This window comes from Aureispira sp. CCB-QB1 (assembly GCF_000724545.1).
Classification (GTDB): domain Bacteria; phylum Bacteroidota; class Bacteroidia; order Chitinophagales; family Saprospiraceae; genus Aureispira.
Map to the genome: position 1 here is coordinate 57,672 of NZ_JHBV01000020.1, position 89,727 is coordinate 147,398.

The following is an 89,727-nucleotide window of genomic DNA, read 5'->3' on the forward strand; positions in this document are numbered from 1 at the left end:
GTCATACCAAGCAGTCACTTTTAGCATACCATTATGAATGGTTGTTAAAGGAGCATCAAAAATACTAGACGAAGGATTAGAGATAATGTCTGTTGATACCAAAGGTTTTTCAGAATACTCCAATATTCCTTTCAACCCCCCTTCAGCAGCAGCTTGGAAAGTGGCGTTTACGGTCGCTTCGTCTACAGATTTGTCCAAAGCACACACTAATTCTACCAAAGACCCTGTAGACACAGGCACTCGAATACTAGAGGCACTTATTTTTCCTTTTACAGAAGGCATTACCAAAGCCAAAGCATTGGCGGCACCAGTTGTAGTAGGAATCATATTCAGAGCAGCTGCTCTTGCTCTACGCAAATCAGAGTGAGGAGCATCTTGCAATTTTTGATTGGCAGTATAAGCATGAATCGTACTCATAAAACCATATTGAATGCCCCAATTTTCATCTATAACTTTTACCAAAGGAGCCAAACAGTTTGTTGTGCAAGAAGCATTCGAGACAATTAAATCCTCTCCTTTTAGCAGAGCATCATTGACCCCTTTCACAATTGTTGGTATGCCATCGCTTTTAGCAGGTGCTGACAAGAGCACCTTTTTTGCTCCCGCCTTAATGTGCAACATCGCTTGTTCTTTTTTTCTAAAGAAACCCGTGCATTCCAAAACAACATCTACCTCTAGCTCTTTCCAAGGCAACTCTTCTGGATTTCGTTTAGAAAATGTTGGAATTTTTTTGCCATTTACAATCAATGTATCTCCATCTACGGCTACTGTCCCATTAAAACGACGGTGCGATGAATCATACTCGAATAAATGAGCCAAAGTAGCGGTATCTGTTAAGTCATTTATTCCTACAATTTCTACGTCATCTCTAACAATTAAATTCCTTAAAGTTAGTCGCCCGATACGACCAAACCCATTTATTGCAATTTTTTTTGCCATTTTTTTATGTTTTATTTTTAAATTTTTTCTTGAATAAAAAACCTTGATTTTGAACCTTTTTTAAGTATTCTGGGTTAATAACAACAATTGATACAGGATAGTTTTCTTAGAAAGATAGAATTTTTTTTCGACAATTCTTTTGCAAATAAAAAAAACTCGCTTATATTTGCACAGCAATGTTGAACAAGTCAACACAACGGTCCATTCGTCTATCGGCTAGGACGCCAGGTTTTCATCCTGGTAAGAGGGGTTCGATTCCCCTATGGACTACCATTTTTACAAGATTTTTCAGGCTTTAAAGTTTGATATGGTCCATTCGTCTATCGGCTAGGACGCCAGGTTTTCATCCTGGTAAGAGGGGTTCGATTCCCCTATGGACTACTAAAGGAATGCTCTACATATAGGGTATTCCTTTTTTTATTTTTATTTTGTATCTTTCTTTATATTTTGCTCTACTCAACATTGTTTCATGAACAAAAAAAACAATACCAAAGTAATTCTCGCCCACGTTACCTTTTGGTTGCTTTTCATGGCAAGTCCTTTGACCTTTAATACAATGTTGTTTGGTTTCCCTATTGCCATTGTCAGAACATTGATTCCCATCAGTGTTATTATCATGATAGCTTATGGCAACAACTTATTTGTGATTAGACAACTCTTTCGGCGCAAAGGATTTGCTTGGTACTACCCTTTTATAGCTTATGCTATCATTACTCCTTTTGCCTTTTTTTTTATTGAATATGCTTTTGAATTTGTCAATATCATAACCAATGTAGAGGTATCCTTATTATTTGAACTAAAACAAAATGGAGAAGTAATTAATACCGATAGAAGTGATGCTAGCTTTCCTAGCTCTGTTGTTGGTTTGATTACTATTTTAGTCCTATTTATAAGCTCTCTCTACGGTTTGGCGCTTGAATTTATACAAAGAGATCGGCAAGAGATAAAATTAAAGGCTACTAACTTAAAAAATGAGTTAAAGCTCCTAAGGCGCCAAATTAACCCACACTTTTTGTTCAATGCTATGAACAATCTATACGCCATCGTCCAACTAAAACCCGATAAAGCAGGAGAGTTTGTACTAAAGTTGTCAGATATGTTGCGATACGTCACTTACGATTGTCAAAATGATAAAGTTTCGATTAGCAAAGAAATTAACTATCTAAACAACTATATTTACTTCCAAAAATGGAGAGATCAGAACTTTCAGGACATTCAACTAAACATTGACCCTTCGCTTCATGAACTGCAAATTGAACCCATGCTTTTAATTCCCTTTATTGAAAATGCCTTTAAACACAGTTACGACCATGATAACAACAACAAACGTTGGATAAAAATAAATCTCCAGAATCAAAAAAATAAATTACTTTTTGAGGTAAGTAATAACCTTTCCAAATCCAATACACAAGAAAATGTTCCTGACGAATATATGGGAATCGGAATAGAAAATGTTCAAAAGCGATTAGATTTATTATACAAAAACAAACATCAATTACAAATTGATAGAAATCCAACTAGCTTTCAAATTAAATTAATGATTGAATTGATATGACTATAAAATGCTTAATTGTAGACGATGAGCAACTTGCTAGAGAAATGTTACAAGCCTATATTTCCAAAGTGCCTGAATTAGAACTAGTAGCACTTTGTAAATCTGCCCATGAAGCGCAAGAAGTCTTAGAACGACAACATATTGACCTGATATTTTTAGATATTCAGATGCCCCAACAATCAGGAATTGATTTTTTAAGGCATTTGGGAGAAAACAAACCCAGCGTCATTTTTACAACAGCCTACCCCAACTATGCTGTACAAGGGTTTGAATTAGCTGCCGTCGATTATCTACTAAAACCAATTGCTTTTGATCGATTTGCACAAGCTATTCAAAAAATTGTAACAACACTTGACCTCAGTCACAAAGCAAACCTATTTGAGCAACAACAGGAACGACAAGAGCAGTTTATTATGGTGCATTCAGAACACAAGCACCACAAAATTTTCTTAAAAGATATTATTTATATCGAATCTCTCAAAGAGTATGTTCGTTATCATACCACTCAAGGCAAAATTATCGAATTAAACTCTATGAAGCGACTGGAAGCTGACCTTCCCGATCATCAGTTTATTCGCATTCATCGTTCTTATATTGTTGCTTTACCACAAATTCAAAGCTACCAAAACGGCAACATCATTTTAAAACTCCCACTAGAATTGCCAATTGGAAAAACTTACAAAAAAACCATTTTAGAAAAGCTTTTTAAATAACAAAAAAGGTCTGCTCTCCAGCAGACCTTCTATAAAAACTTACCCAAAAAAACTACTTAAATCATGTGCCAAAGCACTTATTTTTTTTCAGCCTCTTTCCGCTCTAATCTTTGACGTTCAACTTCTTTGGCCAAAAGCCCAACTTTGACTTCCAAAGATTTGATACGCTTTTCCATTTTTGAAAAAGAATCACTTTGAGGTAAGTTTAACTTATCAAAGGCTGAATCTACTATTTTTTTAAATCTATTCTCGAATTGAGGGCGTTGAGTTTCTGCATTTTTCACAACATCATCCACGACCTTTTTCCCCTCTTCTTCAGAGATTTTTCCTTTTTCTACCAATTCATCAATAGAATTTTGTAGTCGCTCTGTTGTAGCAGCAACAATGCCAACTCCTGTATACAGGACCTTCTTGATTAGATTTTCCATTTTAGTATAACTTGTATTATTAGTAGTAATAATTCGTTAATTGCTACACCACTACTATCACTCTGTGTTTTTAACGAACTATTGTATTATAGTAATCCATGTTTTATCTAATTCATTGCAACAGATTTACCTATACAATGAATTAGATAAATATCTCATAGATTGAGAGACCATAAACGTTGATGATAAACGTATTGATTAGTCTTCTTTGCGAAGTGCTTCTAAACTTTCTTCTACCAATTTGCTCAATTTGGCTTCCAAAGCAGCAATACGCTCTTCCAATTCCTCTTGTTCTTCTGATTTAGAAGTTTTAAAACCAGAGAAGGCAGATGCAATTACTTCTTTAGCTTTTGTTTCGAATGTCTCAATATATTTAAACATTGATTTTCTATCTCTAGATTCTTCTTCTTCGTAGTCATAATCATCACCACCATTAAAACCTACAACTTCCTCTTTTACTACTTTAGCAATGTTCTTGCTCAATGCGAAAACATCTTTTACCGTTTCTGTTACAATATCTGTAATTGCCATTTTAATTTACTTTTTAATTGATAGTTTAATTATTGTTCAAAATAGGGATGACAAAAAAAAGTGCTTTTTTATCATCCCAAACGATTGATTGTTGATGATTCTATTGGTATTGAATCTTAGTGATGCAACAAATGTACTACAATTTTTTTGGAATTTACAACCCGATTTTATAGTTTTCGATAAAAAATAATATTACAAACTTTTATTAAAAATAAAATAAAATAAACTTTATTAAGTTACTTTTTTAATAAAAAAAAAGCTACTCATTAAATTAACAATAAAATCAAGTGTATTAAATTATTTTATTTTAAACTATCTTTTTTCGAATAGTTCATTTTTCCTGTCATTTTGAATATGCCAAGTTGTCGAGAGGTAATTTTGTCATATTTTTTAAACTAAAAAAAGAGAGATAGTTTAGCTACTTTTTGCTTTTTTGGGAAAAAAAGCATTTTCTACACATTTTATTGTAACCTATTTAAAGTTTTGACTTATGAAAAGACAGTAATTCAAATTAAATACTCTTGTTACAAATATTAGCATGAAGCCTCTATTTTTCTGTCTACTTTGCCATCTTATTTATGATACAACTATTGCTCAGAATACGAATCTAGTTCCCAATCCCAGCTTCGAACAATTAAAAACCCTAGCTCCTTCCAAATTTTCAGCCAATGTCATTGACTTTGATTCCACTATTCAAGACTGGCAATCAGCAAGCTTAGCTACCCCTGATATATTGACATCTCATCTTAATGACCTTAGTCGTTCTTATAAAATCCCTATCGCTAGAACTGGCAAAAATAGCGTGGGCATTATCAACAACATGGGAGTATGGACAGAATACATACAAGTTCGGTTAAAACAACCTTTAGAGAAAGGAAAAACATACTATGCTGAATTTTGGTACATGGCTTTAATTGGGAAAAACCATCCTATGCCTCAGAAAAACCCTCGTTTTGGTTGCTGGTTCCACGACGGGGTCATACAACAAACACAACGTTATATTGATGAACAGCCCCAAGTTGCTCCGCCTCAAAAAAAGGCTTGTCGACCTCATAGTTGGCAAAAATTAGCTGGTACTTTTGTTGCTACTGAAGCACATACACACCTATGCATTGGACAGTTTCACACCGAGTACAAAAGTGCCATGGATGGTTGCATTGCCATTGACGATGTAATTGTTTGTGAAGCAAAAGATTTGCCGATAGAACCACCAACACCCCTCCCTATCAAGATGGAAGTGGGGACTACGATTGTTTTAGATAATATTATTTTTAAAAGTGGTACAGCTATCTTAGAACAAGAATCTTTCCCAAATCTTGACCTTTTGCTTCAAAACCTCTTAGAACATCCTAATATCTGCATTGCTATTCATGGGCATACTGACAATGTAGGAAGCCAAGAAGCTAATTTGGAATTATCAACCAACCGAGCGCAAACAATCTACCATTACCTTATTCAAGAAGGTATCGACAAGAAACGTTTGAAATTCGCAGGTTTTGGAGAAACAAAACCAGTCGCAAGCAATGAAAATGAGAGTGGTCGAAAGAAAAATCGTCGAGTAGAATTTTTAATTCAAGATCTTTGACAATAGTTAGCTACGCTACTACTACTTTGAGTAATTGCCCCAAAAAGTAAAAAAGCAGCGGAGTATTATTAATACTAAATCCACCTCTTATCACTAAACAACCTTACTACTTTTTTTTCCCTATCCAATCACTTGGATTATAGGCAATATAATTGAAGATTTTCTGTACTAGTCTTCCTTCTGGATGTTTTCCTGTTTCTAACTCAAACTGTTCAATAGCACAATTAGGAGGCTTGGGCAATGCCAATATCTCTGCTTCATTTAAATGCTCAAAAAGCGATTTAAACAAAATATAGGGAACTTGGTGGGTGATGATTAAGACATTTTGCCCCGCATAATCTCTACTTAATTTAGACAAAAAACTATAAATACGATCACATACATCAGGGTAATTTTCTCCTCGTGGCAATCGATAATAAAACTTGCCATCTCGTTCTCTATCTTCATACTCATCAGGATATTTAGCTTTAATTTCTTTGGTTGTAAAACCATGCAGCCTGCCAAACTCTTTCTCTCGCAATCGAAAATCATTGTAAACTAATAACTTATAGTCCAATTCTTTTTGGATGGCTTCAATAGTTTGAAGTGTTCTACAATAAGGTGATACAAAGCAAATGTCAAATGGCGAAATAGTATTCAGGTATTTTCCCGTCTCTGTTGCTTGCCAAAATCCTTTTTTTGTCAATTGAATATCAGCATCTCTTATTTTCTTTTGTTTGGCTAAAACACCTTCTAAATCGTGCTGAAAGAGATCCAAAGCTACGTTCTGCTCTGATTCTCCATGTCGAATAACGGTCAATCGGTTGGGCCACTTTAATTCTACCATTCTCTTATTGGTTTATTTTTTATCCTTTCAATAGTTCGTAAAAACCACGCAGTAGCAGCGCAGCTAAGTAGTATAACTAACATTCTTATTATAACATTTTTTCAGACGAATGTGTACTAATTTTAAAGAAAAATAATTTTACCTCATTCAATACCAAATAAAAACCTACAACCGATTAAATATGATGACTATTTACTCATTGGCACTCTAATAGCACTAAAATAAGTCCAAAGAATAAACAAGACTTGAAGCGGTATCCTAAACCATAAGTAGGCTACTCCATGCCCGTCATAAGTTCCATTTTGATAGTCGACCTCTAAAATTGCGGCATTAATATTCGCAGGTAATAATAGGATAAAAAAGCCTAATAAAAACCAAGCGATTGCTTTTTGATATTTGGGAATATGCAACATTACTGCTGCTCCTATCTCCAATAATCCAGTCCCATATACAATTGGGATTTTGAACGGAACTATCGCTGGCAACATCATAGCCATGCCCTCTGTAAAGACAAAATGGGCAATTGCAGTAAAACACAGCATAATAGACAAAGCTATTCTAGCAGAAAGAGCTATTCGAAATCTTTGATTCTTTTTGGTAATGAATACTAAAATTAAAAAGCTCGTCAATAGTACAATTAATGGTTTCATATGTTTTATTCTAGTTGTTTAAATTTTCACAAAAGTGCAACAACTAAATCAACGAAACAATGAACCCAAGTTAAGAAATGCGCTTTCTAATTCTACTCAAAGCTTGAGGAGTAATCCCTATATAAGAAGCCAAATATTTTAGTGGGATAAATTGCAACAGTTCTGGACGTTCGTGAAATAACTTCAAATATCGCTCCTCCGCTGTATCGTTCAACAACGACAGTTCTCTTTGTGCCTTGATTTTGTACAAATTCTCTGCGGCAAGTCTCCCTATGGTATTTCCGATAGAAGTTTCGACATAAATAGATTGTAAATCATCATAAGACAAACTCCAAATACGACTTGGAGTTAATGTCTCTATCTTGCAAGCACTGGGCAATTGAGTAAGGAAAGAATCATAAGCACTAACAAATTCATTGTCAAAACAAAACCCAAAAGTTATATCGTTTTCGAATTTTGGAATAAAAAGTCGGACAATGCCTTTTTCAACAAAAGAAAGCCGCTGTTCAACCTTTCCCACCTCCAAAAGGATTGCTTTTTTAGGCAACTCTTGTAGCACCAGTTTTGATGAAAAAATCTCCCAATCGTTATCACTCAAAGGTACCATGCGGTTCAAATATGCCCTGATAACATCCATATAATATCATTCTAAGTTAAGGCTCAAAAAGAAAAGAGGCCCCCCCTTGCAATGAGAAGCCTCTGAAAAAACAGTACAAAAATTGCTAAATTACAAACCTATTATTTTATTAGAAACTTGTAAAAAGCATGGTAGAAAGGTAGTCAATCTTTCTACCTATATGCTTAAACGTTTAAACTAAAAATCAAGTTTCTTTTATATTGTATATTTTTCTTAACAAAATGTTAAAGTTTTGACAAATTCCAACTATTTGTCATTTTTAGTATACTAATTGAACTAAAAGCGATAGCCTAGGAGAACATATCCTCCTAAATGGATGATATTAGTTTTATCCTCGTTAGCATTCAACACACTATTTCCTTTAAAGATATTAGATGCGCCAATATCCGAACGAAGCCCATACCCTAATACAAATTTATCAATCAGTACTTCTTGCCCCAATGCCACTTTAAATCCAACATCAAATTGATGATAATCTGATTGTTTGTCAAAAAATAGAACACCATCGTAAAATAATTTCGCTTCTCTCATCACTCCTACATAAATCCCCGCTTGTGCTACTACCTTTGTATTAACGAGCTTTTTGCTATTTGTTTGCCAGATAGCATGCTTGTATGCCAATGAGAGCCTATTGTATTTCATGACCCACTCTTTGATATAAAAGACACCTTTTTGATACATGCCATATGCTTGTCGATTATCGGCATTAATTGAGAATTCAGCAACCAAAGCCCCTTTAGGAATAATTTGATACGATGCCCATAAGCCATAATTAGCAGCCAAACCAAAGTAATTTGTAGTTAAACTGTTTTGGTCAAATCCCTCTCTAGTTTCATTATTCAACAACATTGTTGAATTAACGACCATAAAAGCACCAGCTTCCAACTTTCCTTCTACCAAATTCTTTTTTGCTTTTCGTTCTAGTTTCATTTCGTCCAACAACCGAATTGGCTCCACCGTATGACCTATTGCTAAAGGATTTATTGTAGAACGATCCAGCCATATTATATCGAATTGTTTTTTTGCTACAAGAGCCTCCTTATTTTTAAGGAAATTAACATCCGACGGGCTCACTTTTGTCCCTTTAGAATCAATAGGCTGGCTACTTGTTGCTGCATGACTTGGCAAGAGACCTTTTTCAATTTCACTAGCTACAATTGGTAATTCATTATCAGAACTTGTTTCTTTTTTAGAATCAACTGCCAGTACTTTTTTGGATACATCAACTTGCTTATTACTCGACAGTTTGTTAGAAGACGAATGAAGTCCCCTTTGGGTTGGAAACTGAGCTATTAATTTTTTCTTTTTTGTTTTGGTATCCTTTGAATTATTAGAGTTTCTTGATGCTAATCTATTATTAGGTTTTTTTGATAATGGAGCAATAACAGGTTTAGATACACCTGATGGGGTATTTGTAGGATCTTTTTTAGTTACTAAAGGCATCAGTACCTGATCATTTGATTCCTTATTTTGCAACTGTTGAACAAAATCAGTACTTGGAATAGTATAAGGTTCATGTGTACAAGTTTTTAATAACAACAACAACAAGACCGCACTGGCTAGAAAAGCTAACATACGCCCACTCCAATCACTTACTATAGGCTCTTTGTCCAGCACTTTACTAATGCGTTCCCAAGTTTTGTCGATATTCAGTTGGCGACTAACAGCATACCATACTCTATTGGGTGTTTTCTTAGATTCTTGTGAAAGAAAGCCTTGTTTTAATTTGTTGTCTAAAACTTCATCTATGGATGTTGCAGAACTGCTTAATTCATCAGAGATAGCCCCCCACAAAAAAGCAGGTGCTATATTTTTAGTATTTGACAAAAAACCATCTTTGATTTTCTCATCTAGTACTGCATCTATCGAAGGCGTTTCATCTAGATTTTTTTCAACCTTTTGCCATATACCCAAAGGAGCTTTCTGTATTGGTATCTCAGAATGAGCTGCGTGCACTTTTTCATCTAAAGATTTATCCACAGCCTTTTCCAAATCCATTTTGCCAACAATACGCCCCCACAGGTCTGTAGGTGCTTGCTTTTGATAAGCATCAAAAGAAGTCTTTATTTTTGCATCAATATGTTGGTCCAAATTACTTTTCATTATTCTTGCTCAGCAACTGTTTTAATAATGTTCTTGCACGGTGTAGCTGAGACTTTGAGGTTCCTTCACTAATGTCAAGCTTTTCAGCAATTTCTTTATGATTGTATCCTTCTACGGCATAAAGCTTGAGCACCATCGCAGCTCTAGAAGGCAACTCATTGACCAAAGCAATTAAGTCTTGGGCATCTATTTGCTCTAAAACATTGCCAATCGTTGGACTTATTGCCACCTGTGTATAGGATTCTAGTTTTTCTTCGTGTCGTTTTTGTTTTCGGTAGTGGTCTAATGCAGTATTGATAATAATTCGTCTTACCCAACCTTTTAGAGAGCTTTCAAAATTGAATTGTTCCAATTTTCTAAAAACCTTGATAAAGCCATCTTGGAGAATATCACAAGCAGCATCTTCATCGTTGTTATAAGAAAGACAAACACTATACATTTGGTCTGCATATTTTCGATAGAGCAATTCTTGGTACTGGCGCTCGTTGGCAATGCAACGTTGCACGAGTTCTCTCTCCGAAATATCGTTTATATCCAAATTATCTTTCACGCTCAGTTAGCTTTGTTTTACAAAAATCGCTTCAATAGCATTATCTTTTAACGAAGTTACAATGTCTTCATATAATTGTTTATTGATTTTACTGTTAATCAATATAGTATTTATTCCTTTAACCGAAACTTTTTCTGCCTTTTCTAAAGCTTTTTTGGGCAAAACAGCAAACCATTTAGCAGGATTGAGCAAAATAGTTGCCTTTGTTTTAGAATTTTGAAGCAAGTCAACTTCTTTATCGTTCTCAATCAAATCTTTGCCTACTATTGAAAATGTTTCCAATTGATTCAACTCAAAGCGAATAGGATAAGAAGTACCGAAAGAATTTTTAAAAATTCCATCAATTACCATATTAGCTTCTTCTTTGTTGGGTACGGTTTTTATTTCTAGATTGATTCCTGTATAAGTACCTTGCGGGACATCAAACTCTAACCCTTCCACATTTGCCGCTCCAAAAGTTGTATTAATCTTCTGCTCATAATGTTTTGTAAAATAAACATCTGCTCCTTGCACTCTTTTGCCATCAAACTGAAAGGACTCAATTACAATATAACCATTTTTAAAAAATAAAGCACCGTCCATAATGGTCTCTTCTTCTAGGTCAATCTCAAAACAAACTTGAGTTGGCTGTTTCCACTGATTTACTTTAGAACAAGCAAAAATCCCCAGAATAAAAAAGCAAAAAATTTTTAACCCCATAGCATATCATTTTCTTTTAAGACGTCTTTAAATTTTGATAGGTTGGAAGTATCTATTTTTTTTTATTTACAACACTATTATCAGATTGTCCTCAAACAGCATACACGCTAGAGTTACAACAATATATTTATATTAAATTAATAAAAAATTATCCAAAAAAATAGAATCAAGATTTTGTTTTATATTTTTTTTATTGTAGTTTGAATTAAAAGATAGCCAGTTATACATTCAACAACAAAGTATGATTACTTTGAGATTTTGTATTTAAACGTCCCATAACCAAATTTTATTCACCACTTCCCCAAAATTTAAACATGAAAAGTTTAAAGAAAAATTTCCCACTAATCCTTTTCTTACTATGCACAGGATTTGTACTCAATGCACAAAATGCACAACAACATTTGCACAGTCATGGAACACCACACCAAGAATGTGCTACACACGCAACTCAAGGGCAGCTTGACTACATGAACAGAACCCTGAGAGAGCGCCAAAGTTATGTTGACAATGGGCGTTCAGGAACAATTTATATTCCTGTTCGACACATTATTGTCCGTAAAACAGATGGTACAGGAGGAATCTCCAATACCAATTTACAAAATGCAATGGATGGATTAAATGCCGCTTATGCGGTTGCCAATGTACAGTTCTACGAGTGTAGTAGAGCCTATGTAAACGACGATACTTATTACACTTTTGAAACCTCCGAAGAAGCAGCTTTAGCAGCAGCTTATGAAGTTTCTAATGTAGTAAATGTCTTTCATTGTAATACCGTTTCTAATGGTGCAGGAAGTTCTTACTGCGGATATGCCTACTATCCTGGAGGTGCCGATAGAATTTTCATGGCCAACGGCTGTACCACCAATGGAAGCACATTGATTCACGAATTTGGGCATTACTTTTCTGTTCGTCACACCCACAACGCTGGTAATGAGCTAGTCAATGGTAGTAACTGTAGTACTGCTGGTGATCAAATTTGTGACACTCCTGCCGATCCTAATTTATCAGGTAAAGTAAATGGTTCTTGTGTTTATACAGGTACTGATGTAGATGCAAATGGTGATAGCTATACGCCACAAACGACCAACTATATGTCGTATTCCAGAAAAAGCTGTAGAACAGTATTCACGCCTGGGCAAATTGCTCGTCTTCGTTATAGTGCCATTAACGATAGAGCTTATTTGACCTGTTCTTGTTTTACGTATGATTTTGTAGGTTCTCACAACCTTGGTACCGATGTTACTAGCCACAATTATACTGTTTCTGCCAATACATCACTAACTACTGTTTATAACTGTGACAGCGATCCTCAACAACTACGTGTTGGTTCTTGTTCTGCTTCTGGCGGAGACTTTGTTAGTGTAGAGTTTGACGTGCCTGCTGGTACAGACAAACTAAGATTGTTACTCAAAGGTGGTTGGCAAAACAATCATAGCGAAGTGCACATTGACGGACAATACCAACGTGATTTTACTTTATCAACTACCAACTGTAGCAGCGGTTATACCTATGTTTATGTTTACAATATTTCTAATCATACACAAGATGGAAAAGTAGTTATCAAATTGGTTGATCCTGAAGCAGGTTGTACAGGAGATTTTAACATTGATTACATGTATGTATATGCCGCTAATTGTAACCAAAGTGGCTATGCAAAAATTCCATATTTCACCAACTTCAACTCTGGTGTATTAGATAATTACTGGTTGACGCAAAGTTCTAACGAATTTGGACGTGCTGAATTGACCAATGCCAATGGTCCTTATTCTGGAGCCTATCACTTGGTGATGGATGTCAATACTAATAATAACTATGCTACCAATCAAGCTGATTTAAGAGTTGACTTATCTGGATGTACTAGTCCTAAGATACTCTTCAGATGGAAAGAGTTTTTAGATGAAACACATACACAAGATGGCGTTTATTTATCAGACGATGGTGGTGAGAACTTTGTTAAGGTCCATGACCTAACGGGAGCAGCCAACAACACTTGGACAGCTGTTACACTTGACTTGGCTGCTTTGGCTACTGCCAATAGCCTAACACTAAGTGAAGAATTTGTTATCCGTTTCCAACAGTATGACAATTATGGTGCTACGACTGACGGAATTGCTATTGACTATGTCTATGTTTATGGTTGTAACAACGTTCCTTCTCCGATGGTTATGATAACAGACAACGATCGAGCTAAAGGAGATGTACTTAGTGTATACCCTGGATCAGGAAATGAAACCAATGATGCTCTTACAACTAGCGTAGAAAAAATTGCTAACAAAGCAGAAGTGGATTTATTCCCTAACCCTGCCAATCAAATTATTAGTCTAAACTTTAGACAATTCAAAGCAGATGATGAGTTAACGGTTAAAGTAATTAGTATGTTGGGTGCTGTTCAGTATACGACAACACACACTATTAATAATGCTCAATCTGATATTTTAGAATTATCTGTAGAACAGCTACCTGCTGGAGTCTATAGCGTTATCATAGAAAACGCAACAACAACCGTTACCAACAAACCTTTTGTCATCAAACGCTAAGTTCAGTTACACTACATGACAAATGTGCAAAGCAATTACTCCGAAGAGTAATTGCTTTTTTTTAGGTACTTCTGAACTTTCTTGAATCAAGAATGGTTGTACAACAAACATTCTTATAAATCGTCTATAATATATTCGTCAATATGCGTTGGAAAGTAAAAAAAGAAACTTCCAAACTTTGGATTTTAGAGGAAGGTAATTGTGACTAGCTACTCTTATGAAAATAGATGTTTAAAATTCTACTAATTTTAAATAGAAAATTCTATTTTCGCAACACTAGATTTTAAATTACATAATTTATTAGTTTGTAAAGAACTAATTCAAATCCAATATAGCATAATGCAACATCAATATATCCAAGATTTTGCTCAATACGAAGATGGAACCGAAGTCACTATAAAAGGCTGGATTGACAAACCTCGTAACAGCAAAACCAACCACTTTTTTGATTTCCGTGATGGTACTGGTTTTACTCAATGTGTCGTTTCTTTAGACACTGTTGGGGAAGAAGCTTTTGAGCAAGCCAAACGCTTGACAGTAGAAAGCTCTGTTGCTTTTACAGGCAAGCTTCTACGCAACGATAAAAGTTTAGGTGGATACGAAATACAAGTTAGCAGTTATGATATTTATCATATTGCAACCGATTTTCCCATTACAAAATCAGATGGCGAGCACGGTCCTAACTTTTTGGAAGAACGTCGCCATCTTTGGCTCCGCAGACGCCGCCAATGGGCCATCAATCGAGTAAGAAACCAACTGATTATGGGAATCCATGATTTTTTCCAAAAGGATGGTTTCGTTCAAATGGATGCTCCCTTGATGACAGGTTCTGCTTGTGAAGGAACAACCGATTTATTTGAAACAGACTTCTTTGGACAACCTGCTTATTTGTCTCAATCTGGACAATTATATGCCGAAGCGATGGCAATGGCAATGAACAAGGTCTATACCTTCGGTCCTACTTTCCGTTCGGAAAAATCAAATACACCACGCCACTTAGCTGAATTCTGGATGATAGAGCCTGAGGTTGCTTTTGCAACCAACGAAGATAACATGGTTCTCATTGAGCGTTTTGTAAAACACGTTATCGCTCATGTCTTGGATAAATGTAAAATCGAATTTGACTTGCTGGAAAGAGATACTTCTAAACTACAAGCAGTTGTCGATGGTAAATTCCCACAAGTCGCTTATTCTGATGCGGTCAAAATTCTAAATGGATTGGTGGATGTTGATGGCAAGAATGCTATTCAGCTTCAAGAAGATGACTTAGCAGCAGCAAGAGCATTAATCGTTCGTCACAAAGAAGAAATTGCGACACGAGAAAAGGCGATTAAAGCAGGTATGAAAAAGGGAGCTAGAAAACACAGCGAACAAGTTATTGCCAAATTGCAAGCCGAAATAAAAATTGCTGAAGAACAAGAAAGAAACATTCCCAAATGGATTGAATCAGCCAAAAACTTCAAACATGGAGAGGATTTAGGTAGCTCAGACGAAACGGTACTAACTCGTGTATTCTCTACTCCTGTGATGGTTTATAACTGGCCTACTAAGATTAAAGCATTTTACATGAAGGAAGTCGATGGAAATCCTGAATTTGTAAAAGGAGTCGATCTATTAGCTCCAGATGGCTTTGGTGAAATCATTGGTGGTTCTGAAAGGGAAACAGATATTGACATTTTGTTGAAAAAGATTGAGGAGCATGAATTAGATCAAGCTGATTTTGAGTGGTACCTTGACTTACGTCGCTTTGGTTCTGTCCCTCATGCGGGTTTTGGTTTGGGCTTAGAGCGTTTGGTTCGTTGGTGTTGTGACTTGCATCACGTTAGAGAAACCATTCCATTCCCTCGTCGCTATGGACATATCAAGCCTTAAGTAAGATAATTAGTATTTATACCAATAGTTTACGAATTAACAACCCTTAACTACTTTTGTTGTAGTTAAGGGTTGTTTAAATTTATATTTTATAATAGTAGTTAGCTTAGTTACTCCCTGCGGTCATGAGCCAGCAAGCTGGGTTTGTTACTCCCTTCGGTCGTGAGCTCGCTATGCTCGGTTCGCTGCTACTTCGTGGTCGTTGATGTTTACGTTTTTAGCTCGCTGCGCTCGTAAAATCGCAAGCTCAGTCACCAAAAAAAAATAAAAAACCACATTTACATTGACTTGACAATCAAAACTTTAACAAAAGACACAACAAGTTTACAACTTGTTAATTATCGTGAGCGCAGCTAACTATTGTTATAAAAAATAATTAAATAAAAGCGTCTACCACATAACGTTCCCCTCCTTCTTTGATCGCATCAAACCATTTTTCAGCTTCTTGTTCAGACACATTTGCCATGCTCTTGTAAATATTAACAAATGTTTTTTGAACTGCAGGTACCATATACTGACCATCTCCACAAACAAACACTTTGGCTCCCTGTTGGAAAAGTTGGTATACTTTCTCTCGTTCTGCCCATAATTTATGTTGAACAAATTTAATCTCATCATCAAAGGCACTATATGCCCTAAATACTTTGACAATATTTTCTTTCTCCCACTGATTAAACTCATCAACATATAGTGCGTCAACATTGGGATGATCACAACCAAAAAACAACACAGTCTCCCCGATAGCCTGTCCTTTGGATTTAAGAACAGATCGCTCTTGAACAAATCCTCTGAAAGGAGCTATACCGCTACCTGCCGCAATCATAATAACTGGCACAGTAGGGTCTTCTGGAAGATGAAAAGCGGTCGCTGCTGGTTGGGTTTCAATTTGGACTTGTCCGCCAACAGGTAAGCCAGCCAAGTAATTGGATGCTAAACCTTTATAGTCACCCTGCCCTGACCAAGCAGGCGAATGAACAACAGCAACCGTTAGAGCCACCTTTTGATTATCTAAATAAGGGGATGAAGCAATGGAATACAAGCGAGTTTTTATCGGTGGAAGCATTTTTAGCAACTCTTTCAAAGGAATATCAACAGACATATAGCGCTCTAACAAATCTAAAACACTAATTCGTTTCTTTAAAACTTCTTTTTCATAGACTTCTTTTGGCACCAATGCTTCTAAGGCATACTTTTCAGGAGGACACAAACAATAAGATGCTAATGTCTCTATTTGTTTGGGCGTAGCTGGTTGCCCTAATTCTACATAATTGGTAAAAATATCAAGCAGTGTAATAGGATAACCAACGGGCAAATGAAACTGTTGCATAGCTTCCGCTTGAATTGTAATTTGTGTATCTACGCTATAGCCCAAGCGGCGAAAAATTCGATCAATATTTTCTTTGGGATTGCTAGGAAGAATGGACAAATAATCTCCTGAATTATACTCCATCCCTTTAGGTAACTCAATCTCTATGTGCCTTTTCGAGCGTCCTAAAGGATGTGTCATATCGACCAACTCTTCGTTCCTTAAAACGATCCCTTTTCGTAGAATCTTTTGTTCAAGCGTTTTCAATCGGTCATTCGATATTTTTACCGAAAAATCTTGCCCTTTCAGGATTTCACGAGGCATTTTTGCCCAAAACATCTCTTGCCATTTCTCAAAATCATCATAAACATTGGCAGCACCATTCAAGGCTCCTCTTTCTACAATAGGCTTTGCTCCCATTTTAAATAATAATTGATCTACTTGCGTAGGAACAGCTTGATACGTTTTCACCCAATCTTTATGCCCACACCCCAACACGGCATAAGACATACCTTTAAGTTTTCCATCTTGAAGCTCCTCCAACCATTCTAAAAATTTTACAGCATTTCTTGGCGGTTTTCCCTCGTAGGAAGCGGTCACAATAACCGTAGGTACTTTGGGGCTAAGTTGGTCAATTGCATCGTCCATAGCACTTATTGTTGGTCGATATCCAAATTGACAAGCTTGCTGGTAAATGTTTCGAGCAAATCCTTCGGAAAGCCCTGTATTAGATCCAAATAAGATTAATAATGGTTTTCCAGTAGTACGACCTACAGGTAAATCAACTACTTCTTTAACTTTTTTCTGTTTATTAGAAGCTTCGTTTTCTATGATAATTTCTTTTCTTTTCACCCTCATTTTAAAATCATCGGGTTTGATTGTAATTGCTTCTTTTATTTTTAGTTGATAATTGGGGTTATCCCTAGATATCTCAAATCGTTGTAACAACATAGATAATGCTAAAACAGCTTCTTGTATGGCAAAAAAGCGACCAATACAAGCCCTTCTACCACTACCAAAAGGTTTAAAACAGTCCTCTGGAAGTTGATCTATATTGTTGGCAGCAAAGCGTTCGGGACGAAACTGCTCGACATCTTCTCCCCAAACTGTTTTATCTTTATGCAACCACTCTATTAGAATCGTTACCGTCTCATCCTTTTTGATTAAATACTCACCACCTATCACAGTATCTTCCAGTGCAGCAACACTATACATGGGCGCAATTGGATGCAATCGCAAGGTTTCTTTCAAAATTTGATCGATATACATCAATTTAGGAAGATGATCTATTGTTGGTTGTTGATTACCTAATACCTTATCAACTTCTGCTTGAGCTAGCTTCAATTTATCAGGGTTGTTCAACAACTCATAAATAGCAAAAGTCAACAGCCCACTAGTCGTTTCATGTCCTGCGATCAAAAATGTAATCATTTGATTTTTAATATTCTCATCCGTAAGCCGTTCGCCACTAATTGGATCAACACCATTTAACATAACATTCAGCAAATCGTTGTACTTATGTCTATTCGGATCTTTTTTTCTGGTTTGAACAATTTCAGCACCAACTGTATGCATGTATTCAATATTAGAAAAATACGTCCGATTGGTATTGACCATTAACTTTGTTTGAAGAGGAAATCGAACAATCCGATTTCCCATTTCTGTCAAGCTATCAACCATTGATTTGACAAAAGGATGTAACTCATCTGAATAAAAACTATTAAATCGGTAGTTAAAGCTGCATAGAGCAATCGTATCTAGTGTCAGTTTTGTCATTTCGTCTGAAACATCAAATACGTGTGCCTCTCCCATTCGCTCAAATTTTAGCATCATTTGCTCGGCTATATCCAACATTTGTGGAAATAAATTTCGAATAGCTACGGGACCAAAAGCGGGCATCAACAACCGATGTGCTTTGCCCCATGCCAAACTATTCGTGTCAGCGGTTACCAATCCATCGCCCAACAGCTTTTGTATCTCTTTGAACGATTGATTGACGTTTTTAGCAAAACGACTTTCATCAGAAACCTCATGTACTAATTCTTGAGATCCTAAAATGATCATATTGTTGTTAGGTAACAACAGCTTAAAAATTCGACCAGCCTCAAAATCTTTGGCAATAGCAGATAAACTTTGGCTAAAAGCTTTAGGGCTAATTAATTTGAGGTTGCCAAGGAACGGGAATGTTTTTGGAGTTGGGATGCTTGAATTCGACATCTTATTTGTTTTATTTTTATAGTTTTAATAAATATATATTTATGTATATCTATTCCATGCTTATCTTTTTTTAATCTAGAGGTTGTTTCAAATTGCGTCTTTTTTAAATAGGAGTTTCTCCAAAGGGAGCCGCGAAGCTAATTTTTTGATTTAAACAACTTCTCAATCTAACTAAACTAATTTTCGATATTGCGAAGGGGTTACACCGACTTTCTTTTTAAAAAGCCGACTAAAATATTGAGGATATTCAAAACCTAATTGAAAAGCAATTTGAGCAACAGAATCTTCATTGTTAAATAGCAACGTTTTGGCTTTATTAATAACTTGAGTGTGAACATGCTCTAACGTACTTTTCCCTGTCTCTTTTTTTAATAGGTTGCCCAGATAATTTCTAGACAAATTCATTTCTTTGGCCAATCTTTCCACCGTAGGCAAACCATTTCTTTCAAGCTCTTGAGCCGATAAGAGTGCTTTTAGTGTTTTCTCAAAGCGTATGATAATGTTGGTATACTCTAACTTTTTAGCCATAAACTGCCGATTGTAAAATCGTTCTATATATGTAAACAATAATACAATTTGATGTACCCAAACAGTCGTGCTATAATCGTCAATCAATTGATACTCGCCGAGAATATTGTTCAAAATAGTCTGAATAATTTCTTTTTCTTGAACTGAGATTTGTAGTGCCTCATTTAGATTATAAGCTAAAAAGTTGTACTGTGCTATCTGCTCATAGGTAGGAGAAGAACGAATTAAATCGGGATGAAAAACAATTCCCCAAACTTCGACTCCTTCTCGGCTAACAATATCGTATACTTGAACAATTTGATCTGGACGTAACACAATTAGGGTTCCTTGGTTTAATTCTATATCTTTTCTCCCATACGAAAAACTAGAGTGTACTCTTTTATTATATAGTAAAATTACATAAAAGGGATTTAACAACTCTACTTTAACGAGGTCTACCGTAAAAGTTGACTCCGTAAAGTTTATCACTGAAATTAAAGGGTGCTTGGGTTCAGGACAGCCTATAATCCCATGCAACTCAGCCAGTGTTCTAATATAAATTGGTTCCATATAAATTGACATAGATAAATGTTGACCAATAATCATTCAAAAGAAACCCATACATTGCCTTTCCAGTTTTTGGCAATCTACGCTTATCCTTCACAACAATCATTTATACAAAAGTAAGCACTCTACAACATAGATTTGTATACAAATGCATTATAATTGAATACTTTTCACATATCTAGCCTTTCTATATAACAAGCAGCTCCCGCCAATTCGCCTATTTTGGAAAATTTGACTCTCAAAGTTTTGTTTGGGCAGTTATCAATACTAAAACTATATTTTATTACAAAAGTCCACAACTTTATTCGTGATAATCGCTAATAGTTATTTTTTAATGATTTATTTTCTCCTTCTACTTAGCTTTTTATTAATTTAGAGCAATGCTTAATTCCCCATTATTAAAACCTACTTAGTATGAATAAGGAGTACCTTAAATTAGAACTAGAAAAAAGCAAACAGACTACCTTACAATTTTTTAATTTGCCCTTAGATGATCTCGATAAGCGCTATGCTCCTGGTAAGTGGACGATAAGACAAATCTTGCACCACTTAGCAGATGCTGAAACGATTCTTTACGAACGTATTCGCCGTGTCATTAGTGGTCCTCAACAAGTTCTTTGGGTCTTTGATCAAGATCGTTTTTGCGAACAACTAAATTATGACAAATTCCCACTAGAGATTAATAAAGATATTTTTAATGTCACTAGAAGAGCTATGATTTACGTTCTAGAGCAGCATTACGATGATAAAAAAGCTTTGACTTTCATTCATAGCAAAACTGGAAAGCGGACTTTGGGTGACGAATTTGAAAAGGTAGCTTGGCACAACGAACATCATCTCAATCAAATTCGCCAAGCACTAAAATTTGGTTAGGTAATTTCAAGTAATAATAATCTTTGTTTCTCTAGAACACACCATACTGACTACCAAAACAATATACTTTAACGGCGTTTTCTCTCCCAAACTAATCCTCCAAAGAAGGCAACAAAAATAACAATAGGTTGTTGTTTTAGTAACTAGACTTCGATAATTTCTAGTTTCTACAATTTATTGTGTTTGCTTTCTTATTAAAAATGCTCTTTTAGTTGACTAAAAAAATAATAGCATTTATCAAGCACTATAACCATAAACACATCAATGAGCACTCAAAAAAACTCTGAAAAACGACTAGCCGTTCTTATTGACGGTGACAATATACCTTCTGCCTACATCAAAGAAATGATGGAAGAAATTGCCAAATATGGCATTCCTACTATAAAAAGAATTTATGGCGATTGGACAAGACCACACCTAAAAAAATGGAAAAATTTACTTTTAACCAATGCTATTACTCCGATACAACAGTATGCTTATACTAGAGGAAAAAATGCAACGGATTCTGCAATGATTATTGATGCTATGGATATTTTGTATTCTGGCAAAGTAGATGGCTTTTGCATCGTTTCTAGTGATAGCGATTTTACTCGTCTAGCTACTCGATTGCGAGAAGCTGGTATGAATGTCATTGGCATTGGAGAGAGAAAAACCCCTGAGCCGTTTATCGTTGCCTGCGATCGTTTTATTTATGTTGAAATCTTAAAACCTAAACTTGAAAAGATCATCTCCAAAGGCAAGGCGTCAAGCAAAATCAAAAAAGATGAAAAAGACGATTTTGAGCCTGTTACGCCCAAAGTAAAACGCTTGATCGAAAATACTATTTCTGACGTTGCCGATGATGATGGCTGGGCTTTTTTGGGAGATGTTGGTTCTCTACTACAAAAAAAGCAACCTAATTTTGATGCTAGAAATTATGGGTTTCCCAAACTAACACCTTTGATTAAATCCGTTAAGTCTATTGAAATCGACGAACGAGAATCGGGGCGCAGCAAAAGTCGCTTAATTTATGTCCGAGTAAAATAGTTTAACATAAAATTATTCTACTTTCAGTTGGAATTAACCTTAATTAACCCTCTTTAACTTTAATACATACAGATTCCAAGTAGTTTTACTTTGTAATGTTTTTACTTCAAACAAACAAAATAAAATGAAACCAATCACCTACTTAGGAATCTTAATTTTATTCCTAAACAATTTCCCCCTATTGGCACAAAACACCATTCACATTCCTTGTGGAAATGCGCCAACTATAAATGGTTCCTTCTCTAGTAATGAATGGCAAGATGCCAATAAAATCGATTTGCTCATTCAAAATGGCGCCAATACCGTTCAAGTCTTTTTTAAACACGATAGTTTGAACCTATATGTCGCTTTTGTTGACCATTTACAATCTTCTAACATTCGTTTTCCTGAGATTCTATTAGATGTTAATCACGACAAAAGCCCTAGTTGGATGCCTGACGACTGGTGGTTTCATGTTTCTGCAACAGACTGCGAATCGCAAGGGCAACCTAATAATTACGACAGTTGCCAACTCGTTCGCCCCAACTGGGTTGCAGCTAATAATTTTGATCAAAATCCTCCTCAAACAGATACTGTTGAAATAAAAATCCCTTTCAGTACCATCCATTTAAACTCCAATACTACGGATAGCATAGGAATTGCTTTTGATGTCACCAATACATTCAACTCATGGGAGTACTGGCCTGCCGCTGCCAACTACAATAGTCCTGTAAGTTGGGCAACAGGTATACTAGGCTGTTCTAGCCTCTTGAACAAAACTAAACTAAATTCTCCCATAGAAACAATTTCTATTTACCCCAACCCTAGTAATGGTCATGTTGTAGTAGACCTACATCCTCTACAACAGACAATAAAGCAGTTGATGGTCTACAACCTTCTTGGTGAGTTGGTCTACCAATCTAACTTCCATCCGACCAATTCAAAAGATCTAAATCTTCAACTAGCGAATGGTATCTATCTAATAAAAGTACAAACGACGCAAAAAGAATATACAAAAAAAATAATCATTGAATAAAGTAAGGCTGTTCCATCTATTCTATATCTCGCTAAGGTGAGGTATAGAATAGGTGTTTTCTTATATCCCTTCTCTAAGCATTTTTTTTATCAATGATATTTGACCTAAGTGGTAATAACTATGCTCAATAATTGCTTCAATATTTCTACGGTAATTCCCATACTTTTCATCGACAAAACTTTTTTCCAACTGTTCGTCAGACATTTTTTCTACACAATTAGCAAATTGTTCCGCATTACTCCACATAGAATTTAGAAGATTGTCCCAATCGCTTTCGCATGTTATTTCGGGGCAATCAAAACTATACTTGTCTCGAATATCTAGCGTCCCTCCTTCCAAGACATTTAATACACCTGCTACATAATAATCAATGTGATACGTTAGCGCATGAATGGTATTCAAAGAACCTATCTTTTGAATTGCTTCTTGCCACGATATACCAGACAACATTTCTTTACAATTCGTATTTGCAATCCATTGACCACTCAGAAGTACTTCTCTAAAGCGGTTTGCGATTTGTTTTGATTGTTTCATTGGTTCAAATATTAATTCAGGAATAAATATGATTTAAGTAATTTATTAAAATTAATCAAGTAAGTCGACATAAAAAACTTAGCAAACAAGAAAAAAATAAGATATCGAAAATGAATATTAAATCGAGCAAGTACTCAATGGTAAAAGCGTTTGCCAGAAATATTATTCTGACAAACGCCTTATCTATATTAAGCATGATTATATAAAAGTAAGTAATCGTTCATAAAAATTTATAGGCAAAATAGAATTCTTTTTGCACTATACTTTTTTCTGTCCACTTACTTAATAGATAGCTTCACTACATTCATGAAAATAAATACCCTGTAGTAACATAGTTTTTTTCACGAAGTAATGCTAAATATCACCTGTATTAATTACTATAAAAATATAATGAAGAAGCTTTGGACAAGCTTTTGTTCATAGATGGTGTTAAGTCTCCCCCTGCATCAGCATTGGTATAACTCAATACTCGACCACCACCGTTAGCAGCTTCTGCAATATAAACTACATTGGCGCTAGCGTCGTATTCAGCGGCAACAGGATTTCCCAACATAGTAGCAGCGCCTGCTACTCTTATTTGATTGCCTGCCACAGCTAACATACCTCCATCTGCTGTATTAGAAAATTTACTTTTAAAATCTGTGATAATATGAAAACCGCCATCCGAATCTGAAGTAGCAGCTCCTACATCGGTTAAAATCATCGTTCCACCGTCGTAAGCAAGACCATGAGTTCGAACAATTCCTTCAATGGCAATCGTTTTACTAGCACTTACGGTAGCATTGGTTGTATTAGAAGCTGTAAAATTAGCAAAAACTGCTAACTGGTTGGTTTTATCCACTACAGCATACAAATCATTCTCCACAAACTCAATTCCCCAAACGGCAAATTCTGTTGTAACAACATTTCTAAGCGTCAATGCTCCGTCGCTTTTGGTGTAAATAAAGAGTCGTCCATCTGCCGTTGCTGTATTTCCATCTACATCGGCATTATCTGCTACCACAACCATATTGCCATTAACAGCAACATCTCTTGGGCTAGACAAATCGGAAGAGCTCGAAAAAGCAAGAGATAAAATAGCATTGACTGATAAAGTGGAAATGCTGCTGTATACGTTCAGTTGATTACTGCTTCTAGATGCTTGGATTACCTTATCCATATCTGCATCATAATAAATACCTTCTGCTGCTAAAGATGTGGTTGTTAACGTTTTGGTCTCATTCTTTTCCATGTCATAAACAGTTACATTTCCATTGGAATTATTGGAAACGTACAACTCTGTTCTTGTAGAATTATCATTGTTATTGTCCTCTTTGTCGCAAGCAACAAATGCCAAAGAGCTAATGGATAGCAAGAATCCTACTTTCAAAAAATTAGTGTTCATTTGTAAAAGTTTTATTGTTTAAATTGATTGTTTTTATACGAATCATTTAAGTAGGCTATGATAATTAAGTGCGGAAAGGCTTAATAAAATTAGCTTTTGATCGTAGCGTAATGAACTAATTTGGTGAAGAGAGATTAATGTAGGTGATTTCTAATTAAGCACCACATTGTGAGGAAAAGTTCAGTAGTTCAATCTTAAACAACATGATTACTAAACGCAGTTAACAAGAAAAAGTTTAGAAAAAGATTACTTTTTTCATTCAACATTGTTTGAAATTAAGAAGATCTTTCTTCTATTATTTTTATATGCTCCCTTTTCTGTCTACTTCCTTGCCTTTATAAAAAGAATAAAAATTTTATCTTAGAGCCTATCGTAACCATCAAGTATGAAGAAAGTTGATTAAGATTGTTTCTAAACCGTATCCTAATATAAATTAACCAAACACATGGAGCAATGTACAATTTATAGCCATTCTATTGATTTTGATGCTATAATACCTATTATAAAAAAATACCTTCCCAAAGCAACACTAGAAAGAAAAGATACAGAAGGTGAAAAAATTTTGATCGTGCAAGCAAAAAAAGGCTTGTTGAGTCGTAAACACATCGTTACCATCCAAGGAAGACAACGTACAGTACCCTCTTATCAACTAGAGCAACCAACCTGCCCTTTAACACAGAATTTAGTCGGGATGCACAACTATGTTTCTAATTTGCCCGCTCAAAATACAACCATTCAAAGTTTGTTGTTACAAAAAATTGCTACTCTTAATAGCGAAATTAGTTTTACAGCGCAACCTTATATATCTGAAGATTTTGAAAAAATTCTAAAAGAAACCCTACAAGTATTGGATGGCATTTTATTTACCCCTCCTACTGCATTATTTTCAAAATCCAAACATCAACAATTCTTAGATAAAAACTTTGACTTAATTCTAGATACAGCTGGAGTATCCAAAATATCTCAATTAGAAGTGAACATTGATACTCAATATTATGATCCTCCCCAAGCAGCGTATACTTCAGCACAGCTCGACCGAAAGGCACGGAGTGAAGCTCTCCTTCAAAAACATCAAGTAACCATCAATCCTCATTTACCTTGCACGCCTAATCTTACTGAAATTGAATTGAGAGATAAAACGGCTATTATTAATCGCATCTATGCATTAACCATTATCACAGCTAGAGCAGAAGGTGTAGCTATAGAGCAATTGAAAACTATTATGTCTGAAAAAGAAATTACAGAGCTTTCGCCTTATGAAAACTATGTATTGAGTAATGATGTTCCTGCCGATGAGTTGTCTATCTTGACTTGGCGCTATGAAAGTCTGTTCTTGCTCTGTTGGGCGATTCAAAAAATAGAAAATCTTCCTTATCCATCTGAAATGTGTGTGGTTGATGAGTTCTTGGGTTCTATTCTACAACAATCGAGAGAAGAATTTACGGCTAGTAGTACACTTCGAAGCAAAGAGGAAATTGTAGAGGCGTTAGATTTGACTTATCGAATGAACTGGGCTTGCGTAGACGCTCGCATCAAAAATACGCCTCCCTCTGGGAAACTACATCCAGGAATTGTATACGAACGCCATTATGCCTTGAACTGGTTAGTGCATCATCGTCAACAAAATTGGGATGCTGTTACAACCGATACTTAAATATAAATAGGTGCTTTATTTGGAATATTAATTTTTTTATTATAAATTCGAGCTCAAATTCATCAAACATACATTGTTCCCCGTATGTTTTATCATAGTTTTATTGTGGGCACAATAAAGCTATACTCTCAAAATTCCACTTACTTAGTTCTCTCCCACAGATTTACTGTGTTGATATTTAGCTAATTCTAAATAGCATTTTTCTATTATAGGGCTAGTAGAAACTTATACTATTCTATGTTTTTAGCTAAATAAGCTATTCAACAATCTGTTTATTTCCAAACTAACTAAAATAGGTTAAGATAGTTTTTTTCTATAGTTCTAGAATGTAGAAATAGATGTTCTTGCCTGTAAAAAATTCTTTCACAAAGACCAAATTTAATTACCATGTTAAAAACTAAAAAGAAATTTTTAATGGCTTTTTTAAGTCTAACACTATGTGCCCACTACAGTTGTAAAAAAGATGCTAGCATTCCAGAAAACAACACTATTTCTGAACAAATGTACTCTGCTGGTCAAAAATCAATTACTGCCGATATCATCAAAACTAGTGATGGAGGTTATCTAATGGTAGGAACTTCTTATACCAATAGTCCTATAGAAGGAGATATTGTTGCTATAAAAACAGATGCTAGAGGCATCCAGCAATGGACAACTTCAATGGGGAAAGCCTCAGAGATGGGATCAGGTTCTTTAAACGGACAGACCGTTCATTATGACGAGGAAGGTGTCAAAGTTGTCGAAGAATCAGATGGCTCTTTTACCATTGCAGGGAATAGAACTTATATAGCTTATCCTAACATAAATAGCAGTCATGGAGTAAAAAAACATACCAAAATTGTATTTTATCAACTTTCCTCTACAGGTACTGCGACATCTACAGATGGAGTAGAGCTAAAAAGTAATGATGAATTTACAGAGAGGATCTCTGATTTCAAAATTGATGCTTCTAGTGGTACTTCAAAATATATTTTGACAGGATATACAACCGATGTTAACAATAGTAAGCCATTTTATAATACCAATACAGATCTTACAGATATGTTTGTCATGTCTTTGGATAATAACTTCAATTTTAATTGGTATGAACAAAATGCTGCTTATGGTCTTCAAGGAAAAGATTATGGCACTTCAGTAGCAATAACACCTGATGGATATGCTGTGATAGGAACCACCCAAACAATTCATTCTGGTTCTACTCCTTCTACAAAGTTTCTTGTTACCTTGTTTGATAAAGCAACTGGAACTCCTACAAAAAGATCTTTCCACGATAGCCAAGGTTATGATGTAGAAGGTGGGTATTCAGTTTACGATGCAACCACTCAAAATATTACATTTGTTGGTAATGTTGTAGGTGGCTCACTAACCATCGCTCAATTAGATGCTAATCTATCCACACAGTATCCAACTAACCAAGGATTTGAACTTCTTACTCCTTCTAGTAATGGTGCCTTTAAAGCTAGTTCTATAGCTATTGTTCCTAATAATGGTGGCTTTGTTATTTCATCGACGAAGTCTGATAACCTTGGACAGGATATTTGCATTACCAAAGTAGAAAATGATTTTTCGCTTTCTTCTACTGTAGACTGGCCTCATTATTATAAGACTAATAATGGTATAAATACTAACATGCATTGGGCTGGTCCTGTTCTTCCTTCAGTTGACGCTAATGGAAACCTGCAATATGCTTACACAGGTACTTTTAACGCCAATACGTTTACTAGTCAAATAGGATGGGTACTATTTTAATAGGCTTAGCTGCTACTGCATATTTTCAACAACCACGCAGCAATCCTGTACTGTAACCAGTTATTAAAACAAGAGCATGTCAAATAATAACTTATTCTAAAAATTAAGCTGTATTTCTTACGAAATGCAGCTTTTTTAGTTAACTTACTATGCTGTACCAAGCATCGCCATACTATCATGTAAGTATGTCATCACTTTATCAATTCAATCTATAAAATAAACACCAATGGAACGAGAATATATTGAAGGTTTTTATCAATCTGAAATACCTCCAAGAGACAGCGATATGGATGCTGTACTTATTAGAAACATGGCATCAAGTGCTACCCCATTTACATCTGAAGAAGTTCAAAAAATGCTTGAAGCCCACGACCAATTCATCCAATCAGGAGGTAGTGGTGGTCGATTTGAACGATTACAGTTATCAGGTATCCCTATGAATATTTATATGGGTAAAAAAGGAACGGAAGGAAAACAGTTTGAAGTGCGCATGAAGCAGTTTTCTCCAGAAACAAGCTTAGAAAACGTACAACTAACCTACTCTGACTTTGCAGGTGCTATTGCTGAAGAAGTAAATTTTCAAGGAGCCAACCTAAACCACTCTTTGCTAACAGATGCCTTTTTGGCTGGTGCTAATTTTGACAACTGCTCTGCGGTAGGCACTGATTTTACAGGGGCAGATTTAACTGGCGCCTCTTTTGTTAATGCTGATCTTAGAAATGCTGATTTTGAAATATGCAACTGCACAGGCGTAGATTTTACAGGCGCTAATTTAGAAGGTGCTTTATTTAAAGGAACAACACTAGATGGCATTCGTCGTTAATGCTTACCCCATACGCATCAATTTTAACCAACACATAATCAATATGACAGAAGAAGATAAACAATTTATGCAACGAGCTATTGACCTAGCCAAGGAAGGCATGCATTCTAATGCTGGTGGTCCTTTTGGAGCCGTTGTTGTTAAAGATGGAATCATTGTTGGCGAAGGATACAATAAAGTAACCTCTACCAATGATCCTACTGCTCATGCAGAAGTTACGGCTATTCGAAATGCTTGCCAAGCTCTCAATACCTTCCAATTAGACGACTGTATAATTTACACCTCTTGTGAGCCTTGCCCAATGTGCTTGGGTGCTATTTATTGGGCAAGACCCAAAATGGTTTATTTTGGCTGTGACCGAGAAGATGCAGCGGCAATAGGTTTTGACGATCAGTTTATTTACGATGAATTGGAACGGGATATTGATGATCGCCACATCAAAATTGTTCGTTTAATGCGCAAAGATGCTTTGTCTGCTTTTGAGGCTTGGACTCAAAAAATGGACAAAACAAACTATTAAAGCTCGTGTCAGCTTCTAGGAGCCATCAACTTGAAGGTTAATTTTTTGCAATACTTTTAGAAGTTTTAGAAACCTTCAAGCTGATGTATCTTTTTATACAGAAAAAATTTTAGGGCGTTCAATATTTAATGACACGCCCTTGCTTTATCTTTTCTTTTGCTACTTTCCACGAGGGAAACTCGTCCGACTCGTACGTGTAAGTAGCAATTTCTGTTGCTAGTGCAGCGCTCTCTTTCATTGCTTCTTGATGTGCTCCTGTTCGCATGGCTTGTTGCATCAACTCCTTCGACTCCCAAGCTGTTATGGTATAATGCATATATCCAAATCCTGTATTTTTTAAACGAATAAAACCAGGTGTTTTTTTTAGTTGTAGAGTTATTTTTAAACCGTGCCAAGATAGCTTAAAAAAGTTCCACACGCTTCTTAGTCGAATAGATGTAATTGTGATAAGCATAGTTTATAGTGTTTTATTTTCAAAATTTTTAGCGTTTTGGTTGTTCATCTTTATTTTAAATCATAAACCTAAGTCCTCTCTATAGGACCATCATAGTCAAGACTTTTTGCTTTATCAAAGTGACTTTGGGCTCGTTTTAATTGGTTCAGCGCCTTATACAATAACCCAAGATTATAATGAACATAAGAATTTTTTTTATCCAACTTTAAAGAATATTTGCAATCCATGAGCCCCTCTTTAAATTTTCCTAATTTATATTTTGCAAAGCCTCTATTATTATATGAGTAGGCAAAAAAAGGATTGATTTCAATCGCAAGCGAAAAATCTTTAATTGCAGCTTCATAACTGCCAATAAATAGTCTGGTATACCCTCTATTATTATAAGCTGTATGTGAAGTATTATCTATTGAGATTGCTTTAGAGTAGTCATCAATAGAATCGACATAGTTTTTTAACTTACATAGTATTAATCCACGGTTGAGATATCCTGTACTATTTTGAGGATTGATTTTTATCGCTTTAGTAAAATCAACCAATGCGTTTTCATAATGACCTTGCATCAGAAGAATTTCGCCTCTTTCCAAATAGGCATCCAAATAATTTGAGTCTCTTTCAATAACAGAACTAAAATCTTTGATAGCTCCTTTGATGTCTCCTTCTTGATTTTTTAATCTACCTCTATTGACAATCGCCAAAAAGCAATAACTATTAATCTCTATAGCTTTATTATAGTCTTCTAATGCGCCTTCTACATCATTTAGTTTTTGTTTGGAAACACCTCTGTTATTATATGAATACTCAGCCTTAGGATTGATTTCAATCGCCTTATTATAATCATCAATTGCCCACCAATAATCTCCTAAACAATATTTTGCCCAGCCTCTTTGGTGATAAGCCTCTTCTAAATTAGGGTTAAAATCAATCGCTTTGTCGTAACTCTTAATCGCTTCTAAATAATCATTATTATCAAAACTAGCATTTCCTTTGTTCAAATATTCTAAGGCGTATTTAGATATACTATCACGTAATTTATAATAACTATGGCTTTTAATTTCTAATAACTCCTTTTTTTTGTCTAAAGGTCGTTTATTATCTTCTAATCCATCTTCGTATGGAACTCTTTGTGCAGCAACGTTTTCAACCTCTTTAGGACGAAGAGATAAAGATCCATCTAAAACATCATTATCCTCTCCTCCACGCAAAAAATTTTGAAAAAACGCTATTATTTTATAAAATAACTTCGTCATCTATTACTATTTAAAATTGCTCTATTCAACTTCCTCCAAAATTAAAAATTACTGGATTATAAATTTAAAGACTTCTGACTACTCTTTTCCTATTCCAATTTATTTTTTTTGTACTTTTGAGGCTCTATTATTCATTCACTGCATAAAAAATGAAGGCACAACCCTTAACTTCTGACGAAATCAACAATTTATCTCAACTCCTCATCAGTTCTAACGCTAGTAGTATTGATGTCGCTTTCCAAATCCTGCACAATTATCCAACTGCCATTCCAAAGGTAATGAACGAATTGGTGCTTATCAGCCAACTCTCTTGGAACGATGCTCAACGAAAAGAAGCACTTCAGCTCTTAGAAAGTACCTTTGATAGGACACAAATCAAGGCATGGAATGATATTTTTCAAATTTTTCATATTTACCAAAATTTATTTGAGCCCGAAGATTTTGAAGAAAACTGGCATTGGTTTGAACAACATGAAGCACACCGAGCTACTTTTATGCCCATTATTCGTCAAAATAATGACTATACAGGAGAGTATTTTGCCATCGCAGAAACTATTGCCGAATATTACAAAAAACGACTCGATTGGGCAGAACGCTATTATTTCATTTCTTTAGAATACAATCCTAACGATCTCAACACATTAAGCACCTTGGCAACGCTATACAAAGATGGCTATCAAGACTACCCCAAAGCACTTTCTTTTTATGATAAAATGCTTGAAATTGAACCTCAGCATTACGATGCATTGGAAGCAAAAGGAGCTTTGTTTTTAGATTATATTAAGGATATTGATAGGGCTACTCAAACTTTTGAAAATGCGCTTAAACATTATCCACAAGACGAAACACTTCAAATCTGGCTGGCAGATACTTATATGCAAAAGAACCACCCAGAAACCCTCCCTCGTGGTAAAGAAATACTAGAACTTGTCTTGGAAAACAATCCCCATAATATGTTTGCATGGACTATTTATGGCAATCGGCTTTGGATTACAGAAAACAAGCCCGAAGAAGCCATAGAAGCCTATCAAAATGGTCTAAAAATCAACCCTAGAAGTTACAATATATTAGGTAATTTGGCAGAGTTATACGAGCGAGTCTATCAAAATTATGAACAAGCCAAAGATTACTACATCAAAGCATTTTCTATTTATATGGATGATGCTTTTCACCTTAGCAACTTTGTTCGCCTTTTGGTTCTTCAAACTCAAGAACTCGACGATGCCAAGGATTATTATGTGCACCTTAAAAGTTTGTTTTTTGGAGCTATTAAGCGGGAACCAGAATTAAATGATGAACAATGGAAAGCATTTCAAGAAGCAGAACAACTCTTATGGAACACCTTCCCCGAATTAAAAAACTACCTATAAACACGTTTTAAATCATCCAACAACAATATCGCTGCCTCCAAAGCTATTTTAAAATTCTCACAGCTTTTATCATGACTTAGTTGAAGGGGTACTTTATAAAAAATTTCTTGATTATCAACTAGCAACTCTCCAAAATACATCTTTGGAATATCAGTTAATTTATCCCGTGTTTTTTTGTTTAGTAAGGTACGAGTAGTCGTGAGGTTTTCTGCATCTATCAAAAACCGATGGTCAAAATCCTGTACACCAATTTCTATTTCTTTGACAAGCCCCAAACCTTTTCCCATTTTTCTAAAAATATGCTCGCTCGCCAATCGAAGCCGATATCCTTCTGTATTAAGATTGTGCTGCAATTTAAAAGCTGTCCAATAGGTAGCATTTTTTCCTGCCCCTACCACATAGGTATAACAAACAAAATTATGCCCTTTGATGGTACCTTTTAAAAGTGGTCCTTTTTTGGTTCCATACTCTGCCAACATATCCTTTTCAAATCGCAAACCATAGGGTCTACCTAACTTTTTAAAGTTCTCTTCTTTTTTCTTTTCAAAATGAACAGCCAATTTGTAAATTAAAAAGATTAGCCCAGCAACAACTCCTAGAATAATTGTTACTGCAATTATTTTTTCTGATCCATCTGACATAATGATATATTTTTAACGTTTTTTAGTGGAGCTTAAAAATGGTGCGAATCATTCTACTCCTCCATGCTTTCCCCAAAGAGGTATTAGAACTTCGTGCCTCTTTGATCGTCATTCATGGCAACTACAAAGTAGCAATGCAACGAACGGCTATAGTATTTTAAGGCAAAATTGTAAAACTTAGCCCCGTTTGTTAAAGATTAAATATTTATAACTGCTATCTTTTACAAAATAGCTTTTAATTTTAAAAATACCTGTTTTTGTGCTGCATTTAAATCATCTGCCATAAAAATACACATTCCTTTTGCACCATTTTTTTTGGTAATGCGAATCGCTGCCTCCAAATCCTCAGCCAATCGCAACGCAGGAGAATACAAACCTGCATGAATTGGAAAATCAACATCTTGTACGCCTTGGTTGGTCGCAAAACCTATCCAATTAATCCCTTCTCTATAAAAATTGTGATACAACATAGGATAAGCGGCATCTAAATTCCAATCGTTCCATGCTTGACGAACCATTTGGCGAGACATTTCTGGAAAAGGAAAAACTGCTGCTGTCAAAGGAATATTATACTGATGTGTTAAATCTGCAATTTCATTCACCAATTTTGTAATTGCATTCAAGCGATATTGCCGCCACTCTGTGCTTAACTCTGGATGTTCCATGTCCATTGGATCTTTTCCAAAAATAGCTTTAAAACCTTCCCTAGCAATAGGATGATAACCATAATCATATTCTGGCAGCTCTGTTTCTTGTTTTAAATTGTACTTAGGCTGCAAATCTGCTCCCAAAATCACATCCACATACCGTACATAATCTAGATGTACTGAAGCTAAGTTTTCTATGGAACAATACGCTTGAACCTTGCTTTTGATATAGGCACAAGCATCGGGATGAAAAGGGCTTAGCCACTGATAATAATTTACATAAGCTCGATATTCCAAAGAGTTTTGCCCTCGTCTATTAACAGCATACCATTCTGGGTGTGCTTGAGTTTCTTTGTTACCCGGTTGATTCAACGTCCACATCCAAGCATGCACCTTCATATTCATACGAGTAGCCAAAGGCACTAATTCTGTCAAAAACTCAGGACTTGCTTGCACCAACAATTCTGTGATTCCCAAAGAGTCATAATAGTTCAACTTTTGAGTCCATTTGTCAGCATCGTATTCTTTTTCGCCATGCACCCAAGTTGACAATGTAAAGCTGCTGTCTACAGAGGGAATTTCTATCGTTTCCTCTTGAACATTAGTTGCATCTTCTTCTTTGGGAACTTGGCAGGCAGCTAGTAAAGCAAATCCAATAATCAGCATTTTCCAACAACTAAATTTTACACTACTCATAACAATTTAAATTTTCCTTCTTCATTAATAACAAATTGTTCTTTAGAGGTTAAGTTCTCTATGTATAATTCAAAACCAACATAGGTTTTCAAAAAAACGACATCGAACAAATTTTGCCTAATTTCCAACTGATTTAATTGATACATTGTTTGAGGGCTACTATCTAACAAGGATTTGTGTTTGCCAAACTTTATTTGTTCCAACAAAGCATAAGCCACCTGTTTGTTTAGTACTTGAGGAATGGTTACTTCCGTTGCTTCCTTACCTACTAAATGATCACTAAACACCAAATAGCCCCAATGCTCAGGCAAATGCATGTTGATAGCACCTTGATTTGACCACACCCAATTGTACTCAGGCAACCGCTTCCCATTTTCTTTTTTCAAACTATACATTCCATCGTTCAAATCATGTTCCCATTGAACTCTAGAGAAATTAATCCGCCAATAATCTCCTCCCTTGGGATGCTTAACCGTTTTTCTTTTCCGTTGCAAAAGCACTTCAAAAGGAATCGCCATTTCTACCGACCAAAACGTATCAATATCAGTGGCATCATTCAAACTGCCTCCTAGATAAACAGCCGTTTTTAGTCCTTCTATTTCATAGTAATCATTAGCGTGTCCTCCAAAACGATATGCTTTATTCAAACACAAATCCCAGACAGTATTCAAAGCATTGACTTCAATTTCTACGTAATTATAAGTGTCATCTGTTGGATCTATAAACACCTCAAAATCGTTGTTATAAAAAACAACTGCATCGTGTTTTTTAATATTGCCCCAAATGTGTGGTTCTTCTAATTCCGCATAAACATATAAGTACGCATCATCCCAAAGCATTTTTACCTGTGTTTTATATTTAGGTTCTTTAACGCCTTCTATATCTATGAAAGTACTCGTATAAGCTGCTTTTGACCAAGCATTCTCCACAGCTTGCCCATCAATTACCATATTGTCTGCCGTTCGGTATGCAGTGTACTCTGAAGGTATAATGATAGAAGAATCAATATGAATCGTATTTTCATATAGAACTGTTTTTGTTTCTGTCCTTGGCTTTTTGCTTGTACAGGCAACCATCAATAGCCCTAAACAACAAACAAGTAATTGATTCATTTTTTGGAATTTGGTACCATACATAATCGTTTGACAAAACGCAGGGTAGTTTAATAAATATTCTAATGATGATCCATCCGATACAACTTTATCGCTAAAAATTAAAATCTAACAAAACACGCCATACTCCATCTTCTTCTAGTTGCCACAAAAGAAAATAATGACCTCTTCCATCACTAACGTACTGTCCTATATCATAACACAAGCTATCACCTATCGGCATCGTTTGTATAGTAGACAATCGAATGTGCCAATTTTCACTCAACATATAAGCATACTTATCCTCGATTGCCCGCCGCCCTCGATAGATATAACCGTCATTTAAATAAAAAGCATTTTGACGATACAACTCCATAACCAAAGAATCAGGGTAATGTTGATTCGACCAATATTCCCAATCCTCTCGAGCCTTACCAACCGCTTTCATATGCATATCTTGATGCCTTGTTACAGGATATAAAACTTCCAATTCTTTTGCCCAACGACCTCCTTCCTTTTTCCAAGCAATTGCATAAGCTATTTTAGACTCAAGACTATCCTTAGGTTCATAATACCCAATATCAAAGTAATTGGAAGAATCGTGCTTAACAATGGCTATAGAATATACCGTATCAATGATAGGCAAATTTTGTAGTTTTTGATCTATGCTATCCCTATTTTTATAAATCTTATCTTGTGTCAGCAAAGCTCCTTGTCGGCAGTAGTAAGCTGCTCCGCTATTATTTTGATTCACAGTAGTGATAAAATTCATTTGAATCTTATCAAAAGGCAGCTGTACAACTTCACTATTACAGGCTAACAATGCAAATAAAACAAGTATGACGAGAGCTATTTTCATAATGGAGATAAAAATACGTTATCAAAGATTTGCAATAAATTCTTAAGCAAGCAATTTACAAGACAGTGGACTAAAATAAAATCGTCAATCTATTTTGTTTTTAACAACTGTGCCTCCCAATTTTTAATTCCTCCTGTCAGGTTAATTAAATTGTTGTATCCATAATTCGTTTGCAGTTGTTCGATAGCAATTTTACTTCGAATCCCTTTGGCGCAAAGAACAACGACTGGTCTATCTTTAGGAATTCGATCTTTCCAAAGCACCAAACGAGGCAAAGGAATGTCGATTCCCTTTAGCGTTTCATAACGAGGTTGTTCCCAAGTTTCTCGAACATCTACCAAGGTGTATTGCTCCAAATTATCAGCTAATTCTTGAGGTGAAATTTCTAGAATACTTGGTTGTTTTTCTTCTTTTTTGATGCCACAAAAAGCCTCATAACTGGTCGTTTTAAAGTCCTTTTTCATAGCTTTTGTTTGGGTAATAACGGCAGCGTTAGCCTGAATTGTTAAGATCAAACTTTCTGCTGTCAATGCATTATAAACCAATAGTTTTTCAGACAAAACATCCCCTAATCCCAATATAATTTTTAGGGCTTCATTGGCTTGCATCGCTCCTATCACTCCAGGTAGAACCCCCAATACACCTACTTCTGAGCAATTGGGCACCTCACCAGGTGCAGGAGGATTAGGGAACAAACAACGATAACTAGGACCTCCTTGATAATTAAAAACAGCTACTTGCCCTTCAAACTTAAAAATAGAACCATAGACCAACGGTTTGTTAGTGATAATGCAAGCATCATTGACCATATAACGAGTCGCAAAATTATCAGTGCCATCCACCACAAGATCGTATTGTTCGAATAATTCTAATGCATTTGAAACCTCCAAAGCATAAGGATAAGCCAATACCTCTATCAATGGATTTAGAGCAACCAATCGCTTTTGAGCAGCCAAGGCTTTGTTAACTCCTATATCTGCTACCGTGTACAAAATTTGGCGTTGCAAATTACTCTCTTCCAAAACATCAGCATCAATGACACCTATTTTTCCTACTCCAGCAGCAGCTAAGTATTGCAAAATCGGACAGCCCAAGCCACCAGCACCAATGACCAGTACGTTGGCATTTTTCAGTTTCTTTTGCCCTTCTAAGCCGATTTCTGACAGCAATAAGTGACGACTATATCTCGCTAAATCTTCTTTGTTTAAATTCATGCGCTATGTTTGATATCCTTTTTAAGCAGACTAATACTTGTATTCTATTTTTTTTATTCTGTCTAGTAACTTTTCTAATTTTCTAGAATTACAAAGATAACATCTTATTAATTAAGTCGAAAAACAAAAGTCATTCGCTATAAAATAAATTACATTCCTCGACAGTTCTTATAAAGAATCTATTCGTACCACCTTCAAAAAAAGACATTATGAACCTTAAACATTTGATGCTTTTATTTTTAGTTATCCCCAGCATTTCAAAAGCAGCCCCAGATACGAAGATTAAAACATTTAGCTTACAAGAAGCCATTCAACAAAAAATTATTGTTTTATCAAGTATTCAGTCCGTTGCTTACCAATCCTTGCAACTTCGTTTAAAGAACGTGCACCAACGCAAAGACATCTACGTTTATTTTCCAACTGGTTTACAATTCGCCTCTAGAGATAGTTCTGAACAAGATCAAATCATTTTGCAAGAGCGCACTTTGTTGGTAAAAGCAGGACGAACCATTAGCCCTACTTTTGTCAGCTATTGCACACAATCCAATCACCGCAGCCCAGGCAAGGAGAGTCAATTTGATTTAAAAGAAAATGCCAATGGTAAATTATTAGAGTTGGCTAGTTTTTTATCAACCATCAAGGATATTAACTATACAGCTCAACATGCTGTATGGACAGTTACCAATGACCATGACCTAAAAGGGCTACATCATGATGACCTAAAAACAGCTATAAAAATTCAAAAATTTGTAGCAGACTTAACAGGAAAACCACTTCCTAAATACACCGTTCGATACAAAGATGGTCGAGAACGTCAAGTCGCTTTTACGGGAGAAGCCATTGTTATTTATGGTCATCATGAATACATCTTAAAAGAAGATGCAACCGTGACTTGCCAGATTTTTAATGAGGCAGGTGAAATGGTTCAACAAGTCTTTAAAGATATGACTCAAAAAGGAGGCAAAATACGCTTCAACTTTAAACTAAAGGCTTTGGATTTACCCCAAGGAAAATATGTTTCAAAGGTTTTTATTGAAGGAAAAACGATTCAAGAACAATGGGTCGAAGCCTAGCACTAAAATTAACCTCATCCCCTTCTTCATCTTAACAACTAATTTTCAACACATTGAGACTATCACAACAAAATTCATTCTATTAAAGTATACCCTATTCCTTTATGAGCAAATAGGATTTTCTTAAAAAGTAATGACAAATAATAAATTTAGTTTTTAAATTTGCCCTCGATCAAATTTTTTGTTGTTGATAATTAGTGGTTACTTATGGTCCTACTATTTGGTCGTTGAAACCACGTAGTAGCAGCGCAGCTAACTATTTTGGTAATCTTGCAAACATTATATATAGTTTATAAACCATTCACAACAACATACTTAACACTAACAAACTACATTTATTTTGAAAAAGCGATCCATGCTAGAACTCAATCGGTTGTCGGTAGAGTCATATAAAGAGACCCCAAAAACTCCTATTATTGTTATTTTAGATAATATTCGTTCTGCACTTAATGTTGGGTCTGCTTTTCGTACTAGCGATGCTTTTTTGGTTCAAGAAATAGCCCTTTGTGGTATTACTGCTCAACCTCCTCACAGAGAAATTTTAAAAACAGCTATTGGTGCCACTAAATCTGTGGCTTGGCAACATTTCGAAACGACTCAAGAGGCTGTCAATCATTATCGAGCCAAAGGGTTTCAAATTGCTGCAATCGAACAAGCAGAAGGCAGTATTCCGTTGCAGAATGTTCCAGTTCAGGCACAAGATAAAGTAGCCATTATTTTTGGCAACGAGGTAAAAGGTGTTGATCAAGAAATTATGAATATCGTTGATTGTTGCATTGAAATTCCTCAATTTGGCACCAAACACTCTTTTAATATTTCTGTTTCTATGGGAATTGTTTTATGGAGTTTAACACAAAAAATTCGCCCCGATTTAATTATTCAAGAATCGCATTAAAATATTATCTAACCTAGACTTTGGGGTTTTAGAGCAAGACAATAGAGATACAAAATCAATTAGAAAGATGTCCATATATTCTATTTTTGTAGAATAACTAAGCAAAATTAATCCTAGACCATATTTAATCTTTAGGAGATAAAATCAAGCAAGGATTTGAATACTTATATTGACAACCATTAGTTTTGCTTAGTCATTTAGTTTAATACTCCGTTGATTTTTTAGTTTTCCTACGAAAAACGTAAAAAAGCATCTTGCATTAGTTTGATTATCAATCTTTTAACACAAAAGTCAACAAAAATACATCTTACTGATAATCAACTGCGAAGCACTCATGCAATAAACTAATACGATTTTTCAACGGAGTAATGTTAGTTTGAATAATTACCAATTATACTCAAAACTGCCTATCAGCTCCATCTGCTATTTGTCTTCCTTCCCCTTCTTTTCCAAAGTCATTTTTTAATTATAACTATGAAAATCGATATTAATTTTATTAAAAACATTGTAGAAGAACAAATTCCTATTCACAAATTTCTGAATCTAAAACTCGTTGAAATTCGCAGTGGGTATGCGAAAGTTAAAGTCCCTTTTCAAGAAATGGTTTTGGGAGATATTGTTCGTAGAAGGTGGCATGGTGGCATGCTATCCACTATCATGGACTCCGTTGGCGGAATTGTTGGCATGACTCATTTGACTTCTTTTGAGGACAAAATGGCGACCATTGATTTGCGTGTAGATTACCTCAAAGGTGCCAAAGAAGAAGGCATTGTTGTAGAGGGGGAAATTGTGCGTCTAGGAAATCGGATTTTAGTAACACGAATGAAGGTTTGGAATGAAGCAGAAACCGAAGTGCTTGCAGAAGGAAAAGGTGTCTACAACTTTATCCGCATGAAAGACAAAAGCATCATAGAAGCTAATTAATATTCATAAGTTGTTTGTATTTCTAGCACATTCGTTCTTAAGTTCCAAATCATTTTATGCTCCATGCGAGCCTTACAGTTTGGAACTTAAGCATTTGAACTATTTACTTAATACAATAGTTAGCTGCACTGCTACTATTAATAAAGACCTCTCTTCTTTCCTATTCTGAAAAGATAACGGTTAACATAGCCGAGTTAGTTTGGTGCGTTTTGTTGATTTTGGCAGATATAGTAGAGCCAGAAAATATCATTTTTTCATTGTATTGAAACGACTTCGCATTATCTTTCATTGCTATCGCCCATTGCTGTAATAAACCTAATTCGTTGGGGGCTTGCTGCGATAAATTATAGAAAATTTCAGCAATATCTATTGCACAAACTTCTGGTGGTGTATTGAGCGGATACGTTCCATTTAGCAACATCCGATATTCTTGCTGCAAGACATCGCAACCTGATTGATACAGTTCAATACTCAAATTCATAGCTGGCACGGTTACCTTTTCTACAGCATCCTGACCTTTGACTTCAAAACTATGATTAGCAAATCCCTGAATATGCTCAAAGATAGCTGTTGGTGGCTTGTACTTGCATTCTTTTTTTTGATTGCCTGATGCACCACATCCAACTCCAATAAATAGTATACTTATTATTAAACTCCAGAGAATTTTATATTTCAACCTTATCATATTTTACAGTTCATCATTTGTTCCATCATTTCTTATTCCTTAACGATATTGCCACTTGAATTAGTATCAACGCCTCTTGACTGGTTGACAAAAAGATAAAAATATCCTCCTCCCAGCCCATAAGATACGTAGTCCCAATTGTCTCTTACAAAACCATCAAACACTCTAGTAAAAACTTCTTCATAGAGTAGACTCAACGCAACAACCATCACCAACGTGTCAAAAAGAGAAAAACAGAAAGAAACATTTTGCATCAAAAAACGACGTTCGACCAATAATAAACCTAGCAAAATAGGCATGCACAAAAAGCTATCTAAATAACTGTCTATTAATGGGCAATCCCAGTTCCATACTCTTTCTACAAATTGATGTCCCCCAAATAGCAAAAAACATCCCCACCAAGTTCTTTGTTTAAGTACTAACATCTACTCTTTATTACATCGCAAAAGCAACCGCTAGTATAAAACCAAAAATAGCAAAGGGTGACAAAGCTACTAATACAGCTATTCCGATCACTCGAATACTTAGTTTTAGTGCAATAACAAGAATACTATCTTCAGCATGAATAGCCGCTGCATGATTCCACCACTTGAGTGTTTTAGATATTTTCTCTAGAACCACTTGGTCCATTGAGTTTTCTGGTTTCTTTGTCATAATTCTGGTATATTTATTGGTTAATGTTTTGCTCCTCTATTTCTACGTGACCATAGGTAGTTGAAATATTCACTTGATAAACACAAAAATACACCATTTAATATTAGCGTACAGGCTTAGGTTTTTATTTAGAACAATTCTAAAATTTTATGCCAAATAATCCTTTAATGCCTCCACTGTTTTCTTTGCATTGCCAACAAAAATAGCCTCTTCAAACACAAATACAGGTCGTTTTAGAAATGTGTAGTGAGACAATAATAACTCTTTGTAGTCTTCTTCTGACAAATTCTTGTCTTTCAATCCCATTTCTTTGTATTTGGTAGCTCTTCGATTGATCAAAGATTCGTAAGACTCCGTTTGTTGTCTAAGTTCTTCCACCTGCTCTTCTGACAAGGCTTCTTTTTTTAGATCTTGTAATTCAAAATCAGTAGTATCTACTTCCGACAAAATGCGCTTGCAGGTACTACAAGTGCTCAAATAATATACTTTTTTCATTATCAATTATAATGTTTTAGTTTTCGTATTCCTAACTATTGAGAATTGCAAAACTAATAATTTACGCCAATTTAGATGTTTTATTCCTGAAATTAAATTGGTTGATATTTTACCCTCCTATTAATTCTTGACCTTTGATAAAAAATTTTAAATTGAGGAAATATTAATCTTTTGGTTAAAAAATCAATTTATGCGTCCAATTAAAAGTGCTATTCAGACAAATGCCCCAAGCTATCAAGACAATTATGAACAGATGTCCAAACTAGTCGAAGAACTTAATGGATATCTTCAAAAAAGTTTGTTTCAAGGAAAAGAAAAACACCTTCAAAAAGCTAAAAATTCAGGAAAGCTATTAGCTAGGGAACGAATAGAATTACTTCTAGATCAAGATAGTTTCTTTTTAGAATTATTGCCTTTAATTGGTCTTCAAGGAGAAGGATTTGGTCCTGGTGGAACAGCTGTGTGTGGCATAGGTTTGGTCATGGGACGTTTGTGCATGATTAATGCCAATGTGGGAAGCAATAGAGGTGGTTCGATTGATAAAGCTACCCTAGAAAAAAGCATTCGCATGAGCGAGATTGCAGTAGAAAATGGGTTACCTGTCATTAATTTGGTCGAATCTTCTGGAGCAAATCTTCCTGAACAGGAACAAATTTTTAACTATGGAGGAACCATTTTTAGAGAAATTACAAGACGTTCCCGCAAAGGCTTTCCCACGATTTCTGTAGTTTTTGGAAACAGCACCGCAGGGGGTGCCTATATTCCTGGTATGTCTGACTATACCATTATGGTCAAAAAGAAAGCAAAAGTTTTCTTAGCAGGTCCTCCGCTTGTCAAAATGGCCACTAACGAAATTACTGACGACGAGTCTCTAGGAGGGGCAGAAATGCATAGCACCATTTCAGGTGTTTCAGATTATCTAGCAGAAAACGAGCAGGATGCCATTCGATTAGCACGAGAAGTCGTAGAACAATTAAAAGCGCCTTCGGCAACAATCCCAACAAAAACAACCGTACAACCTCCTTTATACGATACCGAAGAATTGTTAGGCATTGTTCCTGCCGACATTCGAAAACCTATTGATGCAAGAGAACTTATTGCTCGTATTGTTGATGGTTCTTGCTTTTCTGAATTCAAACCCAATTATGGCACTACCTTAATTACAGGCTATGCAGAAATTCATGGGTACAAAATAGGCATTATTGCCAATAATGGGGTTATTTTATCCGAGTCAGCCAATAAAGCAACGCATTTTATACAGTTGTGCAATCGCAATAATATTCCGTTACTTTATCTTCAAAATACAACTGGATTTATGGTTGGACGAGCTTACGAAGAAGGGGGCATTATCAAAGATGGTGCAAAAATGCTTAATGCAGTTTCTAACAGTGATGTTCCAACGATTACGATTATGATTGGTGCTTCTTATGGAGCTGGTAATTATGCTATGAATGGGCGTGCTTATCAACCTAGGTTTTTATTTTCTTACCCCAACTCCAAAATTGCCGTTATGGGACCTCAACAGCTCAGTGGTGTTATGGAAATTATACAACGAGCAGCCGCCAAAAAGGCAGGGGTAGAATACAATGAAGCACAAGCTGCTCAGCTGCGACAATATATGATTCAACAAGTTGAACAATCCTCTACCGCTTGGTATTCTACCTCTCAAGGTTGGGACGATGGTGTTATAGACCCTAGGGAAACACGCAATTATCTAGCCGTTTGCTTGGCAACCATCCACAATCAACCCATCAAAGGAACAACAGATTATGGCGTCTTTAGAATGTAACCCTCTATCAATACCAAAACTGCCATTTTACAAAGCTCTCAATGTCAAAAAATTTCACAATGATACAATCTATCTTAATTGCCAATAGAGGAGAAATTGCTACTCGAATTATCAAAACATGTCGCCGTTTAGGGATTAGAAGTATTGCCGTTTATTCAGAACCTGATCAGAATTTACCTTTTGTACACGATGCTGACGAAGCCATTGCATTAGGTGGCAAATCCGCCAAAGAATCCTATTTAGTTCAAGATAAAATCATTGCTGCGGCCAAAAGAACTCAAGCCGATGCGATTCATCCTGGATTTGGTTTTTTATCAGAACAGGCTGATTTTGCGCTTCGATGCCAAAAAGAAGGGCTTATTTTTATTGGTCCTAATGCTGATGCCATCCAAAAAATGGGCTTAAAATCTACCGCAAAAGCCATCATGCAAGAGCATGGTGTTCCAACCATTCCTGGCTACCAAGGCGAGCACCAATCTCTAGACCAGTTAATTCAAGAAGCCAATCGGATTGGTTACCCCGTTCTAATCAAAGCAGTTGCTGGAGGCGGTGGCAAGGGAATGCGCATCGCTTATCAAGAAAACGAAATCAAGTCTGCTTTAATCGCTGCTCAACAAGAAGCTCAAAATAGTTTTGGCAATTCAAGCGTTCTCTTAGAACGATATTTCAAAAATGCTAGGCATATTGAATTTCAAATTTTTGGAGATCAACAGGGCAATGTCTTGCATTTATTAGAACGAGAATGTAGTATACAGCGCCGCTATCAAAAAGTCATCGAGGAAAGCCCTTCCCCTAGCTTATCGGATCAGCTTAGAACAGAAATGGGAAACGCAGCTGTTTTAGCTGCTAAAGCAATTAATTATGATAATGCTGGTACAGTAGAGTTTATCTTAACAGAAGAGCAGGAGTTCTTTTTTTTAGAGGTCAATACTCGTCTGCAAGTAGAGCATCCTGTTACGGAAATGATCACAGGGCTTGATTTGGTAGAATGGCAAATACTTGTTGCTGAAGGACAGCCTTTGCCCCTCCAACAAGAAGCTGTAAGTAGTCACGGTTATGCCATAGAATGCCGTTTGTATGCTGAAGATCCTAGTGATAACTTCTTCCCTTCTGTGGGTAAAATTTTACACTGGGAAACAGCCAATATAGATGGGGTTCGATATGAGGTTGGGGTTCAATCAGGGTCAGAAGTTGGCATCTACTATGACCCTATGCTAGCAAAAATTATTGCACATGGAGCAAATCGTTCTACCGCTATTCGAAAAATGCAATATGCCTTAAAACACTTAAAATGCCTTGGTGTGCTTACCAATCAAACCTTTCTATTAGCCTTGATGCAAAATAAGGCTGTCCAAGTAGGGGCTTATCATACTAATTTTATTGAGCAGGAATTTGACTTTCAAAAATTAGCCACTCAAGCAGCAGAAGGAGAAACGATTGCGCTCATTGCTTCCTTATTGTATCGTTGGCAACAAAGGCAACAAAAACGCACCTTAATTCCTACTTTAGCATCGGGTTGGCGTAACAACTTTTATCAACCTCAACAAGAATCCTATTTGGTAAAAGAGGTTCCTATTGTAGTTCGTTATCAATATCAAAATACAGCTTTTGATATAAACATTCAAACGAAAAACTATAATGTTAAACTCATCAGCCATACACACAAAACCTTGTCTATTGCTATTAATGGGTGGCAGCACAAGGTACACATAGAGGCATTGGATCATGATTATTATATTCATCATTTGAATTATGGTCAACTAAAAACAACCTTAATACCCCAATTCCCCATTATTGAATCAGAAAAAGCAAAAGGTGATTATTTGGCTCCCATGCCCAGCGAGGTATTAAAGATTAATGTTGAGGTTGGGCAGCAGATTCAAGAAGGGCAAACACTTATTACATTGCTTTCTATGAAAATGGAAAACACAATCGTTGCCCAAGAAAATGGTTGTATCGAGGAAATTTTAGTAACAGAAGGAAGCGCTATTGCTAAAGGGACTTTATTATTAAGAATCAAAGAACAATAAATAGTTAGTTGCGCTGCTAACTAAAAGAAAGTAAATAAAACTTATGGAAACGTCTTTTGACATTATTATTTGTGGTGCAGGACCAGCAGGAAGTACTTGTGCTTTGGCATTGGGAAACACAGGACTTAAAGTTGCATTAATTGACAAAAAGGGCTTTCCTAGAGATAAAATCTGTGGAGATGCTGTGGCACCTTATGTTCCTAATGTTTTAAATACCATTCATCCTAGTTATAAAACTTCGTTTGAAGCATTTAGGGAAAAAGAAATTGTTACAACCTTACGAGTTGTTGCGCCCAATCAAAAAAATATTGATTTAAATTTTCCTAAAGAGGGGGCTATTTCCATGCGTGTCCATTTGGACAACTTCTTATTTCAACATGCCCAGCAATTATCCAATGTCACTACTTTTATTGGCTCAGCAGTATCTAAAGTAGAGACAGACAATGACCAAGCTATCGCCGTATTAAAAAACGGTCAAGTGCTAAAAGCTCAAATCATCATAGGCTGTGATGGCGCTCAAGGGATTGTATCCAAACAACTAACTAGCAATAAAGTTGATTTGAGGCACAACTCTGCCGCTGTCCGTGCTTACTATCGAAATGTAAAAGATATTCCTAACAAGACGTTTGAACTACATTATTTAAAAGACTTGATGCCTGGCTATTTTTGGATTTTTCCTTTGCCTAATGGTTATGCTAATGTCGGCTTAGGAATGCTTTCTAAAACAGTTAGCGACAGAAAAATCAATCTCCGTAAAGAGTTAACTCGTATCATTGAGACGACGCCTTACCTAAAAAAGCGTTTTGAAGCAGCAGAATTAATTGATCCTCCCAAAGGTTATGGTCTTCCTTTGGGGTCTAGAAAAGTTACGATTTCTGGACAACGTTTTATGCTTTGTGGAGATGCTGCCTCCTTAATTGATCCGTTGTCGGGAGAAGGAATTGGACAAGCAATTATTTCTGGGCGTTACGCAGGATGGCAAGCTAAAAAATGCTTTGAACAAAAAGATTTCTCCGCTAAAAATATGAAAGCTTATAACAAAATGGTCTATGATAAGCTATGGAAAGAACATAAAATACACTACTTTACACAGCGAGCAATTGCCAATCGACCGTGGTTAATCAATAGCTTTGCAAATATCGCTTCAAAAAATACTTTCCTTATGCGTCTTTTTCAAAAGGCATTTTGGTAATACATCAATAATAACTCCAATGAAACTATTCAACACATTATGGCTAGGCATCGTTTTATTTTTCCTAGCTTGTAATCCAAGTTCCCAAAAACTACATCATTCTAAGAATCTTCCTTCTAAATCAATGGCTCAATTTCCTGAGGATTGGTTGGGCAAATATCAAGGTAATTTGGAATTATTTAATGCTCAAAAAGGGAAAACAATGGAATTGCCCATGACGGTTATTATTAGCGAAACAGATACTGTCAATCGTTGGCGATGGTATTCCAAGGCTATTTTTAATGGCAAGGAAATTATTAAAGACTATGCCCTTACTCGACATGACTCTATGCCTAAAAATCATTTTATTATGGATGAAAACAATGGTATTTTATTAGATCGCATCCTCTTAGACGATGCCTTTTATGATTATTTTGAAGTTGGCAATTTGGGTTTGTATGGGATTACAAGAAAAGTAGGGCATAACATCCACTTTGAAATTGCTTCCTTTCCTTTGTCATCCAAAACTTACTCTACTTACAAAGGGCAAGATTTTGCAGTAGATACGGTTACAAGTTTTAAGGTCATCAACACCCAAAAAGTTATCCTCAAACGGGTAAAAGAGTAAGTATATTTACTAAAATGATCGTAAACATGGCATAGTTAAAATAAACTTAAATAGGTTACTTACTACATTTTATTCATATCTTTATTAGTATAAATAATGTGTGTCTTACATCTTTGGGGCTTTAGCAAAATTTAACAACCGCACGCACCTGTTACTTGTATTCAATTCTATTAACACTTAAACCTATAACCATGAAAAAAATGTTTTATGTTGCCTTCGTTCTACTCTTCTTTTTACAGTCTAATTCATTTGCTCAAAACAAAGAAAAAGAAACAGTTATAACTACCACTGGCACCTCTGTTATTACATCGTCTAGCACAGATATGTATGGAGGAACAACTTCTCCCGAAGCCAGTAAACATTATCAAACAGCTGTTGAATATTTTAATAAAAGAGATTATGATAATGCTATTAAATACTATAACAAGGCTATAAAAAAGGATCCTAAATTTGTAGAAGCTTATGATAATGCTGCCGTCCTTTATAGAAAAAGCGGAAATACAGAAAAGGCAATAGAATACAACAAAAAATCTATTAAAATTTATCCACAAGGCCCAATGGCTCACCAAAACTTAGCTTTAATCTATTCCATACAAGGCGATTTTGATGCTGCTTTAAAAGAATATCAAACTTTAGCAGAAATTAATGAAAATGATCCTGAAAGCTATTTTGGAATGGCCAATATTTATATGAGTCAACAAAAGTTGGATTTAGCTTTAAGCAATGCAAATAAAGCTGTTGAGATTTATAAAGCGACCGATTCTCATCATTTAGCAGATGGTTACTTACTAACAGGTTATATTTATTACTATCAGAAAGATGATGAAAATGCTAAAAAGTTTCTAGGTTTTGCCAAAGAAAAAGGAGCTAAATTAGACCCAAAGCTAGAATTGCAATTTTTTGGAGATTCCAAAGAGTTAGAAAAAGAAAAGGATTTTGTTCTTGAAACCAAGGCAGATTACTTACGCTATGAAAATGATTTTATTAGTGGAGTGGTTTATTTAATGGAAACTCCTCCTAACGAAAATAAAGAGCAACGAAAAGCACTTGAGAAATTCTTGATTGAATGGGTTATTGGCAGTCCTACTGTATCCGTAGAAATTTCTGAAACCATCTCTCCTTACATTAAGGAAGCACCAGAATACTTGATTATCTTTTTAGGTGGTGCTTCGGTTTACCAAATTAAAACAAGAGATTTAGACGACAAATACAAAAGCTATATAGCAGGTACAGAATTGGTCATTGCTTTTTACGAGAAGAATAAGAAAATTTTAGGCAAGAATAGGGCAATTGAAAAATTAATCAAATTACAACAAAAAGACAAACTTGCTGACTTCATCAAAGAAAAAAGCCCACAGTAATTTATTTATCAAGCAATTAGTAAGTAGAACTATTTAATACCGTTCTACTTACTAATTACCTATTGATGGTTTGCAATCCATTGAAGGATTATTAACCTACCTCTTGCCCACAAAATAAAATTTGATGCTCCCAATTTACAACCTTCAGCTCTGCATCAAAAATGAATTTTTCCTGTTCTGCATGTCTTCCATCCGTGCTTTCTCTAGACAACGCTAGCACAAACCCTTCCTTCTCCTTTCTCCAAATCAAGCGTTCATTGCGTAGAGTATCCTCCTGAATAGCAGGCGCATTCATTACAAAATCTAACAACCAAGTACAATTCAAACTTCCTGTACTATCCAAAGAGGTTTTTGAAATATTTTGCTCAGGAAAGTCAGCTTGAAAGATTTCTTTTTCAACCTCAACCAAGGTGCCATTAGAAGACAACTGCCCCAAATACTGGAACTTATATTCTGTCAATTTTTTGCCAACTAAGTCACTAACACTAGCTGGTGTAACAGGCGTTTGCACTTCCTTCCATTCCAAAAAAATGGACTCTTGAGGCAACTCAGCAGCAAAATCTATAATTTTTAAGTTATGATGTTTTTGTAGGGCGTCAAATAAATCTAATTTCCCTGTGCACCATACCTTTTGTTCTGCTAATCGTTGTGAGGATAATAGTAATTCCGTCATTGGTAGAAATTGAGTGTAAAATAATAGTACTTCGTGACTTTTTTGTCAAAAACTTAAAAGGCACCTTTGCATCAGCCTGATTATTAATTATTTAACAAACCAAACAATAAAAAAACATACTCTATTGATAATCAACTGCAAGGCACTCATGCGATACCACTCAGCAGCAATGCAGCTAACTAAAAGCGCAGCGCTCACGAAGTACCACGTAGAGCTGTGCGAGCTCACGACCGTAGGGAGTAACAAAGCTAAACCAATATGATTTTTCCACGAAGTAATGAAATAAAGAATAATACGTTTTGTAAGTTACAAAAAACAAAAAGATAAATCAAGTATTTTTTAAATTAAGACTTTTCTTTAATCTACTGCTTCTTCAATAAGCACACTATATTGTAAATACTTCATTTCTAATATTTCAATCCATTTCATAACAGTTTTTCTATCCTACTCTCCTATCAACAAATTACAGCCTCTCAAATCACTGGCATCAAAACGCCCCAACACACGAAAGGTTCCATCCTCATAACACCTTCCTAAATCATCAGTCGCAATAAAACTACAACTGTCAATATTTGCCAAATCTATTATATTGATTCCCCCTGTTTTTTGAGTTGAAAGAATATGAAAAGGATCTGTAGTTTCTCGAATCAAAACCCGCATGGTTGGACTTGGTTGAAATATCCCCCCTCCTTTTGAATAGGCTTGTGATAACAACTCTGTCATACCATACTCCGAATGAATGGCATCTAACTCAAAAGCTCTTTTTAGAATCTCATGAATGGTATCTTTTGTCATTTCAGCTCGTTTCCCTTTCATACCCCCCGTCTCCATAACAACAACGTTTTTTAGAGCTTGAGGATAATCCTTGGCTAAATCCAATAAGGCATAAGTCACTCCTAATAATAGGACACGTTGGTTTTTTATTTGGCAAGCACCCAACACCTCCATCAATTCATCCGTATTATATAGAAAGAAACCACTAGAAGGATGTTGAGAACGTTGAATAAATTGTTCTGCCATAAAAACCAGTGAAGAACCTTGTCGTTCTAAATACGAAGGCAATAGAGCTAAAACGACATAATCCTCTAATGCTCCATAAACTTGCTCAAAGGCTTTGAAAGCACATTGATTGTACCAATCCAAAGAGCGAACATAATGCTTGGAAGGATTCTGCAAAGTTGTTCCACTACTTGTAAATGTAGCTTCAGGTAGCCATTCTTTTGTTTTAATCGTATGATATTTAAAAAACTGAATAGGAAGGAATGGAATTTGCTGCATTTTTGTAACTGCTTCGACCGAAAGCCCTAGCAAATTTATGAATTCTTGGTAAAGTGGATTATTTTGGACTTGATAACGAAAAACGGCCAATGCAGTGGACTCAAAAGTAGCATCTGTTACGTTATCTATATGTAATTTTAAAGTATTATAAACTGTATCCATTATTTTTTTTAATTCTATCAACCCTCATCAAACAAAAATTATACTGTTCTAGTTTTATTTTAAGAACTGCATATTGATGAGACGAGAGCTTAATACTAAAAGTATGCGTCTAAAAATAACATCTTTTCTGTTCCTTGTAACTATTCTTTACTTTTTTTCTTGTGGCGAAAAACCATCGAATACACCTTTTGTTGAATTTGTTAGTGTTTCTAAAAACTATATGGTTCAAGGAGGCGTTGATTCATTGTATTTGAAATTTAAGTTTACAGATGGTGATGGAAATATTGGAAGCGATACCAGTGACAATATCTTTGTTTCTGATTCAAGAACAGGTGCCGTTATTGCTTCTTATAAATTGCCTAACTATACAGGTAACAATACGAATAATACGAGCCGAACAGGAGAAATTACACTTATTATCTATTCTCAATGTTGTATTTATGACAATGGAACGTCTTGTCAACCTAGCACAGCAGAACCAACTAAAAACATGCGTTACGAAGTGCAAGTAGTTGACCAAACAGGCAATTATAGCAATATTATGCAAACCGATGAAATTGTTCTAGAGTGCAATTAGAAATAGTTGGATTCAAATCAGTTCTTAAGAAAAGAAAAATTAATTCATATGAAGAAAATAATTGGAATCAGCCTATTAATTTTTAGTTGTTATTGCTGGATGTCCTGCGACAAGCCCCCCATCTATAACGATACCCCAAGTATTAGCTGGGCATCTTTTTCTGTCGATACCGTCCAACAATTGACAGGAACCGTTGTCTTTAAATTTGATTTTACCGACGGAGATGGAGATTTGGGACAAGATGGAGATACTGCCAATCATATTATTATTGTAGATACCCGTCGAACACCTAATGATACTTCATTTTACAAAATTCCAACCATCGAACAACAAGGCATAGTTAGTGGCATATCTGGACAACTAGAGGTTACTGTATCTCAAATTTGTGGCATCGATCAAAATAACCCGTTGATTCTCTGTCAACCACAACCCAATTATTACGATCCTATCGTATATAAGATTCGAATCAAAGATAATGCAGGGCGTTGGAGCAATGAAATCACGACAGATACACTCTATGTTAAGTGCTTTTAGACAACGTGCCTTTGCAAAATCAAAGGATTATGCAAAATATTTTAGATGATTTCAAAGAAGATTTGGGACGAAAACAACGTACATTTTATTGGGTTGTTTATACTATCCTAATCATTGGCGTTCTTGTTGGTGCTTCGTATTTACAATCAAGAGATATCCTTCAATCTACCCCTGCTTTGGAGACACCATCTGGACAATGCATTACTTGTTTCCTATTTATTGCAACCATTTATTGTTTTCGAGTTACAGTAAAAAGTAGTTGGTTTATTTCTATGATTATGGGAAGCCTACTTTTAGTTATTTGTTTTACTTTTGCGTTACAACTCGTTGTCTCTATTGTTGGGCGGACGTCTTCAATTGTTCTTACTTGGTTTTTTATTTCCGTTTGTTATACTTTTTTATCAACAATGACAATGAAAATAGTAGCTCAGAAGTGGAACCGATAAAAGTGATGACCACGAAGTAGCAACATAGCTAACTTATTATTATACCAATACTCAAGTTTAAATTCATGGACTCTCTTTCTCAGGCGCTGCTAGGCGCCTCGACTTTTGCTGTTGTCAAAGACAAGTATATTGGAAAAAAATCTCTTGTTATAGGTGCCTTGGCAGGTACATTGCCTGATTTAGATGTTTTCTTAGCTCCTTTTTTTAATGAGGTTGCTTTTATCACCGTCCATAGGAGTATCTCTCACTCCTTAGGCTTTGCTATTTTAGCAAGTTTTGGGCTAGCCTTTTTGGCTCACAAATGGACCAAACAGCGCTATCGGTATAAAGATTGGGCATTAGCCTTTTTTCTAGCCATTTTTACCCACTCTTTATTAGATTGGTGTACCACTTATGGCACCAAAATTTTAGCTCCATTTAATGGGCATTTGTTTTCTCTTAACAACATTCACATCATTGAACCTATTTATACCTCTATTTTATTAATAGGCGTCCTCCTACTTTTGCTAAAAAAATCCATACCGCCCATCAGAAGAGAAAAAATTCTTCGGTTTACCCTTTCCTTGTCTACCTTTTATTTGTGTTGGACTTTTGTATCCAAAGGAATTGCTAATCAAAAGTTTTTGACTCAGCTAGAAAAGCAAAATATCCACTATGAAAAAATGATGATTAGCCCAACCCCTCTAAATTCTTTTTTGTGGAATGGTATTATAAAAACCAATAAAGGATATTATTTTGGTTCTTATTCTCTATTCGATTCTAGAGAAAACATCGAACTTCAATTTGTCGAAAGTCACAATGAGTTGTTGCCTCAAATTAAGCGCTTTAAAAAAGGGCGACAATATCTTGAATTCACACAAGACTTTCCTCTTATAACAATCGAAAATGAGGTTACTAAAATTTATGCCATCAAGTTTGGTCCTATTAATTATTTTGGAGCACCAGAATTTGTATATCCGCTGTCTCTTAACTTAGATGAAAACGATGATGCTAACTTTAAAATTGACCATTCGTCTAAACAAAGAGGTCCTATCAAAAATTACAAGAAACTCTTCAAAAGAATTAAAGGAATTTGAGTCTAACGCTTTTGTTACTGACAATAATGCACTTTAACATAAAATCGAGCATCTAAACCTCCTAAGGCGTGCGCCACCGTTGGCGTCAATACAATAATAGACTTTTGGGTAAAGGAATTTTCGGGTTTTGCAGCAACTACTTTTGCATACAATTCTCGGTTTGTCATAGGATTTTCTATTCGAACAATACCATTTTTGGGCACGTAAGAACACATCACGTATAATTTATTCTTGGCAGATAATTCCATTGCTTTATCCCAACAAGCCGTTCCTTGGAGCGTTTTTTCATTCTTGCCATTGAATACCGCTTCGTAACGGTATTTATTTTTTTGGCTCTCTTCGCCCAAAATGCCAGGTAATCCCGTAAAGTTTTTTAACGAATCTGGAATGCCGTTTTTATCAATCCAGCCAATGTGCAACACTTGATTACTGCTTATATTTTCAGAAAGCAACTGATTTCTAGACATTAAGATTTCGGTCGGCAATCGAAAATAGACTTTAGAAATGCGATACATGGTTTCTGAGGGGCGTACCTTATAAAATATAGGAATATAAGCTGTAGCATCAAAGTTGGTTTCCTGAAAACGTTTGATGGCTTTGCTTAGAATAGGAATCCTTAATTTTTCACCTACTTTCAAATCATTGGTATTGCTTATATTAGGATTGCTATAATAAATATCTGACAAATCTACTCCATAAAACTTTTTGATAGAATAAAGCGTTTGCCCCGCACGAATGGTGTGTAACAAATATTTTTGTCCATTAGAAATTTCTACAAAAAGAGAATCTGTAGCCCCCATTGTCCAATTGGGTTGATATTTTTTAATCCCCAATTGATCCATTTCGAACTCTGCAAAACCATCGGTTTGTGCTTGCAGCAAAAATGAACAAAAAACAAAAAAGAAGACATTAAAGTAAAACTTAAACGGCATTGGTTGGTTGGTTTTTAGGAAAAAAAAGTTCGTTGGTTAATATACAATTTTGCAACATCAAAAATACGCTATTTTTAGGAAAAAAAAATCATTTATTTTCATTACCAATTATGGTTATTCTATTTTGATGCCAGACTATTGGTTTCTTCTAAAAATTTCAGTTTCTATTCGCTCTTCCTCTTTATCTACAACAATTCAGATTGTTTTCAAGGGCTTTTTTTGGGGTATAATTTTCCCCAACAATAAGTCATTAAGATTATTAATAAATTTCTATTCAAAATAAGAGCAATTGCACCTTAAGATAATTTAGAAACGTACAACTTCAAAGCATAAAAAGAAAAAACCGTTGACAAACATTCGTATAATTCACAAAAAATGACGAAATTTGCACCACTTTTATTCAATTGTAACAAAAACAATGAGTAGTAGGTTCACAGAAACAACCCCACTCTTTTGAGTTGATAAAAACCATTAAGTAGCGTTCTTTCTACACTTACTATTTACCATTAAAAGACAACTTTCAATAGTTTTAACCATGGACGTAAAAACGTTAGAAACACAGTTCGAATCTCACCTAAGTACTTGGCGTGAAGATGAAAAAGCAGCTTTAGAATTATTAAAAATCGTAGGAGATTTACGATTTGATCGCTCTATCGAAGTCATTCTTTTCCGTCGTGACATTTATGATTCTCGACCAACAGAGGTTATGAACGATCATCTTTTTGCAAAAAATTACTCTAAACAACCTATTACGGTTCAAATGAGTGTAAAAATTGCAAAAGCCATTGCAAAGCTTGACTTAGCTCCTTCTCGTATTGACTTGGGCAAGTTAGCAACTCAATGGCTAAGTTCAGAAGAAAGCTGGGACAACATTGATCATTTTGTAGCTGAAGAATTGTCAGACTTTATTGGCAAAGATGCTAAAGAAGCAAAAGTTATTACACCAAGAGATGTTGTGTTGTATGGTTTTGGTCGTATTGGTCGTTTGGCTGCTCGTTGTTTGATTGAAATGATGGGACGTGGCGAACAATTGCGCTTAAAAGCAATCGTTTTGCGTCAAAAAAACAAAAAAAATCCACACGAAGAGTTACTAAAACGTGCCTCTCTATTGCGTAAAGATTCTATTCATGGCAAATTCCGTGGAACCATCAGCGTAGATGAGGAAAATAATCAGTTGATTGTAAACAGTTGTCGTGTACAGATTATTTTTGCCAATAGTCCAGAAGATGTTGATTATACAGAGTACAGCATCAAAGACGCTATTTTGATTGATAATACAGGGGCTTGGAGAGACAAAGAAGGTCTAAGCCGTCACTTGCGTCCTGGTATCAAGCAAGTTTTGTTTACCGCTCCTGGCAAAGGTATTAAGAACATCGTTCACGGTATCAACCAAAAAGATCTTAACTTCCAAGAAGATACTGTTTTCTGTGCTGCTTCTTGTACCACCAATGCAATTGCGCCTGTATTAAAAGTATTACACGATAAATTAGGCATCAACAATGGTCACTTAGAAACCATACATGCCTATACCAATGCTCAAAACTTATTGGATAATTATAATTCAAAAGAAAGACGTGGTTCTGCGGCCGCTCTTAATATGGTAATTACGTCTACGGGTGCAGCAAGTGCTGTTAGTAAAGTAATTCCAGAACTAGAAGGCAAACTAACAGGTTCTGCTATCCGTGTTCCTACTCCAGATGGTTCTTTGGCTGTAATGACATTAAATGTTGAAAAAGAAACTACTGTTGAGGAAATCAACGAAATGATGCGCCAAGCCTCTCTACATGGCAACTTGGTAGAGCAAATCAAATATTCTATTTCTAAAGAATTTGTTTCTTCGGATGTTATCGGAGCGCCTGCTGCTTCTGTTTTTGATGCTCCATCCACCAAAGTTGGCAATAATGGTAAAACAATTACTGTTTATGTTTGGTATGACAATGAATATGGTTATACTCGTCAAGTATTGCGTCTTGCCAAATATGCGGCACAAGTAAGACGTTACCGTTATTACTAGAAACTGCAACAATCGTTTTTGGCTCTGCCAACGATTGACAAAATAATGTTATAGGTTATTATCAATCTATAATGGTTGTGTTGTTAAAAGCTCTCTGATTTATTCAGAGGGCTTTTTTGTTCTTCGAAACCCAAACACACCCCAAACACCCAACAAAAGCAACAAAAAGCTACCTATTGCATATCCAATCACCTGTGACTTATGAGCGACACTAATCGGTTTGTAATCTCCTAATTGTACAAATGCCGCCCAAAAAGCAGGATGGCTTAATACGCCTGATGCATCGGCTAAGTAAACTTGTTTTGCTTTTTGCAAAGCCTCATCTTTGGGCAATCCTTTTTGAAGATTTTCATAAAACAACTTCGTAATAAAAATACTAGAATAATCGTTAATCTTCCAAAGTGTCATCACAACACTAGGTGCACCAGCATACATAAAGCTTCTGCCTAAACTAACAACTCCTTCCCCATGTTGGTACTTCCCAAAACCTGTTTCACAAGCAGAAAGCACCACTAGATTTGCTTGTAAATTTAATTGTTTAATTTCATTCGAGTGCAAAAAATTATCCTCCAAGCCACTTTCATCCTCTGTAAATGCCAAACTAGAAAACTCAGGATTTTGGTCATCTACAATACCATGCATTGCTAAATGCAAAATTCCATATTGAGACGCTTCTTGCTTAAATCGATGTTCATTAGCAGCATTACCAGTATAAAAAGCTCCTCCAAAATAGTCTTGTAGGACGTTCACCTCTTCTACTGTTCCAGGAATTGCTGCCAATCCCTTGCGCAATTGGTACATTCTATTGTTCTTGATAGAATCTACCAGTTTAACGTTTGTTTGATTATAAACGGCTGCCATTGCCAGTACATCATAATTGTTCGTACTAGAATGAGTGGTCAATTGGTGTCTCCACATCATCGCCGAATAATTGTAGGATACCGTATACTGATGTAACAAATAAGGCAGTTGATTAAATTGCATATTTTGCTTGTGATCAAAAGTAGACTGAGTAGTTAATAATGCCTCAAAAGCTATAAAATTAAGTGTTCCATCTGGCACAATAACCAAACGCTTCATTCCTTCAGGAATTAGAGTATCAACATACTTTTTGTAGAAGGGATAAGCATAGCCGATGTATTCAGAATACGCAGCTGTTGGGTTGTTAACAGCAATAGCAGCATTAGACATTGAAGCTCTAAAGTTCTCTAAATCTTTATTGTAATTTTTTTCTCTTGCCCAAGTACGATACTCAATATTGTCTTTGGTAATACTAAAACCAATAATATGATCATAGCCTTCAAAGTATTCCAAAATACACGTTTCTTGGGATAGCTTTTCTTGAATTTTTTCCAAAGAGATCGAAGTCTTAGAATACTTTAATTCATAATACTTAGGATATTCTTTTTCTAATTGATACTTCAAGGCATCTTGCTTTTGGCGCGACTCAAACAAGTGTTTTTTACTAAGCTGTATTTCTTCCTTATCTTTTGATTGTTCAGCCAAATACAACGCTTGTTGATGCATGGATATTTGTTGAGACAAGAATGCTTCTTGTTGAATCAATGTATCGGGAACGCCACCAAAAGATAGGGCATTTTCTTCCTTCAAAGCATCCTCCAACAAAACAGATTTACTTTGTTCGGCAAATTCAAAGGCTTTGATCAGATAGGCTTTGTCTTTATGTTTTTCATATAGTTTCAGATAAGTGGCAATAGCTTGTTCGTAGGTAAAATAAGCTGTTTCTAACAAAGACCGCTTAGAACTCTCTCGATCAAAGGAGTTGCGAACTTCTTCAAAACATTCGACGGTCAATTCTACTAATTCTTGTAAACTCTCTCCGTGCTTATCCCACAAATTATTTTTATGGACATACTGATAATAACTATATAATTTATCCGCTAAATTATCCACGATGCTATTTTTGTATGGAATATCTGCTAGACTAGGATGTTTTGTAAAGTCTGCTGCTTCCCAATTCGGCAAATGCGCTACAATAGATTGATGAAAATAGTGGGTTGCCAATCGGTAATCTTCCATAGCTTTGGCGATTTTCCCCAAATTCCAATAAGCCGACCCCAAAGGAGCATTTTCCTTTCGATACGCAACAATGGATTTTTCATGCGCCTCAATGGATTTTTGATAAGCCTTGGTATGCTCGTATAAAAATCCCCAAGTCGCCCATGTCCAAGAACATTTCAAATCAGATTCAGCAGGAAATTCAGCGATTTTGTGCAAATATTGTTCTGCTTTTGCATATTGATTCAACTTAATATAAGACGTTGCCATAGAACGATAAATATCAACATACAATTCTTTTACATAATCGGTTTGAGGATTAATCTTATCAAGCTCTTGTATGCTTTGCGTATAATGATAAATAGCCTGTTCGTCTTTGGCTTGTGTAATATAAGCTCCTCCTATACTTTGTTTGCATTCCGCAATCGTCAAATGCATTCTTAGGGGAATATAAGTCAAAGCGTTCTCAAAGTATTCAATGGCTTTATCCTCTTCTTGTTTATAGGTATAAATCTCCCCAATTTTTGTCAACGTATTCGAATAATGCAAAGAGTCCATTTTCTTTTGACTTCTCAAATCTTCCAAGGCATGATTATAAGCCTCCAAACAAGCCGTTTCATTATCATTTTCATATAACTCTACAATCCCTATATTATCATAATTATAATACATATAATAAGGGTAGAGTCGATACAAATGCTTGTCTTTTTCTGGTTGGCGCATTGTATTTTTTTGTACTAAATCAATCGACTTTTGCGCCAATTCACCACATTTTTCAGCATCCCAAGTACAGTAAGCATAGGTGCTTGCCATATAACTTGCCGCTGCTGCCTCATAGTCCCAATTGGGATACTTTTTGAGGTGTATGTCCAACAACTTATAAATCTCTTCAGCACGTTCAAGATCATCATCAATCCAAGTCTTTTGCAAAATCCCCAAATACAGAATCGCCTTCAATTCAGGGTATTGATCTAGGTGATTGGTAATTTCTTTCTCAGCAATTTGATAACGTTTTAAGAAAGCTGCATCATCAAAATCAGTGTCTATGGCCATCCACAGGATTTTATCGTACAACCTTAATGCCTCCAACACCATTCCTTTTTCTTTATACAATTTTTGCGCTTCTTGTAAACTCTCAATAGCACTTGCATAGGCTGCTGTGCAGCGTTGATTTTCTGCTTTATTCAACAATACTTGAATATCATTAGGAATTGATTGTCCATCGGGCAAGGTATAAGATAGACACATGAATAGACTGGCGATACTCAAACAGAGGCGCAGGGGTGCTTTTAGTCTGTGGTAATTCATTAGGGACGTTTTAAATTAACTAAACAAGCATTCAATAAACTAATAATGTGCCAATCTCCTTTGTTGTTACCCATCCGATACGACTTTATTCGTCGCTGCACAACTATTCTATCGTTCGTTTAAGTAATTGTCTAAAAGTTCTCGCACTAAAATTCTTATCGCAAGTTTTCTTTTAATTAGTGTATTAAGTTACTAAAATAATACCTGAATAAGTTCACTTTTTGAAATTTATATCGATTCGTTGGGTCAAGAATTTTATTTTTTTATTTAAAATACTCTATCCTAATATTTTTTTTGAGATGCCAATTTTTCAAAAAAAGAACTATAGGGAATTTGATAAAACTAAAAAAGGCAATCTTGTAAGATTGCCTAGATTAAACGTTATCCTAAAAGTGCTCTGTTATGCACCGAATTTTTCATGTTCCCCAATTTCTGGACGCTCATCCAACAAATTGGCTTTAACCAGCTCAAATAGTTGAACTACTTTACTTTCATCTGCATTCCAATGTTCTCCTTTGTAAATTTTTACGACCAACATGGCAACTTCTCCATCTTGCCTTCCATTCGGAAACCAAGCCGAAACACCTTTGTTCCAATATTGATTGATTAAATCTTTATCTTGGGTTACCTCCGCTTTACCTGACAAAGAGACATAGACTTGATTCTTCGGATCTGAAAAAGTAATACAGACCTCTTTTTTTTCTTCTTTCACTTCATATACCTTTGCCGCTGATTTGGCAGTAAAAAAGTATAAGGTGCCATCGTAAGCATCTTGAACCAACGACATAGGTCTTGCACGCAAAGAATCTTTTGTATCATTCTCTTGTGTGGTTAACATACCAATTTTAATATCTTTAATAAGATTCCATATAAGGGCTTTATGCTCTGGACTAGACATATTATTTTGTATTTTTTTGATTAGATAATTGATTTGAAAGAGACTCGCTCGTGTGGTGGTAGTTAAGAAGTAAAAATAAGGAATTAGATACCTTATACTTTTTATATATCTTACATCAAAGGAGATACAAAGCAGTAGATTATAAGTGATATTGCATCACAATGCTTTTAAGTACACCTTCAAAATCTGCATGACAAAACAGTTATGTTCTCATATGATTTCATCTATCTACACACACATAATGTGCTATAAGATCATGCACTTTTTAGTCTCTTGAGTCAACGTTTTAATATTATTTTGACTACACTAATAAAACAACTTCTGGGGCTTATTGTTCATTCAAATTAGACAAATTCTTATGTTTATTTTGAAAAATTTAATTCTTAGGCAAGAAAAAACATTCTTATTCAAATGCTAATTTAACGTAACAATAGTTTACTGAAACCACGAAGTAGCACCGCAGGTAACTAAAAGCAAAGCACTCACGCAGCTAAACTTATACAAATGCTCTTTTTTGTCTTTTTGGTAACTAAGCTTGCCGAGTAGGCTTGTGCTAATAGCACAAAAGCCCAAGGTCATGAGCGTAGCGCACTACCACGAAGTAGCACCGCAGGTAACTAAGCGAAGCGATCTCATAAAATAATCAACGAACGACTAACGCAATATATCCTCCAATAAAAGTCCATGATTGAATCCCATAAGAATCCCAAAAAATAAAAGAGGCATTATTTCAAACTAATGATTAGAAGCTTCCCTCTTCCGAAAATTCTCTATAGCAACCTCAAACGCTTGTACATAATCCGTTGGGTCAGGTCGATACCCCATTGGTTCTGTCAATAATTCTCCTTCCCAAGTCATTAAAGCCATATAAGGCTGACTCATTACTCCAAACATTATTTCTTGCAAATAAGCATTGTAATTTCCTACTGTACGTAGTTCTTTAACTCCTGTTGCTGTTTCTACTTCTTCCTTAGGAATCCGTTGTCGATCATCAACATATAAAATAATTGGAACAAAATCATTGGTCAAATAATTAACAATAGCACGTTGCTGAATTACAACATCAGGAAAATATCGCATTCGGCTGCCAAAACCTGTAAAAGCCAAAAATACAGGCTTATTTTGTCGTTGCGCGCAAGCAATACCTGCATCATAATCAACAAAAGCACTTAAACTTGACAAAAATGATAGCTTATTGTCTGAAGTAGAGTATTCATAATGAGTAGCTTCACTAAACTCACACACTGGAATTCGATTTTTTGAGGTGCAAGCTTGCAAAGCTACTACCAAAATACTGCTTAAAAAGATGCTCAAAGAATGGATATACATAAGAGATTGGAAGAGGTTAACGTTTGATATAAAACGACAATTTTTAAGTCATAAAAACAAGGAGTTTAGACACAGTTTATAATAAAAATAAAAAACTCCCTACTTTTGAAGAAATTTTATTCGTTTCCTTAAACTTTACTTCGCGGGAACCACGAAGTAGCAGTGAACAGAGCTAAATCGTATCCGTTCACTTTATGAGCGCTGCTCAGTTGATTATCAACGGAACACACCATCACCATTTAAGGAACTGATAATCAAACTATGCAAAGATACTTTTTTAATTTTTTGTAAAGTACTACTTAAATATACCTTAACAAAACACAATACAACAATGCACAAAATACGAATCATATCTTTATCTATTATTTGCTCTATTGCATTTATTCCTTCTTCTAAAGCTCAGCTAAATTTATACTCAGGTCAAAATGCGCTCCGCAGCAATACCACTGGTGTTCATAATACTGCTACTGGAAATGATTGCTTGCGCAACAACTCTTCTGGCAGCTACAACACAGCCTACGGCATGGGAACAATGTATAGCAATCGAGAAGGGAAAAGCAATACCTCTATTGGTTATCAATCGCTATATAGAAATACTTCTGGTACAGAAAATGTTGCTGTAGGCGCCAATGCACTCAACAGCAACAGCACTGGAAATTACAACACAAGCCTAGGTACCTTTTCTTTGGGCTTTAATAGAAATGGGATGAACAATACCGCAGCAGGCTATCATGCACTCATGAGCAATACATCTGCTTCAGCCAACACGGCCTTTGGAGCTTATGCCCTACAAAGCAATACTACTGGAGAAAACAATGTAGCTTTGGGGTATTACTCCTTGTATAATAATAGTCTAGGTAGCAGTAATGTAGCTTTAGGTACCAATACATTGGGTAATAACACTTCTGGGAATGAAAATGTAGCGAGTGGTCACCACTCTATGATGAGAAATACGACAGGAAGTTACAATATAGCAATGGGAAGCAATTCTTTACACAACAACCTAAATGGTACTAAAAATATTGCCATAGGCTATTCTAGCATGTATAAAAATGTCTCTGGGCTAAACAATACTGCTATTGGGGCTACAAGCATGGAAAATAACTCTTCGGGTGACCACAATACAGCACTTGGGTTCCAAAGTATGAAAGACAATAAAACGGGCAACGAAAATGTTGCTATAGGATATGATGCCTTACTTAGAAATACTGCTGGCAATAAAAATACAGCAGTAGGATACAATGCTTATGGACGTGGTTTTGCTTATGGAAATTCGACAGCTATTGGTGCCAATGCACATGTTTCAGCAAGTAATCAAATGCGTTTTGGAGATGAAAAAGTCACAAGCATTGGTGGGCAAGTTTCTTGGTCCAAATTATCAGACAAACGTTTTAAGACCAATGTTCAAGCCAATGTTCCTGGTTTAGATTTTATCAACTTGTTAGAACCCGTTACATATTATGTAGATGCACAAAAATTGCGTGACTACCAAGGCGTGGAAGAATGCGCCCCTTCTGACAATAACTGGATCCTCGAAACAGGTTTCTTAGCACAAGACGTAGAACAAGCTGCTCTGTCTTTGAATTTTGAATTTAGTGGTGTTGACAAGCCAGAGTCCAACGAAGATTACTATGGATTGCGATATGCAGATTTTACCGTACCTTTGGTTAAAGCAGTTCAAGAATTATCACAAGAAAACAAGGCTCTGAAAGCTAAAATTCAACTACTGGAACAAGATCATAAACGTCTGGCTACCCTAGAACAGGAAATCGAAGAAATAAAAACATTATTAAATACCAATGCGCAAATAGACTAAGTTATGACGACAAAAGAAATTCATCAAGGTGTTGGATTATTAATTAGCAATTCAAATCAGACAAAATTTTTTGTACAGATAAAAGATGACCAATATCCTCATGAAGCTTGGCGTGGCGCTTGTGCCTTTTGGGGGGGAGCCATCGAACCTGAAGACAAAGAAGAATTAATCGCTGTGGAACGAGAGCTAGAAGAAGAAATTCCAGAAGCGGCTGTCTTATTAAAAAAAGTACCCAAACAAAAAATAAAACGTTATTGGATTGATAACAAAACCGTTGTACAGGCTTTTTGGCTAACAGTATTTGAAGCTGTTGTTTCGGATGCTCAGTTGCAACAAATTTCCCAAACAGAGGTCTTAGAAGGTCGAGGTTTGTTAATTTCTAAAGAAGATTTATTACAAAGAAAATGGATTTGGGGCATGGATTTTATCCTCAAAGAATATTTAGAACACAAAGAGAATGTTTAATTTTGTAGGCAGACACATACTAAAATTGGTCTGATTTTAGTTTTATACAAAGAAGTTTGTGTCTATCAAGTAGACTTTTCACGAAGTAAAGTTTGAAAAAATCTAAATATTAAAGTATGCTCTTAGCCTGATTACCTTTAAAACAAAATCCGTATTACTATTTGTCTTAGTAGTTCGTTGATTTTTTTACTTTTTCACCAAAAAGATAAAAAAGAACATTCATATTAGTTTGATAATCAAAATTTTACCATAGAATGCATTGAAATTATAATTCATTGATTATCAACTGCGCAGCACTCACGAAGTAAACTAATAAAGTTTACTTCGTGAGCGCTTTGCTTTTAGTTAGCTTTGTTGTCTAGAATCAAAATTCAATCAATTTATTAAGCTCCTTCACTCATTGGTTTAAATTTAATTTTTATGAAAAAATATTTGTTATTGCTGTTTAGTGTCGCCTGCTGTTGTTCAACTTATGCAGCAGATGTAGATACAACATTTATTGTGGAAGCTGAAGCTGCTATGAGTAGCTTAATGGAGGATATCTTGACCAACAAAGACCTAAAAGTACGTCAAGAAGCATCCGAAGAGCTCGAAGCGTTATTAGAAAAAACCTTAACGCAAAGTGGTTCTTTTGAGCATGATTTTTCGGAGCTAAAAGGCATCTCGCTTGTTCAACCTGAAGATAAAACAGTACGAATATTTACTTGGCAATTATACATCGACAAAGATCATTATCAGTATCGTGGTTTTATACAAACCAAAGAAGGTAAAGTCTATCGCTTACAAGACAAATCCGACGATATGCGTACCGTAGAATTTAGTATTCACAAGCCAGAAAATTGGTATGGTGCCTTGTATTATAATATAAAAGCATTCAAATCGGAAGGACAGACAATGTATTTATTGTTTGGATATGATGCGTTTGATTTTTACAATCGAAGAAAATTATTGGATGTACTCTATTTTGATAACTCAGGTAGACCTCGTTTTGGAAAAACAGTCTTAGAAATGAAAGACGGTTCTGGTAGAATGCGAAAAGTAAAGCGTTTTGTTATGGAGTATTCGGCTAGTGTTAATGTTAGTCTCAACTATTCTGAAGAGCAGGACATGATTATTTACGATCACCTCATCTATGGTTCTCCTATCAAAAGTGCAGGTCCTTCTAATGTTCCAGACGGCAGCTATTCTGGGATGAAATTGAGCAAAGATGGTACTTGGAAATATGTTGACAAGGTACACAAAGACGATCCTGCCAATATTTTGGTAGACGCAACAAGTTATGAGCGTATTATTCAAAATGAGAAAGAAAAACCTAAACGAAGAAAAAAAGATTTATTTGGTCGAAGTAAATAAATCTTCTTTCCAAGATAGCTCTTTCGAGTAGTTCGTTTTTTAAACAAAAATAGGATTAATCTATACGTGGATTAATCTTATTTTTTTGCTATTTTAGCAGCCATTTTAGTAACATCTATCTTTAATCTATGTACACACTGTGGTTGATGCCTGACAAAGCTGCTTATCAAAAATTAAGCAAACTAATTGTAGATTTAAGTACAACACACGACACACCGACCTTTGAACCTCACGTGACCCTGCTAAGTGGTATCACTGACGAAATTTCTATTGCCATCCAAAAGACAGAAGAACTTGCCAATAGTCTCATTCCTGTTTCTGCCACCTTAACCCGCATTGAATTTTTGGAAGTTTACTATCGGTGTTTGTTTTTTTGCACCAATGACAGTGAAGATTTGATGGAAGCTAGAACTTTGGCAGAAGAAATTTTTGAACACACTCAAATTACCCCCTTTATTCCACATGTAAGTTTTCTTTATGGTTCTTTGCCTATTTTTCAAAAAGAAGCCATTATTGGTGCATTGGGCGATAGTTTTTTTATGGATTTTAGAATGCCAAAACTCCGCTTGGTCAAAACACAACGAACACCAGAGCATTGGGAATTGATGGCAGAGTTCGAGTTGTAACCTTCCCTGTAACACTGTTCTATTCTAACTTACTTCTCTAACTAAGTTACATAGCATATACCAATACGCGTTCCGTCATATCTATAGGTTTTCCATCCTTGTAATGGATTCTACGAGTCCAGTTTCCTATCTCATCAAAAGTATATGTATACGATGTCAATGGCTCTTTTTCTGTAGGCGCTTGATGCGTGATGACATTCCCCTTTTCGTCGTATTGAGTATAAGAGGTAAATACAAAATCATCTAAATGATTAACAATAGTATGTTCCTTCTGAAAACCATGGGCATCGTACTGATAAAGATCTGTTTGGTGTTTTTGATGCTTTTGATTGTACGTATATTGCTCTATTAGTTGCCCTTCCTTGTTGTAAACAAATTCATACTTTGAAGTAGTGTAAGCATTTGTTGGGGCATGAACATCCGTTTGCAGCAATTGTCCTTTCGTTCCATAAGTATGGATATAACGAACCAATAAGCTATTATCAGCAGTATAGATAGATTCAGCAGCTATTTCTCCCAAACTGTTGTAAGTATACGTTAGTTGTTCGATGCGGTAATCTCTAGCATCATACATATTTCTGCGTTGAAGTTGATTTTGTTTTTTGTATTTGTATTGATAATAAAAAAGAATCTTATTTCCTGCATCATAGCACTTCTTTTCTGTAATAAAACCTTTTTTATTAAACTGAATGTCCCAGTTCTCCAACGGATCCAACATCAAATGCCTTTTCTTGAGCGTCTGCTCTCTCTTACTTACCTCATACACTCTTTGAGAAATAGCTTGCACCGCTCCAATTAATTGCATCTTATCAATATCGGTGGTTGGCGAAGGCCATTCGGGAGCTTTCTCCCAAGCACAAACTATCCAACAAATTGATATCCACAACAATCGTTTCATTTTCCTATTCCAATATTTCCCAAGTATGATCCGCCAAAAGGCTTACCGTTGCCAAAAAACTATTAAATGGACACCCTCTAGGTCCCCATTCTTGTGGACCAACCACTGACAATACAGCAGTTTCATCCACCCGTTGGTACAAGTGATATGTTTTCCCAATCAAAGGCTTAAATCCCATTTCTGCTCCGTAAATAATTTCCGAAATCTCAACTCGTTTTTTAATTTTTTGAGCTTGCTCAGCCAACAGCTCCATTTGTTTGCGAATCTGTTCCAATTGAATGTCCGTTTGCTTGTGCATTGCTTTAACCGCCAAGCCTTTTGTTTTGCCTTGGTCAATTGGTTTTATGACAGCTCCTCCTACCGTATGCGCATAAGGCAAATTGTGTGGATTCTCTGTTATTTTATCTTTATCTATGGGATTAATAAAAGTTTCTTTCCCTTTTTCTGATTTATTTTTATCCTCTTCCATGCTTCTTATATTCATCATTTCTTAATTGACAATAGTTGTATTTTTAATAATACATTCAACTCAAGAATATGTTCACAATTGTCCTTACATAATAGTTAGCTTAGTTACTCCTTGCGGTCGCTGGGCTCGCTGCTACTACTCATAATAATGGGCTTATTAACGATACAAAAGTACAAATTTTATTGTATTGATAAACGAATCACAAAACGGAATTCTAAAAATCACATTAGAATCAAATTGAATACTAGTTCGCTAATTAGCCTTGTTCAAAAGTTATGATAAACATTAGCTTCTATTTATGATTTAACTCCTTTCTTTTTGTATTTTCATTTTAATTATACCTTCATTCTAAATTCTCTTACTTTTTAAAGATTATTCTTGCGATCGTCTCCAAATACGCTATAAATGTAAGTTATAAAGGGATCAATCTTGCATCCTTGTTTGAAAATACATATATTGGGAAACAATCAACTATCAAAATCCTTAATTTTGTTAAAAATTCCAATAAATGATTATTCATAAAAACCTTCGTCCTAGCTTAAACTTATTGTTTGCAGCTTGCCTAATTTTTGCTTGTTATAGTTGTGGTTCTGATAGCACTACAAACAATGATAAAGACAAAGATGCGACTACTACTAGAACTCCTGAAGACTTTACCGTTCGAATCCTTTTAAGAGGTAATGTTGATGGTCTCAATGTGCTATTAACCCAAACAGCATCTGCAACAGAAGTCTTGACTCCTAATGTACACTGTGGTCTCTTAGACATGGACCCCAAAACGTTTGAATACAAACCTTATTTAGCCAAAGCACAACCCGAAATCAAAGAATTGGATGGCGGTCGTATGGCTATCAGTTATGAAATTAGGGAAGAAGCTGTTTGGGATGATGGCTCTCCTATCACTGGAGAAGATTATGCTTTTACGATCAAAGCTATCAAAAATCCAAAAACCAACGCTGCTCCTACACGTACTTTTGTAGAGTTTATCGAAGCAGTAGAAGTTGATCCAAACAATCTTAAAAAATTTACAATCATTTGTAACAAAGTTTATTTATTAGCCAAAGCATCAACAGGTACTGCTCCTATTTTACCTGCCTATTATTACGATGCTCAAGGCTTGATGTCTGATTTTACAATTGCAGAATTAAACGATCCTGCTAATTTAGACCGTTTAAATAAAGATCCTAGAATTGTTGATTTCGCTAAGGATTTTAATGAAAACTATAATCACGATCCTGAAAAAATTATAGGTGCTGGTGCTTACAAGGTAACTGATATTGTCAATAATCAACACATCAAATTAGTTCGCAAAAAAGACTGGTGGGGCGATAAAGTAAACGACGATTTTATTGCTGCCTACCCTAATAAATTACACTTCAAAATTATTGAAGACGACAATAATGCCTTGTTATCTTTAAAAGAGCAAGAGTTGGATGTAATGACCTACATTCCTGCTGATAAATTTTTAGAATTAAAGAAAAATGACCGTGCTAAAAAACACTTTAACTTCTATACACCTGATGCATTTGGTTACCGATACATTGGTATGAATATGGCCAAACCAAAGTTGAGTGACGTTCGTGTCCGCAAAGCTTTGGCACACTTGGTCGACAAAGAGCATTTGGTAGAACAAGTTTCTAGTGGCTTAGCAACATCTGTTAATGGTCCTGTTAGTCATTTAAAGAAAAGTTACAATAAAAATATCCCTACCATAGCATTTGATATCGAAAAAGCAAAGGCATTGTTGGACGAAGCAGGATGGAAAGATACCGATGGTGATAACATTCGCGACAAAGTTGTTGAAGGGCAAAAATTAAGCTTGTCTCTAAAATTCTTGTATCCACAAGGAAAACAATTGTACAAAGATATTGGACAGGTATTCAAAGATGAAGCCGCTCGTGCTGGCGTTGAAATTGTGATGATTTCTAGCGAAGGTTCTGTAATGATTGAAGATTTAAAAAAGCGTGAATTTGATTTAACTTGCTTGGGTTGGAGTCAATCTCCTCTGCCTGATGACTTCAAGCAAATTTGGCACACCGCTTCTAATACGTACGAAGGTAGTAACCTAGTAGGATTTGGGAATGAGGAAAGTGATCAATTAATTGAAGAAATTAGAATTACAATGGACGAAGAAAAACGTAATAAAATGTACCTTCGTTTTCAAGAAATTATTGCTGATCAACAGCCTTATATCTTCTTGTTCTCTTCCAAGTCTTGTATGGCCATTAGCAAGCGTTTCAAAAATGCAGAAGCCGTATCTTTACGTCCTGGTTATTTTGCTCGTTACTTTCAACTAGCAGAAGAGTCCTAATATAATTAGGCTAATACAATTTTCAAACGAAGTAATAACAATTAGCCAATATAATCTATAAGTAAAAAAGAATTGAGCACGAGATGCTCAATTCTTTTTTTATTTCTATAATCTATTATTGTTGGGTTACACCTTAACATGCATCAGCGCTTCAATCTCCTCTACCTCAATAGGAATATCCGCCATTAAGTTCAACGCTTTTCCATTTGTAACGACCAAATCGTCTTCTATTCGAATGCCTATATTTTCTTCAGGTATATAGATCCCTGGTTCACAAGTAAAGACCATTCCTGGTTCAAAATCAACATAACGATGACACAAATCATGCACATCTAGCCCTAAATGATGCGAAGTTCCATGCATAAAATATTTTTTGTACAATGGACGGTTAGGATCTTGTTGGCGAACAGCATCCTTATTCAACAAACCTAAACCAATCAATTCGCTTTCCATTATTTTACCAACTTCTTTGTGATAATCTGTCAAATTATTACCTACCACCAACAAAGCTTCTGCTTCCTTCTTAACCTTTAGAACCGCATTGTAAACTGCTTTTTGACGTGCTGTAAATTGTCCATTTACAGGAATAGTCCGTGTCATATCTGCTGCATAATTTGCATACTCTGCACCAAAATCCATCAATAACAAATCACCATCCTTCAAGGCTTCGTTATTGGCAATATAATGCAAAACGCAAGCATTTTTCCCTCCTGCTATAATTGGGGTGTAAGCATGCCCTGAGGAACCATGACGAGTAAATTCATAAATGACATTTGCTTCTACTTCATACTCCATCATACCTGGTCGAGTAGTCGCCAATACACGACGAAAAGCGCTGTTCGTAATGTCGCAAGCCTTTTGTATCAAATCAACTTCGTAAGTAGACTTGACCATTCTCAATGTTTTCAAAATAGGCTGTGCACGCTCAAAGTTATGCCCTACGTATTCCTGTTGTAGTTCTAATGCATGGCGCACATCTCGTGACGGATAATCCATTACGGCACGATCATTTTCATTTGTATTAACATAAATATTATCTGCCAATAGAATTAATTCATTTAACAAAGGCTGCATTTCATCCAACCAATAGATAGTCTCTATTCCCGAAGTTTGGGCAGCATCTTTTTTAGTATACTTATACCCTTCCCAAACCGCAATATGTTCGTTCGTTTGTTTCGTAAAAACAAGTTCTTTAAACTTATTTCCTCTAGGACAATCAGGGTACAAAACCAAAATTACTTCTTCTTGATCCAACCCTGTCAGATAAAATAAATCTGAACTTTGACGATACGGAAAATGAGCATCTCCATTTCTAAACATCCTATCGTTAGAATGAATAATAGCAATTGAGTTGGGTTTCATCTGAGCCGCAAAACGTGCTCTATTTTCTTTAAACAAATTGGGATTAATCTTATTGTACTTCATTTTTAATGTGTTGTTTTTAATGACAATAGTTAGCTACTGTGTGGTCGTTGAAATTACTTTTTATGTTGTTTTTCGTAACGCTCAAACTCTCGTTCCAATATTTGATCCAGTTGTTGCGCACTAATTCTCTTAAATAGAATATTTTTATTTTCATCTAACAAGTAAATAAAGGGATTAGAACGCAAATCGTAATATTTCTTAACCCAAGCCAAAGGATAAGGCTCATCAGACAAGTTAATCCAGTTCATTTTTTGTTTCTCTACTTTGGTTCGACACAACTCCACATTCTTCCAAGATTTACTACACACTCCCAAGATTTCAAATCCCCTATCTTTATATTTTTCATAAATAGGCACTAATTTTTCACTCATCTTAGCACAATTCCCACAAGTTGGATCCCAAAAATAAACAGCAACAAAAGGCTTCTTGATGCTATACAAGCTAACATAGCTGCTATCATTAATATTTTTCAAACGAACCTCTGGCGCACTACGACCGCAACGCAACGGAGCCATTTTAGCCGCATCTGTACAAATGCCTTCTAGTTGGGTAGAATCCAACCAGTAAGCCATCCCCGTACAATAATATTTTTGCGCAATAGCTACATAAACCCCATCCATACAAATCACTTCTTGTTTGGCATACTTGTTCAGCAAATAAACGGCTACAAACTGAAAGACTTCTTTATTTTTGGCAGCCAAAGCTTGATCAATAATATACTCACATGCTTTGCTAACGGAATCAACATGCTGCATGGTCAATTTTTCTATATACGTCTCTATTTTTTCTTTTAGAATAGGCGTTCGAATCAGACGCTCATCCGCCCAGTCGTAATTATCCCAAAAATGCGCTTTGTAGTAGCGAAATATATCGACTTGTTCGACTAATTCTTTTGGAATTTCTGGCTGGCGGCTTCCTGTAATTAATTTGGGCGATAGTAAAGTAGGATACTTTTTGAGTAAATTATCTTGGTAAGCAGTTACTTCTCCATCCAAGTTTTGAATTTTTTTATTAATTGCTGCTATTTGGTCTTTGTCTTTTTTCTGTTTTGCAGCAGATAACTCTGCTTCCAATTGCTCTGATCGAGTGCGCATTGCCATTAAAAAAGCCTTGTATTCCTCAAAAACAGCATTATCTGGAGAGTTCTTAATTTTTAGATGCTTCGTTAGATCTCGTGCAGGGTTATCAATGATTTTTGTTTTAATCTTAAAGTCTTTCTGTTCTTCATCGTTAGAAAGAATAAATTGAAAGAATTGGTTTTTGGGTTTGATCAAAACAGAATACAAACCGCCTAATAGTGCTTCTTCTCCCTCAAACACAAAATCCCCATCTTTATTTCTTTCATTTACTTGTTGCGCAATATAGGTTGTTCGTCCAATTTGGTATCCCAAGATACAAGTGTCATTTTTATACCCATCAATCGTAACAGTAATTTTGTGCTGTCCTGTGCTTGTTCCTAAGAACCAAAAGTAATGCACAAAGCTCAACAAAAGTATTCTTCTCATCATGTTTTTATAAGTATATAAGTAATCGTTCATAAAAATTTATAGGCAAAATAGAATTGTTTGTACACACAAACATTCGCTTGCCAAGATTATTTATACGAGACCAACTAAAAAAGCCTAATATAATGCCAAAAAATAAGCTTTCTAAATATCCTACAATTAATAACGCTTCTATAACGATATGCTTGCTAATTAAGCATAAAAAATAATACTAATTTGATTTAGATCTAACAGTAATTCTGTATTTTGGGGTTAAGGTAGGTATTTATCATTATATAATATCAGCCACCATTCCTCAAATTTTTTCGGTAATCCTCAATTGATAAAACACAGCTGAACGAAAAGGTACTTGTCCTCTACCTTTCTACCCTAAATTATATTACAATAAAGATTGGTACTATTACAATGCACAAAATTATCAGTACACTAATTCTAATACTTGGATGCTCTATTTTTATGTGGGGGCATGGCGATTTGGAAAAAAGAATCATTGCCAAAACAAAAGCTATTGCTCAAACACCTAACAATGCTACCTTGTATCTAGAAAGAGGTTTTCTCTATTATCAACACGAAGAATGGGACAACGCTCTAGCAGATTACTTACAAGCTAAAGCACTAGGTTTTCAAGAAAAAATACTGCACTATAGAATGGCAGAAACATATCTTGAACTCTATTTATTTAAGAGTGGTTTGATTTGCACTCAACAATACCTAACCCAAGATTCTGTCGATGTCAAGATTCACAAGCTGCGAGGAGAGCTCTTTCAAAAATCTAGAGCCTACGACAAGGCCATTACTTCCTTTGAATATGTTATTAAACATTCCATTGATTTAACACCAGAAAATTATGTAACTTTAGCAGAAGTGTACCTTGCCAAGGGACCTGCCTATCGAGAAGCTGTTTTAGAAGTTATTGAGCGAGGTTTGAATCAATTGGGCAAGCATGTTTATGTCTTGCAAGAGCAAAAATTAAATTATTTAAAGAAGTTTAAATTGGTAAAAAAGGCCATTGAGCAATACGATGTCATTATTCATCAAAATAATCGGAAAGAAGGTTGGTACTATAGAAAAGCAACTTACCTCTACCAACAAAAGAAGTGCAAACCCGCCAAAACCTATGCAGAGAAAGCTAAACAAGCATTTGAATCTCTAAAACCCCACCAACAAAAAACCAAAGCTATGATCCAACTCTTAGCTGACATTCATACATTATTACAAAAATTAGAAAACCAATGAAAATCAACCTTATACAATTGACTAGACTCCTCTTCTTTTCTGCTTTCCCCCTTTTTCTTTTTGGACAAGACACGCTCATTCAAGCAGGAGCTGAGTGGAAATATTATGACGCAGGAAATGCGCCAGCTGGAAATTGGACAAGCATTAATTACAACGACTCCAGTTGGGCAAGTGGGTTTGCTCAATTAGGTTATGGCGATGGCGATGAAACAACGGTTACCGATGATGATGCACGGACAACCTATTTTAGAAAATCTTTTGTCATCAACAACCCAAGCCAATACCAATCTATGCTGTTAAAACTCATTCGAGATGATGGAGCGGTTGTCTATATCAATGGCACAGAGATTTGGCGAGACAACATGTCTTCAGGAAGTGTTTCTTATTCTACTTTTGCCAACACCACTGTCAATGGTTCAGATGAAGATACTTGGGTGAATCGACAAATTATCAATAGCCTTGTTCTAGGTACGAATACCGTAGCCGTTGAAATTCACCAACGTTCTTTTTTTAGCTCTGATATTAGTTTTGATTTTCAGTTTTTGGCCGATACTATCAAGCAAGATTCTATTATTAGAGGACCGTACTTACAGAACGGAACAAGCAATAGTATGGTTGTTCGTTGGAGAACCGCAGATTTATCCGAATCTATTTTAAAATATAGTACCGATATTAACAACCTATCCAATACCGTTCGGGATAGTGTAAAAAAATACAATCACGAAGTCCTTATAACGGGTTTACAACCTGCCACGCGCTATTATTATGAAGTATATAACGAAGCAGATACCCTTTCCTTTGCTGATAGTAGCCAATATTTTCAAACCAATCCTATTCCTGGGCAAGCGGTTCCTACTACTATCTGGGCACTAGGCGATTGTGGTACAGCCAACAACAACCAAAGAGCTGTTCGAGATGCTTACTATAATTATATTGGCAACAATCATACAGATGTTCTCTTATTTTTGGGAGACAATGCCTATCAAGATGGTACCGACAGTGAATATCAATACGCTATTTTTGAGAATATGTATGAGGCTATGCTTAGTAAAACTGTTGCTTGGTCAACTATTGGCAATCACGATGCGCACTCTGCTAGCCCTTCCAACCAATCAGGACCTTATTTTGATATTTTTAGCTTTCCAAAACAAGGAGAAGCAGGGGGAGTTCCTTCTGGTACAGAAGCATACTATTCCTTTGATTATGGCAATATTCATTTCATCGTACTCAATTCAGAAAGCTTAACAGGATTGGGTACAGGTGGCAGTATGTATAGTTGGTGTCAAAATGATATCCAAAACACCAATGCGGATTGGATTATTGGTATATGGCACCATCCACCTTACACCAAAGGCTCTCACAATTCAGATTTTGAGCCACAGCTCTTTCAAATGAGAAATAATTTCTTGCCCATGCTAGAAGCCAATGGAGTCGACTTAGTTCTTTGTGGACATAGTCATTCTTACGAGCGTTCTTACTTTTTGAATGGTCATACGGGATTGGCATTTAGCTTTGATGCCGCTCAACATGTCGTAGGTCCCAACGGTGGTGGTGATGGTAGAATTGGTGGCGATGGAGCTTATCAAAAGGAAACAGTAGGTCCTAATGCAGGCAAAGGAGCTGTCTATATCACTGCTGGCTCTTCAGGAAAAACATCGGGAGGACCATTGGATCATCCTGCTATGTTTAGTTCTCTTAATCAATTGGGGTCTTGCGTTGTGGAAGTCAACAACAATCAACTGGACATGAAATTTGTGCGGGAAAATGGTCAAATTGATGATTACTTTACGATTATCAAAAACATGCCAATTACCTCCAACAAGGCTATCGAAAAAGACAACCGTCCTACACTAGAAGTACACCCCAATCCAAGTACCGATATCATCCATATTTCTACACAAGCAAAGCTAAAATTTGTTCAAGTGTTTGACAATAAAGGAACTGAAATCAAATTTATCAATGGACATCCTAAGACCATTGATATTAAAGATTTGTCTAATGGTTTGTACATCGTAGCAGGCACAACCGCTGATGGTCAACACTTGTTTCAAAAATTAGTTGTCGGAGAGTAAATTGGTTGAAACCAAACAGTAGTATAAAAAAGCCGCACAAAATGGAATCATTTGTGCGGCTTCTTGCTTTTAAAAGTTAGTTTTTTTGCCTAAAATTTTATAATGCCTTGATCCAACCTCTTCCCTCTACTTTTGGATCATCTCCTGTTTTCTCATACTCAATCGTAATCCATTCTGGCTTCAAGCTTGTAAAGAAAGTTGTTTCTTCTGCAATAACGCCACCTACTCCGATAACGGTAGCTTTTTCCAATGTATCTGCATTTAGCAACAACTGTGGTGCTTTTCCACCAGAAACGTCACTATGAATAGGGCATCCTAGTACTTCTTCTGTAACCTGTACAATTTTTAGCCCTGGAACCACGATTTGATAGACATTTCTAGTAGCACCTGCAGGACCAGTACATCCATACCCCATACAACCAATATCATTTCCTGTTGCCACCTTGTCTCCTCCTGTCTTATTCGAAATCCAGTCTTGATGATAAGCAACAGGTCCTTTACCTTTACCAAACCAAACTCTTGCCATTTCAATTGCTTCTTGAGTTGTCAACACTTTAAACCCTGTAAAACCAGAAGCTCCTGTGATGTCCTTAGGGGGTCTATTATCTCCTCTATAATAAGTCCCCAATACATTTTTAGGATAACGTTTCGCAAACGCCAATAGCTTTCTCTTTTCTTCTGCAACAATTCGTTCTGTTTCTTGCATTTTAGAAATAACCTCTTTTGCTTGACTAACCGCCTCTTCATCATCTGGAAATAAAACAATAACAGCGACAGGAAACGACTCAATAGAAAAATCTGACTCTGACAAATCTTTAAAATATTGTTTTCTATCTTTAAACTTTGCCTTTTTAGAGCCTACTATATGTTGAAGTCCTTTCAATACTTGCTCATCATTTAATTTTGCAAGAGGACCTACCAAACCTTTTTTATCTTTATCTTTTAATAACTGTGCTAAATATTCTAATGATTTAACACGTTGGCTTTCTTTACACATTTGATTTATTATTTATTTTTGGTACCACACTTTATAATATAATTCAAGGTGGTGCTTATATTATTTTTATCCAATACATTAATCTTTATGACTAAGCGTCAAATAACTTCTTAATGACATGACATTGATTCAGCATCTCTGAAGCTCCTACAAACTTTGCAAACTTTATGATTTCATCTAACTCTACCAATGCTTTTTTCTTGAGTGCCATAGCAGGCTCTATAGAATGATCTGTAAAAGCAACATATTTTGCAATTGCTTCGGTTACATTTTTCAAATGCACATCAATTTTTTGATCCGCTTTTATGATTTTTTTTACGCCTTCTACGACTGTTGAGAACTTTTCATAAAACGCTTTTAATTCTTTCTGCTCCTCGGTAGGAAGTTGTTTAAAATCTTCTAGCCATAATTTTAAATCTAGATACAATTTTTTGACAACTTTAGCATCATGTTCATTGTCTCGAACCGTAACATAACTCTGTTGCAAAGCCTTAAATCTTTTGGCTATATCTTGCTTTGTTTTGCCTTGATTAGAATCGGTGGTATCTTTTTTTTCTGTTGGTTCAACAGAAGTCTCTTCTTTATCTTCTTCGGCCTCTACTATTTTTCCATTAATAACAGCAACTGCTTTCATCCCAGAAAAATACTCCTTCATCTCTTTAAGAATTTTAGGCCATTTTGCTTCAGGAACTTTAGATTTTTCATGTGGTTCAAAGCACAATGTTGGTACATCCTTAATGGTATCCATATAAATCTCTCCCATTGCTGCTCTTTTGGTATTTTGCAATTTTTCTCCCATTAAAGAACTTTTACTATTCTTCATCTCATTTTGAAGAAAATGCTTTTCTAGCTTTACACTAGTACCCAAAGACAAAAAATGACCAATTACTTTTCCTTTTTCTTGGAAGTAATCACCCAAATAATAAAATGGAGTGCGTTCTCCTTTTTTAGTAGTGACTTTTTTAATTTTTCCCTTTGTTAATGTTTTATTCGTCTTTACATCAACATCTTTAACTTTTGTATTGGTTCTATCGAGTTGATCGATTTTCACCTTGCATGGAAACATAATGAATTGTAGTTTTGGTTGCCTCTAAAATAAAGGCAGGGGATTAAATAATAAATGAATAGGTGCTATAATTATACTTCTAATCAAGATTTAACTAAAAAATTAAATATAAAAATTAGACCAGCAAAGTAGTTTTATTTTTTAACAAAAACAACGTTTTTTTTAATCTTCCCCCATAATTATCCGTTCTATAATAATGACTCTAACCAAGTGCTTATTACTCGATACAAAGCCACTTTAAAAGCCCCTAGAACAACTACGTTCTTTCATTCAGCATCTTCATTGCCTTTTATTAGGAATAAAACAAAAGGACATTTTTATCATAAATAAGTATTCATATCTATAAAAATAGCCACACAAAATCTAGTTCTGTGTGGCTTCCATTTGTTATTTAAAAAAAAGCTATTACTCTTTTTGATCAAGCTCTGTCTTTTCTTGTTCAAATGCTCGTTTTAAAATAGCATCAATTTGTTGCGGATCAACCCGTTTGTACATTATTTTTTTATCTTCATCCAACAATATGATATACGGATTAGCCTTTAGGTCGTAATATTTTTTGGCAACAGCCAAAGGATAAGCTTTTTCAGAAGTATTGATAAATACCATTCCTTTTTCAGCTACCTTTTTTTTGCATTTATCCAAATTTTTCCAACTATCGCTACAAATTCCAAAGATTTCAAACCCTTTGTCTTTGTATTTGTGATAAACAGGTACCAATCGATCGCTCGTCTTGCTACAGTTTCCACAACTTGGATCCCAAAAATAGATTGCAGTGTATTTTGCTTTTACATCATACAAGCTAATCGGGGTTCCATCTAATTTTTTCAGGCGAATATTGGGAGCATACAACCCACATTGCAACGGCTTTATGGAAGCCACATTAGCACAAATTTTCTCAAGTTGTGCCGAGTCTACCCAATCTGCACCTCCAGAGCAGTAATATTTTTCGCCTAAAAATACATACACAGCATCCATACAAATAATCTTGCTTTTTGCATATTTATTGAACAATTCTGATGCTGCATATTGAAACATGATCTTATTTTTCCCTTCTTTGGTTCGCCGCAAGATAGCATCTACCGCAACAATAATAGAATCTGGATTTGCAGGCGTCAATTGTTCTGTAAAAACTTCCATTTTGTGTTTGAACAAAGGAGTTCGGATCAACCGTTCGTCTGAAAAATCAAAATTATCCCAAAAATGTGCTCGTGTCCAGTAAAACCATGCTAACTTATCTGATTGAACAGATTCAGGTACTTCTTGAACCATCCAATCGGCAATAATTTTTGAACTCAAAAAATCAGGATTTTTTTCAATTGCTTTGAGCTGGTAAGCTTTTAATTTTTTATCCAACAACTTTAAGCTTTTTTCTAATTTTTCTTTCTTCTTCTTCTGAGTTTGAGCTACAATTTTTTCCTGCAATACAGCTTTTTTTTGTTGAATTTTAGCATTAAACCTCATGTAGTTTAAATAAGCGTCATTATCCTTCGAGCCTTTAATTTTTAAATGTTTGCTCAAGTCCTTGCTTTTGTCCAATTTAGTACTTAATACCATGTCTTTTTGATCTTCTTCATTGGGCACTAAAAACTCAAAGTAGTTATTATTATCTTTAATCAATACTAAATAGACTCCTCCCTTGAGCGGTTCTTCGCCTTCAAAGATAAATTCATTGTCTTCATTTCTGGAGGTGACCGTGGCACTGATGTACTTTTTGTCACCATAATGATGTGCTAAAATACAAGTATCGTTTTCGTACCCATCGATACGAACTCGGATATTGTACCCTTCTTTGTCAAGCCCAACAACAAGTGTGGACATAAATAATAGGATTCCTAGCAGAACCCAACGATTCAATAATTGTTTCATCGCATTTTGTTTATATGTGAATTAATTAATTACATTATAAACCTTTGCATAAATACAGCATAGCAATTCCTGTTTTGTTTGATTTACAAAACATAAAATAGCGTTGTTATACTTATTTTTGAGCAAAGCATTTGTTAGAGAAAACTACTTTTCTCCCCTTTAAATGTGCGGATGAAGAAGGTTAAAATAAGTAATCGTTCAGAAAAACCATATAAAAAACAAGCCTATTTTTTAGCTATATTTTTTTCTGCCCACTTACCTACTTTGATTTAAACATAGTATTTTAAAATAGTAGTTCGTTGATTTTTTACTTTTTTACCAAAAAGATAAAAAATCACATTTATATTAGTTTGATAATCAATATTTTAACGCAAAAATAGTAGATCTACAACTTATTGATTATCAAACTAATAAAGTTTAGCTTCGCTGCTACTGCGTGGTTTCAACGAACTATTGTTAAAACTAAAAACATAGTTAAACAAATGTTATCATTTTATTTTTAACAAAATATGCCTTGACCATCTAGGACCGCCAAGGCATATTCAAACAAGAGCTTTCCGAAATGATAACCTTGCATTAGCGTATTCATTTCATGAACTTCGTTAATCCAATAAAACTATTCAGGCTTTTGTTCTTTCTCTTTTTCTTTTAGGCTTGGATTCTTAGTCGTATCATCCTCTAGCCCAAATTCGCGTTTCAAAATATCTTCTAATTGCTTAGGATCAATGCGTTTCCACATAATCTTCTTATTTTCATCTAACAAGACCAAATAAGGATTCACTTTGATGTCATATATTTTTTTAGCGACAGCCAATGGGTAAGCCTCATCAGAAGTATTGATAAAATCCATCCCCTTATCTTTTACCTTGGCATTACACTTATCAATTTCCTTCCAGCTTTTGCTACAAACTCCAAAAATTTCAAACCCTTTGTCCTTATATTTATTATAAACGGGTACTAACTTATCGGTTGTTTTGCTACAATTTCCACAATCTGGATCCCAAAAATAAAGTGCTGTAAACTTTGCTTTTACCTCGTGTAGATTAATGGGTGTGCCATCCAACTTTTTCAAACGAATGTTTGGAGCATACAATCCACATTGTAGTGGCTTTAGTGTAGCAACGTTTTCACAAATTTTAACCAATTGAGAGGAATCAACCCAATCGGCATGACCTGCGCAGTAGTATTTTTCACCCAAAAATACATACACAGCATCCATGCAAATAACTTTTGTTTGAGCATATTTATTCAAATACTCCGCAGCAGCATATTGAAACATCTCTTTGTTTTTGCCTTTTAGTAAATTCTCTAAGACATAATCTACAGCAAGAATAACTGAATCTGGAACTTGCACGGCTAGTTTTTCTGTCCAAAACTCCAATTTGTCTTTAAAAATAGGTGTGCGAATCAAGCGAGGATCTGTCCAATCAAAATTATCCCAATAATGTGCCCGATAGTAGTAAAAACCTTGTGCACGATCGTATTCTTTTGGCACTTCTGGTTGCATAGATGCAGCAATCAATTTAGAGGATAAATAGTCTGGATGTTCTTTGATTAAGTTTAACTGATAATCTTTTACTGAACCTCCTATTGCTACTCGTTCTTCTTGCAATTTCTTTTTCTTATCAGGATTGGTTTCCGCCTCAATACTCTTTCCTAATTTTGTATCTTTTTCTCTTGTTTTTGCCAAAAACTTCAAGTAATCTAAAAAAGCTTTGTTATCAGCCGAACCTTGAATTTTAAGGTGCTTACTCAAATCTTTATTTTCGTCCATCTTTGTATAAAGAGACATCTTTTTTTGGTCCTCGTCATTGGGCACCAAAAATTCAAAATACAAGTTCTCAGGTTTTGTCAAAATCAAATAAATTCCACCTTTTAGCGGCTCATCTCCTTTAAAAACCCATTCATCTCCCCCATTTCTAGTTGTTAGAGTATCTTTTACATACGTTTTCTTTCCTAAACGGTATCCCAAAATACAAGTATCATTCTCGTATCCGTCAATTTTTACACGAATATTATACCCCTCTTGTGCGGTGGCAAAATTAACTGCCATTACAGTTAATATCAACAACAACGATCGTCTAAGTAATTGATTCATTCTATCTCTTTTTGTCAAAAAAAATTGGTTTTTATTAAAAAATGCTTGCTACCAAACTTAGTTAGTCCAACAACAAATGGTTTTATAATCCATTCGTGATAAGTCTTTTTACACCTTATTAGAAACACTTTTATATTATTGCACTAAAAGTACAGTTTTAAAACTAAAAAACTAGTTAAAAAAATGTTATCAATCAAAATCCTAAACAAGGAACTACTTATCTCGCTTTTTGCGAGCTTCAATTGCTTTCATTTTGCGTATTTCTAAATGATTAAATCGAGCTACAAAGTAAATTTTTCCTGTTTTGGCATTGGTCAAAAAACGCCTTAGAGCACGAACTTCTCGATTGAGATCAATCTCTTGTGTCGCATCGTCCAGATTAAACGACTCTAAAATAAAGCTTGCCGTTCCCTTTCCTATTGTCATATAACTATAAGGAATAAAAGAAGTCGTATCTGCTCCCCAATCGTCTGTTTCTAAATAATCCTTGATTTCACCATTTTCTGTCGTTGCCATTTCATTGAATACCTCAAACGGATAAAAGAACTCCGAATTGGTAAACAGTTTATAGCCTTCCTTTGGATTTAATTGGCGAATTAAATCAACCAAATCCCTAGAAAAATAACGTTCTTGTGACATAAACCAATATTCTGGATAAAAAGCTTCTGTCTTAAAAGCTAAGTATTGATCCAAGAACAAACGATGATCATAATATAAAGCACCTTGCATTCTAAGACGATTTTCGTAATTTTTTAAAGAAGCTAAAGTAGCATCTCTAGATACGATTGCTTGCTTATCAAAGTCGGTATAATTTCCAACATACCACAATTCAAAAGCACGGCTTTGGCTACTTGGGGAAAAGCCTTTCAAACTAGACCTCATTTTTCGAATAGCCGCATACACCTTACTGTACTCCTCTCGATCGATTGCCTTTTTTATTTCCAAATAATCCTCAAAAGCTACTTTATTGATGGTAAAGTAACATACTTCACTATAAGTAGATGGAATATCTGTCTTATTTTGCGCCCGGAGAGTTGAGCCAACGAACCAAACTAAACCAATTAAAATGTAATCTAATGCTTTCAACTTATACCTTATTTATTTCATGCAACAGTCTAGCAACTACCTTTATTAAACAAACGATCAATAAAATATAATTGCTACCCACGAAAGTGTTTGATTGAATCTACTGCCTCAAAATGATTGCATCATACGCTCTAAGTCATCCGTCATTTCAAGTAAACTAGCATATCTATGGTCTATTTTTTCTTTTATTTGTTCTAATTTAACCACATCTATATCTACTTTAGTTTCTAACAAAACTGTTTTCATATTCATAGCCTTACCAAATTCAATATCTGTGATCGAATCTCCGACCATTACGGCACGGTTAAAATCTATGCTAGGAAAATCAGATAGAGCCTGTTGAGCCATTCCCGTGTTGGGTTTTCGGCAAAATGGGTTTTCACGCTCATGTTTTGGACAAAAATAGATGTTATCAATCCTGCCTCCTTTTTCCTCTATTCTTGCTTGCATTTGAATATGAACTTGATTTAATGCTTCCTCTGTCATAATACCTTTTGCAATACCTTGCTGATTGGTTACAACAACAATGCAGTCAAATTTTCGTGCCAAAATAGGCATTGCTTCCAAAACACCTTCCAAAAACTTGAACTCGGACCAACAGCGAACATAACTTCCTACAATTCTATCATTAATCACTCCATCTCGATCCAAAAACAATGTCCAGTTTTTCATTATATAAAATTATTTTAATATTACTTCTATTACTCATGCAATTTGGCATTACTATTGCCGCAATCAAAGCTCCTAAAAAAAGGCAAAACCAAGCCCCCCTTTTTAGGTAAGTTCCTAGCTCTTAGGAAATAGGAAACCAAAGCTTTGGAAATATAAAAATAGTTTTTACCTTTGCATTCGCAAAATTAAATTGCTATTAATTAAAATAGACACAATAATAGCGGTTTAATCATTAGTAACTAAAATTTCAGTAATGAAATATACCCAAAAATCTGTAGCAACAATTGTTAGCACTTACTTTTTTTTCTTGATAGGTACCAACGTTACTTTGCATGCTACATTGATCCCCACAACTCCCGTTTCAGAATCTATAAGTCTATCCGATTCTGATGTAAATTTACTAGCAACACGATCTGCTGTTGTTTCCTTGGAAGATGAAGATGTCATTTCTGAAGATGAAATGGCAGAAGAAGAAATTGTAGAAGAAGTCGCCCCCATCCTTATCGATCACAGCGACATTACAGGGCTGAAGCGTATTGTTCTCAACAAACGCAAACGCAACCAACGAAAAGCTAATGCGCTCAACAACCGTCTAGACTTTGCTGGACCTGCTAATGTTCCAAGTGTTCCCGTTGCTTATAATGCCATTTTTGATAGTTTAACCACTTCTGGAGTTCGTGGCAATATTATAGAAGAAGCTAAGAAATATTTAGGTCTAAAATATATTTGGGGTGGAACGACTCCCAAAGGCTTTGACTGTTCTGGTTTTACATCATATGTCATGGCTCAAAAAGGAGTTGGTATTGCTCGTAGCTCTCGCTATCAAGCTCGCCAAGGTCAAAATGTAGACATATCTAAAGCAAAAACGGGCGATTTAGTGTTTTTTAGCAAATATGGCAAAGGAGGTCGTGTTACTCATGTTGCTATGGTTGTTGACAACAAAAAAGATGGTGTTTATATTATTCACTCTACACGTCGTGGTATTGTTGTAGACAATTTGTCAGAATCTTCCTATTGGAAACCAAAGGTACTGTATGCTAAAGATGTAATTAGCAAAGAAAAAAAGACGCAAGAAAAAGTAGTAGAAGAAAAAGTAATTGCCCCTACTACCAAAACAACAGCTAAAGGATAACCAATAGAGTCTACTAAAAACATTAGCTGGTTAATATAGAAAATTAGAAAAAACACAAAGGAAAAATTCTTTGTGTTTTTTTCTGTTATCTATCTATGCCTAGACACCAAAAATAACTTTAGAAGCATCTCTAATAAAGCATGACTTCCTTAAAACTTTACCTCTTAGATAAATACCAACTTATGGAAATTTCTATCCCTACTCCCTGTGCCGAAGACTGGAACAAAATGACACCTTCTGAAAAGGGGCGATTCTGTACCAATTGCCAGAAACAAGTCATCAATTTTAAAGGAATGGCACCTGAAACAATCAAGCACTTTTTAGAGGCTCAAACAGGTTCTATTTGTGGTCGTTTTTCAACACATCAATTAGAAACCTTTAATGCTGCTTACCAAGAATTGCCAACTCCTTCTAATATTAAACAGTGGACAATGGCAACCATTCTAGCAGGTATGACAACCTTAACTACTATTGCTCAAGATGTCTCTTCTGTTCTCCCCACCTCTTCTCCTATAATTTCCCAGACTGCAATAATGCCTGTATCAAACAGTCAAGTAACTCAAACAATAACTACTAGTGATACTTCGGTTGTTCTTAAAGGACAAATTATTGATGCTGAAAATGATGAGGGAATTCCTTTTGCCTCAATTGTTGTTTTAGGTACTAAAATTGGAACATCGAGTGACTTTGATGGGCATTTTATCCTCCGTATTCCCAAATCTTCAGAAGCCATTACTCTACAAACTCAATTTATAGGTTATGAAACTAGCACACATACTATTGTTCCAGACTCCAACCATGCTCATCTGACCATAAAGTTAGAACAAGACCTTGCTATTCTCGGTATAGTGGGAGGACTTGTTGTTGATAAGAAACAGCTAAAAGCTAATAAACGTGCTCACCGAAAAGCCGCTCGATTAGAACGAAAAAGAAAAAAAGCATTGTCCAAAAAACAGCCGTAAAATTTGTCTATCTCAGGCTTAATTTTTTTATATAAAACGAAAAGTAGTGCTACTTCATCAATTTATTTACTTGTTCGATTAACCACTCCTTTGACAATGGGTTCTGAGCGATTTCCTGTTTTAATTTTTTCAATGCTTGTTTATCATAAGGGTTGACAACAACTAATCGACGTACTAGCCGAATAAATATTCTGTACATTTCATAGACCTTAATCATCTTTGCATTTCGCTGCAAATAAGCATCACAGGTATTTAAGAATGAAAGTAATATATCCAGTAACCCCATCTCATAGTATATCTTGATTTGGATATTTTTAATGGCTATATTTAAGAATAAATCGTCAAATTCTGTTTGACTCAGCAATTGAAGTGCCTTTTCGTTTTCTCCTTTTTCATAGGCTAAAAGTAATTGCACAAAACGATGATAATTTGATCGGTGCTCCTCTTCTACCAAGTAGGTATACTCTTTTATAAATTGCTCGACCCAATCAATCTCTCTCAACAACAACCCTAAAGAGACGATATTTTTATACGAAAAACGATCTAACACGCCATACTCTAGTAACCAGTCATTTTGTATACCTAACTGGTACAAAGCAAACAACTTGTTTCTAAATAAGACATCCGATGTTGTATTAACTTTTCGGATACAATAATTAATTGCAATATGGTAGATATTTAAAATATACTCTCGTTGTACTTTGCCTTGTGCTTTTAATAACAAGTCGCTGAGTGTATAGAAATAACTATTATCTTCTGTAAAAGTAGCACATCGGTAAGCATTATAATAAAGTTGTACTGCAAAAATATCTTTATACGTTCCTTCTTCTATAACTTTCAAAACCTCTTCCAAAAACAGTACTTTATAGTTGTTTCGACGATCAATATGATGTGTATTAGCTGCAACACAAGCATTCTCTAAAACCTCTAGAACCATTAGTATCGAGTGGGTTTCTAACAATGCAGGAATATTATGCGCTCCAATTCTGTCTTTACGAGTAAAAAAATAAAATTTCTTTAGTTCTAAATCATGGTAATGATAGTAATAACGTTGGTCTCGAAGAGTCTGTTTTTCTTGCAGCGTTTCCATTTTTTTCAGCTCTCGCACTAGCAATTTATTCAAATTTCGTTCTTCGTAAAAGTCTATTAGGTGTTTTTTTTGTAAAATCTTATTTTTTCTTTGCATTAAAAACCCGACAAAATCTTCTAGCAGCCCTACCCCTAAAGACATCAGATGACGCAAACGTAAATCATCGTATTCTTTTGTTGGGTAAATAGCTTTAAAAACCTTTTCTTTAGCTAAAACTCGAGTTGTTATTTTCTTCTTACTAAATAGGAAATCAAACAGTTGGACAACTTCTGAATGTTGATTGTGCACAGGCGAGCAAACCCATTTTTTCAACAAGGTCTTTTCCTCTTTATTTAAGGCACTATATAATTGTATTAATTTGCTATTAATCATTTTAATGTGACAAAATAATCGGACAAATTATTTTTTTTGTAGTATTTTTTATTTTTCTCATCATTTATATTTGCTGCATGTCAAGTACTAATAGGTGTTGTTCGGTTACTTACTACGCTGCATGAGCCAGCAAGTTGGTTTTGTTACTCACTTTGGCTTTTGTGTTATTAGCAAAAGCAAAAAACTCATAGAAGCCTAATTATCAACAACCAGACTATTAAAACTAGCCGTCAATAATTAAATAATATTTCATGCTACAAAATAAAAAAATAGAAAATGATCACTTAATGAGTTTGATAAACTCTGGATGTATTTTAAATATTGAACTTGCTTTGCAACTAGCCAAAAGTCAAAATATTACTATTAACTTAACTAAATATACTAAACTTTATCGTTGGTTAAGCTACTTGGTAGAAGAACAATTTATAGATACACCTTTATTGATGTTTCAGGAAATTTTAAGCTTGGAAGTGTTAGATTATAATTTGTCTCAATTAAAAAAAATCCCTACTTCTATTGAGTTTCTTTCTAACCTTAAAATTCTCATTTTATCACTCAACCAATTGCGCACCTTGCCTCGAACAATTGGAAACTTATCTAGGTTGGAATCATTGTATCTCAATTTTAATCAATTAAAAAAAATTCCCACAGAACTTAAAAAATTACAACAACTAAAAAAGTTGCGACTCAACAATAATTACATTCAAAAATTCCCCAAACCCATTCTTTCTCTAGTCAACCTAGAGCACTTGGATCTGAGTTGTAATCAAATCAAAGAACTGCCTTTAAATATTCATCAACTTTACAAGTTAAAACAATTCAATTTAAGCGGTAATCCAATTTCAACACTTCCCCAACAAATTGGATCACTAACTGAATTGAAACAATTAACGTTGCCATCTCATTTAAAAAATAATAAGGCAACCTTCGATATTATCAAACAACTAACGCATACCCAAGTTATATTCTCCGATTCTGTAGAATATCCTCTATCTCTAAAAAACAGCGATTACTAGTTTACATTCTTTTATTCCCAACTATTCTAATCCTACAATCACCATTCTTCTCCAAGCTATATAATTTATTCTTGCGGATACAAATTAAGTTCAAAACGTCCTACAACTCCTAAGTTTTTTGTATTATTGGTTATTCATTTATCCGGTAGTGATGTAGATTGTATGATAAGTTAGAAAAAAAGACAATGAAGACTATATTTGTAAGATGTGTTCAATATCTATAC

78 protein-coding genes and 2 tRNA genes (1 of these 80 cut by a window edge) are annotated in these 89,727 nt (G+C 35.3%); 39 read left to right on the plus strand and 41 right to left on the minus strand.

Going from position 1 to position 89,727, the window contains the following annotated elements:
- A protein-coding gene (gap, locus tag CG11_RS09045; protein WP_052595321.1) for a type I glyceraldehyde-3-phosphate dehydrogenase crosses the window boundary here: on the minus strand, positions 1-939 show its 5' portion. Its footprint begins 51 nt before the window's first position; the window shows 939 of its 990 coding nt (coding positions 1-939); the start codon lies at positions 937-939; the stop codon falls past the left edge of the window.
- A 198-nt stretch (positions 940-1,137) separates the two neighbouring features.
- Between gap and CG11_RS09050 the strand changes: the two genes are divergently transcribed.
- The 4 genes from CG11_RS09050 (at position 1,138) to CG11_RS09065 (ending at position 3,207) form a co-directional block, all read left to right on the plus strand.
- Positions 1,138-1,212, plus strand: a tRNA-Glu gene (locus CG11_RS09050).
- A 36-nt stretch (positions 1,213-1,248) separates the two neighbouring features.
- A tRNA-Glu gene (locus CG11_RS09055) sits at positions 1,249-1,320 on the plus strand.
- An 88-nt stretch (positions 1,321-1,408) separates the two neighbouring features.
- Positions 1,409-2,494, plus strand: coding sequence for a sensor histidine kinase (locus CG11_RS09060; RefSeq protein ID WP_052595322.1), 1,086 nt, complete (start codon positions 1,409-1,411; stop codon positions 2,492-2,494).
- On the plus strand, positions 2,491-3,207 hold the full coding sequence (locus CG11_RS09065; protein ID WP_052595324.1) for a LytTR family DNA-binding domain-containing protein: 717 nt from the start codon (positions 2,491-2,493) through the stop codon (positions 3,205-3,207). Before CG11_RS09060 ends, CG11_RS09065 begins: the two co-directional genes overlap by 4 nt.
- 77 nt (positions 3,208-3,284) lie before the next feature.
- Here CG11_RS09065 and CG11_RS09070 read toward each other — a convergent pair whose 3' ends face one another.
- Both CG11_RS09070 and CG11_RS09075 read right to left on the minus strand, forming a co-directional pair.
- On the minus strand, positions 3,285-3,635 hold the full coding sequence (locus CG11_RS09070) for a phasin family protein (RefSeq protein WP_052595326.1): 351 nt from the start codon (positions 3,633-3,635) through the stop codon (positions 3,285-3,287).
- Between the two features lie 198 nt (positions 3,636-3,833).
- On the minus strand, positions 3,834-4,166 hold the full coding sequence (locus tag CG11_RS09075; protein ID WP_052595328.1) for a hypothetical protein: 333 nt from the start codon (positions 4,164-4,166) through the stop codon (positions 3,834-3,836).
- 538 nt (positions 4,167-4,704) lie between these two features.
- Here CG11_RS09075 and CG11_RS09080 point away from each other — a divergent pair.
- Positions 4,705-5,751, plus strand: a complete 1,047-nt coding sequence (locus CG11_RS09080; protein WP_052595330.1) for an OmpA family protein — start codon at positions 4,705-4,707, stop codon at positions 5,749-5,751.
- Between the two features lie 106 nt (positions 5,752-5,857).
- Here the strand turns inward: CG11_RS09080 and CG11_RS09085 are convergent, their stop codons facing one another.
- The 6 genes from CG11_RS09085 to CG11_RS09110 all read right to left on the minus strand — a co-directional run bounded on the left by CG11_RS09085 (position 5,858) and on the right by CG11_RS09110 (position 11,216).
- Positions 5,858-6,577, minus strand: a complete 720-nt coding sequence (locus tag CG11_RS09085; protein ID WP_052595333.1) for a histidine phosphatase family protein — start codon at positions 6,575-6,577, stop codon at positions 5,858-5,860.
- A 188-nt stretch (positions 6,578-6,765) separates the two neighbouring features.
- Positions 6,766-7,227: a hypothetical protein gene (locus tag CG11_RS09090; RefSeq protein WP_052595335.1), complete on the minus strand. Its 462-nt coding sequence runs from the start codon at positions 7,225-7,227 to the stop codon at positions 6,766-6,768.
- 70 nt (positions 7,228-7,297) lie between these two features.
- On the minus strand, positions 7,298-7,864 hold the full coding sequence (locus CG11_RS09095; RefSeq protein ID WP_052595337.1) for a Crp/Fnr family transcriptional regulator: 567 nt from the start codon (positions 7,862-7,864) through the stop codon (positions 7,298-7,300).
- A 276-nt stretch (positions 7,865-8,140) separates the two neighbouring features.
- Positions 8,141-9,967, minus strand: coding sequence for a hypothetical protein (locus CG11_RS09100; protein ID WP_052595339.1), 1,827 nt, complete (start codon positions 9,965-9,967; stop codon positions 8,141-8,143).
- Entirely contained in the window at positions 9,957-10,517 is a 561-nt protein-coding gene (locus CG11_RS09105) for an RNA polymerase sigma factor (RefSeq protein ID WP_231512776.1), read from the minus strand. The genes CG11_RS09100 and CG11_RS09105 overlap by 11 nt, the downstream gene beginning before the upstream one ends.
- 6 nt (positions 10,518-10,523) lie before the next feature.
- The gene (locus CG11_RS09110) at positions 10,524-11,216 is read right to left on the minus strand and encodes a hypothetical protein (protein ID WP_052595341.1); all 693 of its coding nucleotides are present in this window, start codon (positions 11,214-11,216) and stop codon (positions 10,524-10,526) included.
- Positions 11,217-11,530: 314 nt separating this feature from the next.
- Here CG11_RS09110 and CG11_RS09115 point away from each other — a divergent pair, with 314 nt between their 5' ends.
- Together CG11_RS09115 and CG11_RS09120 are read left to right on the plus strand one after the other, a co-directional pair.
- Positions 11,531-13,753 (plus strand): M43 family zinc metalloprotease, encoded by a 2,223-nt coding sequence (locus CG11_RS09115; RefSeq protein WP_052595344.1) that lies wholly within the window; start codon positions 11,531-11,533, stop codon positions 13,751-13,753.
- A gap of 339 nt (positions 13,754-14,092) precedes the next feature.
- Positions 14,093-15,625 (plus strand): asparagine--tRNA ligase, encoded by a 1,533-nt coding sequence (locus CG11_RS09120; protein WP_052595345.1) that lies wholly within the window; start codon positions 14,093-14,095, stop codon positions 15,623-15,625.
- 376 nt (positions 15,626-16,001) lie between these two features.
- Here CG11_RS09120 and CG11_RS09125 read toward each other — a convergent pair whose 3' ends face one another.
- Both CG11_RS09125 and CG11_RS09130 read right to left on the minus strand, forming a co-directional pair.
- Positions 16,002-19,148 (minus strand): cytochrome P450, encoded by a 3,147-nt coding sequence (locus tag CG11_RS09125; protein ID WP_052595349.1) that lies wholly within the window; start codon positions 19,146-19,148, stop codon positions 16,002-16,004.
- 171 nt (positions 19,149-19,319) lie between these two features.
- Positions 19,320-20,237, minus strand: a complete 918-nt coding sequence (locus CG11_RS09130; protein ID WP_197043809.1) for an AraC family transcriptional regulator — start codon at positions 20,235-20,237, stop codon at positions 19,320-19,322.
- Positions 20,238-20,636: 399 nt separating this feature from the next.
- On the opposite strand from CG11_RS09130, the gene CG11_RS09135 reads away from it, so the two are divergent.
- The 3 genes from CG11_RS09135 (at position 20,637) to CG11_RS09145 (ending at position 23,136) form a co-directional block, all read left to right on the plus strand.
- On the plus strand, positions 20,637-21,095 hold the full coding sequence (locus tag CG11_RS09135; RefSeq protein ID WP_052595353.1) for a DinB family protein: 459 nt from the start codon (positions 20,637-20,639) through the stop codon (positions 21,093-21,095).
- Between the two features lie 264 nt (positions 21,096-21,359).
- Positions 21,360-22,121: an NYN domain-containing protein gene (locus CG11_RS09140; protein ID WP_052595355.1), complete on the plus strand. Its 762-nt coding sequence runs from the start codon at positions 21,360-21,362 to the stop codon at positions 22,119-22,121.
- Between the two features lie 124 nt (positions 22,122-22,245).
- Complete coding sequence (locus CG11_RS09145) at positions 22,246-23,136, plus strand: T9SS type A sorting domain-containing protein (protein ID WP_052595357.1); 891 nt, start codon at positions 22,246-22,248, stop codon at positions 23,134-23,136.
- 60 nt (positions 23,137-23,196) lie between these two features.
- Here CG11_RS09145 and CG11_RS09150 read toward each other — a convergent pair whose 3' ends face one another.
- Both CG11_RS09150 and CG11_RS09155 read right to left on the minus strand, forming a co-directional pair.
- Positions 23,197-23,670 carry a hypothetical protein gene (locus CG11_RS09150; protein WP_052595359.1) on the minus strand — a complete coding sequence of 158 codons (474 nt, stop codon included), beginning with the start codon at positions 23,668-23,670 and terminating at the stop codon, positions 23,197-23,199.
- A 370-nt stretch (positions 23,671-24,040) separates the two neighbouring features.
- Entirely contained in the window at positions 24,041-25,054 is a 1,014-nt protein-coding gene (locus CG11_RS09155) for a hypothetical protein (RefSeq protein WP_052595361.1), read from the minus strand.
- A 445-nt stretch (positions 25,055-25,499) separates the two neighbouring features.
- Here CG11_RS09155 and CG11_RS09160 point away from each other — a divergent pair, with 445 nt between their 5' ends.
- The 4 genes from CG11_RS09160 to CG11_RS09175 all read left to right on the plus strand — a co-directional run bounded on the left by CG11_RS09160 (position 25,500) and on the right by CG11_RS09175 (position 29,800).
- Positions 25,500-26,708, plus strand: coding sequence for a DUF4272 domain-containing protein (locus CG11_RS09160; RefSeq protein ID WP_052595363.1), 1,209 nt, complete (start codon positions 25,500-25,502; stop codon positions 26,706-26,708).
- Positions 26,709-27,122: 414 nt separating this feature from the next.
- On the plus strand, positions 27,123-28,457 hold the full coding sequence (locus tag CG11_RS09165; protein ID WP_156039711.1) for a hypothetical protein: 1,335 nt from the start codon (positions 27,123-27,125) through the stop codon (positions 28,455-28,457).
- Positions 28,458-28,683: 226 nt separating this feature from the next.
- Positions 28,684-29,280, plus strand: coding sequence for a pentapeptide repeat-containing protein (locus CG11_RS09170; RefSeq protein ID WP_052595366.1), 597 nt, complete (start codon positions 28,684-28,686; stop codon positions 29,278-29,280).
- Between the two features lie 43 nt (positions 29,281-29,323).
- Entirely contained in the window at positions 29,324-29,800 is a 477-nt protein-coding gene (locus CG11_RS09175) for a nucleoside deaminase (protein WP_052595369.1), read from the plus strand.
- Positions 29,801-29,918: 118 nt separating this feature from the next.
- Here CG11_RS09175 and CG11_RS09180 read toward each other — a convergent pair whose 3' ends face one another.
- Together CG11_RS09180 and CG11_RS09185 are read right to left on the minus strand one after the other, a co-directional pair.
- On the minus strand, positions 29,919-30,254 hold the full coding sequence (locus tag CG11_RS09180) for a hypothetical protein (RefSeq protein WP_052595371.1): 336 nt from the start codon (positions 30,252-30,254) through the stop codon (positions 29,919-29,921).
- Between the two features lie 68 nt (positions 30,255-30,322).
- Positions 30,323-31,501 carry a tetratricopeptide repeat protein gene (locus tag CG11_RS09185; protein ID WP_052595372.1) on the minus strand — a complete coding sequence of 393 codons (1,179 nt, stop codon included), beginning with the start codon at positions 31,499-31,501 and terminating at the stop codon, positions 30,323-30,325.
- Between the two features lie 149 nt (positions 31,502-31,650).
- Between CG11_RS09185 and CG11_RS09190 the strand changes: the two genes are divergently transcribed.
- Entirely contained in the window at positions 31,651-32,871 is a 1,221-nt protein-coding gene (locus tag CG11_RS09190) for a lipopolysaccharide assembly protein LapB (protein ID WP_052595374.1), read from the plus strand.
- On the opposite strand, the gene CG11_RS09195 is transcribed toward CG11_RS09190, so the two are convergent.
- On the minus strand, positions 32,862-33,512 hold the full coding sequence (locus CG11_RS09195) for a hypothetical protein (protein ID WP_052595377.1): 651 nt from the start codon (positions 33,510-33,512) through the stop codon (positions 32,862-32,864). The genes CG11_RS09190 and CG11_RS09195 overlap by 10 nt on opposite strands.
- Before the next feature lie 38 nt (positions 33,513-33,550).
- On the opposite strand from CG11_RS09195, the gene CG11_RS30925 reads away from it, so the two are divergent.
- Positions 33,551-33,673: a hypothetical protein gene (locus tag CG11_RS30925; protein WP_255351926.1), complete on the plus strand. Its 123-nt coding sequence runs from the start codon at positions 33,551-33,553 to the stop codon at positions 33,671-33,673.
- A 60-nt stretch (positions 33,674-33,733) separates the two neighbouring features.
- Here CG11_RS30925 and CG11_RS09200 read toward each other — a convergent pair whose 3' ends face one another.
- The 4 genes from CG11_RS09200 to moeB form a co-directional block, all read right to left on the minus strand.
- Positions 33,734-34,855 (minus strand): family 10 glycosylhydrolase, encoded by a 1,122-nt coding sequence (locus tag CG11_RS09200; protein WP_052595379.1) that lies wholly within the window; start codon positions 34,853-34,855, stop codon positions 33,734-33,736.
- Positions 34,852-35,967, minus strand: a complete 1,116-nt coding sequence (locus tag CG11_RS09205; RefSeq protein ID WP_197043810.1) for a carbohydrate-binding family 9-like protein — start codon at positions 35,965-35,967, stop codon at positions 34,852-34,854. Before CG11_RS09205 ends, CG11_RS09200 begins: the two co-directional genes overlap by 4 nt.
- Before the next feature lie 94 nt (positions 35,968-36,061).
- Positions 36,062-36,805 carry a hypothetical protein gene (locus tag CG11_RS09210; protein ID WP_052595383.1) on the minus strand — a complete coding sequence of 248 codons (744 nt, stop codon included), beginning with the start codon at positions 36,803-36,805 and terminating at the stop codon, positions 36,062-36,064.
- Positions 36,806-36,894: 89 nt separating this feature from the next.
- Positions 36,895-38,019, minus strand: a complete 1,125-nt coding sequence (gene moeB / locus CG11_RS09215) for a molybdopterin-synthase adenylyltransferase MoeB (protein ID WP_052595385.1) — start codon at positions 38,017-38,019, stop codon at positions 36,895-36,897.
- 209 nt (positions 38,020-38,228) lie between these two features.
- Between moeB and CG11_RS09220 the strand changes: the two genes are divergently transcribed.
- The 3 genes from CG11_RS09220 (at position 38,229) to CG11_RS09230 (ending at position 40,911) form a co-directional block, all read left to right on the plus strand.
- Positions 38,229-39,092: a hypothetical protein gene (locus CG11_RS09220; protein ID WP_052595388.1), complete on the plus strand. Its 864-nt coding sequence runs from the start codon at positions 38,229-38,231 to the stop codon at positions 39,090-39,092.
- 340 nt (positions 39,093-39,432) lie between these two features.
- Positions 39,433-39,987 carry an RNA methyltransferase gene (locus tag CG11_RS09225; RefSeq protein WP_052595390.1) on the plus strand — a complete coding sequence of 185 codons (555 nt, stop codon included), beginning with the start codon at positions 39,433-39,435 and terminating at the stop codon, positions 39,985-39,987.
- 474 nt (positions 39,988-40,461) lie between these two features.
- On the plus strand, positions 40,462-40,911 hold the full coding sequence (locus CG11_RS09230) for a hotdog fold thioesterase (protein WP_052595392.1): 450 nt from the start codon (positions 40,462-40,464) through the stop codon (positions 40,909-40,911).
- Between the two features lie 160 nt (positions 40,912-41,071).
- Here the strand turns inward: CG11_RS09230 and CG11_RS09235 are convergent, their stop codons facing one another.
- The 4 genes from CG11_RS09235 to CG11_RS09250 form a co-directional block, all read right to left on the minus strand.
- On the minus strand, positions 41,072-41,587 hold the full coding sequence (locus tag CG11_RS09235; RefSeq protein WP_156039712.1) for a hypothetical protein: 516 nt from the start codon (positions 41,585-41,587) through the stop codon (positions 41,072-41,074).
- Between the two features lie 41 nt (positions 41,588-41,628).
- Positions 41,629-42,021 carry a hypothetical protein gene (locus CG11_RS09240; protein ID WP_052595397.1) on the minus strand — a complete coding sequence of 131 codons (393 nt, stop codon included), beginning with the start codon at positions 42,019-42,021 and terminating at the stop codon, positions 41,629-41,631.
- 10 nt (positions 42,022-42,031) lie between these two features.
- Complete coding sequence (locus tag CG11_RS09245) at positions 42,032-42,250, minus strand: hypothetical protein (RefSeq protein ID WP_052595399.1); 219 nt, start codon at positions 42,248-42,250, stop codon at positions 42,032-42,034.
- 147 nt (positions 42,251-42,397) lie between these two features.
- Entirely contained in the window at positions 42,398-42,745 is a 348-nt protein-coding gene (locus CG11_RS09250) for an arsenate reductase family protein (protein WP_052595401.1), read from the minus strand.
- 190 nt (positions 42,746-42,935) lie between these two features.
- On the opposite strand from CG11_RS09250, the gene CG11_RS09255 reads away from it, so the two are divergent.
- The 5 genes from CG11_RS09255 (at position 42,936) to CG11_RS09275 (ending at position 49,724) form a co-directional block, all read left to right on the plus strand.
- Positions 42,936-44,534: an acyl-CoA carboxylase subunit beta gene (locus CG11_RS09255; RefSeq protein ID WP_052595403.1), complete on the plus strand. Its 1,599-nt coding sequence runs from the start codon at positions 42,936-42,938 to the stop codon at positions 44,532-44,534.
- 59 nt (positions 44,535-44,593) lie between these two features.
- Positions 44,594-46,564: a biotin carboxylase N-terminal domain-containing protein gene (locus CG11_RS09260; RefSeq protein WP_052595406.1), complete on the plus strand. Its 1,971-nt coding sequence runs from the start codon at positions 44,594-44,596 to the stop codon at positions 46,562-46,564.
- A 43-nt stretch (positions 46,565-46,607) separates the two neighbouring features.
- A complete protein-coding gene (locus CG11_RS09265) occupies positions 46,608-47,756 on the plus strand; it encodes an NAD(P)/FAD-dependent oxidoreductase (RefSeq protein ID WP_052595408.1) in 1,149 nt (382 codons plus the stop codon).
- A gap of 19 nt (positions 47,757-47,775) precedes the next feature.
- Entirely contained in the window at positions 47,776-48,363 is a 588-nt protein-coding gene (locus CG11_RS09270) for a hypothetical protein (RefSeq protein ID WP_156039713.1), read from the plus strand.
- A 191-nt stretch (positions 48,364-48,554) separates the two neighbouring features.
- The gene (locus CG11_RS09275) at positions 48,555-49,724 is read left to right on the plus strand and encodes a lipopolysaccharide assembly protein LapB (protein WP_052595412.1); all 1,170 of its coding nucleotides are present in this window, start codon (positions 48,555-48,557) and stop codon (positions 49,722-49,724) included.
- Between the two features lie 91 nt (positions 49,725-49,815).
- Here the strand turns inward: CG11_RS09275 and CG11_RS09280 are convergent, their stop codons facing one another.
- On the minus strand, positions 49,816-50,397 hold the full coding sequence (locus CG11_RS09280; RefSeq protein ID WP_052595414.1) for a hypothetical protein: 582 nt from the start codon (positions 50,395-50,397) through the stop codon (positions 49,816-49,818).
- A 444-nt stretch (positions 50,398-50,841) separates the two neighbouring features.
- Positions 50,842-51,837, minus strand: a complete 996-nt coding sequence (locus CG11_RS09285; protein WP_197043811.1) for an acyl transferase — start codon at positions 51,835-51,837, stop codon at positions 50,842-50,844.
- Positions 51,838-51,913: 76 nt separating this feature from the next.
- On the opposite strand from CG11_RS09285, the gene CG11_RS09290 reads away from it, so the two are divergent.
- From CG11_RS09290 to CG11_RS09305, 4 genes are all read left to right on the plus strand, one after another.
- Positions 51,914-52,414, plus strand: a complete 501-nt coding sequence (locus CG11_RS09290; protein WP_156039714.1) for a hypothetical protein — start codon at positions 51,914-51,916, stop codon at positions 52,412-52,414.
- 48 nt (positions 52,415-52,462) lie between these two features.
- On the plus strand, positions 52,463-52,948 hold the full coding sequence (locus tag CG11_RS09295) for a hypothetical protein (RefSeq protein ID WP_052595418.1): 486 nt from the start codon (positions 52,463-52,465) through the stop codon (positions 52,946-52,948).
- Positions 52,949-52,977: 29 nt separating this feature from the next.
- Entirely contained in the window at positions 52,978-53,394 is a 417-nt protein-coding gene (locus CG11_RS09300) for a hypothetical protein (protein ID WP_052595420.1), read from the plus strand.
- A 65-nt stretch (positions 53,395-53,459) separates the two neighbouring features.
- The gene (locus CG11_RS09305) at positions 53,460-54,470 is read left to right on the plus strand and encodes a metal-dependent hydrolase (protein WP_052595422.1); all 1,011 of its coding nucleotides are present in this window, start codon (positions 53,460-53,462) and stop codon (positions 54,468-54,470) included.
- Positions 54,471-54,484: 14 nt separating this feature from the next.
- Here the strand turns inward: CG11_RS09305 and CG11_RS09310 are convergent, their stop codons facing one another.
- On the minus strand, positions 54,485-55,402 hold the full coding sequence (locus tag CG11_RS09310; RefSeq protein ID WP_052595424.1) for a LysM domain-containing protein: 918 nt from the start codon (positions 55,400-55,402) through the stop codon (positions 54,485-54,487).
- 535 nt (positions 55,403-55,937) lie between these two features.
- Here CG11_RS09310 and CG11_RS09315 point away from each other — a divergent pair.
- Positions 55,938-57,416: a glyceraldehyde-3-phosphate dehydrogenase gene (locus CG11_RS09315; protein WP_052595426.1), complete on the plus strand. Its 1,479-nt coding sequence runs from the start codon at positions 55,938-55,940 to the stop codon at positions 57,414-57,416.
- A gap of 99 nt (positions 57,417-57,515) precedes the next feature.
- Here CG11_RS09315 and CG11_RS09320 read toward each other — a convergent pair whose 3' ends face one another.
- The 3 genes from CG11_RS09320 to CG11_RS09330 form a co-directional block, all read right to left on the minus strand.
- Positions 57,516-60,743 carry a CHAT domain-containing protein gene (locus CG11_RS09320; RefSeq protein ID WP_081909513.1) on the minus strand — a complete coding sequence of 1,076 codons (3,228 nt, stop codon included), beginning with the start codon at positions 60,741-60,743 and terminating at the stop codon, positions 57,516-57,518.
- A 400-nt stretch (positions 60,744-61,143) separates the two neighbouring features.
- Positions 61,144-61,641, minus strand: a complete 498-nt coding sequence (locus tag CG11_RS09325) for a pyridoxamine 5'-phosphate oxidase family protein (protein WP_052595430.1) — start codon at positions 61,639-61,641, stop codon at positions 61,144-61,146.
- Positions 61,642-62,376: 735 nt separating this feature from the next.
- A complete protein-coding gene (locus CG11_RS09330) occupies positions 62,377-62,970 on the minus strand; it encodes a hypothetical protein (protein WP_052595431.1) in 594 nt (197 codons plus the stop codon).
- Positions 62,971-63,301: 331 nt separating this feature from the next.
- Between CG11_RS09330 and CG11_RS09335 the strand changes: the two genes are divergently transcribed.
- From CG11_RS09335 to CG11_RS09350, 4 genes are all read left to right on the plus strand, one after another.
- Complete coding sequence (locus tag CG11_RS09335) at positions 63,302-64,786, plus strand: tail fiber domain-containing protein (protein WP_052595433.1); 1,485 nt, start codon at positions 63,302-63,304, stop codon at positions 64,784-64,786.
- A 3-nt stretch (positions 64,787-64,789) separates the two neighbouring features.
- Positions 64,790-65,251, plus strand: a complete 462-nt coding sequence (locus CG11_RS09340; protein ID WP_052595435.1) for an NUDIX domain-containing protein — start codon at positions 64,790-64,792, stop codon at positions 65,249-65,251.
- A gap of 420 nt (positions 65,252-65,671) precedes the next feature.
- The gene (locus CG11_RS09345; protein WP_052595437.1) at positions 65,672-66,604 is read left to right on the plus strand and encodes a hypothetical protein; all 933 of its coding nucleotides are present in this window, start codon (positions 65,672-65,674) and stop codon (positions 66,602-66,604) included.
- Positions 66,605-66,732: 128 nt separating this feature from the next.
- On the plus strand, positions 66,733-67,230 hold the full coding sequence (locus tag CG11_RS09350; protein ID WP_063833065.1) for a hypothetical protein: 498 nt from the start codon (positions 66,733-66,735) through the stop codon (positions 67,228-67,230).
- Between the two features lie 46 nt (positions 67,231-67,276).
- Here CG11_RS09350 and CG11_RS09355 read toward each other — a convergent pair whose 3' ends face one another.
- Entirely contained in the window at positions 67,277-68,128 is an 852-nt protein-coding gene (locus CG11_RS09355; RefSeq protein ID WP_052595441.1) for a hypothetical protein, read from the minus strand.
- 4 nt (positions 68,129-68,132) lie between these two features.
- Positions 68,133-68,615: a DUF2452 domain-containing protein gene (locus CG11_RS09360; protein WP_156039715.1), complete on the minus strand. Its 483-nt coding sequence runs from the start codon at positions 68,613-68,615 to the stop codon at positions 68,133-68,135.
- 490 nt (positions 68,616-69,105) lie between these two features.
- Here CG11_RS09360 and CG11_RS09365 point away from each other — a divergent pair, with 490 nt between their 5' ends.
- Positions 69,106-70,908, plus strand: coding sequence for an ABC transporter substrate-binding protein (locus CG11_RS09365; protein ID WP_052595445.1), 1,803 nt, complete (start codon positions 69,106-69,108; stop codon positions 70,906-70,908).
- A 126-nt stretch (positions 70,909-71,034) separates the two neighbouring features.
- Here CG11_RS09365 and CG11_RS09370 read toward each other — a convergent pair whose 3' ends face one another.
- Together CG11_RS09370 and CG11_RS09375 are read right to left on the minus strand one after the other, a co-directional pair.
- A complete protein-coding gene (locus tag CG11_RS09370; protein ID WP_052595447.1) occupies positions 71,035-72,333 on the minus strand; it encodes an aminopeptidase P N-terminal domain-containing protein in 1,299 nt (432 codons plus the stop codon).
- A gap of 53 nt (positions 72,334-72,386) precedes the next feature.
- Entirely contained in the window at positions 72,387-73,841 is a 1,455-nt protein-coding gene (locus tag CG11_RS09375; RefSeq protein ID WP_197043812.1) for a DUF5106 domain-containing protein, read from the minus strand.
- A gap of 402 nt (positions 73,842-74,243) precedes the next feature.
- Between CG11_RS09375 and CG11_RS09380 the strand changes: the two genes are divergently transcribed.
- A complete protein-coding gene (locus CG11_RS09380) occupies positions 74,244-75,074 on the plus strand; it encodes a lipopolysaccharide assembly protein LapB (RefSeq protein WP_052595451.1) in 831 nt (276 codons plus the stop codon).
- The gene (locus tag CG11_RS09385; protein WP_052595453.1) at positions 75,071-77,146 is read left to right on the plus strand and encodes a metallophosphoesterase; all 2,076 of its coding nucleotides are present in this window, start codon (positions 75,071-75,073) and stop codon (positions 77,144-77,146) included. Before CG11_RS09380 ends, CG11_RS09385 begins: the two co-directional genes overlap by 4 nt.
- Before the next feature lie 97 nt (positions 77,147-77,243).
- Here CG11_RS09385 and CG11_RS09390 read toward each other — a convergent pair whose 3' ends face one another.
- The 6 genes from CG11_RS09390 to CG11_RS09415 all read right to left on the minus strand — a co-directional run bounded on the left by CG11_RS09390 (position 77,244) and on the right by CG11_RS09415 (position 84,931).
- Positions 77,244-78,143: a hypothetical protein gene (locus tag CG11_RS09390; RefSeq protein WP_052595455.1), complete on the minus strand. Its 900-nt coding sequence runs from the start codon at positions 78,141-78,143 to the stop codon at positions 77,244-77,246.
- A 91-nt stretch (positions 78,144-78,234) separates the two neighbouring features.
- On the minus strand, positions 78,235-79,209 hold the full coding sequence (locus tag CG11_RS09395; protein WP_052595457.1) for a hypothetical protein: 975 nt from the start codon (positions 79,207-79,209) through the stop codon (positions 78,235-78,237).
- A 405-nt stretch (positions 79,210-79,614) separates the two neighbouring features.
- The gene (locus CG11_RS09400) at positions 79,615-81,075 is read right to left on the minus strand and encodes a DUF5106 domain-containing protein (protein WP_052595459.1); all 1,461 of its coding nucleotides are present in this window, start codon (positions 81,073-81,075) and stop codon (positions 79,615-79,617) included.
- Positions 81,076-81,691: 616 nt separating this feature from the next.
- Positions 81,692-83,173, minus strand: coding sequence for a TlpA family protein disulfide reductase (locus tag CG11_RS09405; protein ID WP_081909514.1), 1,482 nt, complete (start codon positions 83,171-83,173; stop codon positions 81,692-81,694).
- A gap of 213 nt (positions 83,174-83,386) precedes the next feature.
- Positions 83,387-84,259, minus strand: a complete 873-nt coding sequence (locus CG11_RS09410; RefSeq protein ID WP_052595462.1) for a hypothetical protein — start codon at positions 84,257-84,259, stop codon at positions 83,387-83,389.
- 108 nt (positions 84,260-84,367) lie between these two features.
- Positions 84,368-84,931 carry an HAD-IIIA family hydrolase gene (locus CG11_RS09415; RefSeq protein WP_063833067.1) on the minus strand — a complete coding sequence of 188 codons (564 nt, stop codon included), beginning with the start codon at positions 84,929-84,931 and terminating at the stop codon, positions 84,368-84,370.
- 253 nt (positions 84,932-85,184) lie between these two features.
- Between CG11_RS09415 and CG11_RS09420 the strand changes: the two genes are divergently transcribed.
- Positions 85,185-86,063: a C40 family peptidase gene (locus tag CG11_RS09420; RefSeq protein WP_052595464.1), complete on the plus strand. Its 879-nt coding sequence runs from the start codon at positions 85,185-85,187 to the stop codon at positions 86,061-86,063.
- A gap of 182 nt (positions 86,064-86,245) precedes the next feature.
- The gene (locus tag CG11_RS09425) at positions 86,246-87,025 is read left to right on the plus strand and encodes a carboxypeptidase-like regulatory domain-containing protein (protein WP_197043813.1); all 780 of its coding nucleotides are present in this window, start codon (positions 86,246-86,248) and stop codon (positions 87,023-87,025) included.
- Positions 87,026-87,074: 49 nt separating this feature from the next.
- On the opposite strand, the gene CG11_RS09430 is transcribed toward CG11_RS09425, so the two are convergent.
- On the minus strand, positions 87,075-88,487 hold the full coding sequence (locus tag CG11_RS09430; RefSeq protein WP_052595468.1) for a hypothetical protein: 1,413 nt from the start codon (positions 88,485-88,487) through the stop codon (positions 87,075-87,077).
- 251 nt (positions 88,488-88,738) lie between these two features.
- On the opposite strand from CG11_RS09430, the gene CG11_RS09435 reads away from it, so the two are divergent.
- Positions 88,739-89,503, plus strand: a complete 765-nt coding sequence (locus CG11_RS09435; protein WP_052595470.1) for a leucine-rich repeat domain-containing protein — start codon at positions 88,739-88,741, stop codon at positions 89,501-89,503.
- Positions 89,504-89,727 lie beyond the last annotated feature (224 nt).

Excerpts from the sequence above, each read along its gene's own strand:
- CG11_RS09090 (WP_052595335.1), bottom strand. The coding sequence starts at position 7,227 with ATGAAACCATTAATTGTACTATTGACGAGCTTTTTAATTTTAGTATTC.
- CG11_RS09385 (WP_052595453.1), top strand. The coding sequence starts at position 75,071 with ATGAAAATCAACCTTATACAATTGACTAGACTCCTCTTCTTTTCTGCT.
- CG11_RS09260 (WP_052595406.1), top strand. The coding sequence starts at position 44,594 with ATGATACAATCTATCTTAATTGCCAATAGAGGAGAAATTGCTACTCGA.
- CG11_RS09170 (WP_052595366.1), top strand. The coding sequence starts at position 28,684 with ATGGAACGAGAATATATTGAAGGTTTTTATCAATCTGAAATACCTCCA.
- CG11_RS09160 (WP_052595363.1), top strand. The coding sequence starts at position 25,500 with ATGGAGCAATGTACAATTTATAGCCATTCTATTGATTTTGATGCTATA.
- CG11_RS09320 (WP_081909513.1), bottom strand. The coding sequence starts at position 60,743 with ATGAATTACCACAGACTAAAAGCACCCCTGCGCCTCTGTTTGAGTATC.
- CG11_RS09435 (WP_052595470.1), top strand. The coding sequence starts at position 88,739 with ATGCTACAAAATAAAAAAATAGAAAATGATCACTTAATGAGTTTGATA.
- CG11_RS09295 (WP_052595418.1), top strand. The coding sequence starts at position 52,463 with ATGAAGAAAATAATTGGAATCAGCCTATTAATTTTTAGTTGTTATTGC.
- CG11_RS09200 (WP_052595379.1), bottom strand. The coding sequence starts at position 34,855 with ATGAGTAGTGTAAAATTTAGTTGTTGGAAAATGCTGATTATTGGATTT.
- CG11_RS09375 (WP_197043812.1), bottom strand. The coding sequence starts at position 73,841 with ATGATGAGAAGAATACTTTTGTTGAGCTTTGTGCATTACTTTTGGTTC.
- CG11_RS09130 (WP_197043809.1), bottom strand. The coding sequence starts at position 20,237 with ATGTCAATTTATATGGAACCAATTTATATTAGAACACTGGCTGAGTTG.
- CG11_RS09405 (WP_081909514.1), bottom strand. The coding sequence starts at position 83,173 with ATGAATCAATTACTTAGACGATCGTTGTTGTTGATATTAACTGTAATG.
- CG11_RS09195 (WP_052595377.1), bottom strand. The coding sequence starts at position 33,512 with ATGTCAGATGGATCAGAAAAAATAATTGCAGTAACAATTATTCTAGGA.
- CG11_RS09400 (WP_052595459.1), bottom strand. The coding sequence starts at position 81,075 with ATGAAACAATTATTGAATCGTTGGGTTCTGCTAGGAATCCTATTATTT.
- CG11_RS09340 (WP_052595435.1), top strand. The coding sequence starts at position 64,790 with ATGACGACAAAAGAAATTCATCAAGGTGTTGGATTATTAATTAGCAAT.
- CG11_RS09135 (WP_052595353.1), top strand. The coding sequence starts at position 20,637 with ATGAATAAGGAGTACCTTAAATTAGAACTAGAAAAAAGCAAACAGACT.
- CG11_RS09380 (WP_052595451.1), top strand. The coding sequence starts at position 74,244 with ATGCACAAAATTATCAGTACACTAATTCTAATACTTGGATGCTCTATT.
- CG11_RS09270 (WP_156039713.1), top strand. The coding sequence starts at position 47,776 with ATGAAACTATTCAACACATTATGGCTAGGCATCGTTTTATTTTTCCTA.
- CG11_RS30925 (WP_255351926.1), top strand. The coding sequence starts at position 33,551 with ATGGTGCGAATCATTCTACTCCTCCATGCTTTCCCCAAAGAGGTATTA.
- CG11_RS09145 (WP_052595357.1), top strand. The coding sequence starts at position 22,246 with ATGAAACCAATCACCTACTTAGGAATCTTAATTTTATTCCTAAACAAT.
- CG11_RS09150 (WP_052595359.1), bottom strand. The coding sequence starts at position 23,670 with ATGAAACAATCAAAACAAATCGCAAACCGCTTTAGAGAAGTACTTCTG.
- CG11_RS09205 (WP_197043810.1), bottom strand. The coding sequence starts at position 35,967 with ATGAATCAATTACTTGTTTGTTGTTTAGGGCTATTGATGGTTGCCTGT.
- CG11_RS09185 (WP_052595372.1), bottom strand. The coding sequence starts at position 31,501 with ATGACGAAGTTATTTTATAAAATAATAGCGTTTTTTCAAAATTTTTTG.
- CG11_RS09275 (WP_052595412.1), top strand. The coding sequence starts at position 48,555 with ATGAAAAAAATGTTTTATGTTGCCTTCGTTCTACTCTTCTTTTTACAG.
- CG11_RS09155 (WP_052595361.1), bottom strand. The coding sequence starts at position 25,054 with ATGAACACTAATTTTTTGAAAGTAGGATTCTTGCTATCCATTAGCTCT.
- CG11_RS09280 (WP_052595414.1), bottom strand. The coding sequence starts at position 50,397 with ATGACGGAATTACTATTATCCTCACAACGATTAGCAGAACAAAAGGTA.
- CG11_RS09425 (WP_197043813.1), top strand. The coding sequence starts at position 86,246 with ATGGAAATTTCTATCCCTACTCCCTGTGCCGAAGACTGGAACAAAATG.
- CG11_RS09350 (WP_063833065.1), top strand. The coding sequence starts at position 66,733 with ATGTACACACTGTGGTTGATGCCTGACAAAGCTGCTTATCAAAAATTA.
- CG11_RS09335 (WP_052595433.1), top strand. The coding sequence starts at position 63,302 with ATGCACAAAATACGAATCATATCTTTATCTATTATTTGCTCTATTGCA.
- CG11_RS09420 (WP_052595464.1), top strand. The coding sequence starts at position 85,185 with ATGAAATATACCCAAAAATCTGTAGCAACAATTGTTAGCACTTACTTT.
- CG11_RS09305 (WP_052595422.1), top strand. The coding sequence starts at position 53,460 with ATGGACTCTCTTTCTCAGGCGCTGCTAGGCGCCTCGACTTTTGCTGTT.
- CG11_RS09100 (WP_052595339.1), bottom strand. The coding sequence starts at position 9,967 with ATGAAAAGTAATTTGGACCAACATATTGATGCAAAAATAAAGACTTCT.
- CG11_RS09125 (WP_052595349.1), bottom strand. The coding sequence starts at position 19,148 with ATGTCGAATTCAAGCATCCCAACTCCAAAAACATTCCCGTTCCTTGGC.
- CG11_RS09395 (WP_052595457.1), bottom strand. The coding sequence starts at position 79,209 with ATGTTTCCATGCAAGGTGAAAATCGATCAACTCGATAGAACCAATACA.
- CG11_RS09370 (WP_052595447.1), bottom strand. The coding sequence starts at position 72,333 with ATGAAGTACAATAAGATTAATCCCAATTTGTTTAAAGAAAATAGAGCA.
- CG11_RS09210 (WP_052595383.1), bottom strand. The coding sequence starts at position 36,805 with ATGAAAATAGCTCTCGTCATACTTGTTTTATTTGCATTGTTAGCCTGT.
- CG11_RS09255 (WP_052595403.1), top strand. The coding sequence starts at position 42,936 with ATGCGTCCAATTAAAAGTGCTATTCAGACAAATGCCCCAAGCTATCAA.
- CG11_RS09085 (WP_052595333.1), bottom strand. The coding sequence starts at position 6,577 with ATGGTAGAATTAAAGTGGCCCAACCGATTGACCGTTATTCGACATGGA.
- CG11_RS09360 (WP_156039715.1), bottom strand. The coding sequence starts at position 68,615 with ATGATGAATATAAGAAGCATGGAAGAGGATAAAAATAAATCAGAAAAA.
- CG11_RS09070 (WP_052595326.1), bottom strand. The coding sequence starts at position 3,635 with ATGGAAAATCTAATCAAGAAGGTCCTGTATACAGGAGTTGGCATTGTT.
- moeB (WP_052595385.1), bottom strand. The coding sequence starts at position 38,019 with ATGAATTTAAACAAAGAAGATTTAGCGAGATATAGTCGTCACTTATTG.
- CG11_RS09095 (WP_052595337.1), bottom strand. The coding sequence starts at position 7,864 with ATGGATGTTATCAGGGCATATTTGAACCGCATGGTACCTTTGAGTGAT.
- CG11_RS09190 (WP_052595374.1), top strand. The coding sequence starts at position 31,651 with ATGAAGGCACAACCCTTAACTTCTGACGAAATCAACAATTTATCTCAA.
- CG11_RS09230 (WP_052595392.1), top strand. The coding sequence starts at position 40,462 with ATGAAAATCGATATTAATTTTATTAAAAACATTGTAGAAGAACAAATT.
- CG11_RS09290 (WP_156039714.1), top strand. The coding sequence starts at position 51,914 with ATGAGACGAGAGCTTAATACTAAAAGTATGCGTCTAAAAATAACATCT.
- CG11_RS09330 (WP_052595431.1), bottom strand. The coding sequence starts at position 62,970 with ATGTATATCCATTCTTTGAGCATCTTTTTAAGCAGTATTTTGGTAGTA.
- CG11_RS09110 (WP_052595341.1), bottom strand. The coding sequence starts at position 11,216 with ATGGGGTTAAAAATTTTTTGCTTTTTTATTCTGGGGATTTTTGCTTGT.
- CG11_RS09345 (WP_052595437.1), top strand. The coding sequence starts at position 65,672 with ATGAAAAAATATTTGTTATTGCTGTTTAGTGTCGCCTGCTGTTGTTCA.
- CG11_RS09165 (WP_156039711.1), top strand. The coding sequence starts at position 27,123 with ATGGCTTTTTTAAGTCTAACACTATGTGCCCACTACAGTTGTAAAAAA.
- CG11_RS09075 (WP_052595328.1), bottom strand. The coding sequence starts at position 4,166 with ATGGCAATTACAGATATTGTAACAGAAACGGTAAAAGATGTTTTCGCA.
- CG11_RS09120 (WP_052595345.1), top strand. The coding sequence starts at position 14,093 with ATGCAACATCAATATATCCAAGATTTTGCTCAATACGAAGATGGAACC.
- CG11_RS09080 (WP_052595330.1), top strand. The coding sequence starts at position 4,705 with ATGAAGCCTCTATTTTTCTGTCTACTTTGCCATCTTATTTATGATACA.
- CG11_RS09115 (WP_052595344.1), top strand. The coding sequence starts at position 11,531 with ATGAAAAGTTTAAAGAAAAATTTCCCACTAATCCTTTTCTTACTATGC.
- CG11_RS09245 (WP_052595399.1), bottom strand. The coding sequence starts at position 42,250 with ATGACAAAGAAACCAGAAAACTCAATGGACCAAGTGGTTCTAGAGAAA.
- CG11_RS09180 (WP_052595371.1), bottom strand. The coding sequence starts at position 30,254 with ATGCTTATCACAATTACATCTATTCGACTAAGAAGCGTGTGGAACTTT.
- CG11_RS09060 (WP_052595322.1), top strand. The coding sequence starts at position 1,409 with ATGAACAAAAAAAACAATACCAAAGTAATTCTCGCCCACGTTACCTTT.
- CG11_RS09310 (WP_052595424.1), bottom strand. The coding sequence starts at position 55,402 with ATGCCGTTTAAGTTTTACTTTAATGTCTTCTTTTTTGTTTTTTGTTCA.
- CG11_RS09365 (WP_052595445.1), top strand. The coding sequence starts at position 69,106 with ATGATTATTCATAAAAACCTTCGTCCTAGCTTAAACTTATTGTTTGCA.
- CG11_RS09220 (WP_052595388.1), top strand. The coding sequence starts at position 38,229 with ATGAACCTTAAACATTTGATGCTTTTATTTTTAGTTATCCCCAGCATT.
- CG11_RS09390 (WP_052595455.1), bottom strand. The coding sequence starts at position 78,143 with ATGTGTAAAGAAAGCCAACGTGTTAAATCATTAGAATATTTAGCACAG.
- CG11_RS09315 (WP_052595426.1), top strand. The coding sequence starts at position 55,938 with ATGGACGTAAAAACGTTAGAAACACAGTTCGAATCTCACCTAAGTACT.
- CG11_RS09285 (WP_197043811.1), bottom strand. The coding sequence starts at position 51,837 with ATGGATACAGTTTATAATACTTTAAAATTACATATAGATAACGTAACA.
- CG11_RS09265 (WP_052595408.1), top strand. The coding sequence starts at position 46,608 with ATGGAAACGTCTTTTGACATTATTATTTGTGGTGCAGGACCAGCAGGA.
- CG11_RS09240 (WP_052595397.1), bottom strand. The coding sequence starts at position 42,021 with ATGTTAGTACTTAAACAAAGAACTTGGTGGGGATGTTTTTTGCTATTT.
- CG11_RS09140 (WP_052595355.1), top strand. The coding sequence starts at position 21,360 with ATGAGCACTCAAAAAAACTCTGAAAAACGACTAGCCGTTCTTATTGAC.
- CG11_RS09430 (WP_052595468.1), bottom strand. The coding sequence starts at position 88,487 with ATGATTAATAGCAAATTAATACAATTATATAGTGCCTTAAATAAAGAG.
- CG11_RS09415 (WP_063833067.1), bottom strand. The coding sequence starts at position 84,931 with ATGAAAAACTGGACATTGTTTTTGGATCGAGATGGAGTGATTAATGAT.
- CG11_RS09175 (WP_052595369.1), top strand. The coding sequence starts at position 29,324 with ATGACAGAAGAAGATAAACAATTTATGCAACGAGCTATTGACCTAGCC.
- CG11_RS09065 (WP_052595324.1), top strand. The coding sequence starts at position 2,491 with ATGACTATAAAATGCTTAATTGTAGACGATGAGCAACTTGCTAGAGAA.
- CG11_RS09355 (WP_052595441.1), bottom strand. The coding sequence starts at position 68,128 with ATGAAACGATTGTTGTGGATATCAATTTGTTGGATAGTTTGTGCTTGG.
- CG11_RS09325 (WP_052595430.1), bottom strand. The coding sequence starts at position 61,641 with ATGTCTAGTCCAGAGCATAAAGCCCTTATATGGAATCTTATTAAAGAT.
- CG11_RS09300 (WP_052595420.1), top strand. The coding sequence starts at position 52,978 with ATGCAAAATATTTTAGATGATTTCAAAGAAGATTTGGGACGAAAACAA.
- CG11_RS09250 (WP_052595401.1), bottom strand. The coding sequence starts at position 42,745 with ATGAAAAAAGTATATTATTTGAGCACTTGTAGTACCTGCAAGCGCATT.